At 49.6% G+C, this 109,598-nt stretch carries 90 protein-coding genes and 5 pseudogenes; 59 read left to right on the top strand and 36 right to left on the bottom strand.

Going from position 1 to position 109,598, the window contains the following annotated elements:
* The 12 genes from HLG76_RS14800 to HLG76_RS09785 form a co-directional block, all read left to right on the top strand.
* Window positions 1-268: hypothetical protein (locus HLG76_RS14800; protein ID WP_217706540.1), on the top strand; the 268-nt coding region annotated here is incomplete at its 5' end.
* A gap of 226 nt (window positions 269-494) precedes the next feature.
* Window positions 495-743: an oxaloacetate decarboxylase subunit gamma gene (locus HLG76_RS09835; protein WP_021022076.1), complete on the top strand. Its 249-nt coding sequence runs from the start codon at window positions 495-497 to the stop codon at window positions 741-743.
* Window positions 744-774: 31 nt separating this feature from the next.
* Window positions 775-2,577: a sodium-extruding oxaloacetate decarboxylase subunit alpha gene (gene oadA / locus HLG76_RS09830; protein ID WP_175993557.1), complete on the top strand. Its 1,803-nt coding sequence runs from the start codon at window positions 775-777 to the stop codon at window positions 2,575-2,577.
* Between the two features lie 9 nt (window positions 2,578-2,586).
* Window positions 2,587-3,717 carry a sodium ion-translocating decarboxylase subunit beta gene (locus HLG76_RS09825; RefSeq protein WP_021022074.1) on the top strand — a complete coding sequence of 377 codons (1,131 nt, stop codon included), beginning with the start codon at window positions 2,587-2,589 and terminating at the stop codon, window positions 3,715-3,717.
* Between the two features lie 208 nt (window positions 3,718-3,925).
* Window positions 3,926-4,882, top strand: coding sequence for an NADP-dependent oxidoreductase (locus HLG76_RS09820; RefSeq protein WP_077576444.1), 957 nt, complete (start codon window positions 3,926-3,928; stop codon window positions 4,880-4,882).
* 5 nt (window positions 4,883-4,887) lie between these two features.
* A complete protein-coding gene (locus HLG76_RS09815; protein ID WP_021022072.1) occupies window positions 4,888-5,310 on the top strand; it encodes a YqaA family protein in 423 nt (140 codons plus the stop codon).
* Between the two features lie 10 nt (window positions 5,311-5,320).
* On the top strand, window positions 5,321-8,170 hold the full coding sequence (locus tag HLG76_RS09810) for a pitrilysin family protein (RefSeq protein WP_077773566.1): 2,850 nt from the start codon (window positions 5,321-5,323) through the stop codon (window positions 8,168-8,170).
* A gap of 95 nt (window positions 8,171-8,265) precedes the next feature.
* Window positions 8,266-9,843: a glutamate--cysteine ligase gene (gene gshA / locus HLG76_RS09805; RefSeq protein ID WP_021022070.1), complete on the top strand. Its 1,578-nt coding sequence runs from the start codon at window positions 8,266-8,268 to the stop codon at window positions 9,841-9,843.
* 14 nt (window positions 9,844-9,857) lie between these two features.
* Window positions 9,858-10,475: a hypothetical protein gene (locus HLG76_RS09800; RefSeq protein WP_077576460.1), complete on the top strand. Its 618-nt coding sequence runs from the start codon at window positions 9,858-9,860 to the stop codon at window positions 10,473-10,475.
* A 28-nt stretch (window positions 10,476-10,503) separates the two neighbouring features.
* Window positions 10,504-11,022 (top strand): S-ribosylhomocysteine lyase, encoded by a 519-nt coding sequence (gene luxS, locus HLG76_RS09795; RefSeq protein ID WP_021022068.1) that lies wholly within the window; start codon window positions 10,504-10,506, stop codon window positions 11,020-11,022.
* A gap of 283 nt (window positions 11,023-11,305) precedes the next feature.
* On the top strand, window positions 11,306-12,385 hold the full coding sequence (locus HLG76_RS09790) for a substrate-binding domain-containing protein (protein ID WP_175993556.1): 1,080 nt from the start codon (window positions 11,306-11,308) through the stop codon (window positions 12,383-12,385).
* A 3-nt stretch (window positions 12,386-12,388) separates the two neighbouring features.
* Window positions 12,389-15,007 carry a LuxQ periplasmic sensor domain-containing protein gene (locus HLG76_RS09785; RefSeq protein WP_175993555.1) on the top strand — a complete coding sequence of 873 codons (2,619 nt, stop codon included), beginning with the start codon at window positions 12,389-12,391 and terminating at the stop codon, window positions 15,005-15,007.
* A gap of 31 nt (window positions 15,008-15,038) precedes the next feature.
* Here HLG76_RS09785 and HLG76_RS09780 read toward each other — a convergent pair whose 3' ends face one another.
* Window positions 15,039-16,325, bottom strand: coding sequence for an HlyC/CorC family transporter (locus tag HLG76_RS09780; protein ID WP_077459767.1), 1,287 nt, complete (start codon window positions 16,323-16,325; stop codon window positions 15,039-15,041).
* A gap of 68 nt (window positions 16,326-16,393) precedes the next feature.
* Window positions 16,394-17,194 (bottom strand): inner membrane protein YpjD, encoded by an 801-nt coding sequence (locus HLG76_RS09775; RefSeq protein ID WP_021022064.1) that lies wholly within the window; start codon window positions 17,192-17,194, stop codon window positions 16,394-16,396.
* A 181-nt stretch (window positions 17,195-17,375) separates the two neighbouring features.
* Between HLG76_RS09775 and ffh the strand changes: the two genes are divergently transcribed.
* The 7 genes and pseudogenes from ffh to HLG76_RS09740 all read left to right on the top strand — a co-directional run bounded on the left by ffh (window position 17,376) and on the right by HLG76_RS09740 (window position 23,122).
* Window positions 17,376-18,758 carry a signal recognition particle protein gene (ffh, locus tag HLG76_RS09770; RefSeq protein ID WP_077459766.1) on the top strand — a complete coding sequence of 461 codons (1,383 nt, stop codon included), beginning with the start codon at window positions 17,376-17,378 and terminating at the stop codon, window positions 18,756-18,758.
* Window positions 18,759-18,964: 206 nt separating this feature from the next.
* Entirely contained in the window at window positions 18,965-19,213 is a 249-nt protein-coding gene (gene rpsP / locus HLG76_RS09765) for a 30S ribosomal protein S16 (protein ID WP_021022062.1), read from the top strand.
* Between the two features lie 28 nt (window positions 19,214-19,241).
* Entirely contained in the window at window positions 19,242-19,769 is a 528-nt protein-coding gene (gene rimM, locus HLG76_RS09760) for a ribosome maturation factor RimM (protein WP_021022061.1), read from the top strand.
* A 25-nt stretch (window positions 19,770-19,794) separates the two neighbouring features.
* Window positions 19,795-20,550, top strand: coding sequence for a tRNA (guanosine(37)-N1)-methyltransferase TrmD (gene trmD / locus HLG76_RS09755; RefSeq protein ID WP_077576447.1), 756 nt, complete (start codon window positions 19,795-19,797; stop codon window positions 20,548-20,550).
* A gap of 28 nt (window positions 20,551-20,578) precedes the next feature.
* Complete coding sequence (gene rplS / locus HLG76_RS09750) at window positions 20,579-20,932, top strand: 50S ribosomal protein L19 (RefSeq protein WP_021022059.1); 354 nt, start codon at window positions 20,579-20,581, stop codon at window positions 20,930-20,932.
* A gap of 243 nt (window positions 20,933-21,175) precedes the next feature.
* Window positions 21,176-22,605, top strand: a pseudogene (locus HLG76_RS09745) (carbon starvation protein A).
* A gap of 127 nt (window positions 22,606-22,732) precedes the next feature.
* Window positions 22,733-23,122, top strand: a complete 390-nt coding sequence (locus tag HLG76_RS09740) for a DUF2799 domain-containing protein (protein ID WP_077576449.1) — start codon at window positions 22,733-22,735, stop codon at window positions 23,120-23,122.
* Window positions 23,123-23,143: 21 nt separating this feature from the next.
* On the opposite strand, the gene btsR is transcribed toward HLG76_RS09740, so the two are convergent.
* Both btsR and HLG76_RS09730 read right to left on the bottom strand, forming a co-directional pair.
* Window positions 23,144-23,857: a two-component system response regulator BtsR gene (gene btsR / locus HLG76_RS09735; protein WP_077646085.1), complete on the bottom strand. Its 714-nt coding sequence runs from the start codon at window positions 23,855-23,857 to the stop codon at window positions 23,144-23,146.
* Entirely contained in the window at window positions 23,854-25,551 is a 1,698-nt protein-coding gene (locus HLG76_RS09730) for a sensor histidine kinase (protein WP_077459762.1), read from the bottom strand. Before HLG76_RS09730 ends, btsR begins: the two co-directional genes overlap by 4 nt.
* A 178-nt stretch (window positions 25,552-25,729) precedes the next feature.
* Between HLG76_RS09730 and HLG76_RS09725 the strand changes: the two genes are divergently transcribed.
* The 3 genes from HLG76_RS09725 to HLG76_RS09715 all read left to right on the top strand — a co-directional run bounded on the left by HLG76_RS09725 (window position 25,730) and on the right by HLG76_RS09715 (window position 28,886).
* Window positions 25,730-26,806 (top strand): 3-deoxy-7-phosphoheptulonate synthase, encoded by a 1,077-nt coding sequence (locus HLG76_RS09725; protein WP_021022054.1) that lies wholly within the window; start codon window positions 25,730-25,732, stop codon window positions 26,804-26,806.
* 3 nt (window positions 26,807-26,809) lie between these two features.
* Window positions 26,810-27,943 (top strand): bifunctional chorismate mutase/prephenate dehydrogenase, encoded by a 1,134-nt coding sequence (gene tyrA / locus HLG76_RS09720; protein ID WP_175993554.1) that lies wholly within the window; start codon window positions 26,810-26,812, stop codon window positions 27,941-27,943.
* Window positions 27,944-28,559: 616 nt separating this feature from the next.
* A complete protein-coding gene (locus tag HLG76_RS09715; protein WP_021022051.1) occupies window positions 28,560-28,886 on the top strand; it encodes a hypothetical protein in 327 nt (108 codons plus the stop codon).
* Between the two features lie 45 nt (window positions 28,887-28,931).
* Here HLG76_RS09715 and pheA read toward each other — a convergent pair whose 3' ends face one another.
* The 4 genes from pheA to HLG76_RS09695 form a co-directional block, all read right to left on the bottom strand.
* On the bottom strand, window positions 28,932-30,116 hold the full coding sequence (pheA, locus tag HLG76_RS09710; RefSeq protein WP_077678762.1) for a prephenate dehydratase: 1,185 nt from the start codon (window positions 30,114-30,116) through the stop codon (window positions 28,932-28,934).
* A 259-nt stretch (window positions 30,117-30,375) separates the two neighbouring features.
* Entirely contained in the window at window positions 30,376-30,726 is a 351-nt protein-coding gene (raiA, locus tag HLG76_RS09705; protein ID WP_021022049.1) for a ribosome-associated translation inhibitor RaiA, read from the bottom strand.
* Between the two features lie 394 nt (window positions 30,727-31,120).
* Window positions 31,121-32,152, bottom strand: coding sequence for a 2,3,4,5-tetrahydropyridine-2,6-dicarboxylate N-succinyltransferase (dapD, locus tag HLG76_RS09700; protein ID WP_175993553.1), 1,032 nt, complete (start codon window positions 32,150-32,152; stop codon window positions 31,121-31,123).
* A 248-nt stretch (window positions 32,153-32,400) separates the two neighbouring features.
* Entirely contained in the window at window positions 32,401-32,715 is a 315-nt protein-coding gene (locus tag HLG76_RS09695; protein ID WP_077660046.1) for a YebG family protein, read from the bottom strand.
* Between the two features lie 83 nt (window positions 32,716-32,798).
* Here HLG76_RS09695 and HLG76_RS09690 point away from each other — a divergent pair, with 83 nt between their 5' ends.
* The 5 genes from HLG76_RS09690 (at window position 32,799) to recD (ending at window position 45,317) form a co-directional block, all read left to right on the top strand.
* A complete protein-coding gene (locus HLG76_RS09690) occupies window positions 32,799-33,482 on the top strand; it encodes a DNA-3-methyladenine glycosylase I (RefSeq protein WP_175993552.1) in 684 nt (227 codons plus the stop codon).
* 134 nt (window positions 33,483-33,616) lie between these two features.
* Window positions 33,617-36,997, top strand: coding sequence for an exodeoxyribonuclease V subunit gamma (gene recC / locus HLG76_RS09685; protein WP_175993551.1), 3,381 nt, complete (start codon window positions 33,617-33,619; stop codon window positions 36,995-36,997).
* 490 nt (window positions 36,998-37,487) lie between these two features.
* Window positions 37,488-39,734: a CehA/McbA family metallohydrolase gene (locus tag HLG76_RS09680; protein WP_175993550.1), complete on the top strand. Its 2,247-nt coding sequence runs from the start codon at window positions 37,488-37,490 to the stop codon at window positions 39,732-39,734.
* Window positions 39,735-39,885: 151 nt separating this feature from the next.
* A complete protein-coding gene (recB, locus tag HLG76_RS09675; protein WP_175993549.1) occupies window positions 39,886-43,479 on the top strand; it encodes an exodeoxyribonuclease V subunit beta in 3,594 nt (1,197 codons plus the stop codon).
* On the top strand, window positions 43,476-45,317 hold the full coding sequence (recD, locus tag HLG76_RS09670; protein ID WP_175993548.1) for an exodeoxyribonuclease V subunit alpha: 1,842 nt from the start codon (window positions 43,476-43,478) through the stop codon (window positions 45,315-45,317). The genes recB and recD overlap by 4 nt, the downstream gene beginning before the upstream one ends.
* Window positions 45,318-45,329: 12 nt before the next feature.
* Here the strand turns inward: recD and argA are convergent, their stop codons facing one another.
* Entirely contained in the window at window positions 45,330-46,655 is a 1,326-nt protein-coding gene (gene argA, locus HLG76_RS09665) for an amino-acid N-acetyltransferase (protein ID WP_025744514.1), read from the bottom strand.
* 218 nt (window positions 46,656-46,873) lie between these two features.
* On the opposite strand from argA, the gene HLG76_RS15010 reads away from it, so the two are divergent.
* Complete coding sequence (locus tag HLG76_RS15010; protein WP_077459753.1) at window positions 46,874-47,224, top strand: DUF2850 domain-containing protein; 351 nt, start codon at window positions 46,874-46,876, stop codon at window positions 47,222-47,224.
* Between the two features lie 100 nt (window positions 47,225-47,324).
* Here the strand turns inward: HLG76_RS15010 and HLG76_RS09655 are convergent, their stop codons facing one another.
* Window positions 47,325-47,549: a hypothetical protein gene (locus HLG76_RS09655; RefSeq protein WP_025744513.1), complete on the bottom strand. Its 225-nt coding sequence runs from the start codon at window positions 47,547-47,549 to the stop codon at window positions 47,325-47,327.
* Window positions 47,550-47,785: 236 nt separating this feature from the next.
* On the opposite strand from HLG76_RS09655, the gene mltA reads away from it, so the two are divergent.
* Window positions 47,786-48,865, top strand: a complete 1,080-nt coding sequence (gene mltA, locus HLG76_RS09650) for a murein transglycosylase A (protein WP_175993547.1) — start codon at window positions 47,786-47,788, stop codon at window positions 48,863-48,865.
* A gap of 84 nt (window positions 48,866-48,949) precedes the next feature.
* Here the strand turns inward: mltA and HLG76_RS09645 are convergent, their stop codons facing one another.
* From HLG76_RS09645 to HLG76_RS09635, 3 genes and pseudogenes are all read right to left on the bottom strand, one after another.
* Window positions 48,950-49,921 carry a TAXI family TRAP transporter solute-binding subunit gene (locus tag HLG76_RS09645; protein ID WP_021022036.1) on the bottom strand — a complete coding sequence of 324 codons (972 nt, stop codon included), beginning with the start codon at window positions 49,919-49,921 and terminating at the stop codon, window positions 48,950-48,952.
* A gap of 143 nt (window positions 49,922-50,064) precedes the next feature.
* The gene (locus tag HLG76_RS09640) at window positions 50,065-50,874 is read right to left on the bottom strand and encodes a 3-keto-5-aminohexanoate cleavage protein (RefSeq protein ID WP_175993546.1); all 810 of its coding nucleotides are present in this window, start codon (window positions 50,872-50,874) and stop codon (window positions 50,065-50,067) included.
* Window positions 50,875-50,922: 48 nt separating this feature from the next.
* Window positions 50,923-52,250 (bottom strand): annotated as a pseudogene (locus HLG76_RS09635) (aspartate aminotransferase family protein).
* A 98-nt stretch (window positions 52,251-52,348) separates the two neighbouring features.
* On the opposite strand from HLG76_RS09635, the gene HLG76_RS09630 reads away from it, so the two are divergent.
* Together HLG76_RS09630 and tcdA are read left to right on the top strand one after the other, a co-directional pair.
* Entirely contained in the window at window positions 52,349-53,269 is a 921-nt protein-coding gene (locus HLG76_RS09630) for a LysR family transcriptional regulator (protein ID WP_175993545.1), read from the top strand.
* Window positions 53,270-53,302: 33 nt separating this feature from the next.
* Window positions 53,303-54,112, top strand: a complete 810-nt coding sequence (tcdA, locus tag HLG76_RS09625; protein ID WP_175993544.1) for a tRNA cyclic N6-threonylcarbamoyladenosine(37) synthase TcdA — start codon at window positions 53,303-53,305, stop codon at window positions 54,110-54,112.
* 53 nt (window positions 54,113-54,165) lie between these two features.
* Here the strand turns inward: tcdA and phaC are convergent, their stop codons facing one another.
* The 6 genes from phaC to HLG76_RS09595 all read right to left on the bottom strand — a co-directional run bounded on the left by phaC (window position 54,166) and on the right by HLG76_RS09595 (window position 60,596).
* On the bottom strand, window positions 54,166-55,989 hold the full coding sequence (gene phaC / locus HLG76_RS09620) for a class I poly(R)-hydroxyalkanoic acid synthase (RefSeq protein ID WP_077459748.1): 1,824 nt from the start codon (window positions 55,987-55,989) through the stop codon (window positions 54,166-54,168).
* A 79-nt stretch (window positions 55,990-56,068) separates the two neighbouring features.
* Window positions 56,069-56,416 (bottom strand): phasin family protein, encoded by a 348-nt coding sequence (locus tag HLG76_RS09615; RefSeq protein WP_021022030.1) that lies wholly within the window; start codon window positions 56,414-56,416, stop codon window positions 56,069-56,071.
* Between the two features lie 57 nt (window positions 56,417-56,473).
* On the bottom strand, window positions 56,474-57,685 hold the full coding sequence (locus HLG76_RS09610) for an acetyl-CoA C-acetyltransferase (RefSeq protein ID WP_021022029.1): 1,212 nt from the start codon (window positions 57,683-57,685) through the stop codon (window positions 56,474-56,476).
* A gap of 15 nt (window positions 57,686-57,700) precedes the next feature.
* Complete coding sequence (locus HLG76_RS09605) at window positions 57,701-58,441, bottom strand: SDR family oxidoreductase (RefSeq protein WP_077459746.1); 741 nt, start codon at window positions 58,439-58,441, stop codon at window positions 57,701-57,703.
* A 495-nt stretch (window positions 58,442-58,936) separates the two neighbouring features.
* A complete protein-coding gene (locus tag HLG76_RS09600) occupies window positions 58,937-59,362 on the bottom strand; it encodes a SufE family protein (protein ID WP_021022027.1) in 426 nt (141 codons plus the stop codon).
* 22 nt (window positions 59,363-59,384) lie between these two features.
* Entirely contained in the window at window positions 59,385-60,596 is a 1,212-nt protein-coding gene (locus HLG76_RS09595; protein WP_175993543.1) for an aminotransferase class V-fold PLP-dependent enzyme, read from the bottom strand.
* 355 nt (window positions 60,597-60,951) lie between these two features.
* On the opposite strand from HLG76_RS09595, the gene HLG76_RS09590 reads away from it, so the two are divergent.
* The 4 genes from HLG76_RS09590 (at window position 60,952) to rlmM (ending at window position 64,075) form a co-directional block, all read left to right on the top strand.
* Window positions 60,952-61,857, top strand: coding sequence for a transcriptional regulator GcvA (locus tag HLG76_RS09590; RefSeq protein WP_021022025.1), 906 nt, complete (start codon window positions 60,952-60,954; stop codon window positions 61,855-61,857).
* A complete protein-coding gene (locus HLG76_RS09585; protein ID WP_077677270.1) occupies window positions 61,854-62,492 on the top strand; it encodes an alpha/beta family hydrolase in 639 nt (212 codons plus the stop codon). Before HLG76_RS09590 ends, HLG76_RS09585 begins: the two co-directional genes overlap by 4 nt.
* On the top strand, window positions 62,489-62,887 hold the full coding sequence (locus HLG76_RS09580) for a DUF423 domain-containing protein (RefSeq protein WP_077459744.1): 399 nt from the start codon (window positions 62,489-62,491) through the stop codon (window positions 62,885-62,887). Before HLG76_RS09585 ends, HLG76_RS09580 begins: the two co-directional genes overlap by 4 nt.
* A gap of 102 nt (window positions 62,888-62,989) precedes the next feature.
* Window positions 62,990-64,075, top strand: a complete 1,086-nt coding sequence (gene rlmM / locus HLG76_RS09575; RefSeq protein WP_077669424.1) for a 23S rRNA (cytidine(2498)-2'-O)-methyltransferase RlmM — start codon at window positions 62,990-62,992, stop codon at window positions 64,073-64,075.
* On the opposite strand, the gene xni is transcribed toward rlmM, so the two are convergent.
* The 5 genes from xni to queF all read right to left on the bottom strand — a co-directional run bounded on the left by xni (window position 64,072) and on the right by queF (window position 71,353).
* On the bottom strand, window positions 64,072-64,842 hold the full coding sequence (xni, locus tag HLG76_RS09570) for a flap endonuclease Xni (protein WP_077576811.1): 771 nt from the start codon (window positions 64,840-64,842) through the stop codon (window positions 64,072-64,074). The genes rlmM and xni overlap by 4 nt on opposite strands.
* An 80-nt stretch (window positions 64,843-64,922) precedes the next feature.
* Window positions 64,923-66,284, bottom strand: coding sequence for a nucleotide 5'-monophosphate nucleosidase PpnN (ppnN, locus tag HLG76_RS09565; protein ID WP_077576812.1), 1,362 nt, complete (start codon window positions 66,282-66,284; stop codon window positions 64,923-64,925).
* Window positions 66,285-66,404: 120 nt separating this feature from the next.
* On the bottom strand, window positions 66,405-67,964 hold the full coding sequence (locus HLG76_RS09560; RefSeq protein ID WP_175993542.1) for a diguanylate cyclase: 1,560 nt from the start codon (window positions 67,962-67,964) through the stop codon (window positions 66,405-66,407).
* Between the two features lie 76 nt (window positions 67,965-68,040).
* Window positions 68,041-70,446 (bottom strand): hypothetical protein, encoded by a 2,406-nt coding sequence (locus HLG76_RS09555; protein WP_077678747.1) that lies wholly within the window; start codon window positions 70,444-70,446, stop codon window positions 68,041-68,043.
* Window positions 70,447-70,504: 58 nt separating this feature from the next.
* Window positions 70,505-71,353, bottom strand: a complete 849-nt coding sequence (gene queF, locus HLG76_RS09550) for an NADPH-dependent 7-cyano-7-deazaguanine reductase QueF (RefSeq protein WP_021022017.1) — start codon at window positions 71,351-71,353, stop codon at window positions 70,505-70,507.
* Window positions 71,354-71,416: 63 nt separating this feature from the next.
* Here queF and syd point away from each other — a divergent pair, with 63 nt between their 5' ends.
* The gene (gene syd / locus HLG76_RS09545) at window positions 71,417-71,965 is read left to right on the top strand and encodes a SecY-interacting protein (protein ID WP_021022016.1); all 549 of its coding nucleotides are present in this window, start codon (window positions 71,417-71,419) and stop codon (window positions 71,963-71,965) included.
* Window positions 71,962-72,741: a Zn-ribbon-containing protein gene (locus HLG76_RS09540; protein ID WP_077459739.1), complete on the top strand. Its 780-nt coding sequence runs from the start codon at window positions 71,962-71,964 to the stop codon at window positions 72,739-72,741. Before syd ends, HLG76_RS09540 begins: the two co-directional genes overlap by 4 nt.
* A gap of 350 nt (window positions 72,742-73,091) precedes the next feature.
* Here the strand turns inward: HLG76_RS09540 and HLG76_RS09535 are convergent, their stop codons facing one another.
* The 3 genes from HLG76_RS09535 to HLG76_RS09525 form a co-directional block, all read right to left on the bottom strand.
* Entirely contained in the window at window positions 73,092-73,325 is a 234-nt protein-coding gene (locus HLG76_RS09535) for a DUF2789 family protein (RefSeq protein WP_077459738.1), read from the bottom strand.
* Between the two features lie 927 nt (window positions 73,326-74,252).
* The gene (locus tag HLG76_RS09530) at window positions 74,253-74,567 is read right to left on the bottom strand and encodes a DUF3301 domain-containing protein (protein WP_021022011.1); all 315 of its coding nucleotides are present in this window, start codon (window positions 74,565-74,567) and stop codon (window positions 74,253-74,255) included.
* Entirely contained in the window at window positions 74,557-75,609 is a 1,053-nt protein-coding gene (locus HLG76_RS09525) for a DUF3549 family protein (RefSeq protein ID WP_077678745.1), read from the bottom strand. The genes HLG76_RS09530 and HLG76_RS09525 overlap by 11 nt, the downstream gene beginning before the upstream one ends.
* Window positions 75,610-75,749: 140 nt before the next feature.
* Between HLG76_RS09525 and HLG76_RS09520 the strand changes: the two genes are divergently transcribed.
* Together HLG76_RS09520 and truC are read left to right on the top strand one after the other, a co-directional pair.
* A complete protein-coding gene (locus HLG76_RS09520; protein WP_077576821.1) occupies window positions 75,750-76,070 on the top strand; it encodes a YqcC family protein in 321 nt (106 codons plus the stop codon).
* An 8-nt stretch (window positions 76,071-76,078) separates the two neighbouring features.
* The gene (gene truC / locus HLG76_RS09515) at window positions 76,079-76,816 is read left to right on the top strand and encodes a tRNA pseudouridine(65) synthase TruC (protein ID WP_175993541.1); all 738 of its coding nucleotides are present in this window, start codon (window positions 76,079-76,081) and stop codon (window positions 76,814-76,816) included.
* A 34-nt stretch (window positions 76,817-76,850) separates the two neighbouring features.
* Here truC and HLG76_RS09510 read toward each other — a convergent pair whose 3' ends face one another.
* The 3 genes and pseudogenes from HLG76_RS09510 to map form a co-directional block, all read right to left on the bottom strand.
* Window positions 76,851-77,228 (bottom strand): DUF3461 family protein, encoded by a 378-nt coding sequence (locus tag HLG76_RS09510; protein ID WP_021022007.1) that lies wholly within the window; start codon window positions 77,226-77,228, stop codon window positions 76,851-76,853.
* A gap of 60 nt (window positions 77,229-77,288) precedes the next feature.
* Window positions 77,289-79,906 (bottom strand): annotated as a pseudogene (gene glnD, locus HLG76_RS09505) (bifunctional uridylyltransferase/uridylyl-removing protein GlnD).
* 52 nt (window positions 79,907-79,958) lie between these two features.
* On the bottom strand, window positions 79,959-80,753 hold the full coding sequence (map, locus tag HLG76_RS09500) for a type I methionyl aminopeptidase (protein ID WP_021022005.1): 795 nt from the start codon (window positions 80,751-80,753) through the stop codon (window positions 79,959-79,961).
* A 462-nt stretch (window positions 80,754-81,215) separates the two neighbouring features.
* Between map and rpsB the strand changes: the two genes are divergently transcribed.
* The 19 genes and pseudogenes from rpsB (at window position 81,216) to HLG76_RS09405 (ending at window position 103,212) form a co-directional block, all read left to right on the top strand.
* Window positions 81,216-81,944, top strand: coding sequence for a 30S ribosomal protein S2 (gene rpsB / locus HLG76_RS09495; RefSeq protein ID WP_021022004.1), 729 nt, complete (start codon window positions 81,216-81,218; stop codon window positions 81,942-81,944).
* Between the two features lie 133 nt (window positions 81,945-82,077).
* Window positions 82,078-82,920: a translation elongation factor Ts gene (tsf, locus tag HLG76_RS09490; RefSeq protein WP_021022003.1), complete on the top strand. Its 843-nt coding sequence runs from the start codon at window positions 82,078-82,080 to the stop codon at window positions 82,918-82,920.
* A gap of 83 nt (window positions 82,921-83,003) precedes the next feature.
* Window positions 83,004-83,732: a UMP kinase gene (gene pyrH, locus HLG76_RS09485; protein ID WP_021022002.1), complete on the top strand. Its 729-nt coding sequence runs from the start codon at window positions 83,004-83,006 to the stop codon at window positions 83,730-83,732.
* A gap of 53 nt (window positions 83,733-83,785) precedes the next feature.
* The gene (gene frr / locus HLG76_RS09480; protein ID WP_021022001.1) at window positions 83,786-84,343 is read left to right on the top strand and encodes a ribosome recycling factor; all 558 of its coding nucleotides are present in this window, start codon (window positions 83,786-83,788) and stop codon (window positions 84,341-84,343) included.
* Between the two features lie 75 nt (window positions 84,344-84,418).
* Window positions 84,419-85,189, top strand: coding sequence for an isoprenyl transferase (locus HLG76_RS09475; RefSeq protein WP_021022000.1), 771 nt, complete (start codon window positions 84,419-84,421; stop codon window positions 85,187-85,189).
* Between the two features lie 15 nt (window positions 85,190-85,204).
* Window positions 85,205-86,056: a phosphatidate cytidylyltransferase gene (locus tag HLG76_RS09470; protein WP_021021999.1), complete on the top strand. Its 852-nt coding sequence runs from the start codon at window positions 85,205-85,207 to the stop codon at window positions 86,054-86,056.
* An 18-nt stretch (window positions 86,057-86,074) separates the two neighbouring features.
* Window positions 86,075-87,271 (top strand): 1-deoxy-D-xylulose-5-phosphate reductoisomerase, encoded by a 1,197-nt coding sequence (gene ispC, locus HLG76_RS09465; RefSeq protein WP_175993540.1) that lies wholly within the window; start codon window positions 86,075-86,077, stop codon window positions 87,269-87,271.
* Window positions 87,268-88,623: a sigma E protease regulator RseP gene (gene rseP / locus HLG76_RS09460; RefSeq protein WP_175993539.1), complete on the top strand. Its 1,356-nt coding sequence runs from the start codon at window positions 87,268-87,270 to the stop codon at window positions 88,621-88,623. The genes ispC and rseP overlap by 4 nt, the downstream gene beginning before the upstream one ends.
* 33 nt (window positions 88,624-88,656) lie before the next feature.
* Window positions 88,657-91,086: an outer membrane protein assembly factor BamA gene (bamA, locus tag HLG76_RS09455; protein WP_077459731.1), complete on the top strand. Its 2,430-nt coding sequence runs from the start codon at window positions 88,657-88,659 to the stop codon at window positions 91,084-91,086.
* A gap of 20 nt (window positions 91,087-91,106) precedes the next feature.
* Window positions 91,107-91,616 (top strand): OmpH family outer membrane protein, encoded by a 510-nt coding sequence (locus HLG76_RS09450; RefSeq protein WP_021021995.1) that lies wholly within the window; start codon window positions 91,107-91,109, stop codon window positions 91,614-91,616.
* Between the two features lie 14 nt (window positions 91,617-91,630).
* Window positions 91,631-92,656 (top strand): UDP-3-O-(3-hydroxymyristoyl)glucosamine N-acyltransferase, encoded by a 1,026-nt coding sequence (gene lpxD / locus HLG76_RS09445; protein WP_077459730.1) that lies wholly within the window; start codon window positions 91,631-91,633, stop codon window positions 92,654-92,656.
* Between the two features lie 84 nt (window positions 92,657-92,740).
* The gene (gene fabZ, locus HLG76_RS09440; RefSeq protein ID WP_025744337.1) at window positions 92,741-93,193 is read left to right on the top strand and encodes a 3-hydroxyacyl-ACP dehydratase FabZ; all 453 of its coding nucleotides are present in this window, start codon (window positions 92,741-92,743) and stop codon (window positions 93,191-93,193) included.
* Window positions 93,194-93,195: 2 nt separating this feature from the next.
* Window positions 93,196-93,984, top strand: a complete 789-nt coding sequence (gene lpxA / locus HLG76_RS09435) for an acyl-ACP--UDP-N-acetylglucosamine O-acyltransferase (RefSeq protein ID WP_077661051.1) — start codon at window positions 93,196-93,198, stop codon at window positions 93,982-93,984.
* On the top strand, window positions 93,984-95,138 hold the full coding sequence (gene lpxB / locus HLG76_RS09430; RefSeq protein ID WP_077661050.1) for a lipid-A-disaccharide synthase: 1,155 nt from the start codon (window positions 93,984-93,986) through the stop codon (window positions 95,136-95,138). The genes lpxA and lpxB overlap by 1 nt, the downstream gene beginning before the upstream one ends.
* Window positions 95,131-95,730, top strand: coding sequence for a ribonuclease HII (gene rnhB / locus HLG76_RS09425; protein ID WP_077459727.1), 600 nt, complete (start codon window positions 95,131-95,133; stop codon window positions 95,728-95,730). Before lpxB ends, rnhB begins: the two co-directional genes overlap by 8 nt.
* A gap of 45 nt (window positions 95,731-95,775) precedes the next feature.
* Window positions 95,776-99,254, top strand: a pseudogene (gene dnaE, locus HLG76_RS09420) (DNA polymerase III subunit alpha).
* 55 nt (window positions 99,255-99,309) lie between these two features.
* On the top strand, window positions 99,310-100,269 hold the full coding sequence (gene accA / locus HLG76_RS09415) for an acetyl-CoA carboxylase carboxyl transferase subunit alpha (protein ID WP_021021988.1): 960 nt from the start codon (window positions 99,310-99,312) through the stop codon (window positions 100,267-100,269).
* A gap of 97 nt (window positions 100,270-100,366) precedes the next feature.
* Entirely contained in the window at window positions 100,367-101,668 is a 1,302-nt protein-coding gene (gene tilS / locus HLG76_RS09410) for a tRNA lysidine(34) synthetase TilS (RefSeq protein WP_175993538.1), read from the top strand.
* Window positions 101,669-101,862: 194 nt separating this feature from the next.
* On the top strand, window positions 101,863-103,212 hold the full coding sequence (locus HLG76_RS09405) for a sodium-dependent transporter (protein WP_021021986.1): 1,350 nt from the start codon (window positions 101,863-101,865) through the stop codon (window positions 103,210-103,212).
* 71 nt (window positions 103,213-103,283) lie between these two features.
* On the opposite strand, the gene HLG76_RS09400 is transcribed toward HLG76_RS09405, so the two are convergent.
* The 6 genes and pseudogenes from HLG76_RS09400 to tsaA form a co-directional block, all read right to left on the bottom strand.
* Entirely contained in the window at window positions 103,284-103,472 is a 189-nt protein-coding gene (locus tag HLG76_RS09400; protein ID WP_021021985.1) for a DUF4250 domain-containing protein, read from the bottom strand.
* Window position 103,473: 1 nt separating this feature from the next.
* Window positions 103,474-103,677, bottom strand: a complete 204-nt coding sequence (locus HLG76_RS09395) for a YaeP family protein (RefSeq protein ID WP_021021984.1) — start codon at window positions 103,675-103,677, stop codon at window positions 103,474-103,476.
* Window positions 103,678-103,739: 62 nt separating this feature from the next.
* Window positions 103,740-104,594 carry a GGDEF domain-containing protein gene (locus HLG76_RS09390; RefSeq protein WP_021021983.1) on the bottom strand — a complete coding sequence of 285 codons (855 nt, stop codon included), beginning with the start codon at window positions 104,592-104,594 and terminating at the stop codon, window positions 103,740-103,742.
* Between the two features lie 122 nt (window positions 104,595-104,716).
* On the bottom strand, window positions 104,717-105,847 hold the full coding sequence (locus tag HLG76_RS09385; RefSeq protein WP_175993537.1) for a patatin-like phospholipase family protein: 1,131 nt from the start codon (window positions 105,845-105,847) through the stop codon (window positions 104,717-104,719).
* A gap of 218 nt (window positions 105,848-106,065) precedes the next feature.
* Entirely contained in the window at window positions 106,066-107,781 is a 1,716-nt protein-coding gene (locus HLG76_RS09380) for a proline--tRNA ligase (RefSeq protein ID WP_175993536.1), read from the bottom strand.
* 44 nt (window positions 107,782-107,825) lie between these two features.
* Window positions 107,826-108,550, bottom strand: a pseudogene (tsaA, locus tag HLG76_RS09375) (tRNA (N6-threonylcarbamoyladenosine(37)-N6)-methyltransferase TrmO).
* A 120-nt stretch (window positions 108,551-108,670) separates the two neighbouring features.
* On the opposite strand from tsaA, the gene gmhB reads away from it, so the two are divergent.
* Window positions 108,671-109,231: a D-glycero-beta-D-manno-heptose 1,7-bisphosphate 7-phosphatase gene (gmhB, locus tag HLG76_RS09370; RefSeq protein ID WP_175993535.1), complete on the top strand. Its 561-nt coding sequence runs from the start codon at window positions 108,671-108,673 to the stop codon at window positions 109,229-109,231.
* Window positions 109,232-109,598 lie beyond the last annotated feature (367 nt).

Genomic DNA, 109,598 nt, shown 5'->3' with positions numbered 1-109,598 from the left:
AGTACCTGGCTACGAACCAGGCGGTCGGAGGTTCGAATCCTCCCGGACGCGCCATTTTGCATTACCTCTTCCTTCTCCTTATTTCCATTTCGCTATCTTTTCATTGTCACCCAAATCGACTTTTCTGTTTATTATTTTCGCTATCGCTATTGGACAGCGTGTTGTGATACTGGAAAAACGCTTTTTCCAAAAATGGCATAGTGCGCCTCTATTAATAGCCAAACCGTCAAAACCCTCTATGTACCAGGACGTTTCATCGCGCGATTAACGGACTTGGACGAGATAAATACGCCTTTACGAGTGGCGGTTGTTCGCGTGCGATGAGTGCATCATGACCCGTGTTGTCAGGTAACAAAAACACAACACGAGATTGTCATTTATGCGAATTGTTAGTATTTTGAACGCCGATGATGAAATGGCCACCAAGATAAATGAATAATAACGGGCCATCCGCGCATCATTGCCAGTAAGAGTGAGTAACAAGGAAGACAACCATGGATTTAGGCCCGCTTTTAGAACAAGCACTGACGCTGATGCTGACCGGTATGGTTGTGGTGTTTGTGTTTCTTTCTACGTTGATTTTTTTGGTCCACCAACTAGAACGTTTTGGTGACCCGACCCCGCCAGCTGCTGCTAAGGCACCCGCTAAGCCTAACGCACAACCTGCATCGGAAAACGTATCGCCCGATGTCGTTGCCGCGATCACTGTCGCTGTCCAGCAGTACCGCCAACGCCATCGTTGAGTGGTAAGGCACATATAAAAAGGAGTTTGTTATGTCTACGCCGTTAGCTATTACCGATGTGGTATTGCGTGATGCCCATCAGTCGTTGTTTGCCACACGTCTGCGTTTGGACGATATGTTGCCGATTGCCGCCGAGCTCGATCAGATTGGGTTCTGGTCATTAGAAACATGGGGTGGCGCGACCTTTGATGCCTGTATTCGCTATTTGGGTGAAGACCCTTGGGTACGGTTACGAGAGCTTAAAAAAGCCATGCCTAATACCCCGATGCAAATGCTTTTACGTGGGCAGAATCTCTTGGGTTACCGCCACTACGCCGATGATGTGGTATACAAGTTCGTTGAACGTGCTCATGCCAACGGTATGGATGTATTCCGCATCTTTGATGCCATGAATGATGTGCGTAACTTTCAAGCCGCTGTGGGTGCGGCAGTGGACGTAGGTGCCCACGCTCAGGGAACGATTTCTTACACCACTAGCCCTGTGCATACCATGGATACCTGGACCGATTTAGCCAAGCAGTTGGAAGATCTTGGCTGTCACTCTCTGTGCATCAAAGATATGTCCGGCCTGCTTAAACCTTATGAAGCGTATGAGCTCGTGAGCCGCATAAAATCGACCTGTGATATTCCCCTGTCGCTGCATTGTCATGCGACCACAGGGTTATCAACAGCAACGGCGGTTAAAGCAGTAGAAGCGGGGTTAGATGTCCTGGATACGGCCATTTCTTCAATGAGCCAAACTTATGGGCATACCCCGACTGAAACCGTTGTTGCGATGCTTGAAGGCACCGAGCGTGAAACTCATCTTGACCTGAATAAACTTGAATCGATTGCGGCTTACTTCCGTACCGTGCGGAAAAAATACGCCCAATTTGAAGGGCAGTTAAAAGGCGTCGACTCACGTATTTTGATCGCGCAAGTGCCCGGCGGTATGTTGACCAACATGGAAAGCCAGCTTAAAGAACAAGGCGCGGCTGACAAAATGGATGAGGTCTTAGACGAGATCCCGCGGGTGCGTGAAGACTTAGGATATATCCCCTTAGTTACGCCGACCTCACAAATTGTCGGATCGCAATCGGTCATTAATGTATTGACCGGCGAGCGTTATAAGAGCATTACTAAAGAGACTGCTGCGCTGTTAAAAGGCGAATACGGAAAAGCCCCCGCACCGGTCAATGCAAAATTACAAGCGCGCGTGCTTGACGGTGAACAAGCGATTACCTGCCGTCCGGCGGATAAATTAGCCCCCGAAATGGAAAACTTGACGCAGGCATTAACCGATAAAGCGTCGACAGAAGGTGTGAGTTTGGCGGAAGAGACGATTGACGATGTCCTCACTTACGCCTTGTTCCCACAAGTGGGTTGGAAATTCCTCCAAAATCGTGGCAATTCTGATGCGTTTGAACCGGTACCCACCGGAGACTCCACGCCGCCAGCAACGCCCGCGGCTAGCCCAGCGAGCCAAGTTGAGGTTGAAACTTACAGCGTGCGCGTTAATGGCCAGGTGTATCAAGTGGATGTCGGTCCCGATGGCGCACTAGGCGCGATCCAAACTGCTAACGATGTCGACAATGCGCCTACAGCACCGCGTGCCCCGGTGTCACAGCCGGCATCTACCCACGCAGAGCCAGTCACCGCACCGTTAGCGGGTAATATCTTTAAAGTCATGGTGACCGCCGGTGAGCATGTACAAGAAGGTGACGTTCTGATCATCCTAGAAGCGATGAAGATGGAAACCGAAGTCAGGGCTGCGCATGCTGGCACTGTCCAAGATGTACAAGTAAAAGAAGGCGACGCCGTGACTGTCGGCATGCCGCTTTTACATTTAGGATAAGAGGGCAGCATGGAAGGATTAATGATCCTGTGGTCGGAAACTGGACTGGCGAATTTCCAGTGGCCACAGCTGGTGATGATGGCCGTCGGTTGTCTGCTGCTCTTTCTTGCGATTCGACGTGGGTTTGAGCCTTTGCTTCTGTTGCCCATCGGGTTTGGGGCAATCTTGGCGAATATTCCCAACGCGGGTTTTAACGAGCCGGGCGGTTTGTTGTATTACGTCTACCATGTCGGGATTGATACGGGGGTTTTCCCGTTATTGATCTTTATGGGGGTGGGGGCGATGACCGACTTTGGTGCCTTGATTGCTAACCCGCGTACCTTGCTTTTAGGGGCGGCGGCGCAATTTGGCATTTTTGCTACCTTGTTTGGTGCTATCTTGCTCAATCTGGTCCCAGGCATGGAATTTAGCCTTCAAGATGCAGCATCAATTGCGATTATTGGTGGTGCGGATGGGCCGACGGCCATCTTCTTGGCTAGCCGACTATCGCCGGATCTTCTTGGCGCGATTGCAGTCGCAGCCTATAGTTACATGGCGTTGGTGCCAATTATTCAACCGCCGATCATGAAGTTGTTCACCTCGCCACAAGAGCGCCAAATTGAAATGAAACAGCTGCGTCATGTCTCGAAAACGGAGAAAGTGCTGTTTCCTTTAGCGGTCTTGATGATGACGATCTTATTCTTACCCTCCGCAACGCCCTTGGTTGGTATGTTTTGTCTGGGCAATCTGATGCGTGAGTGTGGCGTCGTCGATCGGTTATCGAGTACTGCGCAGAATGAGTTGATCAACATTGTGACCATTTTCTTGGGGCTTGCCGTTGGTTCCAAGCTAGAAGCGGATAAGTTTCTTCAGTTTGAAACCTTGGGGATCTTGGTGCTCGGAGCGGTCGCGTTCAGCATCGGCACCGGAACGGGCGTCTTAATGGCGAAGCTGCTTAACCGGTTTAGCCGCGATCCTATCAACCCACTGATTGGTGCGGCCGGCGTCTCTGCCGTGCCAATGGCTGCGCGCGTGGTGAATAAGGTTGGACTGGATGCCAATCCACATAACTTCCTGCTGATGCATGCGATGGGGCCGAATGTGGCTGGCGTGCTTGGCTCTGCTGTCGCAGCGGGGATATTGTTGGCGTTAGTCGGATAGCCGTGCGATGTGAATGTAGAGACAAACCGTAGCAAAAACAAAACACGTGAACAGTGAAAAGAAAACAGCGGCAGGCATTGAGTCTGTCGCTGTTTTTGTTAAGACTAGGGGTTTACGCGTTGCGATGACCCTGTGCTTTTTTATTATCTGCGCTATCAAATTTATTACCTGCGCCATGAAAGCATAATGGCATGCGAAAGGAGTCAATATGTCGAATAACTTGTCTCTTGCGATTACCGAATTCGGTGCGCCAGAGGTTCTCTCCCCAGTAAACCGTGCTATCCCCTCACCGTCGGAAGAGCAGGTGTTAATTCAGGTAAAAGCCGCGGGCGTGAACCCGATCGATGCTAAAACCCGTGCCGGACTGGGTTGGGCGGCGGAACATAACCAAGATAAGCTGCCTTGGGTACCCGGTTACGATGTGGCCGGTGTGGTGGTGGCAAACGGCACCAACGAAAGTAAGTTTGATGTGGGTGATCGCGTGGCAGGAATGATTGGTTTCCCGACCGAGGGAGGGGGATATAGCCAGTATGTGGCTGCCGACGCCGGACTGCTTTCCACGGTACCACCCAGTGTCCCAATGGTGGATGCTGCCGCGGTACCACTTGCCGGGCTCACGGCGTGGCAAGCGCTCGAGCATGTCAAACTCACCCGTGACGAAAAAATACTGATTTTGGCGGGGGCCGGGGGAGTGGGCCACCTTGCGGTACAATTAGCAGTAAGAACGGGGGCTCAGGTGTATGCGACAGCATCGCCGGGCAACCATGAATTTTTGCGCCAGCTGGATGCGAAACCGATAGACTATCACCAGGCACATTGGGCGACAGCGCAGGGCGAGTTTGATGTACTGATTGATTTGGTCGGTGGCGATACGGGCATTGAAGCACTTGCGAGCCTAAAAACCGGTGGACGTGTGGTCACTGTGCCGACCAATACACGTGATATGATCACCGCTGCTGCGGCCGAGCGAGGATTAAAAGCCACGGGGATGCTGGTTGAGCCCAACACCTGGCAAACTCAGCGCTTGCTTGACATGCTTGATCAAGGCGAGCTTCATATTGATATTGCCGCTGTCTACCCTCTAGAACAAGGGGCGCAAGCCCATAAAGCGCTCGAGTCTGGTCATACACGCGGTAAGCGAGTATTAGAAATGCCGTCGTCGTAACAACCATGGACGACTGGTCGGCGTTGGCGACACTGTTTGTCACCAGCTTTTTGAGTGCCACTTTGTTGCCAGGTGGTTCAGAAGCGAATTTGGTTTACTTATTAACTCAGCAACAGTTTGCTGATGGCGTAATTGTAGCTATTGCGACCGTCGGAAACACCCTTGGAGGCATGACCAACTATGCCATCGGCCGTTGGATTCCGGATTATCAGCCGCACCAACGCTGGCATCGTCGTGCGCACTTGGGACTACAACGTTATGGTTATGCGGCTTTATTATTGAGTTGGGTCCCCATCATTGGCGACCCTTTGTGCGTGGTCGCCGGTTGGCTACGTTTGCGTCAATCATGGTGTTGGGCGGTTATCTTTATCGCCAAAGCATCGCGTTACATGGTTATTGTTTGGTCATTTAATTGGGTCACTGGGTAGGAATCATCATATGCAACGCTTATTGTTCGTCGCTGTTCTCGTTTTATCCGTTCTGACAGGGTGTCAGCGACTGGAAACATCGCCTCCTGCAACGCCAAAGGGGGTGACCTGGATAAAAACAGTCTCGCCACCACCGGGCAGTGCCCAAGTGCCTTATCAACAGTTTACGCTCGATAACGGGCTGACTGTTTTGCTGCACCAAGACCACTCCGATCCCTTAGTCAGTGTCGACATGCGCTATCATGTTGGCTCTGCGCGTGAGGAGCCTGGCAAATCCGGCTTTGCGCACTTTTTCGAACATATGATGTTTGAAGGCTCAGAGCACGTTGACGATCATGGTAAGCGTATCAAAGAAGTCGGTGGCTATAACAATGGCTCGACCAACCGCGATACTACCCAGTATTATCAAACGGTGCCGGCTAATGAATTAGAACGTGTACTTTGGTTAGAATCCGATCGCATGGGTTTTCTGTTGGATGCCGTGTCGCAGCGTAAGTTTGAAGTGCAGCGTGATACGGTGAAAAACGAGCGAGCCTTTCGGATAGACAATGTTCCCTATGGCCGCGTTAACGAAACCATTAATCAAGCGCTATACCCCGAAGGTCATCCTTATTCATGGCCGGTGATTGGTTACGTGGAAGATTTAGACCGCGTTGATGTCGATGACCTCAAGCAATTCTTCTTACGTTGGTACGGTCCCAACAATGCCACCTTGACCATTGGTGGGGATATTGATGTACAACAAACCTTAGCGTGGGTGAAAAAGTACTTTGGTGACATCCCGCAAGGGCCAACTATCCCCGCGGCAGACCCTCAGCCTGTCACTCTGGAAGCCGATCGATTTGTCACTTTAGAAGATAAAGTGTCGCAGCCTGTTTTGATCATGAGCTTCCCCACCAGTACGCCTGAGACAGACACCAGTACGCGTCTGAGTGTCCTGGCCAATGTGTTGGGACAAGGGCGAGATAGTGTCCTTTACCAATCATTGGTGCAAACGGGAAAACTGCTTAGTGCAGGCGCATCGCATCAGTGCGGTGAGCTTGCATGCACCTTCGAGATCTATGGTGTCGGCAGTCAAGATCAGTCGTTAGCTGAGGTGCGCACGCTACTGCGCCAGAGCATGGCGACATTTGCGGCGCAAGGCGTTGACCAAGACGACATTAGCCAAATCAAAGCCATGGTAGAAGCGGATAACATTTTTGCCCTACAAAGCGTCGATGGCAAAGTAGAACAACTGGCCAGTGACTATACGTTACATGGCGACGCAAGCATACTGACACAACGCCTAGCCCGTTTGGATGCTGTAACGCCTCAAAAGGTGATGGACAGTTATCAACAGTGGGTAAGCAATCAACCTGCGGTTAACCTCAGTGTGGTGCCTGAAGGGCGTCAAGATTTGGTCGCTCATCCGGCAAACTTTGTCTATCAGCGCCCTGATTATCGCCACGTCGCTAGCCAAAATAATGCGGATACACTGGCGTTACGCAACACGCCTGAACGCTTTGACCGCAGCCTGATCCCGCCCCCGAATGGAAGCGTGACTGTCCATGTTCCTACTATTTATCGCGCGGAGCTCGACAATGGTATTCACCTGGCAGGCACCGTCAGTCGCGAGACCCCCACGGTGACCTTGCAACTTCGCTTGCCGGCAGGTGTGTTGATGGAGCCGAATGATAAGCGTGGTATCGCCGAGCTCACGGCTAGTATGATCACAGAAGGCGGCGCGGGAATGTCGGCCGCGGAATTAACCCAAGCGCTAGATAAGCTTGGCAGTCAGATGAGTGTTAATCCAGAGGCTTATCATACGACATTGACCGTGACATCCTTGAAAAAGCATCTGGGAGAGACGCTTCAATTAGTGAATAAGGTGATCAGTGCACCGACGTTTGCGGAGCAAGATTTTGAGCGGCTCAAAAAACAAGCATTAGAGGGAATGGCGTCACGCGCCGACGATGCGGGCTGGTTGGCAGATCAGGCTATTAGCCAATTGCTTTATCAAGATGCAACCTTCCGTGCCCCGCAAGGTGGTGTGGCAGAAGACGTTGCCGCACTCACCCTTGCCGACGTTAAACGCTTTTATCAACAGCATTATGTGTTGAAAGAAAGTCAGCTTGTCGTGGTGGGTGATTTGTCCCGTGAGCATGCGATCAATCTCGCTAACCGGATTCAACCTTGGCAACCGACTCCTGAGGGGCATGCTCAAGTTGCAAGGCCCGTGCCTCGAGACGAAAAAAGTCCACAAATTTGGTTAGTGGATAAACCACAAGCGCCACAAACCAGTATTCGTATGATACGTCATGGCATGCCTTACGACGCAACCGGCCCCATGTTTAAAACCCGCTTAGCTAACTTTAATCTCGGCGGAAACTTTAATGCCCGCATCAACCAAAACTTACGCCAAGATAAAGGTTACACCTACGGCGCCCACAGTGCTGTGTATGGTGGTCGTCAAACTGGGACCATTGAAGTCGGTGCCGATGTGCGTGCGGATGCCAGTGCCGAGGCCATTAAAGAGCTTTGGAAAGAAATGGCCCACGCGCACGAAAATGGATTTACTGAGCAAGAGCTTGCCTATTTACGTCAATCGAGCGGCCAGCAGGATGCACTCAATTATGAAACACCGTGGGAAAAAGCGGGCTTGATTGCGCACATTGAGGCGTTTAATTTGGATGATGACTATCGTGAAGCCCAAAAAGCCATGCTGTATTCACTGACACGCCAACAACTAAATGCCCAAGCATCGCGCTGGTTCGATCCTAACGACTACCAAATCATCGTGGTTGGCGATGCAGAGCGTTTGGAAGGGGATCTGCGTCAACTTGGCTTGCCAGTCAATAGGCTGGCGTTAGATTACCGTTAATACCGGTTGGATAAACTTACCCCGCTGCGTGATGGCTTTTGAGCAATAGCTTGTTTATATTGACCACCACGCAGCATACAAATAAGAGATACATTTTGACTGATTTCACCCAGCGGTTAGCGCGTTTAGCGCAAAACCCAGACGCATTAAAGGGGATAGCCCGAGGGCTCGAGCGTGAAGCACTTCGTATTACACCGAATGGTCACTTAGCGCAAACTGCGCACCCAGACGCACTTGGCGCCGCATTGACGCATCGTTGGATTACCACCGATTTCGCCGAGTCGTTATTGGAATTTATTACCCCAGTCAACACCTCGGTGAAAGGGATGTTAGACGAGTTGCAGGATATTCATCGTTTTACCTATCAACAGATGGATGATGAACAGCTCTGGCCGATGTCAATGCCTTGTGTGGTCGCATCGGAAGACGATATTACTTTGGCGCAATATGGCAGCTCGAATATTGGTCGGATGAAAACGCTTTATCGGCAGGGACTCAAGCACCGTTATGGCAGTGTGATGCAAGTGATCTCGGGCGTGCATTTTAATATCTCACTCCCTGAGGCGTTTTGGCAGCACCTGTATCACTCAGAGACTGTTAGCCAAGCTGCGGTGACACAAGGCTATTTTGATTTGATCCGTAATTACTACCGCCATGGTTGGATGATCCCTTACCTGTTTGGAGCATCACCGGCTTTGTGTGGATCCTTTATCAAACATACTGACAGTCCGCTGGCGTTTGAGCATATGCCATCGGGAACCTGTTACTTGCCGTATGCAACGTCCCTGCGTTTGAGTGATTTAGGCTATACCAACAACGCCCAAGCCGACTTGAAAATAGGCTTTAATACATTAGAGCAATATTTAGAAGGATTACGTCGCGCTATTCGTACCCCTTCGCAGCAATTTGCACAGTTGGGGATTCGTGACGGTGAAACCTATCGACAACTCAATACCAATATGCTGCAAATTGAGAATGAGCTTTATGCTCCGATTCGACCAAAGCGTAATGCGGAAAGCGGCGAAAAGCCGACCGAAGCACTAAGCCGCGGCGGAGTAGAGTACATAGAAGTCCGCTCACTGGATGTGAATCCTTACAGCCCTATTGGCATTGAAGAAGATCAAGTGCATTTTCTCGATTTATTTGTGTCTTGGTGTGCGTTATCGCCCTCCGACCCCATGTCCGATCCGGAACTGAATTGCTGGCGGGATAACTGGAATAAAATTGTACTTGAAGGGCGAAAACCCGGCTTAACCTTAACCACAGGATGCAATGGCGGTACCCTAACTCAGGCCGAGTGGGGACGTCAGGTGATGGCAGAGCTGAAACAATTAGCCAAAGTGATGGACCAGACCGTTGGTGATAGCCGCTATGAGCGCGTATGCGACAAAATGATTGCGTGTTTTGATAACCCCGAACTAACCTTATCAGGGCGTGTGCTGGCAGACGTGATTGCGCAAGGCGGAATTGGTGGTGTTGGCCTAAGCTTGGCGAGTGAGCACAAGAAGGCATTGGCTGATGTGCCGTATCAGGTTCACAGTGATGTCGACTTTCTCCGAGAAGCCGAAGACAGTATGGCACGTCAAAAAGCGGTAGAAGCCAGTGACACGCAAAGCTTTGAGCAGTTTCTAAACGCTTATTTCAAAGATGTGCCGATGGCAGAAAGCTGGTAACTGGAATAATGGCGATGAGCAGGACGCGTATTCTCAACCGATTAGGAATAATCACCGCCATGATATTGTTACCCGGGTGCGCGACGCCGCCACCGGATAACCCCAGCAATGTCTGTGCGATTTTTGAGCAAAATCCTGACTGGTTTGAGGCGGCCGTCGAGATGGAAGACAGCTGGGGGACGCCTATTCAGGTCGCGATGGCATTTGTGAAGCAAGAAAGCGCGTTCGTTCACGATGCTTTGCCTCCACGTGACTATGTATTAGGCATTTTACCCTGGGGGCGAGTGAGCAGCGCATATGGTTATGCGCAAGCACAAGACCCCGCGTGGTCAGACTATCAAAAAGCCACAGACAATGGCGGCTCTCGCACCGACTTTGCCGATGCGTTACAGTTTATAGGCTGGTACACATCAGAAACGCATCGTCAGCTTGGGGTGTCGCAATGGGATGTTTACCGGCAATATTTAGCTTACCATGAAGGAAGAGGCGGATTTCAACGTGGCTCATTTGAGCGAAAACCTGGGCTCAAACGGGTGGCGCGTAAAGTCGAACAACAAGCAAAGGACTACGGTTGGCAGCTAAAAGGGTGCCGGCAACGACTAGAAGACAATCTGAGCTGGTGGCCATTTTAAGGCCGCAGTGATGAATGAAGGAGGAAAGATGCCACTACTAGATAGCTTCACGGTTGACCATACCCGCATGAATGCACCGGCGGTACGGGTCGCAAAAACCATGCAAACGCCCAGCGGTGACACCATCACTGTGTTTGATTTGCGTTTTTGTCGTCCCAATGAACAGCACTTAACCGAAAAAGGGATCCATACCTTGGAGCACCTTTTCGCTGGCTTTATGCGCAATCATCTGAATAGTGACAAGGTGGAGATCATCGATATCTCGCCGATGGGCTGCCGCACCGGTTTTTATATGAGCTTGATTGGCGAGCCCCAAGAGTCGGAGGTTGCTAAAGCATGGGAGCTTGCGATGGAAGATGTCCTTATTGTTCCTTCGCAAGATAAAATTCCGGAGCTTAACGAATATCAATGTGGTACTTATGAGATGCATTCGTTGAATGAAGCCAAAGATATTGCTCGTGCAATCATAGATGCAGGTGTGACCGTCAACAAAAATGATGATCTATCGCTGCCCGAATCGATGTTGCAAACGTTGCGCGTCGATTAAAACGCGACCAGTCATCCCTCTGCGGTAACACTGCCTTCTGTGTTACCGCCCCCCCCTCCCGATTTGAGTGTTCTTTTCATTATTTTTGTCTCAATAGCTAGATAAACCCAAGAGAAGTGTAGGCGTTGTTGCAGCTTTTTTGCCTGTTCAAGCACGCTTCTGCATTTTGTCGCTGCGTATTCGCTTGGGTTTCGCTAAGCTGACAACTGAAATCGACCATCAAAAAAAGGCTGTGAAACCCAAAGTGAGTTTACGCACAAGACATCATATTCGGCCCATCAGTATGTATCATTACCTGCTAGGTATCATGTTGTTGGCGACGGTGCCGAGTGCGCAAGCGTCGTTAAATGGCTATTGGTCATATGACGAGTTTCTTGCACGGTATCCTGAGCAAAAAGCGCTGACGGCAACACTCGATAAACAAGTGCAAGCCGATCCTGCGCCAATGCAACGTGCGCTGGCACCGATAAAAATTTCAGTGGTCGTGCCGGGTCAACAAATCTCTGATTATTGGCAGCGTAATGTGCGAGCGTTCGAACGTCGCTTACAAGCGCTTAATATTCCTTATCAGTTAAGAGAAGTCACAACACGACCGAACAACGACATACGAGAACAAAGTGCGTCTTTGTATGCGGCGCTGCGTGACGGTGCCGACTATCTTGTGTTTACCTTAAACAGTGTTCGTCACCGTAAGTTTATTAATCATGTGCTATCACAGAAAAAAACCAAGCTCATATTGCAAAATATCACCACACCGGTAAAAGCGTGGCAAGGTAATCAGCCTTTTCTCTACGTGGGGTTTGACCATCAGCGCGGCAGTCAGCTACTGGCTGATTATTATCAAACGCGTTATCCGAAAGGGGCGAATTACTCGGTGTTGTTTTTTTCTCAAGGTTATGTGAGTGATGCACGTGGGGACACTTTTATTGAAACCATGAGTCGCCATGGTGATAGTCAATTGGTCTCGGCTTATTACACCAAAGGTGACCAACATTCTGGTTATCAGGCAGCCAAAGCGATGTTAAACAATAATCCGCAACTCGACTTTATTTATGCTTGCGCGACAGATGTGGCGTTTGGGGCAATCAAAGCGCTTGAAGAGTTGGGAAGAGAGGAAGTTGGTGTTAACGGCTGGGGAGGCGGGTCCGCTGAATTGGATGCTGTCATGTCAGGACAACTAGACGCAACCGTGATGCGTATGAACGATGATACCGGGGTGGCGATGGCTGAAGCCATCAAACGCGACCTACAACAAAAAGCTGTGCCCGTTGTGTACTCAGGTCGGTTTAACGTCGTCACTCAATATGATGATCCGGATCGAATAGAAAAACTTAAGCAACATGCATTTAGATACTCGGATTAGATCATGCCCACCTTTGGTTCACCTAAATTATCACTCTCGCAATTACTGACTCGCTTGATTGTGGTCTTCTTCTTATGTGTGACCGCGGGCGTTTACATACAAAGTTACCAGTTGACCTTAGCGGGGATTAATCAAGAGATTAGCCGTACTTTGGCACAAACTTCTCGTCTATTGCAAAACGTCTTTGATAGTCGCTTAACGGCACTGCAAATTCACCAAAATACCAATGCTGCAAGTATGACACTTCAGTCACTGGTCGCCAGTGAAGACAGTGACGCACTTGATGACTATTTTATCGAACAAGAGCAACAAGATGTTGCAAATACCCCTGACTTTCGTTTTATCGCTAAAGACGACCGTGTGTTATGGCATGATGGTAGTAGCTTGTTTCACGGTATTGATAATGAGGGGTTGGATCAGCTGCGTTTGCAATTACGAAGTATTAATCGTTGGACCTTAACCACTGTCACCACGGATACAGAGCAAGGTTATTTACTGATGCGGAAAACGCCGATCGTTTTTCAATCAAACGGTAAACTCGGCGGATATTTGTATGTGGTCGTGATGCTGAATGGCAACTTTTCGTTTGTGAAAAGTTTGCAGCGTGCCAGTGACACTCAGGCGGTATGGCTATCGGCAGACAATGCAACCTTAGCATCTACTCTTAGTGGTAACGATGACATAGGCAAGGCGTTAACGTTGCCGAGCGAGGAGAGCAGTCAAGCGTTTCGGCACTATTTAGTGAGCCAATCCAAGCTTCGCATCGGCGGTGAGTCGACCAAAATTTCATTGTTATCGGCGCAACGTAATGACAATGTTGTCACATTACAGCGGCAAATGGGCATCAACTTATTGCTCACTACCCTAATTATTATTATCGCTGCTTTTTGGGTCAATCGTTTTGTGAAAACCCGGGTTGCGGATTCGCTCGATAGGCTAATGCGATATAGCCAAGGGGCGCGATCACGTCAACGTACCTTGCCGTTTGCCGGATCCGATATTGAAGAGTTTAATCACATCGGCAAAACTCTAGAGTCGACTTTTCATGCGCTGCACGAAAAAGAGCGCTCCCTACAAGATTTATTTGATTACGCGCTATCACCGATTATTGTTTGGGACACGGACTTTGCTATCACCCGTATCAATCCAGCAGCCAAGTTAAAGCTGAACTATGACGAACAAATCCATGCATCAAGCTGGTTGTATGATCAGTTTATGTATGCCATCTCTCCTCATCTAAAGCGCGCGGTTAATGGGACCATCCTCAAAGGGGTCAATATTGAGATTGACCGTCGCGTTTACCGATGGAATCTTGCACCTTTAATGGTTGATAACCAAGTCAAAGCGGTGATCGGCCAAGGTCAAGAAATTACATCTCTTATCGAAGCCGAGCAACAAAGCCAGCGAGCCAAAGAAGCAGCGGAAGCCTCCGCGCGCGCTAAATCAGAGTTCTTAGCCAAGATGAGCCATGAAATACGCACGCCGCTTAACGGCATTTTGGGGATCACGCAAATATTAAATGATAGAGCCGAGGATAAGGCACAAAAAGACCTACTTGGTAGTTTATACCAAAGTGGTGAGCACTTACTCACAGTGCTCAATGATATCCTCGATTTGTCTAAGATCGAACAAGGTAAAATGACCATCGAGTATGGGGAGTTTTATCTCCAAGATATCATTCGCACGGTGGAGAACATTTACACACCGCTTTGTGAAAGCAAGTCTATCTTATTGAATATCGATGCACCGATTGCGGCTGATACCATGGTGCGCTCGGATCAGTCCCGCCTCACACAAATCTTATTCAACCTAATGAGTAATGCGATAAAATTTACTCATGCAGGGCAGGTTGGGCTGACGGTCACCCTAGCGCAACGTGAAGTAGAAAAAACAGACGGGAAGGAAAATTCGTCAGATCAATCTCCATTGCGTCAATATACATTGCGTCTCGTAGTGAGTGATACCGGGATAGGAATGAACCAGCAGGCGCTTGAGTCTTTGTTCGATCCCTTTGTACAAGCGGATTCCAGTGTGACGCGGACTTACGGTGGTAGCGGCCTGGGCCTGTCGATTGTTAAAAGTCTATTAGACTTACTGGAAGGTGACATTGATGTGACCAGTGAGCCAGATAAAGGCAGCCGCTTTGTGGTCGAGGTGCCGCTCACCTTGGTGGACAATAAACCGGCCAAGGCGCCAGAAAACGTGCCTTTCGATCCTGTGTCGCTCGGCATCAAGCGCGTCTTATTGGTTGAGGATAATAAGATTAATGCTATGGTCGCCCAAGCATTTTGCCATAAATATCATATTGAGGTGGAGTGGGTGAAAGATGGAGAACAAGCATTAGCGCGCCTTCAGCAAGTGCAGTATGACTTGGTGTTGATGGATAACCATATGCCCAATCTTGGTGGTGTGGAAGCAACGCAGGCCATACGGCAAACGCTCGGGTTAAGTGTCCCCATCTACGCTTGCACGGCCGATGCGTATGGCAGCGTGCATGACGCTTTTTACCAAGCAGGCGCGGATTACATCATCGTCAAACCGATTAAAGAAGCCAGCTTTATCGAGGCGCTCCGCCACTTAAAACTCCGCCACTTAAAACATGGCGCACACGCTGACTCATGAGTGTGAGAGTTAACGTTGTGCGCTGCATGGTCTAAACACTAATATTGGCGTCGGGTTGGTCTGTAGGGAGGACTTTGACTTGCTTGATCATATTGTCGGCAACATCGACAATTTCAATATGGTGACCATCAATTTCAATGCTCAAGCGGCTTTTAGGGATATCCTCCAAGTGCTCGAGAATTAAACCATTGAGGGTACGGGGGCCGTCAGTGGGTAAGGTCCAGTTAAGACTCTTATTCAAATCGCGAATATTGGCGCTACCTTCAATCAAATAGCCACCATCGGTCAATGACGTAATCTCTTCGGCCAAGCTCGGTGATAAAGAGGTGGTAAACTCACCCACGATCTCTTCGAGAATGTCTTCTAACGTCACCAGGCCAATCATGTCGCCGTATTCGTCTACCACTAAGCCGATACGTTGCTTATTACGCTGAAATTTAAGCATTTGTACGTTCAGTGGCGTGCCTTCCGGAATAAAATAGACTTCATCGGCGGCGCGAAGCAGCGTCTCTTTATTAAATTCGTTTTTCTCAACCATCAGGCGATAGGCTTTGCGGACGCGCAGCATCCCAACCACCTCGTCGATGGTATCGCGGTATAACACCATTCTTCCATGCGGGGCATGCGTGAATTGGCGCATGATGGACTTCCAGTCATCATTGATATTAATCCCAGTGATCTCATTGCGTGGCACCATGATGTCATCCACGGTCACCTCCTCAAGCTCTAGGATTGATAGCAACATATGCTGGTGACGACGAGGGATCAAGCTACCGGCTTCGTTGACAATGGTCCGCAGCTCTTCGGTGCTTAGATTATCTTTGCCGTCGGCTTTAGCGCCTATTCCTAACAAGCGCAAAAAACCATTGGTGATAAAGTTCACCAGGCTAACAAGCGGATAAAACACCTTCATTAGGATGGTGAGCAAATGGCTGCTAATAAACGATACGCGCTCTGGATAAAGAGCAGCCAGCGTTTTGGGCGTGACTTCGGCAAACACCAGGATCACCATCGTTAACACACCGGTTGCGATCGCAATCCCTGCGTCGCCATACAAACGTAACCCTAGGACGGTCGCGATTGAAGAGGCAAGAATATTTACCAGGTTATTACCGATCAGAATAAGCCCAATCAATCGGTCTGGCCGAGCAAGCAGTTTTTCGACCCGCTTAGCGCCACTGTGGCCTGATTTAGAGAGGTGGCGCAACCGGTACCGATTAAGTGCCATCATGCCTGTCTCAGACCCGGAAAAATAACCGGAAATGACGATAAGCAATACCAAAAGGGAAATTAATATTCCCGTCGATATGTCGTCCAACGAACTGTTCCTTACGTTTGTTTTAAAATCAGAGCGTGTGCTCGAGGGTTTACGCTAAATGCGCGTAATCAATAGCCTGCAATCAATATCTCACGAACAAACCGGCTACCAAAGTAGGCCAGAGTAAGGAGAAACGCGCCCACGATACTAAACCAGACCACCCGACGTCCACGCCAGCCGGACTGATAATGCCCCCAAAGGAGTACACCATAGACTCCCCAAGCGGCCATCGAGAGGAAGGCTTTGTGCGCTTTTCCTTGCGCGAACATGTCATCGACAAAGACAAAACCAGAGATTAGAGTGAGTGTTAATAATACTTGTCCGACTAAAATGATGTTGAAAAGCTGACGCTCCACCATCATTAAAGGAGGAACATTATGATTAATCACCTGGCGCTTTTTGTGTTTGAGCTGATAATCCAGCCAAGCCAATTGCAATGCGTACAGGGTAGCAATCATCAATGTTGAGTATGAAAACAGAGCCAGAGAAATGTGTAATAGCACCTCTGGATGTGATTCAAGATGCGTAATAAAGGCACCGGGCAGCAGGGTCGCGCTCGCAAGGTTTAGTCCTGCAAAGGCATAAACCACCGGCAGCAAGAACCATAGCCGCAATCGGAAAATTAGCCCGGTCGTCATCATCGCAATGATAAAACTCACCAAGGAGGCGACGTTGAGCATGCTAAGATTCTGCCCACTTCCTGATAAAATCAGATCTTTGAGCAGATAAGCATGTAACGCCAGCGCAGCCAGTGCGGTGAAAAAGACCGGCTTCGCACTAATTTGATTGTTGCTGGACAAGCCGGGGATGATCTGCAAAATGGCGGCCAGATAAAGCAGTGATGCCAACAAGGCTGTCAGAATTTCCATCGTCACCGATCAGTCAGTTAATCAATAAGAATGAAGGTGTGAGTATACCTTGCCTCAATCTCTGTCGCTATCGATACATGCAAGTGATGGGGGGATTGCGGTATAATCTCAGTAATTTCGCGACAGCGATTGCACCCAGATGAAAAATCATGGGCCAATAGGACGAGTGGGCGAGTAACGCATGTTTGAAAACTTATCAGAACGTTTATCCCGGACGCTCAAAAATGTGAGCGGCCGTGGGCGATTAACGGAAGACAATATCAAAGAAACCCTGCGCGAAGTGCGTATGGCGCTACTGGAAGCCGATGTCGCGCTCCCTGTGGTTCGTGATTTTGTTAAACGCGTCAAAGAACGCGCCGTTGGCATTGAAGTCTCTAAAAGCCTGACCCCAGGGCAAGAGTTTATCAAGATTGTTCAAGCTGAGCTTGAAGCGGTGATGGGCGACGCCAATGAAAAATTGGATCTTGCGGCGCAGCCGCCCGCAGTGATTTTGATGGCGGGCTTGCAAGGGGCGGGTAAAACCACCAGTGTGGGTAAGCTGGGTAAGATGCTTACCGAGCAAGAAAAGAAAAAAGTGTTAGTGGTGTCTGCCGATGTGTATCGCCCGGCGGCGATCAAACAGTTGGAGACCTTGGCTAGCGAAGTGGGGGTTGATTTTTTCCCGTCCAGCACTGACCAAAATCCAGTCGATATTGCTCAATCCGCGGTTGAGCACGGCAAGCTAAAATTTTATGACGTAGTGATTGTCGATACGGCGGGTCGTTTGCATGTCGATGACGCCATGATGGGCGAAATCAAAGACGTTCACCGCGCGATCAACCCTGTTGAAACCCTGTTCGTGGTAGACGCCATGACAGGCCAAGATGCGGCGAACACCGCCAAAGCCTTTAACGATGCATTGGCATTGACGGGTGTGGTTCTGACCAAGGTTGATGGTGACGCCCGTGGTGGTGCCGCACTGTCGGTGCGTCATATCACCGGTAAACCGATTAAGTTCTTGGGTGTGGGTGAAAAAACAGACGCACTTGAGCCTTTCCATCCTGACCGGGTGGCATCCCGTATATTGGGGATGGGCGACATGCTGTCGCTTATCGAAGATCTCGAGCGTAATGTCGATCAAGACAAAGCCGAGAAAATGGCCAAGAAGTTCAAGCAGAAGAAAGGCTTCGACTTGGCCGATTTTCGTGATCAGCTTGAGCAGATGAAGGGCATGGGTGGCATGATGGGCATGATGGATAAGCTGCCTGGCATGTCCAATGTGCCTGATAACGTGAAAGATAACGTTGATGATAAAATGTTCTTGCAGATGGAAGCGATCATTAACTCGATGACACCGCGTGAGCGCCAGCGTCCAGAAATCATCAAAGGGTCACGCAAAAAGCGGATTGCCGCCGGTTCAGGCACCCAGGTGCAAGACGTCAACCGCTTGCTTAAGCAGTTCACCCAAATGCAGAAGATGATGAAGAAAATGCAAAAAGGTGGCATGCGCAATATGATGCGCCAAATGAAGGGCATGATGCCACCCGGTGGTGGTCCCGGCGGCCCTGGCGGATTCATGGGTTAATCCGATTCGATATTTTGCTTGTTAGCCCAGTGCTAGCAGGCTTGATAACTCGCTGTGAGGCTGGGGACAGCTGGTGGAAATTTGACTAAACCAGTTGCATTCACAGCAATAAAGAGTAAAATTCCCGAGCTTTATTTTGGCACGAGGCCCCGCATTGCTTACGCGAAACGGGGCCAATTTTATTAAGTAATGCAAATGAGGACGATATGGTAACCATTCGTTTGGCACGTCATGGCGCGAAAAAACGCCCATTTTATCAAATCGTTGTAGCTGACAGCCGCCAGGCGCGCGACGGTCGCTTCATCGAAAAAATTGGTTTCTTCAACCCTGTTGCTCAAGGCCAGGAAGAGAAACTACGCCTTGACCTGGATCGCGTAAACCACTGGGTTAGCGAAGGCGCAACGGTTTCTGACCGTGTTGCTAAGCTAGTCAAAGACGCAGCGCAAGCGGCGTAATTGATCAGTGTCAGGGTTAAAAGAAGAAATGAGTGAGCAAGAGACGATTGTCGTTGGCAAGCTAGGCTCGTCGTACGGCATACGAGGCTGGCTCAAGATTTTTTCTTACACTGAAGATGCTGAAAGCATTTTTGCCTACTCACCCTGGTTTATCCAGGTGCGCGGGCAGTGGCAACGTTTCGAGGTCGAAGACTGGAAACGCCACAATAAAGGGTATGTCGCCAAACTTACGGGGCTGGATCAGCGCGAAGACGCGCAGATGCTGACCAACGCTGAGATTGCAGTCAGTGCACAAGCGCTTCCTGCTTTATCAGATCAAGAGTTTTATTGGCGTGAGCTGTTTGGTATGGACGTGGTGAATGCAAAAGGCTATCACCTCGGCACTGTGACTGACATGCTTGAAACAGGCTCGAACGACGTGCTTGTCGTTAAAGCCAACCTGAAAGATGCTTTTGGTAAAAAGGAACGCTTAATTCCGTTCCTTGAAGAGCAGGTCATCAAGTCGATTGATCGCACTGCTCAACGGATCGAAGTTGACTGGGATCCTGGTTTTTAAACTCCAACAGTAAGCGAGCGGAAATATGTGGGTTGGCATTATCAGCCTGTTTCCAGAAATGTTCCGAGCGGTCACTGATTTTGGAGTCACGGGCCAAGCGGTAAAAAAAGGGCTGTTAAACGTCGAAACGTGGAATCCGCGTGATTTCACCCACGACAAACACCGTACGGTCGATGACCGACCTTACGGCGGTGGCCCGGGCATGTTAATGATGGTAGAGCCTTTGCGCGATGCGATTCATGCCGCTAAACAAGCCGCAGGCGATAAAGCGAAAGTGGTTTACCTCTCTCCGCAAGGGCGCAAGCTCGATCAAGCGGGGGTCGAGTCGCTGGCGAGCAATGATAAACTTATTTTGATTTGTGGCCGGTATGAAGGGGTAGACGAGCGCATTATTCAAACTCACGTTGACGAAGAATGGTCAGTGGGAGATTTTGTGCTTAGTGGGGGCGAGCTGCCCGCGATGACGTTAGTCGATGCTGTTGCTCGGTTTGTACCGGGTGTGCTAGGCGATATGGCGTCAGCAGAGGAAGATTCCTTTGCCAATGGGTTGTTAGACTGTCCACACTACACGCGTCCTGAAGTGTTAGATGGGTTGGTGGTACCAGAGGTGCTAAAATCCGGTAATCATAAGGACATTCGTCGCTGGCGATTAAAACAATCGCTAGGTCGCACTTGGTTACGACGACCAGAGCTCCTGGAAAACCTAGCTCTGACTGACGAACAGGAATCACTACTTGCCGAGTTCATCAAAGAACATCGTGCAAGTGCCGAATCAAATTGAGTTTCAGTTTATTCTAGGGTTATAAATAATGAGTAACATCATCAAGCAGCTCGAAGACGAGCAAATGAAAAAAGACCTGCCTGAGTTTCAAGCAGGTGACACTGTCCTGGTACAGCTTAAAGTAAAAGAAGGTAACCGTGAGCGTCTGCAGCCATATGAAGGTGTGGTTATCGCTAAGCGCAATCGTGGTCTACACTCTGCATTTACCGTACGTAAAATGTCTAGCGGTGAAGGTGTAGAGCGTACTTTCCAAGCCCATTCGCCAGTTATCGACAGCATTACTGTTAAACGTCGCGGTGCAGTACGTCGTGCCAAACTGTACTACCTGCGTGAGCGTTCTGGTAAGTCAGCTCGAATCAAAGAGCGTCTTAACAAGAAGTAATCGCCCCTATGGCGTTTATTGCTCAAAAGCCCGTCCTGTAGGACGGGCTTTTTAATGGCCAATCGGCTCATTCACACCTCACCCTTCACCGCCCTCACCACTTAATCCTGTTTACAACCGTTTATCTGCACCGGCGACCACTCGCCGTTAAAGCGCGTGTATTCGACAACGCAATCGGCAAAATGGCATCTGTCCCCTACTAAAAGATTGGCAGCAGCGCTGCTAACGACACGGAGAGCAATTATGTCCTGGTTTTTACTTTGCGTAGTGACCTTGATTGTCGGCTACTTTACCTACGGCACTTTCATTACCAAAATTTTTGGGCCAAACCGCAAAAAGCGACCCCGGCCATGAGCATGAACGATGGTGTCGACTTTGTGCCACTGTCAGATAAGAAAGTATATCTGATTCAACTGCTTAATATTGCAGGCCTCGGTCCGATTTTTGGCCCAATACTCGGTGCGTTATATGGCCCTGTTGCCATGCTATGGATTGTGTTTGGCTGCATTTTTGCCGGCGCCGTGCATGATTATTTCTCTGGTATGCTCAGTGTGCGTGCCAATGGCGCATCTGTCCCTTCTGTCGTGGGCGAGCATCTCGGTAACTTCGCTAAACATTTTATGAACTTCTTTGCGGTGTTACTCTTGATGCTGGTGGGCGTGGTGTTTGTGCTCGGTCCAGCCAAGTTGTTAGGTAGTCTGTCAGAAATGAGCGTGGCGCTGTGGGTGGGCATTATCTTTGCCTACTATGTATTGGCCACCGTGGTGCCGATAGACAAAATTATTGGCCGTTTTTATCCTATATTTGGCGCTTTGCTTGTCTTTATGTCGGTGGGCTTGATTATCGGCTTGGCCGTGAGCGATCACAGCTTCTACAGCCAAGGGCTCGATTTTGCCACCAACTTCCATCCGACCGATCTGCCACTATGGCCATTACTGTTTATCACCATCGCTTGTGGTGCGGTATCAGGCTTCCACGCCACCCAATCGCCATTAATGGCGCGTTGTATGCAGAATGAAAAGTCAGGCCGGTTTATCTTTTATGGCGCCATGATTGGTGAAGGTGTGATTGCGCTTATCTGGTGTAGTCTGGGCTTAAGCTTCTATGAATCGAGTGACGCGCTTAATCAAACGCTCGCTAACGGTGGCCCGGCAGCGGTGGTGCATGAGGTTTCCACCTCGCTACTTGGCACGGTCGGCGGCATTATGGCGGTATTAGGGGTGATTGTGTTGCCGATCACTTCTGGCGACACTGCTTTCCGTTCTGCGCGTCTGATTATCGCCGACTTTCTGAATATTCAGCAAAAACCGATGGTGAAGCGCCTGATGATTGCGATCCCCATGTTTGTGGTCGGCTTTTTGATCACCAAAGCGGAGTTTGGCGTGATTTGGCGTTACTTCGGCTGGGCTAACCAAACTACCGCGATGATCATGTTGTGGGCCGCGGCAGCCTATCTTATTAAGCGTGATAAGCTGCACTGGGTATGCACCATTCCTGCGATGTTTATGACCGCGGTAACTGTCACTTATTTGGCCAATGCTGAAATCGGTTTTAGCTTACCGATGAATATCGCTACCATGATTGGTGTCGGGGCAACCGTTGTCGCCACAATTGGGTTCTTTATCGGTTATAAACCCAATTCGCAGTTAATCGCCAATGAAAAGCAGTTATAGGTAAGGCGTTATAGCTGATGGGTCTGCGCTCAGCTATATGACTGGTCTTCAAGCAATATTCAGTCAAATACGCTAAGATCTAAGCCTCAGTATTTACTGAGGCTTTTTTATGAGGGTAGGACAGGGCATGAAACAGACGTTTTTTTTATTATTCGCCGTTTTACTTTTGGCCGGGTGCGCTGCTTCTACCACCCAAGGCTTGGTTGACGATCAAAATTGGTATGGCTTGGGGGAGCAAGATGGTCAGCGTGGTTTGCCACAGCGATCCGTGAAAGATTTACAAACCCTGGCAAGTAAAGCGACTGGGCCGATGAATGCAAATTATCTCGACTACGAGCAAGGCTACATCCATGGTATTGATGATTACTGCGATCCTGCTCATGCCTATCAGCTTGGGCTAGACGGAAATCCGTATATGGGCGTATGTGAAAGTCGGCCAGGATCTCAGCGTTTTAGAATGGAATGGCAGCGTGGTCATCACGATTCTCAAAGCCAATCTAATAGCCTATTTTATTGAGCACTGGCGTATAAGTCTGGGTTAGTTAAGCCCCAATTGATTTTTTAACGCTTTTAGGTAACGTCGGCTCACCGGCACAACATGCGCCGAGGAGGTAATCACCTCGGCAAGGCCATTGTCGAGTAAGCGGATTTCGCGGATAGCGGCGGGGTGAATCAAGTATTGGCGATGACAGCGTATTAAGGGGGTTTTGTCCTCCAAGACCTTGAGTGATAGGTGCGTGGTAGACTCGCCTTTTGCGGTGAGCAGTGCGACGCCACTTAAGGCGGTCCGCGCAACTTCGACCTCTTGATGTGGGATCAATGTAATCCGACTGTGTCCCGCACAGGGAAGCAAATCCAACGTTGGTGTCATTGCTCGGTAGTCGTTTTTCTGGCGTAGCTCACGAGTGAGTTTTTCCAAGGATTTTTTTAATCGCACGGTTTCAACGGGCTTTAACAGGTAGTCGAACGCATTTTCTTCAAATGCTTGTACCGCATATTCATCATAGGCGGTGACAAATACCACCTTGGGCATGGTATCGGGATCGAGCATGGCTAACAGCTCTAATCCCGTCACTCGCGGCATTTGAATATCTAAAAACACCACGTCTGGACGGGTTTGATTGATGGCTTTCAGTGCGTCAATGGCATTGTTGCATTGCCCTATGATGTCAACACCGCCTACCGCTAGCAACTCGTCTTCCAACGCCTCGCGGGCGTGCAGCTCATCATCAACAATCAATGCCTTAATCATGCCTCTCTCTCCTTATTGGGCGTTTGATACGTGAAGGGCAAAGTGACGGTTGCCCGTGTCCATATATCAGGCTGACAGGTCATTTTTAGCGCATATTGGCCGCCAAACAACCCTCGTACACGCTTATCAACAATACGCATGCCGAGTCCTGAGTGTTGTGCTGCGGGTTGGTAAAGCCCGGCATTGTCTTCCACTTGTAAATACAGGCATTCGCCTTCTTGCCAGCCACGAATAATAATTTTGCCGTCTGCCATCAATTGGCTGATCCCATGTTTCACCGCATTCTCGACCAAAGGCTGTAAGGTAAAACTTGGGATCACCGCGTGTAAGATAGCGGGATCAATCTGCTTCTCCACACTCATGCGATCGGCAAAACGGGCATGTTCGAGCTCTAAATAGGCATCAAGGTGATTCAGCTCTTGCTCAAGCGAGACGGTCTCGCGGTTTTGCTTAAGGTTACTGCGAAAGAAAGTCGATAGATGTTGGATCAATTGGCGTGCCCGCTCTGGCTCGCGTTTGACCACCGCACTAATCGTATTTAAGGCATTGAACAAGAAGTGCGGATTGACTTGGGCGCGTAATAGGTTTAATTCGGCCTGGGTGAGCAAACTTTGTTGACGCTGATAACGGCCGGTTAAAATCTGGTTCGAGAGCAATCGGGCGATCCCTTCGCCCATGGTGACATTAATGGCCGAAAAGAGCTTACGTTTTGGCTCATAAAGCTTCACCGTCCCCAGTACATAGCCATCGCCTCCGCGTAGCGGGATCACCAGTACCGATCCCAACTTGCAATAAGGAGAAAGTGAACAGCAATAGGGGATATCCGCACCATCAATATAGATCAGCTGATCATCGGCAATCGCGCGACGGGTGTAATCAGAGGCAATTGGCGTACCGGGGAGATGGTGGTCATCGCCAATACCGGTAAACGCAAGGATCTTTTCTCTATCGGTAATCGCCACCGCCCCAACGCCGGTTTCTTGCTGAATAATGGCAGCGACTTGTTCACTGCTTTGTTGATTAAACCCGCTGCTTAAAAGGCCGACCGATCGTTCAGCAATTTTGAGTGCTTTGCTGGAAAATGCCGCTGAATAGCGCTCGAACAGGGTTTTCCGGTCGACAATTATGCTCATAAACATCGCCGCGCCAATAGAGTTAGCAATCACCATGGGGGCGGCAATCGCGCTAACCAGTTCATACGCGCGGCTAAAGGGTTCAGCGACCGCGAGGATAATCGCCATCTGCACTAACTCGGCAACGAAGGTTACCCCTAACACGACTGTGGGAGAGAATAAACGGCTGGTTTGATTGCGCGACACCAAATAGCGATGCATTACGCCACCAATCAAGCCCTCTGCCGTGGTCGAAATGGCGCAAGCCAAGTCAGTAAAGCCGCCTAAACTGTAGCGATGTAAACCGCCGGTTAGCCCGACCAAAAAGCCCACAAATGGGCCGCCTAGTAATCCGCCCATGACCGCGCCGATCGCACGGGTGTTGGCAATTGCATCTTGAATCCCCAAGCCAAAATAGGTACCGAGAATGCAAAAGCCAGAGAAAAGAAAATAACAAACAACTTTATGCGACAGTCGCCCCGAAATACTCAGCAGTGGCATAAATGCCGGTGTTTTACTGAGCAAATAGGCGATAACCAGATAGACGCTCATTTGCTGAAGAAGTGAGAGAATCAGTGCCATAACGACCCACACAAAAAAACCAATGCGCTATAGTAACGGTTGCCGTTGTAAGACTCTATTGTAATCTCTAGTGTAAATTATTAATTACAGAGTAAATAAATAAGTACAGTTTGTATTGCTTTTAAAATATAGGCTGGTATTGTTTGTGTAAAACATGATGAACATTAAAGGCAAGGCTATGCAGCAAGATTCGGTGACCAATATTCATATCCGTGATGAGCAGGTGCTCTTGACGCCAGAGCAGCTTCGCGCGCAGTTCCCTATTGAAAAAAGTACCCGGGCTGCTATCAGTGAGGCACGCGAGACAGTGGCGGATATTATTCATAAACGCGATCATCGCTTGTTGGTGGTGTGTGGTCCTTGCTCTATTCATGATGTTGAAGCGGCGAAAGACTACGCGCGTCGTCTGAAAGCCTTGTCGGATGAACTCAGCGATCACCTGTTTATTGTCATGCGGGTGTACTTTGAAAAACCGCGGACCACTACTGGCTGGAAAGGGTTAATCAACGATCCGCATCTGGATGGCAGCTTTGATGTGGAATCTGGCTTAAAGCAAGCGCGTGGTCTGCTCACGGATTTAGCACAAATGGGGATCCCGTTGGCCACTGAAGCGTTGGACCCAATCAGCCCGCAATACATTGGTGATCTGTTTAGCTGGGCGGCGATTGGCGCACGTACCACCGAATCACAAACCCACCGTGAAATGGCCAGTGGTTTGTCGATGCCAATCGGCTTTAAAAACGGTACTGATGGCAATCTGGCCACCGCCACTAATGCGATGAAAGCCGCCGCGTCTGGGCACCGGTTTATGGGGATCAACCAAGCGGGCCAAGTGGCACTGCTTACAACGCAAGGTAACCCTAATGGGCATGTGATCTTACGTGGTGGTAAGCAAACCAACTACGATTCAGTCTCCGTCGCCGAATGTGAGCAGCAAATGGAAGCTGCGGGACTCAACCCGTCCCTGATGGTGGATTGTAGCCACGCGAATTCACGTAAAGATTACCGCCGCCAGCCATTGGTGGCAGAAGATGTGATCCATCAAATCAAACAAGGTAACCGCTCTGTCATTGGTCTGATGATCGAAAGCCATCTTAACGCGGGTAACCAATCGGCGGATTTGTCTAAAGATGAGATGGAGTACGGTGTGTCGATCACGGACGCTTGCATTGATTGGGCGTCTACCGAACAATTGTTACGTCATGCTCACCAAGAGCTGGCAACCTCTCTTCAACAACGTACTCAACAGGACTAAACCATGGTGGCGGAACTCAGCCGACTGCGCGATCAAATAGACGATGTCGATAAACAAATGGTGAGCTTGCTCGCGCGCCGTTTAGAGCTGGTAGCAGAAGTGGGGGAGGTGAAAAGCCAGCATGGCTTGCCCATTTATGCACCGGACCGTGAGGCGGCGATGCTCGCTTCGCGTCGTCAAGAAGCACAGTCGCAAGGGGTGCCACCGGATTTAATTGAAGATGTGCTGCGTCGCACCATGCGTGAGTCTTACAGCAGTGAAAATGACTCTGGCTTTAAGTGTCTAAACCCAGATTTACGTCAGGTGGTGGTGATTGGGGGTAAAGGCCAGCTGGGTGGCTTATTTGCTCGCTTGTTCCGTTTGTCGGGTTATCAGGTTGCGGTGCTGGATAAAGAGGATTGGGAGGATGCCGATGCCCTGCTGGCCGATGCGGGGATGGTGGTGGTCTCGGTGCCGATTGACGTCACGGAAACGGTCATTAGTAAACTGACCCAGCTGCCAGACGATTGCTTATTGGTGGATCTCACTTCGGTGAAATCCGGTCCGCTACAAGCGATGTTATCCGTGCACTCCGGCCCAGTGGTTGGCCTGCACCCCATGTTTGGCCCAGATGTGGCCAGCCTTGCTAAACAGGTAATGGTGTATTGCGATGGCCGACAGCCTGAGGCATACCAATGGCTGCTCGAGCAATTTCGTATTTGGGGCGCAGGGTTAAACCGGATCAGTGCCATTGAGCATGATGAAGGCATGACGCTGATCCAAGCGCTACGTCACTTTACGTCGTTTGTTTACGGGGTCCATCTGGCAGAAGAAAACCCCAATCTCGATCAGCTTACTGCGCTAAGCTCACCGATTTATCGCTTAGAGCTTGCCATGGTGGGGCGTCTGTTTGCCCAAGATGCAAGCTTGTATGCGGATATTATTATGTCCTCACCGCAAAACTTGGCGATGATCAAGCGTTTTTACCAGCGTTTTGGCGAAGCGATTGATTTGCTTGAACAACACGACAAAGCCACTTTTGTCGATGCGTTTGCGCAAGTGGAAAACTGGTTTGGCGACTATGCCCCACGTTTTTTACAAGAAAGCCAAGGCCTGTTGCGACAAGCCAACGATGCGACTCACCGCACCGCGACCTAGGCTTATATAAACCGCTCCGACAATCGATGATAAATCTATACCGAAACCAGCCGCTTGGCTGGTTTTTTGATAGCGTAGAAATACCTTATCTGTCATAGATAGCAATGGAATAAAAATAATGAGGTCACTAGAGTGAGATCTTGATCCTAAAAAACATCATATCTTCAGTGAGGAGTGATTTTTCAATCGATTTTGTATTTATATATTGGTAGTGTTTTTCGGTTTTTTTATTGTTCCTTTACCTAAATACTAATTTAAATAAGACTTTTATGCAGAATAGATATTTTCCGTTAGTGGGTTTCATCTATATAGTGTTCAGCTCTTCTTTGTTATTTTCAATGTCTACAGTTGGAGACTATGTTGAGCACGCTATTAATTTCATATCACCTGTTGTGATGTTTTTTGTCATTATCGCATTATATTCAAAGTATCGAAATATAGTCATTTTTAGCGATTTAGAGTGTAGAATTATCGCTTTATCATATGTTGCAATAACTATTGCTGACTATTTATACCCCATTTTAAGATATTGGGATCAGAGCTTTAGTTCTAGTCATTATTCTCTTTTTTTAATCGAGGTTGGCATTAATGCTGCGATAGCAAAGGTCATTATAAAATGAGTATGAATTCTAAGTCACTTTTAGGCTCTATATCTAAAGCATCTCCTTTGGCTACACCTTTGGAAATGATGTATGGACTACTAGAAGACAAAAAAGATGCAAATGAAAAATATAATGCTTTAATTCCTATACTACATGATGCTTTATCGCGCGGGTGTCGATTTGAGTCTAAGGAAATACAATCAATTGTTAAAATACTTAGAGATATGCCTCCTGCTGGAGCTAGAAGAAATAATTTTGAAAAATTATACTTGAAGGATGAGTACACGTTAAGAAAACTGCCTAAGGACGCCAGAGATATTCCATATGGACATTGGTATTAATAATTAAAGCCCACATCGTAGGCTTTTTTTATCGGTAACTTATGATTATTCGTTGCTGTCCGGCAGCGATACCTCGGTGGGAGAAATGGTCTCTGACGGGTAGCAGCCGAGCACCTTTAGATAACGGGTAAGAGTAGTGAGTTCGTCCAGCGCACTTTGCATCAGGTTGCTAGCCATATTGGCCTCAACATCGACGTAAAACATCTCTTCCCACGGGTTACCGAGCACGGGCCGAGATTCAAGCTTGGTCATATTGATGCCACGCTCGCGCAATACCATTAAACACTCCACCAAGGAACCCGCTTGTTGTGACGTCGACATAATAAAGGTGGTCTTGGCAGGGGTCAGTGATGATACTTTAACCGGCTTACGAGCCACGACAATAAAGCGAGTGTGATTTTGCTGTTGGTTGGCAATCTCGCTCTTAATCGCGGTTAAACCGTAAAACTCACCACTGGCAGCATGGCCAATCGCGGCCACATTAGGCTGGTTTAAATCCGCTACTTGTTGCATGGCTTCAGCGGTGCTGGAGCAATAAATCTTCTTCACTTTACCCAAAGTATCAATGTATTCGCTGCATTGCTGGTGCGGTTGCGGGTGGGCATACAAGGTATCAATTTGGCTTGGGTCTTGGTCGCCGACAGTCAGCAGGCAGTGGTCGATAGGCAGCGTAAGCTCACCGACAATCGATAAACGTGTGTGCTGCAGCTGATCGTACACTTCGTTGATTGAGCCAGAGCTGGTGTTTTCTACGGGTAAGATACCATAGTCGGCATGGCCGGTTTCTACCGTTTCGACTACTTGTTTAAAGCTGTCACAGGCCATCTCCACCAGTTCGGTTTGCTTGCGGCTAAAATACTGGCGCGCGGCGAGGTAGGAGTATGAGCCTTGGTTGCCCAGGAAAGAAACTCGTGCCACCGGACGCTGATTGTCGGGATTAGCGAGGTTTTGTAAATAGCGTTGCTGAATCAGCACCGAGTCTTCGATAATGGTGTGAAACAGGCTCAGCACATAGTGAGCATCTAACTGGTGATCTTGCGCTTTGGTCACCAGCTTTTCTAATAAGGCTTGCTCACGGGCTTGATCGCGAATCGGTTTTTGCACCGCGACTTTGTTTTTGGCGACGTCTAGGCTTAAGCGACGGCGCTCGGCCAATAGTGTCAGCAGCTCTTGATCAAGCTGGCTTATTCGCGTGCGTATCTCATCCAGTGGGCGTGGTGTGTCTGACATAAATTATCCTTGTTCTAATACAAAAAAACCTCCCGGTTGGGAGGTTAGTGCGCCAGGCTGATTGGGCTTAGCACGCTTCCTCCCGCGTTGGCGAGATAAAAAAGAAGCGAAAAAAACGAGCGTCAATCAGCATTGGGCGTTGTGTTGTTATGTTTGCGTATGGATTAACCATATGGGGCGCAGGCTGGCGTGTCAAGGATCAAAAAGCCCCGCGAAGACGGGGCTAACATGTTTAGCGATTTAGGTGTTGCGCTGAGGGTTAGATTTCCTCATCGGTTGGATTTTCTTCCATCGCAACCGTCGCAGCAGATTTATCATTGCGACGTGCTTCGCCTTTGTGTTGGACCTTATTCAGTTGCTTCTCGAGCTTTTGGCCCACATCATTAATTGCTTTGTACATGTCATCGCTTTCTGCTGAGGCAACCAGCGTTGAGCCCGGCAACCCAGCTTTGGCTTCGACTTTAAACTGGTGGTTTGGCTCTTTACTGATCACAGCGTGAGGATTGATGAGTGCCACCTGCCACTTGGCCAACTTATCAAAGCGGCTTTCGATGCGCTCACGGATGGCGGGAGTGATTTCGATGTTTTTGCCTGCAATTTCCACTCTCATACTCGTTCCTCTTTGTTCCCCTGTATTAGGTTCATCTTTAGATTACCGCTTTACGCTATTGATAACGTGACTTGGCTCATGTTTAAAGGGGGGAGAAAAAACGAAAAGTTGAACTGTGAGCCTTCACGGATCCTGACATTTGTTAAGCATGAAATCCCTTGAACTTAAAGACAAAAATGCTACCTTGGGAGAGGTCACGAATGCTGATTTACCCGCCAGTCAGGGCCGCGTCGCGCCTGTGTCTTTTCCTATTTTTCCCTGTGGTTAAAAATGTGCCACAAATCAGCTTGTGCTTTTTGGTGCACTTCGGTGAAACGAGAGTGGCTCAAGCAAACTGGGCATAAAAAAGACGACCATGATGGCCGCCTTTAAAAAACGCTAGAAGCGCGCTTAATTAGTTATTGGCGTGTAGCTCGTGGTTGAGCTCGACCGCACTTTTGTTGGTCAGACACTCAACCGCTCCTGTTTTTGAGTTACGGCGGAACAGTAGATCCGCTTTGCCCGCCAAATCACGCGCTTTGATACTTTCTACTGCTTTTCCATCAGCATCTAGCATGGTTACCTTAGTGCCCGCGGTGACATACAGGCCTGACTCGATGGTGCAACGATCGCCCAATGGGAAACCAAGACCCGCGTTGGCACCTAATAGTGAATTCTCGCCAATCGATACGACAATCTGGCCGCCGCCACTGAGGGTACCCATAATCGACGCGCCACCACCAATATCACTTCCTTGACCGACCATTACACCCGCAGAGATGCGGCCTTCAATCATGCTTTTGCCTTCGGTGCCCGCATTAAAGTTGATAAAGCCTTCGTGCATCACTGTGGTGCCTTCACCGACATGGGCGCCCAAGCGAACGCGGGCGGTATCGGCAATACGCACACCGGCAGGTACCACGTAATCGGTCATTTTCGGGAATTTATCCACGCACTCAACGGTCAGCGTTTCGCCTTTCAGACGTGCTTCCATTTGGCGCTCAGATAGCTCAGGCAAGTCAATCGGGCCTTGGTTGGTCCAAGCAATGTTGTGTAGCAGACCAAAGAGTCCGTCAAGTACCACACCGTGTGGTTTCACTAAGCGGTGTGAGATCAGTTGAAGCTTCAAAAAGCCTTCTGCAACCGATGCAGGCTTGCTGTCATTTTCGAGGATCACCAGCACCAGCGGTTGGGTAGTTTGTTGTGCCATGTTGGCGAAATGAGCGGCCTCTTGAGCGCCAGCCGCCGCGAAGGCTTCACTGATAGCACTACAGGTTTCTGGTGCAATCGCTACTACCTGATTACCCGCGTCGTAATCTGTCAGCGCGCTTAATGCGCGGACAAGATCATCGCTCGGGTTAAGAAGCGGAGCCGGGAAAAAGGCTTCAATGATTTTTCCGTCCTGGTTTTGGGTCGCGGTACCGAGTGCCAGAGCAAAGCTTGCCATTGGGGGAGATCTCCTTATAGATATTTGGGCTTAAAACATCGAACGCTTCATCTTAAAGACAACCGCCAGCGGTTGGAAGTACTCAACTGAACACCAAGGTAAAATCCCACACAGGTCGGGGCACTGATTCGTGTTGATGCATAGCGTGGGTGATACCTTGCGAGTGAAATACAGGTTCAGCGTATAAAAAAAGCAAGCCAAGTGGGCTTGCTCTTTCGCGGATGCCAACAGGATCAGCAATGGGAGTACTAGGCAGCGTCAGCGTCTTTGCTGTCGTCGCTACTTTCATCCGTTTTACTGTCACTCGCTTTCGCCGGTTTTTTCTTGACGGCTTTACGTTTGGCGCCCAGCGCCTCGAGGACCGAGTCTTTGTGTTGAGCAAGGTATAGCGACAAGGCTTCACGCTTTTCTTCGTCGTCTACTAGTTCGCTTTCTCCAATCAAGTCGAACATCGCATCTGCCATATCCAACATTTTATCGTAGGCATCGGCTTCGGCTTTGGAGGTAAATGTCATCTTTTCTTCTCCCTCGCGTTCGACCACGTACTTGACGATAACGGCCATAATTACCCTCTCTTCGTTGATTTACTGTCTTTTTATACAGTAGGATAAGGGCCATTGTCTACCGACCCTGCCGTGATTGTGACATGAGAGAAAAATTTAGCACCATTTATCAACGTGCCGCCGATCGCAAAGGTGGTCAACGAGAATTAGAACGCATGCTGGTGGCACCGCTTGAACATCAGGCGCTGTGTGAAATACCGGATGATCGCTGGTTAGCAGCGTTTAGCCAGAAGGTTTTTCAGTCGGGCATTAGTTGGCAGGTAGTGCGTAAAAAATGGCCCGGATTTGAAGAGGTGTTCTGGGGCTTTGATATTGAGAAAATGCTGCTGATGCCGCCGGAAATGTGGGAAGAAAAAGCCACCAACCCAGCGATTATTCGTCACCTTACCAAGGTGATGACCATTCCACACAACGCGGAAATGATCCACCGCGTGCAGCAATCGCACGGCAGTTTTAGCCAGTTTGTCGCCGATTGGCCCAGCGAAGATATTGTTGGTTTATGGCAGTATTTAAAAAAGCACGGTAAGCGTTTAGGCGGTAATACGGGTGCTTATACCTTGCGCCGAATGGGCAAGGACACCTTCTTGTTCACCCGCGATATTGAGCACTATCTGCGCGCGACTAAAATCGTTGATAGCGGCCGAGAGACCAAGCGGGCGATGCAAGCCGCGCAACAGGCATTTAATGAGTGGCAGCAAGAGTCGGGCCGTTCACTGAACCATATCAGCCAGCTGATTGCCTTCAGTGTGGGTGATAATCGCGTTTAATCGCTCAGCGATTTGCTGTGCTATCACACAGTTAGCAAGTCGTGTGCAAGGTCGCAGCGTGTCGGTGGCGGTTTGCGCTTATCACGGCAATCGGCCACAATCGATGCCAGTTATCTTTCCCATGTGAGCGCCTTGTGTTTACTGTTTATCACTCTAATCAGCTCGATCTGTTGAAATCGCTGTTGGTCTCCCTGATCCAACAGCGACCGCTGTCTGACCCTTTTCAAAAAGAACTTATTCTGGTGCAAAGCCCCGGCATGGCGCAGTGGTTAAAAATGGCACTCGCTAACGAGCAGCAGATTGTCGCTAATGTCGAATTCCCGCTTCCCGCTACCTTTATCTGGCAGCTATTTGTGCGAGTGTTGGGTGGTGTGCCTGAGCGCAGTGATTTCAATAAAGAGGCGATGACATGGAAGCTGATGGACATCTTACCCAGCTGTCTGGATGAGCCTGAGTTCGCTGATTTAGCCGCGTATTTAGAAGATAGCCAGGATCAGCAGCGTGCTTATCAGCTGGCCGAAAAAGTGGCCGATATTTTCGATCAGTATTTGGTCTATCGCCCCGAGTGGGTGCTGGCATGGGAGCAAGAACAACCAGTGCCAGAGCTTGACGATGTGCAACCTTGGCAGCAAAAACTGTGGCGCCGCTTATACGATCACACCTTGGCGTTGGGCCAATCGCCTTACCATCGCGCCAATTTGTATCAAGAGTTTATCGATACCTTAACCAGTCATCAGCACAAACCTGCGGGACTGGCTGATATTGAGCGGGTCTTTGTGTTTGGCATCTCCGCGCTCCCACCACGCTATCTGGATGCGTTACAAGCACTGGGTGAGCACGTAGAGGTGCACTTTATGTTCACCAACCCGTGCCGTTATTACTGGGGGGATATTCGCGACAAGCGCTATCTGGCTAAACGTGCCGCATTAGCGCGGGATAAAATCAGCCGAATTGAAGACATCCCCGCCGAGAGCCAATTGGCACTGGGGCTTGATGAGCCCGAGCATGGTGAAGTAGGGAACAGTTTGCTGGCGTCGATGGGAAAACTGGGGCGCGATAACTTACTGCTACTCTCGGAAATGGCCTGTAATGAGATTGATAGTGGCTTTGTTGAGGTCACTCGCGATAATCTGCTGCATCACATCCAAGCCGATATTTTGGATTTGAATGAGCCGGGCGATCCCAAGCAGACTGAAACCAGTGCGGCGAAAACAGAAATCAAGCCAGATGATGCTTCGATCGCAATCCATGCCTGTCACAGCCCGATGCGTGAAGTTGAAGTGCTGCACGATCAGCTGCTCGCGATGTTTGAGGCCACCCCATCGCTTAGCCCCCGCGATGTGATTGTGATGGTGGCGGATATCAATGCCTACAGTCCGGCTATTCAAGCGGTGTTTGGTAATGCGCCTCGCGAGCGTTTTATTCCTTTTTCCATCTCAGATCGCAGCGCTGATCAAGAAAGCCCAGTGTTGGCGGCATTTTTACGCTTACTCACCTTGCCCGATAGTCGGTGTAGTGCGGCGGAGCTGTTGGAAATTCTTGAGGTACCGACGGTATCGCGCCGTTTTGCCATCGATAGCCAACAGTTTGATCAGATTAAACAGTGGGTGGAAGAAACGGGCATTCGCTGGGGGCTTGATACCCATACCGCGAGCCAGTTTGCCTTGCCCGAGCAATATCAAAACACCTGGCTGTTTGGCCTGAAACGTATGTTACTTGGCTATGCGATGCCGAGTGAGGCTGGATTGTTTGCAGACACCGTGCCTTATGATGAAGTCCAAGGGCTTAATGCGGAGCTTGCTGGGCGTTTAGGGCTGTTTATCGACACCTTGATTTACTACCAGCAGCAACTGGCGATTGAATGCGATGGCAAGACGTGGGTGGCGCGGTTGACCCAAATGCTGGATGACTGCTTTGCCATTGAAGGGGATGAAGAGTTAGCGATAAAGCTTATCCGCACCCAGTTGGACAGTTGGCTGACACAGCTCAGCGATGCCGCCTTTACCCATACGCTAACCTTGCCCGTGGTGCGCGATTACTTTAATGGTCGCCTCAATAACGAGCGAGTCAGCCAGCGCTTTTTGGCCGGGCAGGTTAACTTTTGTACCTTGATGCCAATGCGCTCCATTCCCTTCGATGTGGTGTGTCTGCTGGGGATGAACGATGGCGTGTACCCGCGCACTGTGCCCAGTGTCGGCTTTGATTTGATGGTCGGTCGGACGCGGGCGGGGGATCGCTCGCGCCGCGACGATGACCGTTATCTGTTTTTAGAAGCGCTGCAGTCGGCACAGCAAAGTTTATATATCAGTTATGTCGGTCGCTCAGTGCAAGACAACAGCTTAAAAGTCCCATCGGTACTGGTCACCGAGTTGCTTGAGTATTGCACTCAGGGCTACTGTTTGGCCGGTGACGGCGATTTACCCGAAGCGCAGTCACGCCAGCGGTTGGAAGAAAAGCTTATCCAGACGCATCCACTGACGCCCTTTAGCCCACAGGCGTTCGCTCATGGTGGTAGCTACGCGCAAGAGTGGCTGCCGGCCGCCAAAGGGCAAGGGACGCAACTGCCAGCATTTATTGGCGATGCGTTAAGCCCTGATCCGGACAGCCACCAGGATCCTGTGATTGAGTTGGCTGAGTTACAGCGCTTTTGGCGGTTGCCCGTGCGCTATTTTTTCCAACGCCGCTTGAAAGTCTTCTTTGAGCAGTTAGAAGCGCCGCTAGAAGAATTCGAACCCTTTAGTTTAGATACCTTGCACCGCTTTCAGCTGCGTGATCAGCTGTTAGCGCACTTTATTGAAACCGATGACAGTCCCCAAAGTGTGCAGGATTTTATGGCCCGACAGCGTGGCCAGGGCAAGTTGCCTTTGGCGTACTTTGGCGAACTGACCTTGGATACGCAAGTCACGGTGATCCGTGATATGTACCAACGTTTAACGCCTTTGCTCGCCGCGCCGCGCCCTGATCTTGAGCTTAATCTGACTCTTCCTACTGCGTTGGGCGAGGTGCAATTGCAAGGCTGGCTCAATCGGCGTTATCAAGACAGCTTGGTCCGCTTTCATTGCGGCGATCTGACCGTGCGTCATCAGCTTGCGGTATGGATCGATCATTTATGCCAATGCGCGATGGGCGAAGCGGTGCCGAGCACGTTGGTGGGCGTGAAAGAAACCATCGAGTTTTCCCCACTCAGCAAAGGTGACGCGCTTGCACATCTACAAGCCTTGGTTGAAGACTATCAAAATGGCCTGAATCAGCCGCTTACTTATCTGCCAAGTACGGTCGGGGCCGGGATAAAAGCCCGAGATGGAAAAAAAGGCTTTGATAACAGTGACACCGGCCAAGACAAAGCGCTGAAAGCGATGCGTGATGCCTTTATCGGGGGCTTTAATCCTGGTGAAGTCCAAGACCCTTATGTGTATCGCGTATGGCCGCAATGGCACGAGAGTTTCGGTCAAGCGCTATTAGCTACAGGCGATCGCCACTTAATGCCGATGCTTGCGCAGCGACAAAAACGCTAATCACCAAAGGCGCCTCATAGGAATAGTGCGGCGCCGTTTCCCCCTCTATCCACTCTCTTTCCCACTCTTCTCCCTGTTAGCCAAGTCTATGTATGGCTCTTTTGTGGTTATTTACTCTTAATTTTTGACTTTATATTCATTTTTAGAAATTAACTACTAGGATAGAGAAAATGGGTGGCTCGTCGATAAAACCATCTTTTTTGTCATGTTTGTTACCATTGTGTTGGTTAAAGATTGCACATTACGTTGCTCGTTAGGGGTCAATCTATTTGGGGTCTAAATATTTTTTAAACGATCATTTTAATGCAGAGTTACATTTTAATTATAATTAAAATCATTATCTTATCTTTAATTTAATGATTAGAGGGCATCGTTTTTGTGTTGTTTATAGAGGCCTTTGTTCTGTTTTTTATTTGAACGTGTAATTAACTTAACGCACAATGTCATCGAAAATTCATATAACAAACCATGAAAAAAAGGATGTGCCTTCATGCATAAATTCTCAAAAAGCGCGGTGGCGACCTTGGTCTCTGGCCTTTTGCTGGGTGCCTCAGCGCACGCCGACGTCAGCATTACTCAGGGTAAGACTGCGATCCCCGATGGCGAGGCAACGCACGCCCAAGACATCACGGTAAAAAACGAGCATGTCGCGTTTGCATTGGCGGTTGAGTCTGCGCCACCGTGGGGTGTGCCACGTGGTACCTTGGTGGATCTCGCGGCGGTGAAAAATGGCAAAATTGATCTAGACCGAGTCGCTTTTGCAGATTTCATCCCCAACAGCTGGTCAGCCTGGCCGAACGATCGCAAGTCGATTGAGATTGTTGAAGACAGCGATGAAAAAGCAGTGATCAAAGTGAGCCGTAACTTCGACAAAGTCGACATTACTACTTGGTATACCTTGGCTGCAGGCTCTGACGCGATTGCTCTTAAAACCGTGATGAATAACCAGGGTGAGGATGATCTCGAGCTAGAATCTGGCCACACGATCTGGCCGGATACGGGTTATCAGTTCGCGGTACCAGGGCTTGAAGGCAATGAAGAAGCGATGGCGGACAATGCCCTCGCCGATCGCATGGTCGCGTATGACCGTGATTGGGCGTTCGCGCTGCATGCGCCTTACTTTGACCGCATTAAATACAACGGTCGCGATATGTATCTAGGTCACACGCTCAAAGCCGGTGAAAGCCGTACGTTTGAGTCTCAGCTACAGGTTGTCCCGAACGGTGACATGGCGCCGATTGTCAAAGCCGAAGCCGAACGTCATGGTGAAGCGACAGGCACCATTGAAGGTAAATTGCGCGCTGATAATGGGCGAGTGCCAAACGATGCCTTGGTAATGATTGAAAAAGACGGTCACCCTTACGCGTGGACGCTTGCCAAAGATGGCCAGTACAGCATGGAGCTACCAGCCGGCGAGTATCAGGTTTATGGTACGGCAACCGGCCATGCCAACAGTCAGTCGCAATCTATTAATGTGAGCGCTGATGGCGAGCAAACACTGAATTTCACCTCGCTAAAAAGCCCTGCGACCCTTGCGCTTAACGTAGAAGAAGCGGTGTCTGGCGTGGCTAAAGACGCACGTGTGACTATCATTGAAGGCCAAGCGCCACCGGTTGAATTCTTGGGTAAACGCACCTTCTTTACTAATTTGCTGCCAGCTGGCCATGCGGAGCTAAATCTGGCACCGGGTGAATACAAGCTGGGCATTAATGCCGGTGCAGGCTTTACTGCAGAATCACAAACCTTGGATGTAACGCTCGAATCGGGCAAAACCAACCAACAAGTGGTGAAAGTGCCTCAGGTAACCTTCCCTAATCGCCACCAATGGTACGGGGCAGACTTGCACCACCACGGCAATGTGCTGGAAGGGGTAACCCCACCAGAAATCGTGGTGCGTGCTCAGCTAGCTACCGACTTGGATCTGACCTTTATCAGTGATCACGACTCCACCATTAATCACAAAGTATTTGCTGATTTATCAGCAAAACGCGGCGTGCCTTTCATTCCATCGATTGAGATCTCGCCATCATGGGGTCACATGAACCCGTTCCCCATCGACAATGGCGCGGCGCTGACGGTCGATCCGGGTACTGATGACGTGCATACTCTGATTGATGCTGCACATGAGATGGGTGCAGAAGTGGTGCCGATGAACCATCCATATAACGATTATGGCTACTTCACCAATATCGCTAAGGATGCGGTGCCGGGCGGTAAGACCGACCGTTTCGACCTGATGGAGCTTAACGCACGTGTCGATAACGAGCCGACGCTTGAAAAAGCGCACAAGCTTTGGGATCAAGGCGAAGCCATGTACCTCACAGCCGGTACCGATACCCATGATGCGTGGAACCAGCTCACTGGGCGTATTCGTATGATGGCCAATGTTGATGGTGAGCTAACGCCGCTCGCCTTTGCCAAAGCGTTAAAAGCCGGTCACGGCTATGCCACGCAGGGGCCAATCCTGTACCCACAAAACATCATGTTTGGTGAAACCGCCAAGGCAGGTGATAAATGGGATATTAATGTGGTCGCCGCTGATGGCCTCAAAGAAGTGCGCTTAATCGGCCAAGGTGGTGAGGTGCTAAACAGCATCACCATTAACCCTGAAGAGAGCACACAGCGTCTTGAGCTATCACTGCCTATTCCTGCGGATGCAGAGGGTTGGATCAATCTAGAAGTGGAAGACAAAGACGGCAGCACGGCATGGACCAACCCAGTTTGGCTTCAGTCGTAAACGTCGAGTCTCAATCAATGAACCAAGGCCAGCGATGCTGGCCTTTTTTGATCGTGATGTTAACCGGCGCAGATTGATGGCCTTGGTTAGAATATGTTTTACCCCAAGGGGTTGCTACAATAGCGGGCAGACTAGGCGATGAAATAATGATATGGAACCGCAGATCCTCAACCCGCTCACCTTGCCACTCGATGGCGTCCGATTAATCGAAGCCTCCGCCGGCACCGGTAAGACGTTTACCATTGCCGGCTTATACTTGCGCTTGTTGCTTGGGCATGGCCGCGCAGCGCCGTGTCGGGTCGAGCAAATACTGGTGGTGACGTTTACCGAAGCGGCAACCCAAGAGCTAAAAGACCGTATTCGACGTCGCATTCATGAGGCGCGTTTTGCCTTTATGCGCGGTGAGAGTGACGATCCTATCATTGGACCTTTGCTGGCAGAGATTAGCGATCATAAAACCGCGGCGCAGCGTCTGTTAGAGGCCGAGCGGCAGATGGACGAAGCGGCTATCTATACCATTCACGGTTTTTGTCAGCGGATGCTGACCCAAAATGCGTTTGAGTCGGGCAGCCTGTTCAGTCATGAATTTGTCACCGACGAGCGACAGATCAAAGCGCGCGCGGCGGCCGATTTTTGGCGTCGTCGTTTTTATCCGCTGCCAAAATCGTTAGCCGGTGTGGTGAGCAGCTACTGGCCCGCGCCGGAGGCCTTATTAAAAGAGATTGCGCCCTATTTATCCGGACCGGCTGTCACGGTTAAGGCGCCTGATCTCGGCGAAGATCTCATGGCGGCACACCAAGCGGCGATAGCCAAAATTGACGGGGTAAAGCGAGCATGGCGCGAGGCGGGGGAGCAGATCACCGAGCAGCTCAGTGCCGCTAAACTCGATGGCCGCAGTTATCGTAAAGATCATCTGGTGAACTGGCTGAATGCGATGGAACAATGGGCCAATGCCGAGACGCTTGATTACCAGTTGCCCGACAAATTGGAAAAATTCGCCCAACAGACGTTGGCGGCCAAGAGTAAAGCTGAGCCACCGAGTCTGGCGCTATTTGAGCAGATTCAGGCATTGGTTGATCAGTCGCCGACGTTAAAACCGGGATTGACCGCGCTGGCGATTAAAGAAGTGCGGCAGCTGCTCCGCCAAGAAAAACGCCGCCAAGGGTGGCTCTCGTTTGACGATCTCCTTTCTCAACTTGCCAGCGCACTTGACCAAGATAGCCAAGGTCAGTTGGCGGCACGTATTCGCAGCTTATATCCGGTGGCAATGATTGATGAATTCCAAGACACCGACCCGCTTCAATATCAGATTTTTAGTACTGTCTATCAGCCACCAGTGGCGGACGGTGGCCCTGTATTCGCAGACGCAGAGACAGACACAGAGGAAGAGGGGGAGCGCACCGGCTTAATGATGATTGGCGATCCTAAGCAGGCGATTTATGCCTTTCGTGGCGCCGATATCTTCACCTATATTCATGCCCGTGCGCAGGTGAGTGATCACTATAACCTTGCCACCAACTGGCGCTCGACAGATGGCATGGTACGCGGGGTCAATGCCTTGTTCTCGCGTGCTAAGGCGCCGTTTGTTTATCAAGACAGCATTCCCTTTTTAGAGGTAGCCTCTTCGCCTAGCGCCAAACAAAAGGCGCTGGTGGTGGAGGGAAACGAGCAGCCCGCGCTCACCTTTTGGCATCATAGCCCGGATGAATTGTGTAGCAAGCAAGATTTTGAACAGACCTTGGCGGTGAGTACCGCAAAGCATATCACGCAAATGCTCAACCAATCGGTGGCGGGCAATAGTTATCTACAAACGCCTTCCGGCCAAGGCGCGATTCAGCCGCACAATATCGCCGTGTTAGTGCGCACCGGCCGCGAGGCACAGCTGGTCAAGCAAGCGCTGGCCGAAAAAGGCGTGGCGTCTGTCTATCTTTCTAACCGTGATAATGTGTTCGCCAGCCCCGTCGCTAGCGATATTGAGCGCATTTTAGTGGCGGTGATGCAGCCTGAAAACGAGCGTAAGTTGCGGGCGGCGCTAGCCAGCCCCTTATTTGGCCTGACCGCCGAGCAGCTGGCATTACTCAATCAAGACGAAGCCTTGTGGGAGCAAGAGGTGGTGGCCTTTAGCCATTACCGTGACACCTGGCAGCGCCGTGGGGTGATGCCGATGCTTCGCCAAGTCGCCAGTGCCCGCCAAGTGGCAGAAAACTGGTTGGCGATGCCGCAAGGCGAGCGCTGTGTGACCGACTTTTTGCATATCGCGGAGTTGCTGCAAAGTGCCAGCCAGCAACTAGACAACCCACACGCGCTGATCCGCTGGCTACAAGAGCGGATGGCCGAGCCGGCTCAACAATCGGAAGAGCAGCAGGTGCGGTTGGAGTCGGAGCGTGATTTGGTGCAAATCGTCACCATCCACAAATCGAAAGGCTTGGAGTACGATTTGGTTTACTTGCCGTTTGCTTGTCAGTATCGCGAAAGCAGCCAACCTTTTTATCATGATGAACAGTATCAGCCGGTACTGGCGTTGGATAATGTCGATGAGGGCAAAGAACGCGCTGAAAAAGAGCGGTTGGCTGAAGATATCCGCTTGCTGTATGTGGCGGTGACGCGCGCCGTGTATGGGTGTTTTATCGGCTGTGCGCCCCTTAAACAAGGTAACAGTCGGCAAAAAGACTCGGCCTTGCACTTAACGGCCCTCGGTTATTTGCTCCAGCATGGAGAAGCCGGTGATGCTAGCTTGCTGGCCGAGAGTTTGGCTGGGTTGGCGAGCGCGAGCGATGCGGTGGCTGTGGTTGCGCCACCGGAGCCGGATGATAGCCGTTATGCCCCTGAAACGGGCGCCCACGAGGCGCTAACCGCGCGTCAGTTTGACGGCAAGATTGACCGTCAGTGGCGGTTAACCAGTTACTCAGGGCTGTTAAAACAAAGCCATCATATCAGCGCTTTACCAACATTAGCCAGTTACGACTTGGACGCGGACGATGACCTCGCTGACGAGGAGACAGCAGATGTGGCGGTGGATCCTTGGTCAGTTTTTGCGTTTCCCAAAGGCGCGCGAGCCGGTACCTTTTTACACACCTTATTTGAAGAGGTGGACTTTACCGCTGATTTGATGCGTGAAGAGGTCGCTGAGCTTATTACCCATCACCTTAGCTTGGAAAACTATGATCCGCAGTGGTGCCCGATATTGCAGCAGTGGATGACTCAGGTATTGAAGCACCCGCTCAATGAGCAAGGGCTGAGGCTGAACCAAATTGACAACGCCAGTCGGTTAACGGAGATGGAGTTCGTGATGCCTTTGGCCGCACTAGACTGCCAGCGATTGAATCGACTTGCCGCGCGATATGATGCGTTATCAGCGCGTGCTGGCCAGCTCACCTTTGACACGGCGCGCGGGATGTTAAAAGGCTTTATCGATTTAACCTTCCGCGCCGACGGCAAGTATTACGTGCTGGATTGGAAGTCGAACCATTTAGGGGACAGTGTGGCCGATTATCATCCTGATGCGCTCAAAGAGGCGATGATCGCGCACCGATACGACTTTCAGTACCAGATCTATACCTTGGCGCTGCACCGCTTTTTGCGCCAGCGGATCCGAGATTATGATTACGACACCCATGTGGGGGGCGTGTTTTATTTCTTTTTACGGGGCGCCAGTGATAGCGGCGAGACCGGTGTGTTCGCGCACCGTCCCGACAAGGCGCTGATTGACGCCTTGGACAACCTGTTTGCTGGAGAATCGGTATGAAACAAGCATTAATGGCACTATACCAGCGCGGGGAATTACGAGCGATTGATGTGCAATTTGCTTGTTTGATGGGCGAAGAAGACACCCAATTAGATAAGGCTGCTATCACAGTATGGGCGGCGCTGCTGAGTCGCGAAGTGGGCAAAGGCCATGTCTGCCTTGATTTGCACCAGTGGCAGCCACCCGGTGATGTCGCTTGGCAGCCTTTATTGGCGCACATTGATAACCAAGTGCCAAGCGAGCAATTAGCACAGGCGTCAGTCGTGTCCGATGGGACGCAGGCAACGCCCTTGGTGCTTGCCGGACACCGATTGTATTTGCATCGCTACTGGCATGCCGAGCAGCAAGTGGCAGGGCATATTCGCCAGCGTCTGACGGCGCTGCCGGTACCGGATGAGGCCAGACAAACCCTAGATAACTTATTTGCCGTCTCACAGGCGGAGATAGACTGGCAAAAAGTGGCGGCAGCCACCGCGTTGACCCAGCCTTTTGCGGTGATTTCGGGTGGGCCGGGTACGGGGAAAACCACCACCGTCGCCCGTTTGTTGGCGGCGCTGGTGGCGTCGCACCACGCCGAGCGTACAACGTCTGCTGCGCTCACCATCAAGCTGGTCGCTCCGACCGGCAAAGCGGCCAACCGATTGACTGAATCACTAGGACGGGCGATTGCCGCTTTGCCTGTTGATCATGACGTGAAAGCGGCGCTGCCGACCCAAGCCAGTACCATTCACCGATTATTAGGAGCGATTCCGCAGCGGGTGGCGTTTCGCCATCACAAAAATAACCCCGTGCATGCGGATGTGTTGATTGTCGATGAAGCCTCAATGGTGGACTTGCCTTTGATGGCGCAGCTGTTCGATGCCTTGGCGCCCTCAACACGCATTATTTTGCTGGGGGATAAAGATCAGCTTGCCTCTGTGGAAGCAGGGGCGGTGCTTGGCGATATTTGTCAGTACGCCGAGGCTGGCTATCCAGCGGCGCAAGCAGCGCGTTTAAGCCAACTGACAGGCTTTGACGTACCCGAAAACCCGCACGCGCCAGCGATTGCCAGTGCCCTTTGCCTGCTGCGCAAAAGTTATCGTTTTGATGCCCAATCCGGTATTGGCCAGCTCGCCTTTGCGGTGAACCGAGGAGAAATGGCTGAGGTAGGGGCGGTGTTAAAACGCGGCTATGGCGATATTGCCCATCATGTGTTGAGTGATGACAGCTATCAGACCCTGATGCTTCAAGCGGTGGCGGGGTATCGCGACTACCTAACGGCACTCGATCATTCGACGCTCGAAAATCAGCGGCCCATGGCCGACGTGCTGAGTGCCTTTAGCCAATTTCGATTGTTATGCGCATTGACCGAAGGTCCATTTGGCGTCGCTGGCCTCAACCAAGCGATTGAACAGCATTTGGCGTCGGCGGGGCTGATAGCTAAAGAGCGTGACACCTGGTATCACGGCCGGCCGATCATGATTATGCAAAACGATCATGCACTGGGTTTGTATAACGGTGACATTGGCATTGCGGTGCAGCAAGCGGGGATCACCCGGGTGGCGTTTGAAACCCACGATGGCGAGGTGCGCTATTTGCTTGCCAGCCGTCTGCCCGCCCATCAAACCGCGTTTGCGATGACGGTGCATAAATCACAGGGCTCGGAGTTTGCGCACACAGTCCTGGTATGTCCGCCCACCATTTCACCGGTGATCACCCGCGAGCTGATTTACACCGGCATCACGCGGGCGAAGCACCAGCTTGATCTTTACGCGTCTTGGCCGGTGCTGCGCCACGGTGTGGGCGCACGCACCGCAAGGTATAGTGGTTTGCCGGATGCCTTGTTGGCGCCCTTATAATGGCGAGGTCAGCTAAAGCGCTAAGGTTAGTACCTTAGACCGGCGCTGATAGTTGTACAGCTCTTGGCGGGTGTTGGGGAGCGCCGACACATCGGAAAGCAAAAAGCCTTGCTCCAGAAACCAATGCAAACTGTGGGTGGTGAGCACAAAAATCGTTTCAAGCCCTTTGGCTTTGGCGCGTTGCTTGAGGTGATTGAGGAGCATGACGCCGCGGTCGCCATCACGATAGTCTGGATGAATGGCGACACATGCCATCTCGCCGGTGCGCGCTTCACTAAACGGATAGAGTGCGGCGCAGCCTATCACTAACCCATCCCGTTCGATGATGGTAAAGCGTGGGATTTCTTGCTCCAATTGTTCTCGCGAGCGGCGCACCAGGATCCCTTGTTGCTCCAACGGTCGGATTAAATCCAAGATCCCACCGATATCGTCAATCTCAGCTTGGCGCACTTTTTCGGCACGCTCCATCACGATCTGGGTGCCGATCCCTTCAATCGAGAACAGCTCTTGGATCAAGGCGCCGTCTTTTTTATAGCTAATCAAATGACTGCGAGTGACTCCCGCGCGACACGCAGCAATCGCGCCCCGTAAAAAGCGACTGGTGCCAGAGCCAGTATCGCCAGCGGCTTCTCTCACTTCTAGAAGTGGCTGGGCTTGCGTGGGCAGTAACTCAGAAATCACTTCATTGTCTTGGTTTAAGACCCCTTGTTCGGAGCAAAAGCCAATCAACTTGTCTGCGCGTAACCGAATTGCGACTTGAGTCGCCACTTCTTCGGAGGTGAGGTTAAAGCATTCCCCTGTCACTGAACTGGCTACTGGCCCCATCAGCACAATCGCGTTTTGATCCAGTTGGCGTTGAATACCGTCGGTATCAATACGGCGAATTTTGCCACTGTGACAATAATCAATCCCCTCGTCGACACCCAACGGTTGCGCGATAATAAAATTGCCACTGATCACATTAATCTGAGCACCCGCCATTGGGGTGTTGTTGAGCCCCATGGATAAACGCGCGGTGATGTCGAGCTGCACTTGGCCGGCGGCTTGTTTGACCACTTCAAGCGCGTGGCTGTCGGTGATGCGTATTCCTTTGTGATAAGGCGTTTCCAGTCCGTACTGATTGAGCGCGCGATTGATTTGCGGGCGGGCACCAAACACCAATACTAGCTTCATGCCAAGGCTATTGAGTAGCGCGATATCATTGACGATATTTTTAAAGTTCTCATCCGCCATCGCCTCGCCACCCAGCATGATCACCGCGGTTTTATCTCGGTGAGCATTTACATAAGGTGCAGATTGGCGAAATCCTTTAACCAGTGCGGTACTTCTTATCTTCACGCGCATACCCGTTTATTTATTCACTTTATATGCCTTTTTATTCTTTTTTAGGTCTGAGTGTCAAGTCCTGTGCGGTGTCAGTGCGCATGTGAAACGATAAGAATTAGCTCCCATACTCGATGTTGGCCGATGAAGCGAGATCACAATCTGGCGTTCAGCGTCTAAAGTAAAGTGATGAGTCAGTTATGCTGGAATAAAAAGCACTGAGGGGTAAGCGCGTGCGAAAAACGAAACAAGTGGTTCTATTAGTTCTATTTATATTATTTGGTGGAACGGGATTTTTAGTGGCGACCCAGCCTGCAATTTTTGCGCCTGACGTGACGCAAACCGATTTGTATGGCGAATGGGTTGAAACAGAGGTCGCGCCCTATGCAGCTGATCGTTTTGAAGTCCGCAAAGACGGTATCTATACCAATGGCAGCCGGGTTACGACGAGTTATCAGTTTGATGGTGATAAGCTAAGTTATTCGATTGGTACGCAAACGTACGTGTATCGTGTCGAAAACAAAAGTACCTTAGAACGCTTATCGCCCGCGCATTACACGTCTTTTTTTGCGAAAGACGACTAGATGTTGGCATCCAATGGAGTTATTAGGTTACGACGGCACAAGTAGGGGCGCCCAGAAACTCTCCGAGTAGGCACAAGGATGCAGAGTGCTCAGATCGTGATTAATATTTCACAGACTCTATTGTCGACAATAACTCATTGACCGAGCATTGCTTGGTGGCTACTCGGCGTAAAAGATCGGCAGTTTCCGAGTCGCCACCTAGGCAACGCTGAATACTGGTATTGATCACATTATGGGTACAACCTTCACTGGCCATCATGCGGATCCATTGATATTCCACCGCATCGCTATCAAGTAACGTCGAACGCCCAACTTTCAAGTCCATGGTAATCATTACTCCTTTTTTGTTGCATTTTCTATGCATTTTTGTTTCATGCATAGTACATAACAATTATATGACAGTTTGATGAATGACCAAGCAGTTACTAGGATAATCTGAATGACATCACAATTGAACTGTATTATTTTGCAGGCATTTACAGTCTGATAATGATAAGTGATTGCCAAATTCATCGCTTTTTGCGAGCCTTAGCGCTACAAACTAACTGATTGGATGATGGTGTGAAAAAAGCGTTAGTCGTGATGGCGTGTGTGGCGGTACTCGCAGGGTGTGTACGGCCGACTGATCGTGGTCAGCAGTATCGAGATGGGCGGTTTGAACGTATTTTAACCCCAGTATCTCAGGTGGTGTCGGAAAGTCCGCGCGACTTTAGTTTATTTCAGGAGCAGCTTGCAGAAGTAGAAGCAAAATCTCCCTCGTTAGTGGTCAAGCATCAAGCGGTATACCAGCGCTTGCAGGCATGGCTGGACGCAGGAGGCAATGTGGACACGCTCGCTGAGTTTGGCCTGAGTGTTAACCAAATGGGCGGTGGCGATGATTTCGGTAACGTGATGTTTACCGGCTATTTCTCACCCGTGATTGAAATGCGCCATCAACCCGATGCCTTATTCCGTTATCCAGTTTATGCCAAACCGCCTTGTGATGAAGACTGCCCTGATCGTCAAGCGATTTATGACGGTGCTTTAGAAGGGTTAGGGTTGGAGTTGGGTTACAGCGCGTCTCGCATCGATAACTTTATTATGGAAGTGCAGGGCAGTGGTTTTGTCCATTTTGGTGACAATGATCAGCTCGAGTATTTTGCCTACGGCGGTAAAAACGGTCATCCGTACGTCAGTATTGGTAAGGTATTAATTGAAAATGGTGAGGTAGCCAGAGAGGATATGTCGTTACGGGCGATTCAAGATTGGGTCGCGGCGCACGATGAAGAAGAGGTTCGGACCTTACTGGAACACAACCCGTCGTATGTGTTCTTTACGCCCAAAGCGGCGGATCCTGTCAGTGGGACGGCGGGGATCCCGTTAAAAGCGGGCGCCTCTGTGGCGGCGGATCGACGTTACTTACCTATGGGCAGTGTATTACTTGCTGAAGTGCCACAGCTTGATGACCAGGGTAAATGGACGGGAGAGCATGTGCTCAAGCTTTTAATGGCGTTGGATACCGGTGGGGCAGTGAAAGAAAATCACCTGGATTTATACCATGGCATGGGTAATAAAGCAGGCGAGCAAGCCGGTCATTACAAACACTTTGGTCGGGTTTGGAAACTGGAACCGTTAGCGCCACAAATGGTGAATCAGCCCTAACGGCTAAGATTAAGACTCATCCTTGAAGCAATAAAAAAGCGAGCGTTTGACGCTCGCTTTTGCATTTAAGCCAACGAAGTATGATTACTCAATCAAACCCGCTTCACGATAGTAGCGTGCTGCGCCTGGGTGCAGGGGAGCAGACAGACCATCTTTTACCATTTCTTCTTTCTTCAAGTTGGCAAACGCTGGATGTAAGCGACGGAAATCATCGAAGTTCTCAAACACCGCTTTCACGACGTTGTAAATGACGTCTTCAGAGACTTGGCTTGAGGATACAAACGTAGCACCCACACCAAAGGTCGTCACATCATTATCGTTACCCCGGTACATACCACCTGGCAATATCGCTTGACGATAATAATCGCGCTCGCTGATCAACTGTTTAGCCGCATCGTTAGCGACTTCAACCAATACGCTATCACACGCAGTCGTTGCCTCTTGGATCGCACCACTCGGGTGGCCTACGGCATAAACCATGGCGTCAATTTTATTGTCACAGAGGGCTTTTGATTGCTCAGACGCTTTCAGCTCGGAAATTTGGCCGAACTTATCCATGTCCCAACCCATTTGATCCATCAATACTTCGATGGTGCCACGCTGACCTGACCCTGGGTTACCAATGTTAACGCGCTTGCCTTCGAGGTCATCAAAGGTTTTTACGTTTGCATCAGCACGAGCGACCACGGTAAAAGGTTCTGGGTGGATAGAGAAAACCGCGCGCAGATCTTTAAATTCGCCTTGATCTTCAAACTTGCTGGTGCCTTTGTAGGCATGATATTGCCAGTCGGATTGTGCGATCCCCATATCGAGCTCGCCAGCACGAATGGTATTGATGTTGTAGATAGAACCGCCTGTACTCTCTACAGAGCAGCGAATGCCGTGGTCATCTTTACTTTTGTTAACCAGACGACAAATTGCACCGCCCGTCGGGTAATAAACACCCGTCACACCGCCAGTACCAATGGTTACAAACTGATTGGCTTGAGCCGTTGCTGCGGTTCCTAGTGCAGCGGAAAAGCTGAGCGCAATCAGAGTCGGTTTCATCGCTTTCATGCTTAAGATTCCTTTTTAAGTTAGAGGTTGCTATCCGGGCGCACCCTCGAAGATGGTATGACACTCGATGTAAATATGACAATAACGTGTCACCGCGCTATTTTTTCAATCTTTTAACAATATTTGCAAGCAATAGTATTGGGTTAAAACGATTGGGTCATGGTTTGTCTTAGTGCTTGTACAGGTTTAGTACAATATCCCAGGTTTTCCAGTGTGTTGCGCAAATTTGTGATCTGTGATGCGTTATCGTGTGCCTGGCTTTGATCGATGTGTTGGGTGTTGTTTTCAAAGCCGATTCGAACGTCACCGCCCAGTGTCGCGGCTGTCGTTAAGCAGCGACTTTCATGACATCCAAATGCGCAGACAGACCAAGGAATAGTGCCATCGGCGTGAAGCGCATGATACATGGCGGCGACATCTTCGGGCATACCTCGGGGTGGAGTCCGATCTCGCCCTGCAACAAAAAGCAAGTGATGACCTCGTGAGGGTAAAATACCTTGTTCGCGCAGCGTGTAGTAGCGTGCCAGTTCTCTGGGGTGATAGAGAATAAACTGACTATAGATCCGAGCTTCAACCGTCCAAGCAAAAAAATCTGTTACCGCTTTGCTTGGAGGCTGATGATCAGGGATAAGCTCTCGTAGCGCAAAGGAAGCGGCTTCGGGTTTGACGGCTTTAATCAGCGCCATTTGTTGCTGGGGGGAATAGCGGCCTACGGCTTCGGTGGTGAGTTGAATCACCATACGATCACCGACGGCATCTATTACTTGCTGATATAGCGCTTGGTTTAGCGCGGGATCAAGGCTATGGGCTCCCTGTTGATCGCGGGCGTGGATGTGGGCCATGGTTGCGCCTGCCTCGGCGCATTCGTGTAGGCAGTGAATAAGCTGTTTGCCGGTGACAGGCACACGCGGATGGTGCACGGGCTGTAAGTGCGCACCATTGGGGGCAACCATGATCGTCCTTGCGTCTCGCATTCTTTTCCCTCACTTCTGAATCTGTCGTTATTGGTAAGGCAAGCACATCTCTAATGTCAGTGCTAGCTTGTCGGTAATGGCCGCGATATGAGTTGATTCAATGATATAGGGCGGTGCGAGTAAGATGTGATGCCCCTGCTTACCATCAATGGTACCGCCCATGGGATAGCACATGAGTCCGTTATGCATGGCGGTTTTTTTATCGTTTGATGGAGCGTAAGTTCAGGCGAGAAGGGACGCTTGCTGGTTTTGTTTGCCACCAGCTCCAACGCTAAAAATAGCCCACGTCCGCGAATGTCGCCGACAAAAGGGTGAGAATCAAACTGATGGTGTAACGCCGATTTAAGCGCCTTTCCTTGCTGCTCAGCGGCGTCAACTAATCCTTCTTGCTGAATGGTGGAGAGTGTTGCTAAGGCAGCGGCACATGCCGTTGGGTGAGCCATGAAGGTGTGGCCATGTTGGAAAAAGCCTGACCCAGATGCAATTGCTTCATAGAGATGATCCGAGACCAAGGTGGCGCCAATGGGCTGATAACCAGCAGCCAGTCCTTTAGCGATGGCGACAATATCCGGAACGACGCCTTCATGTTCAAAAGCGAAAAAGCGACCGGTGCGCCCCGTGCCGCACATGACTTCATCGAGGATCAGCAAAATATTGTACTGATCGCAAATTGCGCGAATACGAGAAAAATATCCCGCTTCCGCAGTCAATGCACCGGCTGTCGCGCCCACCACAGGTTCTGCGATAAACCCAATGACGGTTTCCGGCCCTTTTTCTAACAGCATGGCTTCAAGCTCGTTGGCCACCCGCTGACCATACTCGTAAGCGGTCTCATCGGGACGTTGATCGCGATAGGCGTAACAAGGGGCAATCAAACTGGTATCCATCAACAACGGGGCAAAGGGAGCGCGTCGCCATGCGTTGCCACCCACGGACAGCGCCCCGAGTGTATTACCATGGTAGCTTTGGCGGCGTGCGATAAAATGTTGTCGTTGGGGTTCACCGACTTCCACCCAGTACTGGCGAGCGAGTTTTAGCGCGGTTTCCATCGCTTCCGATCCACCACTGACTAAATAGGCGTGATTTATCGAGGGAGGTGCAAGATCGGCCAACATCTTGGCGAGCGCTTCACTGCTTTCTGAGGTAAAAAAGCCGGTATGCGCATAGGGAATCGCATCAAGCTGACGGTGGATAGCGTCCAATACGGCAGGGTGGTTGTGCCCAAGGCAAGAGACGGCTGCGCCTCCGCATGCATCGAGATACTCGTTACCTTGAGTGTCGATTAAGTACATCCCATTACCACTGGCAATGGTAGGGGGAAGATGATGACAGTGACGGTGAAAGACATGACTCATACGAGGGCCTCAATGCAAGCGTGATAACTCAGTATGGTGAACTTGTGTTTTAAACCGCAAAGGATATATTTTCACCAGGTATGCAAAAAAGGAATGAGATGATGAATGTGCGTTTGCCGTCGATGCGTTCGCTTCAAACATTGATTGCGGTGGCTCAAACAGGAAGTTTTTCAGAAGCCGCGAAGGTATTGCATGTCAGCCAAAGTACGGTGAGCAAGCAAATACAGCAGCTCGAAGAAGGAATTGGTCAACCACTCTTTGAGCGACATGCTGGGGGAGTAAGACTCAACCGAGTCGGAGAGCCTTATTTAACTATGATATCGGCCAGCGTCAATGATATCGCCAATGCCACGGCGCAAGCGCGCCAGCAAAGTGCAAGGCAAGAGTCTGTCAGCTTATTGGTACCGCCTTCGTTTGCCAGCCTTTGGTTGATTCCTCAGCTGCCTGAATTTAAATCGCAGCATCCTGATATTTCTGTGGTGGTCAGTGCCAGTGACTATGTGCCTCAAGGGAAAGAAAGTGAACTGGATATTTTAATCCGCTGTCAGCCTCATCAGCAGGCAGGCGCGCAAGGAGCCTGTTTAATTCACGAACACTTATCGCTTGTCGCATCAGTGACTTTGCTACCAGAGCCTTTGGATCGGACCGCGTTGTTATCGGAGGTGCCGGTTTTATCTCATTTGACGCGCCCTTCACTGTGGGAGCAGTTTTGGCAACAATTTGGGCTGGCTGACAGTAATCCGCAATATGGCGCAGGCTTTGAGCACTTTTTTATGGCGCTTGAAGGCGTGAAACAGGGTATGGGCATGGCGTTGATCCCCACCTTTATGGCCTCAGCCGCCCTGTCAAACGATCAGATTGTAAATCCCTTGGGGTTAAGCATAGACAGCGGCTATGGCTACTACCTTTATAGTGCGCGGTATAAGCAGCGTTCACCCGCTGTCATGTATGTGATCAACTGGCTGTGTGACGCCCTCAAGGTGGATGTGGCTAGACATCCTATCAGCAAGTCGGTATAACGCCTGTCAGCGCGATCAACGAAGACAATAGTTATGACACATCCCCTATCAGAATCCTATCTGCAACGTTTTGGCGGTACGGCTCGTTTGTATGGACGCCGTGCGCTAGAGGTGTTTCACCAAAGCCATATTTGTGTCATCGGTATTGGTGGCGTGGGATCGTGGGCAGTGGAATCGCTGGCTCGCACAGGGATTGGGGCGATCACCCTTATTGATATGGATGACGTGTGTGTCACCAACACCAACCGACAAATTCACGCGCTGAAAGATACCATCGGTCAAAGCAAAAGTGAGGTAATGGCTGAACGCGTGGTAGCGATTAACCCGGAATGCCAAGTCACTGTGATTGATGATTTTATCTCACCGGATAATATTGCTGAGTATATCGATAAGCGCTTTGATTATGTGCTTGATGCGATCGATAGCATTAAGCCCAAAACCGCATTATTGGCACACTGCAAGCGGCACAAAATCAAAGTTATTACCGTCGGGGGCGCGGGTGGGCAGATTGACCCGACGCAAATCCAGGTGGCGGATCTCACTAAAACCATTCAAGACCCCTTGGCGGCCAAGCTACGCAATAATTTGCGTCGCTTTTATGGTTTTACCAAGACGAAAGGACGCAAGTTCGGGATTGACTGTGTTTACTCCACCGAGCAGCTCAAATATCCGCAACCGGATGGTAGTGTGTGTGAGAGTAAATCATCGGCAGAAGGCCCGAAACGGATGGATTGTGCCAGTGGGTTTGGCGCCGCAACCATGGTGACAGCAAGCTTTGGATTTGTCGCGGTCTCACGTATTTTACAAAAGTTAATCGCCGCTGATCAGCGGCGCGAAGATTAGAAATTGACGCCCCAGCCTGATCTGTCGGGGCGCCATTTTTGTGGGACGGTTGATTAAGCCTCTTCTTTTACCGGTTCAGATTCGGCTGATTTCGGCCCAACGTCCGATTTAACCGGCAGTACCTGGCGTACATATTCACCTGGTGCAGCATAAAGTACAGGGTAGCTGTCTGATCCCGTTGGGTAGGGCTCAACTTGTTCGTCGGGACTATAACTTCGTAACCATTTTTCCCAATGTGTCCACCATGATCCAGTCTGGTGAGACGCGCCTTCCAGCCACTCCTCTGCCGTATCTGCGAGGTGGTCATTGGTCCAAAAGCCGTATTTTTTCTTCACTGGATGATTAACAATCCCTGCAATATGGCCGGACTCACCTAATACGAAGGTTTTATTGCCGCCGACATTGAGCGCACCACGGTACGTGCCTTGCCACAGAGCAATATGGTCTTCTTTAGTGGAAATAAAATAACTGGGAACTTTGATTTTATTGAGATCAATCCATACACCACCGACTTTAACGCCCTTATCTTGCACCAGCTTATTTTCGAGGTATAAATCGCGCAGGATAAAATTATGGGTTTTAGCTGCCACGTTGGTACTGTCACTGTTCCAATACAGCAAATCAAAGTCGACTGGGCTATTCCCTTTCAGATAGTTCTCGATGTAGTAGTTCCAATAAAGACTATTTTCCCGCAACAAGCTAAAGGTCACACTCAGCGATCGCCCATCCATATAACCGCGAGCAGTATTCTGCGCTTCTATGGCTCGGATGAGACTATCATTGATGTAAGCGCCAATTTCACCAGGCTGTGAGAAATCGAGTAAGGTAGTAAAGAAACTTGCCGACTTAATACGCGCTTTCATGCGTTTGGCAGAGTAGTAGGCAATGGTGCACGCTAATACGGTTCCACCAATACAATAGCCGACACCATTAATCTGTGATTGGCCGGTGATGTCTTCAATCGCACTGACGGCTTTTACTGTCCCTTGCGTGACATAGTCTTCAAAGCCAATATCAGCTTGCTCAGCAGATGGATTGCGCCATGACATCAAGAAGACGGTGTGTCCCTGTTCTACTAACCAACGAACCAGTGAGTTTTTCTCGCGCAAATCGAGAATGTAATATTTATTGATAAAAGGCGGCACCACTAACACAGGTGTGGCATGGACGTTTTCGGTGACCGGGCGGTATTGAATAAGCTCAAACAGGTCATTTTTATACACCACGTCTCCTGGGGTGTTAGCAACGTCATCGCCAACGCGGAAAGCGTTATTATTGGTCATGCGTACTTTTAGGATGTCGGCGCTTGACTCCATGTCTTGTTTTAACTGCTCCATGCCACGCAGCAAGTTCTCACCTTTTGATTCCAGCGTCATTTTTAACAACTCTGGGTTGGTCGCGATGTAGTTGCTGGGGGCCATGGCATTAATGGCTTGGCGAGAGAAAAAAGAAAGGCGCTCACGGGTTTTATCATCGAGTCCTTCAATGGCCTCAATGGTCTCCATGTAGGTACGTCCAAATAACAGATACGATTGCTTGATAAAGTTATAGAGGACATCTTCTTGCCACGCCTTGTCCTTGAAACGTTTATCGTCGCTACCTTCGCTAATCACTTCGTCCGTGTTATCACGGGCGAGCATGGCGTTCTGCCAGATTTGCATTTGTTGTTCCCACCACTGCATCTGTACTTGTAGAAGTGCAGCGGGTTGTTGAGCCGCGCCTTCCAGCAATTGAGCAGTGTCTTGCAGGCTGACTTCCTGCATGGCTTGATTAAACGGTGTGTCTACGGCTGCCTTGCCCTGCTCAAGATCCTGCCACCATTGCTGGTTTTGTTCTTGCAGCCTGGCAAGGTAGTCCGAAAAGAAGTGATGAAACATAATGTTGCCCTCTTGATCGGAAAAGCACTATAAAGGCCTGCTACGGTGAGTAGCAGGCGATAGTGCAGTAACCCTGCCTTTATGCTGGGGTGCCGGCTTTCATGTTTTCAGCCGTGATTTTGTCGATATCTTCTTTGAACTCTTTAGCGATGTTTTGCAGTTTGGTGCTGTCATCCATCATTTGCTGAGACAGTTTGGTCAATGCTGCCAGTTGCTGGCTACTAAATGATGTCATGCTGGTGACATCTTTGACTTCGCTGGCAGCTTTCATCTGCTCAAGACCGAGCGAGCTGTATGTGCGCATCGCGTTCATTTGCAGTTCGGTGAGTGTTTCGACATTTTTGGCTACCAGCTTGTTAAAATTAACGTAGGGAGCCAGGGCTTTTTCAGATTGCTCAGAAAACGCTTTAAACATATCTGTGTACATGGTGTATCTCCTGATAGTGTTGTTCTGGGGATTTTCCCCAAGGTCGCAAGTGTCCGTTTATACTTGTGTACGCTTAATTACTAAAGCCGTACCCATACCGCCGCCAATACACAAAGAAGCAACGCCATAGGTTTCGCCTCTTCGCGCAAGCTCGTGTAGCAAGGTCACAACAATTCTGTTGCCGGATGCACCAAGCGGGTGGCCAAGTGCAATTGCTCCGCCATTGACGTTAGCACGTGCCAAGATGGCATCGGGCGTCGTCTTGTGGTGCTCAGCTAGTTGGTGAACCACCCCGAGTGCTTGCGCAGCAAATGCCTCGTTGAGTTCAAACAAATCAATATTATCGAGAGTGAGGTTGGCTTTATCGAGTGCGGTGTTCACCGCACCCACGGGGCCTAACCCCATGACGCTAGGATCAACTCCGTGCTGTGAATAGGCACTTACTTCTGCTAATGGGGTGAGCCCATGTTTATTGACTGCCGATTCGGATGCTAAGATCACCGCACTCGCACCATCGTTGATGCCTGATGCATTACCCGCGGTCACCGAGCCTTCTTTATCAAAGGCGGGACGTAATTTTCCCAGCCCCTCAAGGGTTACGTCTTCTTTAGGATACTCATCGGTGTCAAAGGTAATGGTCTGCTTACGCTGCTTAATCTCAATGGGAGTGATCTCGCTTTTAAAGCGACCGGCTTCTATCGCTGCAACCGCTTTTTGCTGGCTGTGTAGGGCAAACTGATCTTGTTGCTCGCGAGTGATATCCATTTTTTTAGCAACGTTTTCTGCGGTAACGCCCATATGATATTGGTTATACACATCGGTGAGACCGTCATTGATGAGCAAGTCTTTCATCGCAAAGTTGCCCATCTTTTGCCCTGTTCGTAAGTTCCCGGCCGCTGCAAACGGAATCTGTGACATGTTTTCTACGCCAGCAGCGACCACAAGTTGTGCATCACCAGCGCGAATATGAGTAACAGCATCCATAATGCTTTTCATCCCACTGCCGCAGACCATATTGACAGAGTATGCGGGAACATGAGTAGGGATATCGGCATAGATAGCTGCTTGACGACCTATTCCCATTCCTTGTCCGGCGCTGACTACATTGCCTACAATCACTTCGTCGATAGCCTCACCAGTTAATCGACTTTCAGCTAATGCGCCTTTGATAGCATAGGCAGCCAATTGGCCGGTAGGGATATCTTTGAGCGTGCCTGAAAAAGCACCGATGGCGGTGCGTTTTGCCGCCACAATAAAAATGCGTTCCATCAATCTATCCTTGATTTATTGCATGTACAGGCCGCCGTTGACCGACAGCGTTTCACCCGTAATGTATGCGCCTGCTTCGCTCGCGAGGTAAGCCACGGAAGCCGCAATTTCTTCTGGCTTTGCCAAGCGTTTCATCGGGATTTGATTGGTAATCGACTCAAGTACGTCTTCGCGCATGGCCGTTACCATGGGCGTCGCGGTATACCCTGGCGCAACCACATTCACGGTGACGCCTGCGCGGGCTCCTTCGGCAGCTAACGATTTGCTAAAGCCCATCATCCCTGCTTTCGCTGCGGCATAATTTGCTTGGCCAAACTGGCCTTTTTGACCATTTACAGACGAGATATTAATGATACGTCCACCTCCCTTTTCGCACATGGCAGCGAACAAAGGTTGAGTGACGTTAAAGAGGCTATTGAGGTTGGTGTTGATGACGTCGTGCCATTTATCGGCATCCATCTTTTTGAATACACTGTCACGCGTGATCCCGGCGTTATTTACCAAGATATCGATTGTGCCTTCTTCTTCAAGCAGTTTAGCAAGACGTGTAGCGCATTGTTCTGTATCGGTAACATCAAGTTCGAATAGGCGCACTTGATCTTGTTTGAACCCTTTTTCTTCAAACCAGTCTTGTGCGCACTGACCACCGCCCGTGAAGTGTGTTGCAATGACGCGATAATTATCATCAACTAACTTTTCGGTGATCGCTGATCCAATGCCGCCTTTTGCGCCAGTTACTAATGCCAGTTTCTTCATCTATGACTCCATTCACTACAACAAGCAAATATAACGAGATGCCTGAAGCCGCATCTGGAACCACTTTAAACCAGAATTACAGTCATCCTTTCTTGTCTCATAACGGCAGCAAGAGTTATGCCAATAGTTAATAATCATGCTGCCGATATTATTAGGCAGTCTAACTTGTTGGTGTGACCCTTTTATGACTGCCTGCTTCTAAGCTAACGAATCTAGCCAAATACGCAAAGTATAAAAGCCTCGGATTACACATTCGCGATCTCGGTCAATTTTGATAGGTAATAATGCAATACTTTGTTAATAAGTTGTTATTTTTATGTTTGTCTTTGTTTTCCGTTGGCGAGACTGAATGATCTGGAAGAAATCGATTGCACTCTTCTGTGCATTTCGATGGTGAATAGTCGGGTTGTCGGCATATGTGGGCAGTGGTGGCGCGATGTTTTAGGGGGATAAGGTTAGAATGCCGTGACGATGAACCACGGCGTCCAACACAAATTAAGCGGTAAGGTGATGAACATATTGCACAATCGCATGCAAGCCATTGGTGCGTGACTCACTTAAATGGTGCGATAATCCGGCTTGTTGGAAGACTTGATCTAAATCGAGAGCGTGAATGGCATCACTGTGTTGACCATGAACACAAGCGAGCACAACGGCTAATAGACCTTTAACGATTCTTGCATTTGAATCTGCAGCAAAGTAATGCCTTTCGTCATCCGAGTGATGTAAAAACCAAACATCACTTTCGCATCCACTGACAAGGCGCGCAGCATGTTTCTGTTCATCGGTAAACGTAGGCAAGCGTTTACCCCACACGATAAGCTGGCGGTATTTGTCCTCCCAACTAATATGTTGTGCAAGCATCTCGGTAACCATTTTTTGGTCGAGTTCACTGCCAAAGGGATGAGTAGGTAAATCCATGGTAGATCCTGTTATGAAACGATTAAACACCGAGTAAATATAATGTTTTATCTAACGCTGTGAGGAAGCGTTGAATGTCTTCCTGATGATTATAGGCACCGAGTGATACACGTACGGTTCCCTGCACGCCCAGCGTTTTGATCAGCGGGTGCGCGCAGTGGTGCCCAGACCGTACTGCCACGTTTTGTTGGCTGAGCAGCTCAGCAATATCTGCGTGGTGTTCTCCTTCTACCACGAATGACACTATGGTGCTGTGTGGTTGGGGGCAGATTAGCTTGATGGCTGGGCGTTGTTTCAAGCCGTCGAGTAGCTCTTGGTAACAGTCACTAATATGGGTATCGATGGCTTGAGCGTCATATTGTTTTAGCCATTGAATGGCGGCAGCAAGGCCAATCGCCCCCGCTGTATTGGGCGTGCCTGCTTCAAAACGAGCGGGAATCGGTGCTAATGTGTGATCATCAAATGTGACGTCAGTAATCATTTTGCCACCACCGTGAAATGGCGCGAGAGTAGCCAATGCTTCTGGTTTTCCATAGAGCACGCCAATACCGGTTGGTCCATACAACTTATGTCCGGAAAACACATAGAAGTCAGCATTCAAGGTTTGCATACTGAGGGGCTCGTGAACGATCCCTTGTGCACCGTCAATGATCACCGTTGCACCATGACGATGCGCGAGTGCGGTCATTGCTTCTATCGGGTGGCGTGTTCCGGTCACGTTACTGACATGACTTATCGCCACGATACGGGGACGGGTCGTGAGTGCTTGTTGATAAGCCTCCATATCTAACTGGCCCGTGCTGACACAACAGGGGATCTTTACCAGTTGCGCGCCTGTACGCTGCGCGATCAGTTGCCAGGGAAGCAAATTAGCATGATGCTCCATTTCGCTGACGAGGATACGGTCGTTGGCGGTCAAAGTGTGGCTGAGGCTATAGGCAAGTAAGTTGATAGCTTCCGTTGCCCCTCGCGTCCAAATTATCTCACTAGGGTTTGCATCAATAAACGCCGCAACCTCACGTCGCGCTTGTTCAAACTGTGCAGTGGTGGATAACGAGGCTTGGTGTTGGCCGCGATGAACATTCGCAACCGGCGCCATGTAGCTTTGGCAAATGGCATCAATCACACACTGTGGTTTTTGTGCCGTAGCCGCACTGTCCAAATACACCCAGTCTGAGGCATTAAAAGCGGGAAACTGGGCACGCAATGCGTAGGGATCAAAACCGTCTGTCATAGTCATCTTCCAAAGTAAAATCTTGCCTATGATCGCCATCTCACTGGTGTAACTCAAGCGTGATACGTGTTTAAGATAAAAAACGGACAAAAAAAAGCACTGAGCCAAGCTCAGTGCCAACAAATATGTAATGACAGACAATGTCAAAATACAGGAAGTTAAAAGTGGTAGATACGACTACCTGTCTAACCAGTGTTAGACAAATGCAAACACAACATCGCAACCACGGAAACAGTCTAAATAGAGAGACGTCACATGTGGATGCGGGATGCACTATAGGGTGTTGCTGGTATATCAGCAATCGACAATTTATAATGTCAACGATTAGAAAAATTAATGAATAGGGTGTCCGTTTATGGCAAGGCGTCTTCCTCCACTTAACGCGCTGCGCGTTTTTGAAGCAGCCGCACGACATTTGAGTTTTACCCGTGCAGCTGAAGAGCTCTTTGTGACTCAGGCGGCGGTGAGTCATCAAATCAAAGCGTTAGAAGAATTTTTGGGATTAAAGCTATTTCGTCGTCGTAACCGTTCTCTGTTGTTAACGGAAGAAGGTCAAAGCTACTTTCTTGATATTAAAGATATATTCTCGGAACTTTCTTATGCCACTGATAAAGTGTTAGAGCGAAGTGCCAAAGGGGCGCTGACCATTAGTTTGCCACCCAGTTTCGCGATTCAATGGTTAGTGCCGAGGCTCGCTGATTTTAATAAAGCGCATCCAGATATCGATGTTCGGATAAAAGCGGTTGATTTGGAGGATGGGTCATTAACCGATGATGTCGACGTAGCCATTTATTATGGCCGAGGCCATTGGACGGGTTTACGCTGTGACCTATTGTACCAAGAGTGCTTGTTGCCTGTTTGTTCTCCCATGTTGCTAGAGTCCGGTTATCCGCTCCAAGCGCCAGACGATCTCGTCCATCATGTTTTGTTGCATGATCGCTCACGCAAAGAATGGAAGGCGTTCGCAAAAGCCCATCAATTGAGTGAGGTGAACGTTGAGCACGGTCCTATTTTTAGTCATTCGTCGATGGTGCTTCAGGCAGCGGCCCACGGACAGGGCGTTGCATTAGGGAATAATGTGCTTTCCCAACCTGAACTGGCCTCTGGACGTTTGGTGCAACCTTTTGAGCAGGTGTTAAAAAGTGACAATGGTTTTTATCTGGTGAGTCAACAAAGAGACGCTGACACCGGGCGCATTACTGCGTTTCGAGAATGGATGCTAGCCACTGCAGCAAAAGAGCAAGCGAGTATGAATTTATGATAGATCTAGAATTTGATGGGCCTGATAGTGCCACTGATTGGGTGATTATTGCTCATGGTGCAGGCGCCGGCAAAGAGCATGAGTTTATGACAGATATCGCGACACGTATCGGGGTCGGTTGCCGTGTGGTGCGGTTTAATTTTCCCTATATGGAAAAGCGTCAGGAAGATGGCAAAAAGCGTCCGCCAGACCGTGCACCTAAGCTACTTGCACACTTTGAAGCTGTGATTGATGCCATCGATAGTTTACGCCCAAAAGAAAGTCGTTTATGGCTTGCCGGTAAATCGATGGGAGGACGTATGGCCAGCCACCTTACCGGCCATTCATCAGTCAGCGGGGTGGTGTGCTTTGGCTTTCCTTTTCACCCTCCAGGCAAGCCTGAAAAATATAAAGGCGAGCATTTAGCGACCGTGACCAAACCGTTGCTCATTGTGCAAGGGGAGCGTGATACCTTTGGTCGGAAAGAAGAAGTGATGGGGTATTCATACTCATCAAGTATTGATATTGAGTTCGTTCCTGATGGCGATCATAGTTTCAAGCCGCGCAAAGCGTCAGGTTACACTGAGTCGGACAATCGGCAGTTTGCGGTCGACTGTCTACTGCGTTTTATTGAGCGCCAAGGAGCGAAAGCATGAAATTAAACCACTGGATCAGCCTAGCTGCTTTAGGCGCAGGACTGGCTGTCGGGCTAGGTGCCTTTGCAGCACATGGTTTGAAAATGGTTTTGTCCGATTATCAATTAGCTATTTTTAAAACCGGCGTTAACTATCAGATGTGGCATAGTTTAGCCTTGCTTGGACTGTGTGCACTTTCTTCACGGATCTCCACGCGGTTATTCAGCTGGGTCGCTTGGGCTTGGTTAGTTGGTATGATCGGCTTTAGCGGTAGCTTATACCTGCTTGCTCTCACGGAGATGCATTGGCTAGGACCGGTAACACCAGTTGGCGGCGTGAGCTTTTTAATCGGCTGGGGAGGGCTCGCTGTGGGCGCATGGCGTACAAACGTTTCTCTCTCTCATCCATCGCGTTAAAAGCGGCTATCTGCATTTCTTTCTTGTCGAGATGACAGATATAATGCGCAGCTTATTTTTATCATCACATAGCGTGATCCTATCGTCGAACCAGAGGGTGTTATGAACCAGGTTTTGCTTTACTGCCGTGCAGGATTTGAAAAAGACTGCGCCGCAGAAATCCAACAAAAAACCACCGAAATGGGCGTGTATGGGTTTCCGCGCGTGATAAATAACAGCGCGTATGTTGTGTTTGAGTGCTACCAAGAAGATGACGCTGAGCGCGTTGTGCGTGATTTATCGTTGGACTCGCTGATCTTTGCGCGCCAAATGATTGCTGTGACCGCCGCCTTGTCGAATCTTGACCCTGATGATCGTATCTCCCCGATTTTGGCGGTAGCGAGCGATCTGCCTAAAGGTGGCGATCTACGGGTGGAGACACCGGATAACGATGAGGCTAAAGCCTTATTGAAGTTTTGCCGTAAGTTTACCGTGCCACTACGCCAAGCCTTGCGCAAACAAGGCGTCATGTTAGCCAAAGATAACCCCAAAAAACCGGTGATTCACTTATGCTTTACCGCACCGGGTACTTGCTTGGTGGGCTACTCGCTGACGACCAATAACTCACCTCATTATATGGGCCTACCACGGATGAAATTTCCGTCTGATGCGCCAAGCCGTTCGACATTAAAACTGGAAGAGGCCTTTCATCATTTTATACCCAAGGATGAGTGGGATACGCGTTTAGCGCCTGGCATGTGGGCGGTCGATTTAGGTGCATGCCCCGGGGGCTGGACCTATCAATTGGTAAAACGCTCGATGTTTGTCCATGCGGTAGATAATGGGGCTATGGCTGAAAGCCTGATGGAGACAGGACAAGTGTTTCATCATGCCGAAGATGGGTTTAAATTTGAGCCGACGCGCAAGAATGTGACCTGGTTAGTGTGCGACATGATTGAAAAACCATCGCGAGTGGCGCGGTTGATGGGAGAGTGGTTAATTGAAGGTTGGGCCCAAGAGGCTATTTTTAACTTGAAACTGCCGATGAGCCGACGTTATGAGCAGGTGTCAGAAAACTTGCAAACCCTAGGTGCATTTTTGGCTGACTACAATGTGCCGTATGAAATGCGCGCGAAACACCTTTATCACGATCGTGAAGAAATCACCGTGCACTTGCGCCGTGTGAAACGCCAGCAACGTGGCGGCTAACGTTCAAAGCGGATATCTTGCAGGTTAAAACCGAGTGGGATATCCGTTTTTAATTGGGCTACCTTTTTACAACGTTGGGCTAAATCCTGGTGCCCAGCGAGCTTTTTTTGCCATTTTTGTTCGACATCGCTCGCGGCGAAAATAGCGTCAAGCGTCTCGTACCGCTCAAGCAGCGTTGCCGCCGTTTTTGCACCAATACCGGGGACGCCGCTCACTTCGCTACTGCTGATCCCGGCCAGCCCCCAAAAATCGCACAGCTGCTCAGGACGCACACCGAACTGAGCGTCAACAAACGCTAAATCGAGCCACCGGTGTTGGAAGTAATCACGAATGCTTAACGTGGGTTGTAATAGCTGGCAGTAGCCTTTATCGGTAGAAACAATCGTGACGTGCTCATGACGCGCTGCCACTTTTAATGCCAAGGTAGCAATCATGTCGTCGGCTTCATCGCCTTGTGACAGTAACGCATCGACCCCTCTTTGCCAAAATGCTTCTTGGATCGTGTCTAAGCCTTGTTCTAGTGCCACAGGCATGGGCTTACGGTTTTGTTTATAGGTGGGAAGTATCTCGGCCCGCCAACCTCGATCAGGGCCAATATGATCAAACACGGCAACAATATGGCTAGGCTGGCTATGATTGATGATTTTATCCAAGGTTTTGATGCAGGATTGAGCAGTCGCATCGATCGATTCTTGATCCGGCTGGGCAGCGTGGACTCGGCGAATAAGATTCATCGCATCAATAATAACAACATGGAGCCTAGACATAATAAAAACCGGGGGTGCGTTTTATAAATGCCGCATTATACCCGGTTTTTGTTTAGGACGCAGGGCGTTAAAAGTCGTGCCTAAGTCTCGGAAACAATTTCATAGCAAGGCACATACGCAGTGCCAGGTAGCTTCATGCGTTGTTGTTCAACGAAACTTTGCAAAAGTTTATCCATTTTGGCCATCAAATACTTGTCGCCATCAATTTTAAATGGGCCATGGCGTTCAATATTACGCATCCCCTCATCTTTGACGTTACCTGCAACGATGCCTGAAAAAGCCTGGCGCAGTGAAGACGCGAGAAGCTCTGGGCGTTGATTCATGTGTAAGTTGAGGTTTGCCATATTTTCATGCGTGGGCGCGAAGGGATGCTGAAAGCCGGACTCAATTTTTAATGACCAGTTATACGAGTAGGCGTCACCCGTTGCTTTGCGGTGCTCTTTGACGGCGGGCATGGCATTTTTCATCAAACGCGCGGCTTTGGCCGGATCATCAATCACAATTTCGTAGTATTGTGTGGCTGCTTCACCGAGTACATCACGAATAAAATTATCAATATCACGAAAATAGGCCTCGCTCTCTTTGGGCCCAGTGAGTACGATCGGCAGTGGCTGCGCGTGATTATCGGGGTGCATCATGATCCCGAGAATATAAAGTAACTCCTCGGCGGTACCGGCGCCACCAGGAAAAATAATGATACCGTGGGCGATACGAACAAACGCTTCTAAACGCTTCTCGATATCGGGCATGATCACTAATTCGTTCACCATTGGATTGGGCGGCTCGGCGGCAATAATAGATGGCTCAGTCAGGCCGATAAAACGGCTGTCATAAGTACGTTGTTTCGCATGACCGATGGCCGCGCCTTTCATAGGCCCTTCCATCGCACCTGGCCCGCAACCGGTGCAGATATCCAGCTCTCTCAGCCCTAACTCATGGCCCACTTCGCGGGTGTATTGGTATTCGATATCATTGATGGAGTGACCGCCCCAGCATACAACCAGGTTAGGATCGACATGGGGACGCAGTGCTTTGGCGTTGCGTAAGATACCGAATATCAAATTGGTAATATGTGGCGAGCTGTCTAGGTTTAGCGCCGGGCTGTGCTCGAGCTGCACATTGACATGAATGATATCTCTTAGCACAGAAAACATGTGCTCTTGAATGCCACGAATGATTTTACCATCGACGAAGGCATGCTCAGGTGGATTAACCAACTCGAGTTTGATCCCACGCTCTCGACGAAGCACTCGGATTTCGAAGTTTTCATGCTTTTCTAGCAGCGCTTTGGAGCTATCTGTATGACTACCAGAATTTAAAACAGCCAATGAGCAGTTTCGGTATAAACGGTATAAATCACTGCTGGCGCTGGTTTTTAAACGATCAACCTCAATTTGAGAAAGCAGATCCATCGTTCCTATGGGGCTAATGTGTGTGATCATAACGACAACCTCTTACGGACCGCCCCTCTTGAAAAGCCAAGTAGGGAAGATAGCACGGTGCTATAAAAATCAGTGTGTTAATTAAAAATACACACGCCAGCCACAATTGACCAGTAATAATTAACACCAAATAATTTGGTTGCGGCCACTGTTTTTGGCTTGATACAACGCTTGGTCTGCTCGTTCTAGAACGGGGGTTGGCGTATCTTGATCGCTAAAGAGGGTAGCACCAATCGATACGGTGATCGCGACGCGTTCGTTCTTGAATTTTAACGGCAGCTTGCGGATGGTATGGCTGATAGTGGCTAGGATTTCTGTGCGAGTATCATCGTTGGCATCGGGCAATAAGATCACAAACTCTTCACCACCAAACCGAGCAATAAAATCGGTATCACGCAAACATTGATAAATCGTACGCGCGACGATTTTCAAGGCTTTATCACCGACTTCATACCCAAACTGTTGGTTAACTTGCTTGAAGTGATCAATGTCAATCACCGCGAGGCAAAACGGCCGTTGGTACTTCTTCCATAAGCGGAATTCATGTTCGAGGCGATCATTGAGCGCGGCGCGATTGTAAACACGGGTCAGTGGATCCAGTAAACGCTTGCGTTCTTGGTCGCCAACATGACGGCGTTGATCCATCGTGTGTTCAGCCAGTGTACTCAACTGGGTTTGATTGTGGCTCAGTTGCTCTTCGAGTGCGCGCTCTCGCGTTTTGAGGGCCTCGTTCTCTTTTGCTATGGCGTTCAGCGCGTCGAGTGCACGTGTTAGTGCGGCCTCAGGATTGGACTCTGGCGTGCCTTTTAGGCCAAGTTCTTTTTCAATGTCAGTAATGGTGTGAGCTAGGCGCTGATCAACGCTTTGATGTGCCACCCGCAATTGCGTGGCGTGATCAAAAGCGCGCGTATTTTGCTGACTGATTGCAACCAGATCATCATTCACTTGGGCGAGAAACTGTTGTGATGCCTGACGCTCGGCTTGCGTGGCATCTAAAATCAGCCGAAGGGCGGACAGAGTGAGTGAGACGACAGTCGCTGGCGCGACATCGGTCAATAATTGGCGACGAATATCAAGCAACTGACTGCCAGCTTGACCATCAATATCGAGCTCGGTAATCAGGTTTTGTAGCTCATCTGCGACGCGACGAATTTGGTCTTTATCGAGCTCTATTTGCGCGTGTTGAGCGCGAGGGCGTGTGACTTGCAAGGTCACAGCCCGCTCGTAGAGCTGAAGTAGTCGGATCAAATGCTGCGTTCGTTCAGTATCACTGTTCGCCGATTTTGCTAGCAACTCGCGTAAATCTCGCTTGAGTTGAGCAGGCAGGCCGATAACACGTTGTAGCGTTTCACCACTGGTATGAAACTGCTCTTCGAGATGGGACTGTGCTTTTTTTTGTGTCATGTCTTGATGACTCACCATGCGTTCAATAACAGCTAAACGCGGAAGCAACGCGCTAACATCCTGCGCTGAGTATAATATGTCACGGAAGTCGGTTAGTTTTTGATCTACCGCGGTGTTTTTGCCTGTGCATGTCGCAATCAATCGCGATGCTAAGCGTTTGAGCGTATGGATCTCTCGACGCGACTTCAAAGCCAGCTCTCGATATGCTGAAGGCGCATGATGATGATCCGCCTGAGCGGTCTGTGCCGACAACGGTGATGGAGTTGACTTAGTCATTTGGTCGAAAAAACACCTAATTACATTCGCGATTCAGCATCACAGGTAGTGAGAATGCACCACCCATGGACGTTAGCTATACCGACTTATTGCTATCGTCATCAATAAAAGATGTTCGCTTTTTATCAGATTCGTGATCCTTCTGCCAGTCCATGAGGCCATTTGATGATGTTTTAACCTTTACTAGCCCAGACTCAATCCCTTTTAGACAGGCTTGGCGAAGGTTGGTATTGACGAAACTCGCCGCCGGCGCCGTATTAATCGCACTAAAGTGGACCCAATGACTTTCTTCACTTTGTTGAGCCAGTGCGCTTGCTTGATGTGTGGCGGTGAGCAAGATCTCTATCAGCTCCTGATCGTTGATCGAGGTATATGCGCGTGGCAAAAAGGGATACTCTGCTAAGCCAATGGCGACGTGTGGCGTTAAACGCGCTAGATGTTGAGGAGCAGCATCAATGGATGTGTGGTCATCAAGTAATTGGTCTGATGTGTCGACAGTAGCGTCCTTAGCGGGCGCTTCGTGGACGGTATTTTGGTATTGGGTGACAAAATCCTCTATCAATGTTTGTACAAATTGTGCGAGTGCTTCAGGTTTGGTGTTTTCGTCCCAGTTTGTCTCTATATAGATAAACAGGGTGTCAGCAAAATGGTACAGACGCCCAGATTGTGTCACACGTTCAGACAGATACTCACCGAGCTGGCGTTCTATGTCTTGAGCACGTTGGTAACCATGCAACAAAAACAATTCTTTGAGAAAAACCACGTCGAACATGGCGAAGCGTAGCCGATCACTGAGCGGTTGGTGAATCATGTCGTTGAGGTACCATTGCTCAAAATTGGCATTACTTTTTTCAAGCGAACGCGGCAATTTGGCATTAAGCATACGTAAGTTTCTCAGCCCAGTGCGAGGGTGAGTGTAGAAGTCATCACGTAACTGCTCGAGCTCGGTTTGGCGTAACACTGCGGCGCGGTGGCGTAGATAGACAATGGCAATTAGGACACCCAGGCTGCCCAATAGAAAGTAATTGACTTTTTGTAGGTGCAACTGCTCTTGATGCGCCGTATCGAGCTGACGCTGTAATTCATCCATTTGTAACTGGCGTTCAACCACACGCTGCTGTTGCTTAAAGGTATCTGCTTGTTGCTGTTGCTTTGATTGAGCCTGTGTTGCTCGTAATTGCTCATATTCTCGCTGCATAGCGAGTGCAACTTGATATCGTTCCTGCGCTTCGAAAGCGTTTGATAATGCCTGATAGGCGTGGGTCATGGTGGTGATATCGTTTTCAGCCTCGGCGCGCTCAAGCGCGGTCTTGATTTCCTTTTCTGCTTGTTTGGGTTGCTCAAGCGCTAAATGTATTCGGCCTTGTAACAGCATGGCCTGAGTTGTCAGTGGCGAGTTTGGCAAACTCCCCACGAGTCGCAATGCATCCTGAATATAGCGATCACTGAGAGGAAAGTGTTTTAGCTCAAAGTAGGTGCGGGCGATGGCTAAGTGTATATCGGCGAGCGGTTGAGTTCGGCCAAGAGACTGCTCAACTTCGAGCGCATTAAAATAATGCACGAGTGCAAAATTATACCGAGATTGTTGCTCGTATAAGCTAGCTAATAAGCGCTGAGACGCTGAGAGTCGTCGGCTGAGTGAGAAGTGTTCGAAAAATGCCGCGGCTTGATTCGCATGCTCGAGTGCTTGCTCGAGTACACCTTGTTGAAAATAAAGTCGAGCAAGTTCCATATTGGCGTTCGCGATCAATGCGGTATATTCATTTTCACTGGCGATCCAAAAAGCGCTTAGCAGTTCAGTTAAGGCACTTTCGTGCTGTTCTTGTGCCAGCAAAAAACGTCCAAATGAGAGTTGAAACTCGACTTTGTCGCGAAGATCTTGTGGATCATTACTCAGCTGGCTGCGTGCATTTTCATACGCCACTAATGCCGATTCGTTATCTGATGTTTCAGCCAGTATGTTGGCGCGTAGTAAGGCACTACGAAAGCGAAGCTCTGGCCCATTGAGACTATTTTCCGGCAAGGCACTCATCGCCGTTTGTACTGCATCTAACTTTGCCAGTGCGCCTTGTTCATCATGGTCTAAGTGCCAAATGAGCGTCGCTTCAGTCAGAACGACTTGCACGTGAGTATGTTTTAAATCGTACTCTTCAACGACCTGATACGCTTTTTGGAGCGCGGCTTTGGACTCAAGTGGCTGCTCCAAATGAGCATAAGCACGGGCGCTAATTAAATACGCATAAACCGTGTGCAACGGCGTCCGAATCGATCGATCGGTGTCATTGTTGACGTGTGAACGATTAGCCCCTGTCGTTAATCGTCGTTGGGCCAGGAATCGGTTGCTGATTTCTAAGGATTGGATGGGGGATGTATCCAATAATTTTTCGGCATCGGTCAAAACGGGCGAGGAGTGGATAGAAGCGAACGCCGCCATCGACGTCAACCAAAAAAGCAGGCCTACAAGTAGTGGGCTGATGCGCATGCGCCATCCTCTATGTATAAAAATGAAAGAAAGGCTGCCGATAAGCAGCCCCGTTTTGTTATTGTCGTGCTAACCGGTTATTTTCACTCGGGGTTTTGCCCATATTGGTACGATAGGGGTTTATGTCTAAACCGCCGCGGCGAGTATAGCGGGCATAGACGGTCAATTTTTCAGGCTGACAAAAGCGCATAATATCCATAAAAATGCGCTCAACGCACTGCTCGTGAAATTCGTTATGCTCGCGGAATGAAACCAGGTAACGAAGCAATTTCTCGCGGTTTATTTTCTTGCCCTTATAAGCAATTCTCACTGAGCCCCAATCGGGCTGGTGAGTGATTAAGCAATTCGATTTGAGCAAATGACTATGAAGGGTTTCGGACACAATGGCACCTTGCGCGGCGTCTTCTAGCCATTCAGGTTGGAAACGATAGTCATCAATACTGATATCTTGATGATCCAAGCACTCGCCTGATAGTCCCGCAATCACTTCCCCTTCTAGTTCACTGAGGGGCGATAAGGTGACGTCCACAGCTTCACCGGCACAAGCGGAAAGGTCGGTTTGCAGTGCATTCGCCACTTGCTGCCAGCTATCGAATCGGGTTTGGTTAAAACTATTGAGGTATAACTTGAACGATTTCGATTCCACTAGGTTTGGGCTGGATGCGGGTAATCGTACCTCGCCGATCGCAACTTGAGGTAAACCGTTCTTGTTTAACCAGGATAGTTCATAGAGCGTCCAGGTATCATAGCCAGTGAAAGGAAGCGACGCCTGATCGAGGCCGATAGCTTGGCGGTTTAATTCGCGCGGGACCGCACGCAGCTGTGACGGATCATATTCAGTTGGGTAATCAGTGTGTTGACCTAGCGATAGTTTGGCTAGGGCATCGGCATCTTGATAATTGCTCATACGGATCTGCTATTGATTCAAGTAGAATGGGTAAAGTTTACTGAATCTTGCTATAGGTTGCGAATGGAGAACACATTACATCGCGCCCTTTGGGCGCTAGCACAGAATTATGTTACCGCATGGCAGCATCAATATCAGAGTTTACCGTGCTCGGATGAGTATATCGGGCTCTCATCGCCTTGTATGGTCAGTGACAATGCGCATCAAGTACAGTGGCAGCCAGTTAAGCGTGAAACCGCCGCGGACTTTACCAATGTTGAGAAGGGAATATCGCTGCGTTTACACAGTGATATAAAAGATTTTTATAATGGCTTCTATTGCGCCGATTTACCGGTTCGGTTTGCGGGGGAGTCGATCTGTTTGGTGCAAGTTTGGAGCGATGACGATCTCGCACGCTTACAAGAAAATATTTTGGGGCATTTAATGATGCAACGTCAGCGTAAATTGACCCCGACTGTTTTCATTGCCACCACGGATGACGAAATGACGATCATTTCAATTGATAATATGAGCGGCGAAGTGGTGAAAGAAGGATTGAATACTGGCACTCGCGACGTGATAGCCAAAGATGCCGAAGCGTTTGTGACGGCGTTGGAGGTTGATGCTATATGATCCTGACAGAGCTGACGTTTGAGTGTTTCGATAACACCACAGTAGATGCCGTCGATCGTAAGCTTAATGGTTTAATGGACGCGCTGCGATATAACGGTCAGGTGCTTGGACGCGAATTTCCTATTCTCATGCAAGACGGGCAATTTCAGCTCCGTGTGGTGTGTCCAGATGAAGATGCGTTACAACCTAAGTATCATAGTCCTCAAGTCAAACGCGCGTTGCAACAATTGGCTGATGCGTGTTTGACCCAGCCAAAAGTACGCCTTTTGGGGCGCGATCTCAATTCGGAGCAAGCGGCGCCTAATGCGTCACCAAGTTGGCAAGTGTTGTACACAACCTTTGTGCACACGTGCTCACCGCTGCGCTGCGGGGATACGTTGCTACCTATCCCTTTATACCGTTTACCAGCCACCTTTAATGGTGACCATAAGTCGGTCGTCAAATGGCAAACGGAATGGCAGGCCTGTGATGAACTACAAATGGCGGGCGCCAGTGATGCCGAATTTGCTGGGCTTAACGAGATACAAAGCCCCCATACTCGGCTATTTCAACGGGGATGGGATTTGCGCGGTCGGATTGAATACCTAACGGGGATCCCGACTTATTACTATCAATATCGCGTCGGTGGCAAAGACAAGGACAGTGAGTTAACACGCCCTTGTCCGAAATGCGGCGCAGCGTGGCGATTAGATACGCCACTGCACGATATTTTCTTATTTAAGTGTGAGGCTTGCCGTTTGGTCTCAAACCTGTCTTGGGACTTTAAACTAACTTGATTGCTTGATTGCTTGATTGCTTGATTGCTTGATTGTTGTATTACTGATTGTTCAACGTTGCTTCTAACCGGGCCAAACGCTCACTTAGCTGTGTAATGTGTTGCTCAAGTTGATCGATCCGCTCAGCATCAGACAGGGTGATCTCGGGGGCTGACATGGCAGGCAGGGACTGATTTTTTTGGCACTTTTGACGGCCTGAATGATCAGCGGCAATGGGACTTGTGTATCAAGTTGAGCTTTTATCTTTGCCACTGTCGCGCTTTGTCCTTTTGCGGCGAGCGCTTTTAACGCTCGCTCTAATGCTGCTTGATAGCTCATTTCATCTCCTTGGTTTAAAGTCAGCGGCAAGATTAGGGCTTTCTCAGTAATGCATCAAGCATATCAACTTGCTCAGCCCAGTCGGCATCCTCTTTTACGGCTTGCTCAATCAATGCCCGCTGCGCCGCGTTCCAAAAAGGAGCCTCCACCAGCGTTTGTCCGTCCACCAGACAGTGGCTGGATAAGAAGTGCTCAATCGCTGTGTGATCGCTGTCTAACCCGAGTTGCTCAAACAGATGTTGCAAATCATGCTGGAACGTTTCCATTGTCTCTCCTATCCTGTTGGTATGGGTCTATATTGACTATAGCAAGAATAAAAAGCGTAGACCTTTCCCCACCGTTGATGACTCAATCCTACCTTGTCGAGACAATTATCCCTTTTCTGTGTGCGATATCTCTTACACACGCGTGGGATAAAAGCAGAATCGTATCAAGACAAACGACCTGACGATAGTTTATTTTTAATTTAAAACAGTGACTTACTGGATTGTAACTAGTTCGGACTAAAAAATGAGAGATTAAGCACGTGACAGTGACTTGTACCAAGCGTCTATTCGCGTAATCTTATGGGTGTCGGAAGGGAACTGACACAGGGAACAGGAATCACCAAGGACTTGGTACCTCAGGATGAGGCAGTACTTCAGGAAGAAGCGCTGGCAAGGATTGCAAAAAGGACAACGGACGGAGCCGTTCGCTGCAAGCAGGAAGCTTGTACGTCAGGAAGATTTAGGACAACCCAGGATGGGGGCTTAAGGATCACTTCAGGACGAAGTCATGGACACCTCCAGGATGGAGAGCTTATCGAAAATCGGAATTTCGGTTTGTCAGGATGACGAAAGGACACCTCCAAGACGGAGAGACATGGAACGACGCTGAAGGAATCGGCGACTGATCAAGGAATGATGCAGGGAGCACCTTTTCGTAGCAGGATAGCTGCAAGTAAAACTTTAGGGCGCGGCGCAAGCTGCGCCCTTTCCTTTTTGAGTGCTTTGGCCGACACTCGGTGGCCGACACTCGGTGACTCCCTGTCACGCATTAGCAAAAACACCCTCAGCGTGCGCATCATATTTATAATCTAGTACAGCTTATCACGATGCGCGACTATGTTTGTGCACCCAGGTCTCTGTACTCAGGTCTTTGCCCTAAGGTCTTTATACTAGGGAGGGCCTTTGCATTGACGATCTTCTCATCGATCAATCGGATTGCCCCGGCATCGTATGAACAGGCGTATCAATCGCTTTCAGCCTTAGTCCATAAAGCTGTGCTTGACCGGTGTAGTGATCATTACCCGTCGCTGAAAACTCAAACCAATAGTACGTTACCCATCGCCAACCAGCCTTCGTTTTGACCATGGTGTGGCGACCGCGCGCGATCGAGAGTAATTGCAACTCCATTCGTTGACAGTATTGACGAATATGCTGGTGAGCTTGCTCAGATTGCCGCCGCTGTTGCCAAAATAGCAAGGCAATGACGACAACTAGCAAGATGGTCAATAGATCAGTGATCATGCGATGTTTGTGTCACGGCCTGTTGCATCCGAGCCATGGCCTGCGCTAGGGCGGGTGATGTATGACCGTGGAGCCGCGTCAGTAGTGCACCGCGTAACGGTGGTAACATGACCAAATCCGTATAGATTTGCTGAAATAATGCTGCATCCTGGTGGTCTGCCAAGGCAATCAAAAAGCAGTCAAGCACGGATTCATTGGCTAAGCTACGCCAGCAGCGACCGGCAATAGCGACAAAAATTTCTCGGTGGTGGAGCTCTGGTCTTGCAAGCACCGCTTCTATCAGTTGGTGCTCGGTGTCTGAAGGCGCCCCAGCATGAGCACGAAGCAATGCACTGACCAAAAACAAGTCGACATCTTGGTTTTGGCACATTTGAGTAAACATCTCGCGTAAACTTTCCGCTAATTTCGCGTTAATTTCACAATGCTCCAAACAACCTAACAGCGCATATAGTGGTGTGCTAGGTATGTTATTCAGTGCTTTACGAACTCGAGTTGCATTATTTTGCTCCTGCATACGCACGCAGGTATCCGCTAGCCCCTGAAGTCCAACGCCTTGCCAGTTATCCCAGCCGAGCTCGCCATTGAGGTAATGCTGGGCATGGTCATAGTACTGGCTGGCAGGGTGACCCAGTTGATAGGTCAGTGAGGCGTGAAACATCGCCATCTTGTCGTCAGTTGGGGTAAAGGTATAAGGATTGTTGGCCAGTTTCTCGCGCTGTGCCTTGTTTGGCGTCGCGGTCAGGCTCTCGCCCATCGCCGCGCTGACATACTGAAGGAAATCCCCCATTGCGGTGTGATTTAATAACCCTCGCTCATCTAAAGGCATTTTTAAAAACCATACCCAAGGCGTGCCACCTTGTGGCCAAAAAGCCACGGCCATATGCGCTTGCTGACGTAATGGGTAAGGGTAAGGTTGTTGGTTGGCCTCGACGGCACGAAAAGATGCCTCTTCCAGGCGGCACACTCGACGGCCTAAATCATAGACACTGAATTGGCAACCTGCTTGATCAAATAGGGCGCTGAGGGCGTGAACCGTTTGCATGATATCCGCTCTTCGTTATCGCTTAATTAGCCGCGAGTATATCAGTTTTTATCCCTGCAATGCTCGCCTTGTTAATGTCGTCTTGAATCGGTTCGTGCTATGCTTCGCGCTTTATCGGTCGAGTAATGATGAGGTTGTCAATGACTCTTCGCCAACAATGTGAACAACTCCTTGATGAATTAGAGCAAGTGCTAAACGATCACGCGCTATGGCAGACGACGCCACCGTCAACTGAGCGGCTAGCCAGCACTGAACCGTTTGCTGTCGATACACTGGCGTGCCACGAATGGTTGCAATGGGTTTTTGTGCCTAAGATGCGAGCGCTTATCAAGACAGAGCAAGCTTTGCCACGTAACTTTGAAATCTCACCGTACGTGGAAGAAGCAATGAAAGAGCAGGCAGGCCATAGTGACGTGGTTGCTGTCGTTGTTCGAATTGATAACTTGTTTTCTGATCAATGACCGATACTTTGCTGAACATTTTATACCGTGACGAGCATTTAGTGGTGGTAAATAAACCGTCAGGGATGCTGGTCCACCGCTCTTGGTTAGACAAAGGGGAAACCCGATTTGTGATGCAAACCTTGAGAGATCAAATTGGCCAGCATGTCTATCCATTGCACCGACTGGACAAGCCGACGTCGGGCGTTTTGGTGTTTGCGTTATCCAGTGAAGTGGCCTCTAAGATGATGCCGCAGTTTGCTGAAGGGCAGGTCAAAAAAGCTTACCATGGCATTGTTCGAGGCTGGATTTCCCATGCTGGCCAGTTGGATTACCCGCTGGTGGAAGAACAAGACAAAATAGCGGATAAACACGCCAGCCAACCGGCGACAGCAAAAGCGGCGGTGACAGACTATCAGCCATTGGCGACAGTTGAGCTGCCGATCGCAACCGGACGCTATGCGACCAGTCGTTATAGCTTGGTAGCGATGCAACCTCATACTGGACGAAAGCATCAATTGCGGCGGCATATGCACCACTTAAGCCATCCGATCATTGGTGACACCACTCATGGAGACGGTCGCCACAATCGTGTGTTTAGAGAGCAATTTAATTGTCATCAGCTGCTATTGCACGCCAGTGAGATGACGCTAACGCACCCAGCTAGTGGCAAGACTGTTTTTATTCATGCGCCTTTGGATACAGTCTGGCAGCATGTTATTGAACAGTTGGGCTGGGAAGCGCCGGCGTCATCATACGATAACTAGACCTTGCTATGGGCGGTGTACTCGCATGCCGCCCTTACAGCTTTTCGAGTTCGGCCTCGATTTCTGCAATCTTACTGGCGACCACTTTTTCTAGGTGACGTAGGTCGGTAAGCACTTTTTGCTTCACGTCTTGCTCGGTATGCTCGTGTTGTACGATCTGGTCGAGCTCATCAATGACCAAAGAGAGGCTCCGGTTTATCTCTGTTACTTCTTTTGAGCGACCTGTACCGCTGTCGACGACCACATTTTTACGCTGCCGCGGATATTTAAATTTCATACTCCGCGCAAACAGATCGCCTTTTGGCTTACTAAAATAGATTTTGAGCGTATCGTAGCTTGCTTCTTGACGGAGCGAGTAGCGCTCTATTTTTTCAGGGTGTTCAACACCGATATTCTTTAACTGTTGATACATAGCCACCTCATGGTTAGACATCGTTATGGTTGCGCGTCTTACCCGCGCGATTCCCTGGTATTATTTGGCTTGCGAGAGGGCTTTCTCGAGCGCCGCTTTCAATTGTGCTTGGTGTTCAGAAGTGAGCGCTTGATTGTCGAGATCTGTGACGATAAAAAAGTCCTCTGCGCGCTCACCGATGGTGGTGATTTTAGCCGCGTGAACACTCACATTTTGCCGAGCAAAAACCGCACCGACGCGTGCCAATAGCCCTGGCGTATCGAGCGCGACTAATTCCATGAGTGTACGTCGCCCGTTTTTGGTGGGGAGAAACAATACCTGCGTTTTCACCGAAAAATGTTGTAACTTTTGCGGTGAGCGACGCTTGGGAATAGTGATCTTGCCGGTCTCGTTGAGTGCTTTCCCAACCCCGTCGATAATTCTAGGATGACGATCGATAGAAATCGCATCGTCGTTTTGATCGAGCACCATAAAGGTATCGAGTGCGTGGCCATCTTTGCTGGTCATGACTTGGGCATCATGGACACTGAGGTTTTTCTTATCTAGGGCGGCAACGACGCGTGCGAACAAGCTCGGCCTGTCTTGGCAGTAAACGAATATTTCTGTGCCGCCACGGGTCGCTTTTTTACTGACGAGCACCAGCGGCTTATCATCGGCGTGGTGGAGCAGATGTTCACTATGCCAAGCTATTTGCTTGTGGGTATGGCGAAGAAAATAATCCGCTTTAAAACGTTGCCATAATACTTCAATTTCTCGTGGACTGTGCCCCTGCTTGCGTAACATGGCAGCAGCGAGATGTTTGTTGTGCCGGATCCGTTCTCGGACATCCGGTGGGTTTCTAGCCCACGTCGTAAGGCTTTTTGAGTGGAATAATAAAGCTCAGCAATTAAGGTACGCTTCCAACTATTCCACAAGTCTGGGTTAGTGGCATTAATGTCTGCCACGGTCAGGCAGAGAAGCAAATCGAGCCGCTCCTCGTCGCGGACCTCTTTGGCAAAGTCGGTGATGACATCGGGATCGTAAATATCGCGACGCTGGGCGGTGACAGACATCAGTAAGTGGTTACGTACCAGCCAACTGACAATGTTGGCTTCTGGCTTTGATAAACCGTGGTCAAGACAAAAATCATGGGATTCAATCGCGCCAATTTCACTGTGATCGCCTCCACGGCCTTTGCCTATATCATGAAAAATAGCCGCAACCAGCAACAGCTCTCTTCGTGCAAGACGCGGAAATACATCGCAACAAATGGGGTGGCGCTCACGATTAGCTTCATCGTCAAACAAACGCATATGTTTGAGCAAACGAATCGTGTGTTCATCAACCGTATAGACATGAAACAAATCAAACTGCATTTGTCCGACAATTTGACTCCACTGTGGGAGGTACGCAGACATGACACCGTGGCGGTGCATTAGTCCAAACGCTTTATGCAGAGCGTTTGGGTGGCGTATGAGTGCCATGAATTTTTCTCTTGCATCGTCTTGCTGACACAAAAAGTGGTTAAGTCGACGTCGAGCGGTACGCAGTTGGCGTAAAGTGGGGGCGGCGATGGCCTCGATCGAGGTGTCGTCGGCGATATGCAGCATCATATCTAAGATAGTCTCAGGGCGTGCTTGAAATAAAGCAGGTTTGCGTGCCTCAATAGTCCGTCCGCAGCGTTGGAAGTCATCACTTAATACGTCGACTTCTCCAGACCGACCATTATCGATGATCACCTGATCAAAGATTTGCAGCAGCATCTTGTTGAGCTCCCCCACGCGTCCGAGGGTGCGAAAGAAATCTTTCATCATGGTCTCGACCGCACGATTACCGTCGCCCCGGTAGCCGAGGAGTTCAGCCACTGAGGTTTGATGAGCGAAGGTCAGTCGGTTGTCGTAGCGGCGCAGCTCAAGATGAAGGGCAAAACGGATCCGCCACAGCACGTTTTGGCATTCGTTAAGTTCACGATACTCAGCATCAGTCAAAAAGCCAAAATCGCTCATTTCTCTTAAGCTGGTGGCACCAAAATGACGGCGCGCAATCCAAGATAGGGTATGAATATCGCGTAAGCTGCCAGGGCTGAGTTTTAAATCTGGCTCGAGTTTATAAGCGGTATCATGATAGCGGCGATGTCGGGCTTTTTGCTCGTCGACTTTCGCTTGATAAAAGCGTTCACTGGGCCAAAAGCTATCATGGTGCACACGGGCCTCGAGCGCCTCGAACAACTGTGAATCGCCACATAAAAGGCGCGACTCTTGTAAATTAGTCGCGACGGTAAGATCATCCAGCCCAACGTCAATACACTCTTCGACAGTCCGGACACTGTGGCCGACTTCCAATTTCAAGTCCCACAACAAAGTGAGTAGATCACTGAGGCTTTGCTGCTGATAAGCATTTAGCGGTGCTTGGCAAAGTAGGAGTAAATCAATATCAGACAGAGGGTGTAATTCACGCCGGCCATAGCCGCCCACCGCGACCAGTGCAAGAGGGCTTTGATCAAAACCAAAGTGATGCCATAACCTAGCCAGAAGGGCATCCATATAATCGGTACGCTGATAAACCAACTCGGCAACGGGAACATTGGCAAGGAAATCTTGCTTTTGCTGTTCAAGTAGCTGTTGGAACTGTGCCTTTAGCGTGATGGGGTCGAGTTGATCATCCCCCAAATGTTGTGGCGTAATTACCGTGTCTGTCATGGCGATCCTTTGCGCAAAAAAAGCCGGAACGAAACCGGCTCTTATTTCTAGATTAGTGGTTGATGTAACGTGGGAGACTTTCTTCCTCTCGTAACGTTAACACCTCAACCCCTGTGTCGGTCACCAGCAGCGTGTGCTCCCATTGCGCCGACTTTTTACCATCGATGGTATAGACCGTCCAATCATCGTCCTCATCCAGTACGGTCCCATACTTCCCTGCGTTAATCATAGGCTCAATAGTAAAACACATGCCAGGTTTAAGAATGGTACGGTCGTTGTTTTTGTAGTGCACCACTTGTGGATCTTCATGGAAGCTCGCGCCAATACCATGCCCACAGTACTCTTTGACGATTGAGTAGCGTGTGTTGCTGCTCTTGATGAACTTTTGGATCGCTGTTCCTAAATCACCAACAGTCGCACCTGGTTTTACCTTTTTGATCGCGTGATACAGGCTTTCTTGCGTGACACGGCAAAGACGTTTGTCTTCGAGAGACACTTCCCCGACTAAAAACATCTTTGAGGTATCGCCATGGTAGCCATCTTTGATCACGGTGACATCAATATTGACGATGTCGCCTTCTTGGAGCACGTCTTCATCACAAGGTATACCATGACAAACGACATGATTGATTGATGTGCACATGGATTTAGGAAAACCGTGATAGTCCAATGTGGCAGGAATGGTGCCTTGTACGTCAGTCATATACTGGTGAGCGATGTCGTCTAGCTCACGGGTGGTGACCCCAGGCTTAACATGCTCGCCAAGCATCACGAGCACGTCAGCAGCGAGCCGACCGGCTACGCGCATTTTTTCAATTTCTTCTTCTGTTTTAATCGGGATTGTCATTTTGCTTTCTCTCTTTATTCGGGATGCTCAATGATAACGTTAAAACGAGAGCATGATTCAAGTCACGTTTTGTATCATTAAGCACAGCCACTGACGCCCTGCTACGCTTGTCTAAGCGGTGCAGGATTAGCAACTGTCTAATAGTGACTATATGGTATCAAGCCATGTCCATGGAAGAAACAGAAAGAGAAGCATTCCGCGCGGTCATCGTATAGGTTTAGGCGGATTGCGCGCGCAATTTAACTGGATTTTACCCATGTGTTTGTGATATAAAGCGCGCCGAAAACCGTCATTATGATCAATCTAGCCATGCTAGGTCTAGCCGAGCTAGGTTTCAGTTTGATGGGGTTCAATTATCATTTTTATTCTTAAATCACACACATATCGACACATTGACCGGGGTGCCCACTAACGGGTCGGTAAATGGGATATGTGGAGGCCTAACCCCGAGAGGAATTTATCATGGCTACTGTTTCAATGCGCGACATGCTCAAGGCGGGTGTACACTTCGGTCACCAAACTCGTTTCTGGAACCCAAAAATGAAGCCATTCATTTTTGGTTCACGTAACAAAGTGCACATCATCAACCTTGAAAAAACCGTACCAATGTTCAACGAGTCACTGGCTGAACTGTCAAAAATCGGTGAGCGTAAAGGTAAAGTTCTGTTTGTTGGTACTAAGCGCGCAGCAAGCGAAGCGGTAAAAACGGCAGCAGAAAACTGCGAGCAGTTTTATGTAAGTAACCGTTGGTTGGGCGGCATGCTGACCAACTGGAAAACCGTTCGCACATCTATCAAACGTCTAAAAGATCTGGAAACTCAAGCGAGTGACGGTACGTTTGAAAAGCTGACCAAAAAAGAAGCGCTGATGTACACCCGTGAGATGGAAAAACTCGACAAATCACTGGGTGGTATCAAGAACATGAACGGCCTACCTGATGCAATGTTCGTTATCGATGCAGATCACGAGCACATTGCCATCAAAGAAGCGAATAATCTGGGCATCCCAGTCTTTGCAGTGGTAGATACTAACTCTAACCCTGACGGCGTTGATCACGTAATCCCAGGTAACGATGACGCAATTCGCGCTATCCAACTGTACCTGAACGCAGCGTCTGACGCTTACAAAGAAGGCCGTAGCCAAGACATCGTCACGCAAGCAGAAGACGAGCTGGTTGAAGTCGCTGAGTAAGACGACAGCTCCTTGTGAGCGTTCTTAGCCATCAGCGTGTCATCTTTCATGCTGTAAGCTAAGTATGGTTAGCAGGGGCCGATATCGGGCCCCTGTTTTTTACCCAAAATAGTTTCGAATCGAGGATTGAACAATGGCAACTGTTACCGCTGCCCTGGTTAAAGAACTGCGCGAGCGCACTGGCGCTGGCATGATGGAATGTAAAAAAGCACTGGTTGAAGCGAACGCTGACATCGAAGTTGCAATCGAAAACATGCGTAAGAGCGGCGCCGCAAAAGCAGCGAAGAAAGCTGGCCGTGTTGCTGCTGAAGGTGTCATCCTAGTTAAAGAAAACGACGGCAAAGCTGCGATCGTTGAAATTAACTGTGAAACTGACTTTGTTGCTAAAGACGCGAATTTCGCTGCATTTGCTAACCAAGTGGCAGAAACAGCACTGGCTGAAGGCCTAGCAATCGACGCGCTGAAAGAAAAATTCGAACAGCAGCGTGCTGAGCTTGTTGCAAAAATCGGTGAAAACATGGATATCCGCCGTGTTTCATTCATCGAAGGCGAGAAAGTCGGTTCTTACCGTCACGGCGATCGTATCGGTGTGGTTGTTGCTGCGAAAGCTGACGAAGAAACCATCAAGCACGTTGCTATGCACATTGCCGCGTCTAAGCCTGACTACGTGAACCCTGAAGATGTGCCTGCTGACGTTGTTGAAAAAGAGAAGAAAATTCAAGTTGATATCGCAATGGAATCAGGCAAGCCAGCTGATATCGCAGAGAAAATGGTTGTTGGCCGTATGAAGAAATTCACCGGTGAAATTTCTCTGACAGGTCAAGCATTCGTGATGGATCCAGCACAAACTGTGGGTCAAATGCTGAAAGAAAAAGGTGCCGAAGTGACTAACTTCATCCGTTTTGAAGTCGGTGAAGGCATCGAGAAAGAAGAAGTAGACTTTGCTGCAGAAGTTGCTGCTGTACAACAAAGCTAATTCTTGCTGACTCAGACCGCGGTGCTCGCCGCGGTCTTCCATAACCTTCTTCCCTAATTAGTGCCTAATAGAAAGGTAGTGAAATGACTACAAATCCTAAGCCTGCATATCAACGAATTTTACTTAAACTGAGCGGTGAAGCCCTGCAGGGCAAAGATGGATTCGGTATCGATCCCACCGTGCTTGATCGTATGGCGCAAGAAATAAAAGAACTGGTCGAGCTGGGTGTTCAGGTAGGATTGGTCATCGGTGGCGGGAATTTATTCCGTGGTGCGGGTCTTGCTGAGGCGGGAATGAACCGTGTTGTGGGCGATCACATGGGTATGTTAGCCACCGTGATGAACGGTTTGGCGATGCGTGACGCACTTCATCGTGCCTATGTGAACGCACGAGTGATGTCAGCGATTCCTCTAAACGGTGTATGTGACAGCTATAACTGGGCTGAAGCCATCAGCCAACTTCGTAATGGTCGGGTGGTGATTTTCTCTGCTGGGACCGGTAACCCTTTCTTTACTACCGACTCGGCTGCCTGTTTACGCGGTATTGAAATTGAATCCGATGTGGTGATTAAAGCGACCAAAGTCGACGGTGTATACAGTGATGATCCAACCAAAAACCCAGATGCAACACTTTATGACTCGCTGACATATCAAGATGTGTTAGAAAAAGAGTTGAAAGTGATGGATTTGGCCGCATTTACACTTGCACGCGACCATAAACTGCCTCTTCGTGTATTTAACATGAATAAGCCAGGTGCGTTACGCCGTGTCGTGATGGGTGAAGCAGAAGGCACCTTGATCACTAACAGCTAAGCCAATATTGGTGGCATAATCTTACAAATTAATTCAATCGCAAGGATATTCCCGTGATTAATGACATAAAAGACGACGCCAAAGCGCGTATGGAAAAAAGTGTAGAAGCGCTTAAGCACACATTAGGTAAACTGCGCACTGGGCGTGCACATCCAAGCTTACTAGAAGGCCTTACCGTTGAGTATTACGGCGCGCAAACGCCTTTAAACCAACTTGCGTCTATTGTTGCTGAAGATTCGCGTACCTTGGCGATTAGCGTGTATGACAAGCAAGTAACCCAAGCGGTTGAAAAGGCGATCATGACCTCTGACCTAGGCTTGAACCCAGCCTCAGCAGGTACCGTGATCCGTGTGCCTTTGCCACCACTGACCGAAGATCGCCGTAAAGACATGGTGAAAGTTGTTCGTTCTGAAGGTGAAAATGCGCGTGTTGCAGTACGTAATATCCGTCGTGATGCCAATAGTGATCTCAAAGCACTATTAAAAGACAAAGAAATTTCAGAAGACGACGAGCACCGTGCGCAAGATGACATTCAAAAGTTGACTGATGAAGCGGTTAAGAATGTTGATGCACTTCTTGATGCAAAAGAAAAAGAGTTGATGGAAGTCTAAATCTCATTAGACTTTACCGCCAATGCTAAAGCGCTGTGCGTGCAGTACAGCGCTTTTTATTTGCCAAGGAGAAACATGAGTTCCCAGTCTCTTGATGCGCAGCTCGAATCTGCCGCTTTACCGCAACACATCGCCATTATCATGGATGGCAATGGACGCTGGGCCAAGGCCCGCGGAAAAGCCCGTGTGTTCGGGCATAAAGCGGGCGTCAAAGCGGTACGTAAGACCGTCAAGGCGGCGTCTGAGCTTGGTGTGAAAGCGCTAACTTTATTTGCGTTTAGTAGTGAAAACTGGCGTCGTCCAGAAGACGAAGTCAGCGTATTGATGGAGCTATTTATCAATGTGCTATCGCGTGAAGCTAAACGGCTCGACAGCCATGGTGTGCAATTACGCATCATTGGTGACACCTCTCGATTCAGCCCTTCTTTGCAAACGAAAATTGCCGAAGCTCAAGCGTTAACGGCAAATAATGACCGTTTGGTACTCAATATTGCGGCGAATTACGGTGGGCAATGGGATATTACCCAGGCAACACGTCGTGTCGCTGAACAGGTTGTCGCCGGTCACTTACAACCCAATGATATTGGGGAACAGGATATTGCGCGTCATTTAATGTTGGCAGATTTACCGGATGTCGATTTAATGATCCGCACCAGCGGCGAATGCCGCATCAGTAACTTTATTTTATGGCAAGCTGCCTATGCAGAGTTATGTTTTACCGAGCAATATTGGCCTGATTTCAACGAACAAAGTTTGTATGATGCCGTGGCTTGGTATGTCAATCGTGAACGACGTTTTGGCTGCACCGGCGAGCAAATTAAAGCCATGATAACAACGGATAAGTAACCACGAGGAATCAGTTTGCTCAAACAACGTGTTTTAACCGCGGCCTTGTTAGTCCCCTTAGTGGTCGCTGGAGTCTTTTACTTACCGTTTCCTGCATTTGTTGCAGCGATAGCGGCTGTCACTTTAATTGGACTTTGGGAATGGACGCAGTTTGTCTCGGCGTCTTCGCGTCTTTTTACCTTTATTATCCCTGCTGCAGCGCTGGCGCTTTCGCTCTTTAGTATTCCTTTTAGTGCCATGGCGCTTGGGCATGTCACACTGCCACCTTTCGCACTGGCGGCAACCGGCGCGGCTTGGTGGCTATTCGCAACCGTATTAGTGCTCTCATACCCTCGCTCAGGGGCATATTGGACCCACAGCAAGTTACTACGCCTACTCTTTGGTCTCGTTACCCTGTTACCGTTTATGTGGAGTGTCTTGCTGTTGCGTGCAACAGACTACCAGTTCTCCTCTTTTTATGGCGCCAAGTTAGTGCTGCTGGTTTTTGTCCTTGTATGGTGCGCAGATAGTGGTGCCTATTTTGCCGGGAAAAAATTCGGTAAACATAAAATGGCCCCTGCGGTCAGCCCGAATAAAACCCTCGAAGGATTACTGGGTGGGCTCACTGCGGCAGTGGCAGTGACCTGGTTAGGGACGCATCTGTTAAACATCCATTTCGCCAATGTTGGCGTGTTCTTGGCTGTCACTGTGGTGACCGCCTTGGCGTCCGTGTTGGGTGACTTAGCGGAGAGTATGTTTAAACGCGTCGCTGGGGTGAAAGACAGTGGTAATTTGCTTCCAGGTCATGGGGGCATTCTTGATCGCATTGATAGCTTAACGGCAGCGTTCCCAGTGTTTACCGTGTTGTACTTCGCATTTGCGAATTAAGTGAAACGAGTCTTCGACATGCAAAGAATCACCGTATTAGGCGCCACAGGTTCTATTGGCTCCAGTACCCTAAAAGTGGTTGCAGCCAACCCTGAAAAGTTTGAAGTCACGGCATTGGCTGCACATACCAATGTCGAGAAAATGATTGCGTTATGTGTCGATTGGCAACCTGCTTACGCCGCGATGGCCAATCGCGCGTCAGCGCAACAGTTGCGTCATGCGTTGCTTGAAAGAGGGATCGGCACCGAAGTACTCGCTGGCGAGGACAGTTTATGTCACCTTGCGGCATTACCTGAAGTGGATATGGTGATGGCGGCAGTTGTTGGCGCGGCCGGGCTGTCTTCAACAATGGCGGCGGTTAAAGCGGGCAAACGGGTGCTGCTTGCCAATAAAGAAGCCTTGGTAATGTCTGGGCAGTTTTTTATTGATGCTGTTTATCAATACGGCGCTGAGCTGCTGCCCATCGATAGTGAACACAATGCGATCTTTCAATGCTTGCCGCAATCCGTGCAGCAACAGCCTGGACGCTGTGATTTGCAAGCGGCCGGCGTCAATAAAATTTTGCTAACAGGCTCGGGTGGACCATTTCGCTATCGTGACCCACAAAGCTTAGCGACCGTCAGTGTTGAAGAGGCCATCGCACATCCTAATTGGTCGATGGGGCCAAAAATCTCGGTCGATTCAGCAACCATGATGAATAAAGGTTTGGAATACATTGAGGCGCGATGGTTATTCAACGCCCAGCCTCATCAACTGGAAGTAGTGATCCACCCGCAGTCAGTGATCCACTCCATGGTACAGATGTGTGATGGCTCGGTGCTCGCGCAATTGGGTACGCCCGATATGTGTACGCCGATTGCTCATGCAATGGGATATCCTGATCGCGTTCAAGCGTCGGTAGCGCCTCTTGATTTCACTCAAATTGGCGAATTTACTTTTATGGCACCGGATGCGTGTCGTTATCCTTGTCTTTCGCTCGCGATCGCAGCCTGTAAGCAGGGGCAAGCAGCAACCACCACGCTCAATGCCGCCAATGAGCAAGCTGTCGCCGCGTTTCTTGCCGGAAAGATCAGCTTTATGGATATTGCTCGCATCAATGAGCAGGTATTGACCCAATCATCGCTTCCCACGCCAACAAGCTTGGATTGCTTATTTGAGCTGGATAGAATAGCTCGCATGGCTGCCAATGAGCAGATTACTAAGGTGACAAAATGAGCGATTTTCTTTGGAACGCGGCGGCGTTTATTGTCGCGCTTGGCATACTGGTTGCAATTCACGAATACGGTCACTTTTGGGTCGCTCGTCGCTGTGGTGTAAAGGTTGAGCGTTTTTCAATTGGTTTTGGTCGCGCATTATGGCGCTGGTACGGCAAAGACAATACCGAATACGTGATTGCTGCGATCCCGCTCGGTGGCTACGTCAAAATGTTGGATGAGCGTATTGAGGCTGTTCCTGACGCAGACAAGCACCGCGCATTTAACAACCAACCCCTATGGCAACGTAGCGCCATTGTCGCCGCCGGCCCTATCGCTAACTTTATCTTTGCCGCCTTTGCGTATTGGCTGGTGATGATGATCGGTGTTCCTGCTGTCAAACCTGTGATCGGCGAAATATCCCCCAATTCGATTGCTGCTGAAGCCGGAATCGAATCAGGAATGGAACTAACCCAAGTTTCCGGCGTCGAAACCGCTGATTGGCAAGCGGTTAATTTTGCGTTGATCGGGCATATTGGTGATGAGAGCATGACCCTCACTGCGAAACAGAGTCCGGCGCAAACTTATCAACGCGATTACACCCTAGATCTCACGCAATGGCAGTTTGATCCAGAAAAACAATCGCCTTTGACGACGCTTGGCATCACGCCTTATCGACCCGCGATCACATTGTCGGTCGCACAAGTGGTTGAACAGAGCGCGGCAGCGCAAGCTGGACTCGAGCAAGGTGATAAGATCGTTGCCGTGGATGACACTGAGTTGGCATCATGGCAAGCGCTCGTTACGGTGATCAAACGAAGTCCCAATCAAAGCTTGTCGCTGACAATCGTCCGCGATGGGGAAACGCAAAATTTGACACTCACCCCGGATGCGCGTGACGTTGAAGGTCAAATGACAGGGTATGCGGGGATTGCTCCTCAAATGGCAGCATGGCCTGAATCATACCGTTTCACGCAACAATATGGGCCGTTAGCGGCGATACCAGAAGCGGTCAATAAAACGGGCCAAGTGATCAGCATGACCGTCAATATGATAAAAAAACTGATCACCGGTGATGTGGGTGTGAACAACTTAAGTGGTCCTATATCGATCGCGAAAGGCGCGGGCATGACAGCAGAGATCGGATTGATCTCATTTTTAGGGTTCATGGCACTGATCAGTGTGAACCTAGGCATTATCAATTTACTTCCTCTGCCCGTATTAGATGGCGGCCATTTGCTGTTCTTTGGGATTGAGGCTGTGACACGAAAACCGGTTTCCGAGCGTGTACAGGACTTTGGGTATCGTATCGGCGCTGCCGTGTTGATGATGGTGATGGCAGTGGCATTGTTTAACGACTTCGCCCGACTTTAAACGGTTAGTATTCAAGGATAAGTCAGATAGCACATGGCGATGAAAAAACTATTAATAGCGTCTCTTTTAGTAAGCAGCAGTATGGCGCATGCTGACACATTCGAGGTAAGCGATATCCGCTTTGAAGGCCTACAGCGGGTCAGCTTAGGGGCTGCATTGCTATCGATGCCGGTCCGTGTGGGTGACAACGTCGACGACGAGGATGTGGCAGATGTGATAAATGCACTGTTTGCCTCGGGTAATTTCGAGGATGTGCGCGTCTATCGCGATGATGAAACCTTGCTGGTTAAAGTCGTGGAGCGTCCTACTATTGCGAGCATTTCGTTCTCAGGCAACAAAGCAATTAAAAAAGAGCAGCTACAAGAAAACCTCACGTCTTCCGGGCTGCGTGTCGGTGAGGCGCTTGATCGGACAAAGCTTAGTAATATTGAGAAAGGCTTAGAAGACTTTTATTACAGTGTGGGTAAATACAGTGCGTCGGTAAAAGCCGTTGTTACGCCTTTGCCGCGAAATCGCGCGGATTTGAAGTTTGTATTTACTGAGGGCGTCTCGGCTAAGATTGAGCAGATCAATTTCGTGGGGAACGACGTCTTCAGTGATGACGCATTACGCGATAGCTTCGATTTGCGTGCCGATGTGCCGTGGTGGAATTTCTTAGCCAACGAAAAGTATCAAAAGCAGGTGCTTGCTGGCGATCTGGAAAAACTGCGTAATTTTTATCTCAATCGTGGGTATTTAAAGTTTCGCGTTGAATCGACCCAGGTGGCTATTTCGCCAGATAAAAAGGGTGTTTACATCACTCTGAATGTGAACGAAGGCAAGCCGTATGAGATTGCTGATGTCAACTTTCGTGGCGATCCGCAAAACGAAGACACTTACCGTTCATTGGTTAGCTTTACCCGTGGTGATACCTACAATGGCGATAAGGTGACTGCACTCGAAGAGGCCATTAAGCGCCATCTTGGTGAAACCGGCTTTGCCTACCCCAAAGTCAATACCATGCCGACTTTTGACGATGACAACCAACAAGTCTCACTGACCGTGAATGTCGAGCCGGGTAAGCGTATCTACGTGCGCAATATCCGCTTTTCCGGGAATACCACGTCTAAAGATGAAGTGTTACGCCGCGAAATGCGACAGCTGGAAGGAACCTGGCTAAACTCCAAAGCGGTCACTCGGGGGAAAGAGCGGTTGAGTCGTACCGGCTTTTTCCAAAACGTGGAAGTGGATACACAACGCGTGCCGGGAACGGACGATCAAGTCGATGTTAACTATAAAGTCAAAGAAGCCAACTCCGGTAGCATTAACTTTGGTGTCGGTTACGGTACCGAGTCTGGCGCCAGTTTACAGCTCGGTTTGCAGCAAGATAACTTTGCCGGTACCGGTAATCGCTTTGGCATTAATGCCATGGTCAATGATTACCGTAAAAACCTAACGTTGGAGTACCGAGACCCTTACTTTACCCTCGATGGTGTCAGTCTGGGTGGTAAGGTATTTTACAACGAGTTTGAAGCGCGTGATGCCAATATTGTTGAGTATACCAACGAGAGTTACGGGACAAGCCTGACGTGGGGTTTTTGGACCGATGAGTTGAATTCAGTCGATTTCTCGCTAGGGTATACCCACAACAAAATTGAAAATATTGGTAAATACTACCAAATCGATAAGTTTCTTGAACGCCATAATGATCACTTAACGAGCAATGGTGGACTCGAAGTTGATGATTTTGATATGTCCGTCTCATGGACGCGCAATAATCTCAACCGTGGCTACTTTCCAACCGCCGGTAATTATCAGCGAGCCTCTTATCGCATGACAGTGCCGGGGTCCGACGTTCAGTATTTTAAAATGCAGTACGATATTCGCCAGTATATGCCGCTGACACAAGAGCATGAATTTACGCTCTTAACGCGTGGTCGTCTCGCGTATGGTAACGGCTATGGTCAAACCAACGGCCAAGACCATATGCTGCCGTTTTATGAAAACTATTATGCCGGTGGCTTCTCATCTCTGCGTGGCTTCCGCTCGAACTCGGTAGGCCCTAAAGCTATTTATGAAGCAGATGGCTCTGAGCAGCCGGACGGGGACATTGAACAATCCGAAGGGTCTTACGGTTCAAGTGATGCGGTTGGTGGTAACGCCATGGCGCTTGCCAGTGTTGAGCTGATTGTACCGACGCCATTTGCTTCAGATGAAGCACGCGAGCAAATCCGTACCAGCGTCTTTATTGATGCCGCCTCTGTGTGGGACACTGAGTTTGATCGCCAAGAACTGGTCGATATGGGCTATCCCCCAGGTACAAAAGACTACTCAGATCCATCCAATGTCAGTGCCGCTTACGGTGTGGCACTGCAGTGGATGTCACCGATGGCACCTTTGGTGTTTTCCATCGCAAAACCTATAACTAGCCAGCCTGGCGACGATGAAGAGTTCTTTACCTTCACGATCGGGCGCACATTCTGATGATCAGAAAGGAGACTATTGTGAAATCATTTTTGAAAGCAGCGGGACTGAGTGTCGCGGTATTGACCACGTCCATGTACGCATCAGCGGCTGATGCTGCACAGAAAGTGGGCTACGTATCAACCGGCGCTGTGATGTCGCAGCTGGCGCAAAAAAATAACCTCAATGAAAAATTGCGTGGTGAATTTAAAGATCGCGTCGCAGAGATTGAACGTTTGAAAGAAAAGCTCTCAAAAGGCGTAGAAAAACTTAAACGTAATGGTGAGTTGATGAGCGAAGACGAGCGCGTGAAGCTACAACGCGAGCTTCAGTCGATGGAGTCTGACTATAAACTCAAAGTAAAAGCCTTGCAGGAAGATCAGCGCAAGCGCGGCGGCCAAGAAGAATCTAAGCTGGTGCAAAAGCTGAAAAAAGCCGTCGATAAAGTGGCAGAGCAAGAGGGCTATGACATCGTGATTGATGCCAATGCCGTTTTGTATGCGAACCCAAGTGATGATTTGTCTGAAAAAGTGATTAACGCAGTTAACTAACCGTCGAGGAGCCCATGGTTTCAATTACTCTCGCTGAATTAGCGGAAAAACTGGATGCACAGCTCCACGGAGACGGCGCTGTAACGATAACCTCGCTTGCAGGGATGAATTCAGCGGGAGAAGGGCAAATCACCTTCTTATCGAGTCCGAAATATCGGAAGGGTCTTGCACTGTGTCGTGCTAGCGCGGTGATGCTTAAAGAAGGCGATCTTGCCTATTGCCATGGCAATGCCTTGGTGGTGGCAGACCCCTATTTAGCCTACGCGAAGGTCGCACAAATTTTAGATACGACCCCTGCCTGCGCCACCGATATCGCGTCGTCAGCGGTCGTTGCAAATGATGCCATCCTAGGTGAAGGCGTCGCCATTGGTCCTAATGCGGTGATTGAATCTGGGGCGTTAATTGGTGACAACGTTCAAATTGGCGCAGGTTGCTTTATTGGTAAGGGCGCAAAACTCGGCGCGCGGACAAAACTGTGGGCCAATGTTAGCGTCTATCATCATGTCGTTATCGGTCAAGATTGTTTGGTTCAAGCAGGAACAGTGATCGGCGCAGATGGGTTTGGCTACGCCAATGACAAAGGCAAATGGATTAAAATCCCTCAGCTTGGCCGGGTTGTGATTGGTAACCGAGTCGAAATAGGTGCCTGTACCACTATCGACCGTGGGGCGTTGGATGATACCGAGATTGCTGATGGCGTGATTATCGACAATCAGTGCCAGATTGCGCATAATGTCTCGATTGGTGAGAACACGGCAATCGCGGGTGCAACGGTAATGGCAGGCAGCCTCAAAGTAGGTAAACACTGCATTATCGGTGGCGCCAGCGTGTTTAATGGCCATATGGAAATCACAGATAACGTGACCATCACAGGAATGGCGATGGTGATGCGGCCAATCACTGAGCCGGGCATGTATTCGTCCGGTATTCCGTTACAGCCCAACCGCGAGTGGCGGAAAACAGCCGCGCGTGTGCTCAAAATTGACGAGATGCACAAGCGACTTAAAGAGCTGGAACATCAGCTCGACAAACAAGATTAACGCCGAGAATAGCAGGCCCGCCTTAGTAACGCGGGCCGTTTTGCGTTAATGAAGTCAGTATTGGATTTGAACGGGAATACTACCTTGACTCGCGAAAAAAAAGTTCTATATATCAATGAAATCAAAGAGCTGTTACCACACCGCTATCCTTTTTTGTTGATTGATCGTGTTACCGATTTTGAAGAAGGGCAGTACCTTCACGCGATTAAAAATATTACGGTTAATGAGCCGCAGTTCACTGGGCATTTTCCGCAGTTGCCGGTGTTCCCAGGCGTACTGATCCTAGAGGCGATGGCACAAGCGACAGGCTTGCTCGCGTTTAAGACCTTCGGTAAGCCGAAAGACAACGAGCTATACTATTTTGCAAGCATTGATAATGCTAAATTCCGCCGCCCAGTCTCGCCAGGCGACCAACTGGTTCTCGAGGTAGAATTTATTAAAGAGCGCCGAGGTATTGCGGCCTTTACTGGCGTCGCAAAAGTCGATGGTGATGTTGTCTGCTCGGCTCAATTAAAGTGCGCAAGAAGAGAGATCTAATTGTGATCCACGAAACTGCCTATATCCATCCCGCTGCCGTTGTCGAAGACGGTGCAGTCTTGGGGGAAAACGTAAAAATTGGCGCCTTTTCTTATGTGGGGAAGGGTGTAGAGATCGGTGCAGGGACCGAAGTGATGACCCATGTGGTGATCAAAGGGCCTACGCGTATTGGTTGTGATAATAGAATCTATCAGTTCGCCTCCATTGGTGAAGCATGCCAAGATCTTAAATATGCTGGTGAGCCAACAACATTGGAAATTGGTGATCGCAATACCATTCGGGAAAGCGTGACCATGCACCGCGGCACGGTGCAAGATAAAGGCGAAACCAAAGTTGGCAGCGACAACCTGTTTATGATTAATGCCCACGTTGCCCATGATTGTGTGGTAGGGAATCATTGTATTTTTGCCAACAATGCGACCTTGGCAGGACACGTCCATGTCGATGACTATGCGATAGTGGGCGGGATGTCAGCTATTCACCAGTTCTGCGTCATTGGTAGTCATGCCATGCTCGGCGGCGGATCCATTGTGGTTCAAGACGTGCCACCGTATGTGATGGCTCAAGGCAATCACTGCGCACCGTTTGGGATCAATGTGGAGGGTCTCAAACGCCGTGGCTTCGACAAGTCCGCCATTCGGGCCATTCGTGCGGTGTATAAAAACATGTATCGCGCCGGTAAAACGTTAGAAGAAGTGAAAAAAGAGCTCGCGGCGCAAGCAGAAGACGAACCTGCATTGGCGTTGTTTGTTGACTTTTTTGCACGCTCAACGCGAGGCGTTATTCGTTAATGTTACCGAGTGAGCGTCCATTACGGGTTGGAATCGTCGCCGGAGAAATCTCCGGCGATGTTTTAGGTGAAGGCCTCATCAAGGCACTGCGCGCCCAGCACCCGAATATTGAATTTGTCGGCATTGGCGGCCCACGAATGATAGCGCAAGGCTGCCAGAGCCTGTTTGATATGGAAGAGCTGTCCGTGATGGGGCTGGTCGAGGTCTTGGGTCGACTGCCGCGTTTATTGAATGTGAAGGCCGCGCTGGTGAAGCACTTTACTGCTCATCCGCCTGATGTCTTTATTGGTATTGATGCGCCGGACTTTAACTTACGTCTTGAAGCATCATTAAAAAAAACCGGAATAAAAACCGTCCATTACGTCAGCCCGTCAGTGTGGGCGTGGCGGCAAAAGCGGATCTTTAAAATTGCGGCCGCCACGGATCTTGTCTTAGCGTTTCTGCCCTTTGAAAAAGCGTTTTACGACAAGTTCGACGTGCCGTGTGCCTTTGTCGGTCACACCATGGCGGATAGCATTCCGATGCAAGTGGATAAAACGGCGGCACAGCAAACCCTGGGGCTTGACCCTAATAAACGTTGGTTAGCGGTCCTTCCGGGAAGTCGCGGCAGTGAGATGGCGATGTTAGCCCCGCCGTTCATACAAGCCTGCCAACAGCTTGCGGCACGTTATCCGGAACTTGGCTTTGTGGTTGCTTTGGTTAACTCGGCACGTCGCGAACAGTTTGAGCAAGCTTGGCAGGCCATTGCCCCAGAGCTTTCGTTTACCTTGGTTGACGATACAGCGCGCCAGGTTATTAGTGCGGCCGATTCTGTGTTGCTGGCGTCGGGAACCGTCGCGCTTGAATGCATGTTACTCAAGCGTCCTATGGTGGTGGGCTACCGCGTGAAACCACTGACAGCATGGCTGGCAAAGCGTTTGCTTAAGACCCAGTATGTCTCGTTGCCGAATATTTTAGCAGACGCGCCACTGGTGCCTGAACTGCTACAGGAAGACTGTCAGCCAGAGGCGTTAGCGAAGGCCGTTAGTGATCAGCTTGATAGCGATAATCAAGCACTGTTGTCCACCTTTACTGCGTTGCATCAAACCATTCGTCAAAATGCGGATGCCTCCGCCGCCAAGGCAGTATTAACACTATTGGGTCACCATGACTGAACAACCTTTTGTATACCCGGACGCCAACGTGATTGCTGGTGTTGATGAGGTCGGGCGAGGCCCGCTTGTCGGCGCGGTGGTGACAGCGGCGGTGATTTTAGATCCCAATCAGCCGATTGTTGGATTAACCGATTCAAAGAAATTGAGCGAGAAAAAGCGGCTTGCGCTGTATGATCAGATCAAGCAAAAAGCGCTTTCATGGTCTGTTGGACGTGCTGAGCCTGATGAAATTGATGCACTCAATATATTACACGCCACGATGCTAGCGATGCAGCGTGCGGTGAATGGGCTGTCGGTTACTCCGGATTATGCGCTGATTGACGGTAATCGCGTGCCTGACTTACCGATGCCGGCGCAAGCCGTTGTGAAAGGTGACTTACGCGTGGCGGAAATCAGTGCCGCCTCAATTTTAGCCAAGGTCGATCGCGATCATGAAATGGCGTTACTGGATGCCGCGTATCCAGGCTACGGATTTGCCCAACATAAAGGGTATCCGACCAAAGTTCATATGGCCGCTTTAGCTGAGCACGGTGCCTTACCGATGCATCGTAAGAGCTTTAAGCCGGTTAAACGCGCGCTCGGTATCGACTAGTGCGCGCTATTTATCTCAGCCAATCATAGTGAAGTAGCGAGTTTTATGTCTGAGCCACGTTTCGTCCACTTACGCATTCATAGTGATTACTCCATGGTTGATGGAGTGTCCAAAGTGCCGCCATTGGTAAAAAAAGTGGCGGAAATGGGCATGCCTGCGATGGCACTCACCGATTTCAGTAATTTATGTGGGTTGGTTAAGTTCTATAACACTGCGAACAATGTGGGTGTTAAGCCCATTATCGGGGCAGATTTTAATGTTCAGTCTGATGCGTTTGGCGATGAGTTATGTCAGCTAACCCTGCTTGCCACCAATAAAGTTGGGTACAAAAACCTGACATTACTGATCTCCAAAGCGTATTTGCGCGGCCATGTGCAGCATCGTCCTGTGATTGATCAACAATGGCTCGTTGACCATGCCGAAGGCCTAATTGTGCTATCTGGCGGCTGTCGTGGTGATTTGGGTCGTGCTTTACTGAAAGGCAACCAAGCGCTCGCCGAACAGTGCGCACACTTCTACCAGCGGTACTTTCCTAACGCTTACTATATGGAGTTGGTGCGGACCGGACGCCAAGATGAAGAGAGCTACCTCCATTTTGCGGTCGACTTTGCTGCCGAGCATGATTTACCTGTCGTGGCGACCAATGAAGTCTGTTTTCTCTCGCCCGATGAATTTGATGCTCACGAAATTCGCGTCGCGATTCATGATGGCTTTACGCTCGATGATCCGCGTCGGCCTAAACACTACAGTGCAGAGCAGTATTTACGCACTGAGCAAGAAATGTGTGAGCTGTTTGCGGATATTCCCGAAGCACTCACCAACAGTGTTGAAATAGCCAAACGCTGTAATGTGCCTGTTCGGCTAAACGAATACTTCTTACCGAACTTCCCGACCGAGGGAATGGACATTGATCAGTACCTGGTTAAACGCTCGCAAGAGGGGTTGGAAGAACGTCTCGCCTTTTTGTTTCCTGATGAAGCAGAAAGAGCACGTCGACGACCCGACTATGACGCACGCTTGGAGCGTGAGCTTGGCGTGATTAACCAAATGGGATTTCCCGGGTACTTTTTGATCGTCATGGAGTTTATCCAATGGTCAAAAGATAACGATATCCCCGTTGGTCCAGGGCGTGGTTCGGGCGCTGGCTCATTGGTTGCGTATGCCCTCAAAATCACCGACCTGGATCCGCTGCAATTTGATCTGCTTTTCGAGCGCTTCTTGAATCCCGAGCGTGTCTCGATGCCGGATTTCGATGTCGATTTCTGTATGGATAAACGCGATCTGGTGATCGACCATGTCGCCGAAATGTACGGACGTGATGCGGTATCTCAGATCATTACCTTTGGTACCATGGCGGCCAAGGCGGTTATTCGCGATGTAGGTCGGGTGTTGGGACACCCTTACGGCTTTGTTGATCGCATTTCTAAACTTGTGCCTCCTGATCCAGGGATGACCCTTGAGAAAGCCTTTGACGCAGAGCCCCAGCTGGTCGAAGTCTATAACAATGATGAAGAAGTCAAAGCGCTGATCGACATGGCGCGGAAGCTGGAAGGGGTCACACGTAACGCGGGTAAGCATGCGGGCGGGGTAGTGATTTCGCCCACGACGATTACCGATTTCTCGCCACTCTATTGTGATAGCGAGGGACACCACCCTGTTACCCAGTTCGATAAAAATGATGTTGAAACCGCAGGCTTGGTGAAGTTTGATTTCCTGGGCCTGCGAACCCTGACGATCATCGACTGGGCGTTGGGCATGATCAATCCTCGCTTGAAAGCCAAAGGGCTGGATCCGATTGATATTACCGCGATCCCGATGACCGATCAGGCATCCTTTGCGATGTTGCGTAAAGCCGAGACGACCGCGGTTTTCCAGCTGGAATCGCGTGGCATGAAAGAGCTGATCAAGCGTCTTCAGCCCGATAGTTTTGAGGACATGATCGCTTTGGTGGCGTTGTTCCGGCCGGCCCGTTGCAATCAGGGATGGTCGATAACTTTATTGACCGTAAGCATGGCCGAGAGCAGGTTTCTTATCCCGATGAGAAGTGGCAACATCCGTCACTGCAAGAAACGCTTGAGCCGACTTATGGCATCATTCTCTATCAAGAGCAGGTGATGCAGATTGCGCAAACGCTAGCGGGGTATACTCTGGGCGGTGCAGACTTGCTGCGTCGTGCCATGGGTAAGAAAAAGCCCGAAGAAATGGCCAAGCAGCGTGCAATCTTTGAGAAAGGGGCGATCGCCAACGGCATTGATGGCGAGCTGGCGATGCGCATCTTCGACTTAGTAGAAAAGTTCGCCGGTTACGGCTTTAACAAATCGCATTCAGCGGCATATGCGCTAGTTTCTTATCAAACGCTGTGGCTAAAAGCGCACTATCCCGCTGAGTTTATGGCGGCGGTGATGACCGCTGATATGGATAACACCGATAAAGTCGTGGGGCTGGTTGAAGAGTGTCGCCGCATGAAGCTGACGGTGTTACCGCCCGATGTGAATGCGGGTCTGCATCATTTTACCGTGAATGACCAAGGTGAGATTGTCTACGGTATTGGGGCGATTAAAGGGGTTGGCGAAGGCCCTATTGATACAATTGTCGCCGCTCGCGAGCAAGACGGTTATTTCCGAGACTTGTTTGATTTTTGTGCTCGAATTGATACTAAAAAAGTCAACAAACGTGTGATTGAACGGCTGATCCGCGCCGGTGCTATGGATAAACTGGGGCCACATCGTGCTGCGATGATGGCGTCTGTCGATGAAGCGATTCGCGCCGCGAGCCAACACCATCAAGCTGAAGCATATGGGCAAACCGATATGTTCGGGGTATTAACTGATGCCCCTGAAGAAGTTGAGCACGCCTACGCGCATGCGGCCCCTTGGCCAGATAAAGTATGGCTAGAGGGAGAGAGAGAAACGCTAGGGTTGTATTTAACCGGTCATCCCATTAATAGTTACCGCAAAGAGCTGAAAAATTATGTGACCTGGCGGCTGGAAGATGCGCACGCAACTAAACGCGATGTGATCTCGACCGTTTCAGGGTTGGTGATTGCTGCGCGAGTCATGACCACCAAACGCGGCTCTCGGCTGGGGATACTGACCCTGGATGATCGTTCGGGCCGGATGGAAGTGATGCTTTTTTCTGACGTGCTCGACAAATATCTTGATCTAGTGGAGAAAGATCGCATTCTGGTGGTCTCAGGACAGGTCAGCTTTGATGACTTCAACGGGGGGCTTAAAATGACCGCCCGTGAATTGATGGACATTAGCCAAGCGCGGGAAAAATACGCGCGTTGTTTGGGTATATCGATGTCATCTAAGCAAATAGAGGCACCCTTTTTTGAACAATTTCATGATGCACTGGCGCCGTATCGTTCGGGTACGGTGCCGGTGAATATCTATTATCAGCGTGATGATGCGCGTGCTCGGTTGCGTTTAGGCGCGGAATGGCGTGTGACGCCAACCGATGAATTAATCGACACCTTGAAAGGCTTGCTCGGTAATGATCAAGTCGAATTAGAGTTTAACTAAGCCAGGCTGGTGACGTATCGCGTACACTGGCGGTGACCAATAGGATTCTCTTGGTATGAGTCTTAATTTTTTAGAGTTCGAAAAACCGATCGCAGAATTAGAAGCCAAAATTGAGGCCCTTCGTGCGGTGTCCAAGCGTGGCGGAGAAGACGCGGTTAACTTAGATAAAGAAATCGAGCAGCTGGAAACCAAAAGCGTTGAGCTTACTCGAAAGATTTTTGCTGATTTAGGTGCTTGGCAAGTCGCGCAGTTGGCGCGTCATCCACAACGCCCTTACACCTACGATTATCTGAACCGGATTTTTCACGAATTTGATGAGCTGGCCGGCGATCGTGCGTATGCCGACGACAAAGCATTAGTCGGTGGATTGGCGCGTCTTGAGGGACGTCCAGTGATGGTGATCGGTCACCAAAAAGGGCGTGATACTAACGAAAAGGTAAAACGTAACTTTGGAATGCCAAAACCAGAAGGGTACCGTAAAGCATTACGCCTGATGAAGATGGCGGAACGGTTTAATATTCCTGTGATCACCTTTATTGATACCGCCGGCGCGTATCCTGGTGTGGGCGCGGAAGAGCGCGGCCAGTCGGAAGCGATTGCTCGAAACCTTAAAGAAATGGCTGGGTTAACTGTCCCCATTATTTGTAATGTGGTCGGTGAAGGAGGCTCTGGAGGAGCGTTAGCGATAGGTGTAGGCGATTACGTCAACATGCTGCAATACTCAACCTATTCGGTGATTTCGCCTGAGGGATGTGCGTCGATTCTTTGGCGTGATTCAGCAAAAGCCCCTCAAGCGGCGGATGCAATGGGGATCACAGCGCCACGGCTTAAAGAGCTGGGTTTAATTGATACTGTGATTAGCGAACCACTTGGGGGCGCCCATCGCGATTTAACCGCGATGGCAGAGCGTATTAAAGACACCTTGTTGGCCCAGCTGGCTGATTTGGAAGGCTTGGATACGGAAAGCCTGCGCGATCGTCGTTACCAGCGTTTATTGAACTACGGTTATTGCTAAGCCGTTATGGTATTTATAGGGATAAAAGGGCCTTCGGGCCCTTTTCTTTTTACCAGCGGCCAGCAACAATGGCGGATTATATCAACAGTGAATGCCTATGCTTTACCAACAACTTTGTGATTGTTTGGCACCGTTAACCACGACGCCACGGCAGATCATTCTCGCATTAAGCGGTGGTCTGGACTCTCGGGTGCTGCTTGCACTGTTGGCTCAGTATCGTGATCAGCATCCTCAGCATTGTTATCGGGTGGTCCATGTCAATCATGGTTTGCAACTGCAGGCTGAACAATGGGCGAGACAATGCCAACACTGGGCTGCACAAGCGGGCTTTGACTGTCGAGTTGAGCATGTTGAACTCGACAGTGCGCTCAGTCTTGAACACGCCGCGCGTGAAGCAAGGTATCAGGCTTTGCAACAACATCTAGAGCCGGAAGGTTTAGTGTTGACGGCGCAGCATAGTGACGATCAGGTCGAAACATTTTTTCTCGCGCTAAAGCGTGGCAGTGGCCTCGACGGATTAGCAGGGATGCCCGAGGTGCGTCCATTAGGACATGGCTGGCTCGTGCGGCCTCTCTTAGCCCAATCACGTGCTGCCCTTGCAAGCTATGCCAGCAGCCATGGGCTGAGTTGGATTGATGACCCTAGCAATCAGCAAACTCGCTTTGATCGCAACTTCTTACGTCAGCGCTGGTTACCGCAAGCCGATGCGCGCTGGCCTGGCTTTCGACAAGCCGTTCAACGCACACAGCGCCTATGTGCAGAGCAATCCTCGCTGCTGACGCGTTTTATCGCGCCGATAGTGGAAAATGCAGTCAGTGATTCAGGCGCGTTACCGATCGCGGTACTCCCCCAAGCGGATCCTGCCATGGCGCATGCGCTGCTCCGTCATTGGCTAAAGCGATATAAGTTGGTGCTCACTTATGCGCAGTTACAGGTGCTTATCCGTGACGTGATCCACGCCAAACAAGATGCTAACCCGTGTTTGACGATCGCAGATGTCAGTATTCGTCGCTATCAGCAACAGCTTTATGTCGTCACACCTTGTGCCGACTTATCGCAGTGGCAAGGAGAGTTAACACTGGAGCAGCCCCTGACGTTACCCGATGGGCTTGGACAGTTGCACTTGTTGCCCTTTGAGGCGACAGCGCCAGGTTTAGCGCTCGGACCATTAACCTCAACGCTCAAGGTCCACTTTAATCCGAGTGGCTTAGCAATGCATCCTGTTGGGCGGCAAGGGCGGCGAAAATTAAAGAAGCTTTATCAAGAGGCGGCGATCCCAAGTTGGTTACGTCGTCGGCAACCTATTGTCTGTGACGATCAGGGCGTGGTAGCGGTGGCTGACCATTTTGTTCGTCTAGGGGCGAGTGGTCAGCAATGGCGACTCGTTTGGCAACGTTAGCGTTAGTCTTTGCAAACGGATGTTTACCTATTTTTACTCCGTTAAACCGAGGACAAAAGAAACATCGCGCATCATGGCGGCATAATAGCATGCCCGTCTAGTGATGATTAATTGAGCAGTTAAGCGCCCCGGGCTTGCTTAATTTTCCCGAATTACTTAATGTACTAGTCTAATGATACATGAGGTGAGTGGTAATGGCATCAAGTCGCGAGTTATTCGGTACTAGAATTGGCTTCGTTCTCGCTGCAGCAGGGGCTGCGGTTGGGCTCGGTAATATTTGGGGGTTTCCGACGCAAGCGGCCAGTAATGGCGGGGGCGCTTTTTTGCTCGTCTATCTTCTGATGATTCTGCTGGTCGCGTTTCCGATGCTGGTGGTCGAGATGGCGATAGGCCGTCATGGTCGAGCTAACCCGCTAGATAGTATGCGTGCATTAAGTGACAATCCACTAATGAAGCGCTTAGGCAGTGGTGTGGGTCTTATTGGCCTGGCGGTGCCTTGTATGGTGTTAGCGTTTTATAGCATCGTTGGTGGTTGGTTAGTGTCATTTTTGCTCGCCGCGGTCGCAGAGATCCTGCAATTTACCGATACAGCGGCTTGGTTAAAAGGCTTTTCGGCGTCGCGTAACCTGTTTGGTGCTATCCTTTTTTATGTTTTGACTATTTTTATCGTCCAAGCCGGGGTCAAGCAAGGGATCGAACGCTGGTCAACGCGTTTGATGCCTGCGCTATTTGTCTTATTTGCCGCCATGTTCATCTACATCATGACATTGCCAGGCGCGACAGAAGGACTAAAGCACTATCTCATCCCAGACTTTAGCAAGATCATGGACAAAGACTTGTTGCTAGCCGCGATGGGGCAAGGGTTCTTTTCGCTGACGATTGGTGGGTGCTCGATGTTGATTTATGGCTCTTACCTTAGCCAGAAAGAGAATTTGCCTAAGATGGCCTTGAGTGTGACCTTGGTGGATACTGCTGTGGCGGTGGTTGCGGGGTTAGTGGTATTGCCAGCGATGTTTGTGGCGATGCATCAGGGCGTCGAAATCTATGCTCAGGATGGCAGCTTACTTAGCGCCGATACCTTAGTATTCACCGTGTTACCCTTGCTGTTTGAAAGCTTAGGTGCTGCTGGCCCTTATGTGTCTTTGGTCTTCTTTTTATTAATGACGATTGCCGCACTGACGTCTTCTATTTCTATGCTCGAGTGTCCGGTTGCACTGGCTAGCGAGCGGTTAGGATCAAATCGTAAATTGACAAGCTGGGTGCTTGGCGGCTTGATTGCGGCGTTGAGTGCGGTGATTGTTTTCCACTTTGGTACTTTGTTCGGGTTAGTGGCAAAAGTGGCGACGCAATACTTCCAGCCTTTTGCTGCTTTACTGTTTTGCTTATTTGGTGGCTGGATCTGGGCGCGTGACCGTAAGTTGTCTGCCTTACGTGAGGGCTATGAAGAGATTGAACAGAGCCTTTTTTGGAAAATTTGGCCCGCCTATGTGAAGTTCGTGTGTCCTATTTTGGTGGCAACCGTGTTATGGGTGTCACTGGGTTAAGCGAACACGCTCACAGGGTGAATTGAGATAAAAAGCGGACACCATGTCCGCTTTTCTCGTTTTAATCCTGATTACCGAAATTGCTTCGTTGCTTCCAGGTAGTCAAAGCCCGCGTCTTTAAGTCGAGCACAGAGAGCGACTTTATCTATCTCGTAATAGCGAACCAAATCGTCCAAGCCATCGAATTCATCACGCAGCTTCATGTTGATGATGCTCATCAGCATCACAGGATCCATGGTCGCGTAATTGTTTAAATCCATCTTAATCCTCGTGATCGCTAATCAATAAATTGGCGGCTGCAAATGCAGCTTGGTCGCGACGTGACTGAGGAATCGACGGATCTTGTGCAACGTCGTTTAGGGTGTTGATCGCGCAGTGGATCGCCGCAGGAATATAGCCTTGCTCACCACTACCTATTTCGGCATAGCGTTGGCGAATAAGATCACAGCAGTCTGCAACTTTCATGATTGTCTCCTCAAGTGATGATAAGGAGCACTATACCCAATCTCACCGGCAGGAGGAAAGTATTAACGTGCGCGCTTTTGGCGGTACATGCTCTGGTCAGCACGCTCGTAAAGAGAGAGATTATTGTCGCCTTGTCGATACTCAGAAAATCCGACCGAGGCGCTGATCTGATGGCTGGATAGCAGGTGGTCTTGGCCAACGAGTTGTTTAACGCGTGTTGTGACTCGCTTGACTGACGTTTGGCTGGCGGGCTGTAAGATGACGGCAAACTCATCGCCGCCCAGTCGATAGCAGCGATCACTTCCTCTTACCGCTTCCCTAACCAGCAATGAAAAGCGGCGTAACACTTTATCGCCGTCCAAATGACCATAGGTGTCATTGACTTGTTTAAAGTTGTCCATATCGAACATCACCATCACAAGGCCGATATTTTCTCGCTCGCATACAGCAACCGCATGCTGAAGATCCTGCTCAAAGCTCGTACGGTTGTGTAAGCCTGTTAAACCATCAAGTAACGCCATATTTTTCACACGCGTATACTCAACGGCATTATTAAGTGGCCCGGCTAATAACTTGTGATAGGTGTGTAACAAGCTAATTTCGTCTCGGTCGAGCTTATAAGGTGTCGAATATTGAAGGACACCAAGCGGCTGTTTATTGAACTTGATTGAAAACGTTTGACGAAAGGTATGTTGCTCACCACGGCGAATGATATTGGAGATGTCATCGTGCTCCCAAATAATCCGACCGATATCGATATGTTTTTCTAATTGGCGCGCATAGACCTCGAACAGGACCTTTATATCAAGGTGGCCTTGCAGTTTTTGCAGCAACAACAAGCGCTGATCGGCGCCCAACGGAATAATCCGCGGGGGGGAATCAGCCTTTGTATACTGCTTTATGTGCGAGGCATTCATTAAAGGATAACAACTCTACAATCGTGTGTGTTTGTAATGGTAAAGCAGAAATCATGCCAGCCTTTAATATTCATCCTAATCATGGTGAGGAGAGGCTAATAAGCATGTTGTTTTTTAGATAATTAATCGGTCAGTAGAGAGAGAATATCAGACTGATGATTGTGTGCATCGCGATAACCAATGTCAATCAACTGGCGAAGGTATGCCGGCTCAAATAACAAATAACTCGCTAGGGTCGCATCTTGACCGGCATTGATGCCTAATAATTTGAGTAAACTCCGCAAGGCTATCGGCATATGTGGGTAAAAACGCTTGGCTAGGGGCTCAAAAGGCTCAGAAGGACGCAGATGTAAGGCATCAATATGGCGTAATCCCAACTGTTGCTGCTGTGATGGTGTCAGCGCACTAGCCACTTGATTAAGTCGTTGAAGGTGCTCCAAATCTGCAGACAGTGTATCGGCGAAAATGGCATTCATCAGGTGGCCGCCGAGCATTGCTAGCCCAGGGGCTGCATGATTAATTTGAGTAGACTGCCGGATCCCAGTGGTCAAATCTAAAATGAGGATACGCTCTGCATCCATTTTTACCGCTGGCCGCAAAGGTGCGATCTGGTGGATGGCACCGTCACCGTAAAACTCATGGCCAATTCTAGATGCTGGAAACATGAACGGAATAGCGGAAGAGGCGAGTAAGTGTTCTGTTGATATTTGACTGCGGCGGCCCACCGCCCGGGCACGTACCCAAGGCGGAATATCCGGATCTCCTTGGAAAAAGCTGACTGACTGGCCGGTTTGATAGTTAGAGGCGGTGACGGATAGCCCGTGTAAGTGCCCAGCTAAGAGCTGATAATTAAGTTTATTAAAGTTAATGGTTTGATTAAGCAGATAGCGTAAAGGTCGGTTATTTAGTAAGCCAAAGGGAATGGGAGGTTGATAGTGAGACTGAAAACGTTGCCCGGTTTGTGACAACAGGTGGCCAATCAATGCGCTGGGGTGACTCGCAATGACACGAGACGTACTCAATCGGCGCCATAGCCACGACAGTTTTTTGACGCCTAGTCGAAAACATGACGCATGGCTCGCAAGGGAGACGGCATTAATCGCACCGGCTGATGTGCCACAATAAATAGTAAACGGGCTAGTATGCACGCGCGGATACCACTGCGCGATCGCCGATAACACACCAACTTGGTAAGCGGCTCGGGCCCCACCGCCAGTCAGCACCAAAGCTGTCTTAGGTTTGCTTTTGGCCATACATATCTCATCCTCGCGCTAACAGTTTGATTATAGACAGCCTGTGTGCGCCGATGCATGGTCATTGTCACACTCTTTCCAACATTCAATCTTTTAAACATTGCGGATGGTGACTGCGTTGAATAGAGGGCTTTGTAATCAGTGAGGCCGGTTGGCAACAAATCAGCAAAAAAATACCCCGCTAAAACGGGGTATTGAATGCAACCATCACGCGCTATTTAAGCGAGTTTTGATTGAATGAAAGTCAGTGCATCGTCAATCGCAAAAGGCACTTTCTCGCCATCACGACGGTGTTTGTACTCGAACACTCCGTTATCCATGCTGCGCTCTCCGATAACAATCGTGTGAGGAACACCGACAAGTTCAATGTCGGAGAACATTACGCCTGGGCGCTCTTTACGATCATCGAATAATACATCGATACCAGCGCGAGTCAGATCAGCATAGAGTGCTTCTGCTGCTTCGCGTACGCGCTCAGACTTATGCATATTCATCGGTACAATGGCAACTTTAAATGGCGCAAGGGCATCGGGCCAGATAATGCCATTTTGGTCATGGTTCTGTTCGATGGCGGCAGCAATCACACGCGTAATGCCGATACCGTAACAGCCCATTTCTAGCATCGCGTTCTTGCCATCCTGTCCAAGCACGCCGGCATTCATTTTTTGCGAGTAGTTATTACCAAGCTGGAAAATATGACCGACTTCAATACCGCGTTTAAACATCAGCGTTCCTTTGCCACACGGGCTAGGGTCGCCTTCGACAACGTTACGTAGGTCCTCAACTTGGTCAAGCGTCGCATCGCGTCCCCAGTTGATCCCGAAGTAGTGCTTATCGTCGATATTGGCACCTGCGCCAAAATCGTTCATGACTGCCACACTGCGGTCAACGATGAAAGGAGACGGTAAGTTGACAGGCCCTAAAGAGCCAGGACCCGCTCCAACCAGTGCGCGGATTTCTTCTTCAGTCGCAAAGGTAAGTGGTGCAGCAACCTGTGGTAGGTTCTCTGCTTTCACTTCATTCAACTCGTGGTCACCACGGATGATTAGGGCGATAAGATCAGACTCTACCTCGTCAGAGGCTTTGACAAATAAAGTTTTTACCGTCTTTTCAATAGGAAGCTCAAACTGCGCAACCAACTCAGCGATGGTTTTCGCATCAGGAGTATCGACGAGCGTCATTTCTTGGGTCGGTGCATCAGCCTGCGTTTTAGGTGCCAAAGCTTCGGCTTTTTCAATATTTGCCGCGTAGTCGGACTCGGTTGAAAATGCAATCAGATCTTCACCACTGTCGGCCAGGACATGGAACTCGTGTGATGCTGACCCACCAATCGCACCGGTATCGGCTAACACAGCACGATAATCCAGCCCCATACGATCAAAAATGGCACAGTAGGCCGCACGCATTTTCTCGTAGCTTTGTTCCATGCCTGCTTTATCAATATCAAAACTGTACGCGTCTTTCATTGTGAATTCACGTGAGCGCATAACACCAAATCTTGGACGTACTTCATCACGGAACTTGGTTTGGATTTGATAAAGATTGAGCGGCAGTTGCTTGTATGAATTAATTTCATTACGTGCCAAGTGCGTAATCACTTCTTCATGCGTAGGGCCTAAGACAAAATCACGCTGATGGCGGTCAGCAATACGAAGTAGCTCAGGACCAAACTTCTCCCAGCGCCCCGTCTCTAACCAAAGATCAGCAGGTTGGACAACGGGCATCATGGTCTCAACGGCACCGGCTCGATTCATTTCTTCGCGCACAATGCGTTCAACATGGTGAAGTACGCGGACACCCGAAGGCAACCAAGTATAAAGGCCAGAGGCAAGTTTTCGAATCATGCCCGCGCGCAGCATCAGCTGGTGGCTGACAATCTCTGCGTCGCTAGGGGTTTCTTTCAAGGTAGAAAGCAGATATTGACTGGTACGCATTTAAAGTTATCCGTTGAAATTGGCGTTCAATAAGTCCAAACATATTAACAGTGTGGGGGAGTTTCGACAAAAGCTTCTACCGCCACGACCAGGATTTGCGTAGGTTGTACATAAAACCGCACGTTAAAATCAAAAAGGTGTACGGCGTAACATTTATCATCTTTTTACCCTGTTTATAAGCAGGACGAGGATCCTGGGCTAATACTTCGCTAATCACGCGTTGATGGTAGGCTTGATAAGGAGATTGAGATAAAGCCTGTAATGCGTTGTCAGAAAAACGGACGTCCATTGGGGGCGGTTTGGTTTGAGCAAATCCGCCTTGAGCGTCGGCTATGCTATCTGAATAGGGAATGTATGGTTTTATATCGATAATAGGTGTCTGGTCGACGAGATCGCACCCGCGCAGTGTTAAGGTGACCTGCCCGTTATCCTGTGACACATCAACCAGCTCGACGGCTGACATGCCAATACCGTTAGGGCGAAACGTCGCTCGGCTAGCAAAGACGCCAATACGTTCATTCCCACCTAAACGAGGGGGACGCACTGTCGGTCTCCATCCTTTCTCTAAGTTTTGGTCAAAGAGAAAGAGCAACCATAGATGGGAATATTGTTCGATGCCTCGGACAGCCTCAATCTGATTCGCGTCATCGTGTAATTTAAGGTGGGCAAGCGCACTCGGTGCCAGCCCCGGTTGGCGAGGAACAGCAAACTTTTCTTTAAACGGTGATTGGAGCGTGCCGATCGGCGTGATAGAAAATGGGGAGCGCATAAACGAATAAACCCGACAATAAAGCCGCTATACTAGCATGCGAAAGAGACGGGGAGTATGGATGCAAGTCAGTCTTGAGCGTGACATAATCTGGTGACTATTGATGAAGAGGAAAAATGCGTGAGGCTACCAGCAATTTTTATCGATCGTGATGGCGTGGTGAATGTTGACCACGGTTATGTGGCCAGTATCGATAACTTTGAATACATTGACGGTGTGTTTGAGGCGTGCCGCGCGTTAAAAGAAAAAGGATATCTTTTAGTGTTAGTCACTAATCAAGCGGGCATTGCTCGGGGTTACTACAGCGAAGAAGATTTCTTACAATTGACAGAATGGATGGATTGGAACTTTGCCGATAAAGGTGTCGATTTCGATGGCATCTACTATTGTCCGCATCATGCACTAGACGGCATCGGTGAATATCAACTTGATTGTGACTGCCGAAAACCTAAACCAGGCATGATCTTAGAGGCAGCGGAAGAGCTTGATATTGATTTATCTCGCTCTGTGATGGTGGGTGATAAAGCAGATGACATGAAAGCCGCTCAAGCAGCAGGCATCGAAACGCGTTTTCTGGTTCGTTCAGGGAAGCCCGTTACCGAAGAAGGGATGGCGTTAGCGACCGCGGTCCTCGTATCGATTGCCGATGTGCCGGATGCATTGAAAGATACCGAAGCGTAAACGTATATTTAACGATGCGGCGAAAAGTTGTGCGATTAGATTTTTTTGAACAAAAACACTTGCATCAAAAAAACAACTCTCTATAATTCGCTTCTCGTTGGCACGGCAAGCCGAGCTAACAACGGCAATACAGACAAGCAAAACAAAATGCTTGACTCAATGCCAAAGTGGCGTATTATGCCACTCCCGCTCAACGATGAGCGGCGCTCTTTAACAATTTGACCTATGCAATCTGTGTGGGCACTCGTTGAGAATAGACAAAAAGATTTATTCGATGAACTGAGTGACCAATACGAAACAACGTTTACGTTGTTCGGCACAGTCAATTCGTTTGTCTCGCAAGAGACGAACAAAACAGTATTTATCG

The organism is Salinivibrio sp. EAGSL, assembly GCF_013366455.1.
GTDB classification, from domain to species: Bacteria; Pseudomonadota; Gammaproteobacteria; order Enterobacterales; family Vibrionaceae; genus Salinivibrio; species Salinivibrio costicola.
The sequence above is the reverse complement of the archived record's forward strand: the minus strand, read 5'-3'. Positions and strand labels throughout refer to the sequence as shown.

Coding starts and splice junctions, on each gene's coding strand:
- HLG76_RS09525 (WP_077678745.1), bottom strand. CDS start 75,609: ATGCAAACGGTTCACGCCCTCAGCGCCCTATTTGATCAAGCAGGTTGC.
- HLG76_RS09555 (WP_077678747.1), bottom strand. CDS start 70,446: ATGCGCATCAGCCCACTACTTGTAGGCCTGCTTTTTTGGTTGACGTCG.
- HLG76_RS09580 (WP_077459744.1), top strand. CDS start 62,489: ATGAAATTAAACCACTGGATCAGCCTAGCTGCTTTAGGCGCAGGACTG.
- xni (WP_077576811.1), bottom strand. CDS start 64,842: ATGTCTAGGCTCCATGTTGTTATTATTGATGCGATGAATCTTATTCGC.
- HLG76_RS09600 (WP_021022027.1), bottom strand. CDS start 59,362: ATGGATTTACCTACTCATCCCTTTGGCAGTGAACTCGACCAAAAAATG.
- HLG76_RS09835 (WP_021022076.1), top strand. CDS start 495: ATGGATTTAGGCCCGCTTTTAGAACAAGCACTGACGCTGATGCTGACC.
- lpxB (WP_077661050.1), top strand. CDS start 93,984: ATGTTACCGAGTGAGCGTCCATTACGGGTTGGAATCGTCGCCGGAGAA.
- ppnN (WP_077576812.1), bottom strand. CDS start 66,284: ATGATCACACACATTAGCCCCATAGGAACGATGGATCTGCTTTCTCAA.
- HLG76_RS09825 (WP_021022074.1), top strand. CDS start 2,587: ATGGAAGGATTAATGATCCTGTGGTCGGAAACTGGACTGGCGAATTTC.
- tilS (WP_175993538.1), top strand. CDS start 100,367: ATGCTTTACCAACAACTTTGTGATTGTTTGGCACCGTTAACCACGACG.
- tsf (WP_021022003.1), top strand. CDS start 82,078: ATGGCAACTGTTACCGCTGCCCTGGTTAAAGAACTGCGCGAGCGCACT.
- recD (WP_175993548.1), top strand. CDS start 43,476: ATGAAACAAGCATTAATGGCACTATACCAGCGCGGGGAATTACGAGCG.
- pyrH (WP_021022002.1), top strand. CDS start 83,004: ATGACTACAAATCCTAAGCCTGCATATCAACGAATTTTACTTAAACTG.
- HLG76_RS09630 (WP_175993545.1), top strand. CDS start 52,349: ATGATGAATGTGCGTTTGCCGTCGATGCGTTCGCTTCAAACATTGATT.
- HLG76_RS09405 (WP_021021986.1), top strand. CDS start 101,863: ATGGCATCAAGTCGCGAGTTATTCGGTACTAGAATTGGCTTCGTTCTC.
- HLG76_RS09820 (WP_077576444.1), top strand. CDS start 3,926: ATGTCGAATAACTTGTCTCTTGCGATTACCGAATTCGGTGCGCCAGAG.
- HLG76_RS09475 (WP_021022000.1), top strand. CDS start 84,419: ATGAGTTCCCAGTCTCTTGATGCGCAGCTCGAATCTGCCGCTTTACCG.
- rpsP (WP_021022062.1), top strand. CDS start 18,965: ATGGTAACCATTCGTTTGGCACGTCATGGCGCGAAAAAACGCCCATTT.
- luxS (WP_021022068.1), top strand. CDS start 10,504: ATGCCACTACTAGATAGCTTCACGGTTGACCATACCCGCATGAATGCA.
- lpxD (WP_077459730.1), top strand. CDS start 91,631: ATGGTTTCAATTACTCTCGCTGAATTAGCGGAAAAACTGGATGCACAG.
- rnhB (WP_077459727.1), top strand. CDS start 95,131: ATGACTGAACAACCTTTTGTATACCCGGACGCCAACGTGATTGCTGGT.
- HLG76_RS09775 (WP_021022064.1), bottom strand. CDS start 17,194: ATGGAAATTCTGACAGCCTTGTTGGCATCACTGCTTTATCTGGCCGCC.
- tyrA (WP_175993554.1), top strand. CDS start 26,810: ATGGTGGCGGAACTCAGCCGACTGCGCGATCAAATAGACGATGTCGAT.
- HLG76_RS09610 (WP_021022029.1), bottom strand. CDS start 57,685: ATGGAACGCATTTTTATTGTGGCGGCAAAACGCACCGCCATCGGTGCT.
- HLG76_RS09790 (WP_175993556.1), top strand. CDS start 11,306: ATGTATCATTACCTGCTAGGTATCATGTTGTTGGCGACGGTGCCGAGT.
- HLG76_RS09535 (WP_077459738.1), bottom strand. CDS start 73,325: ATGGAAACGTTCCAGCATGATTTGCAACATCTGTTTGAGCAACTCGGG.
- HLG76_RS09725 (WP_021022054.1), top strand. CDS start 25,730: ATGCAGCAAGATTCGGTGACCAATATTCATATCCGTGATGAGCAGGTG.
- HLG76_RS09800 (WP_077576460.1), top strand. CDS start 9,858: ATGAGCAGGACGCGTATTCTCAACCGATTAGGAATAATCACCGCCATG.
- oadA (WP_175993557.1), top strand. CDS start 775: ATGTCTACGCCGTTAGCTATTACCGATGTGGTATTGCGTGATGCCCAT.
- rimM (WP_021022061.1), top strand. CDS start 19,242: ATGAGTGAGCAAGAGACGATTGTCGTTGGCAAGCTAGGCTCGTCGTAC.
- HLG76_RS09730 (WP_077459762.1), bottom strand. CDS start 25,551: ATGGCACTGATTCTCTCACTTCTTCAGCAAATGAGCGTCTATCTGGTT.
- queF (WP_021022017.1), bottom strand. CDS start 71,353: ATGAGCAATTATCAAGATGCCGATGCCCTAGCCAAACTATCGCTAGGT.
- HLG76_RS09595 (WP_175993543.1), bottom strand. CDS start 60,596: ATGACAGACGGTTTTGATCCCTACGCATTGCGTGCCCAGTTTCCCGCT.
- rplS (WP_021022059.1), top strand. CDS start 20,579: ATGAGTAACATCATCAAGCAGCTCGAAGACGAGCAAATGAAAAAAGAC.
- syd (WP_021022016.1), top strand. CDS start 71,417: ATGGAGAACACATTACATCGCGCCCTTTGGGCGCTAGCACAGAATTAT.
- raiA (WP_021022049.1), bottom strand. CDS start 30,726: ATGAGAGTGGAAATTGCAGGCAAAAACATCGAAATCACTCCCGCCATC.
- HLG76_RS09655 (WP_025744513.1), bottom strand. CDS start 47,549: ATGGACTTGAAAGTTGGGCGTTCGACGTTACTTGATAGCGATGCGGTG.
- HLG76_RS09585 (WP_077677270.1), top strand. CDS start 61,854: ATGATAGATCTAGAATTTGATGGGCCTGATAGTGCCACTGATTGGGTG.
- HLG76_RS09605 (WP_077459746.1), bottom strand. CDS start 58,441: ATGAAGAAACTGGCATTAGTAACTGGCGCAAAAGGCGGCATTGGATCA.
- phaC (WP_077459748.1), bottom strand. CDS start 55,989: ATGTTTCATCACTTCTTTTCGGACTACCTTGCCAGGCTGCAAGAACAA.
- rpsB (WP_021022004.1), top strand. CDS start 81,216: ATGGCTACTGTTTCAATGCGCGACATGCTCAAGGCGGGTGTACACTTC.
- rlmM (WP_077669424.1), top strand. CDS start 62,990: ATGAACCAGGTTTTGCTTTACTGCCGTGCAGGATTTGAAAAAGACTGC.
- HLG76_RS09590 (WP_021022025.1), top strand. CDS start 60,952: ATGGCAAGGCGTCTTCCTCCACTTAACGCGCTGCGCGTTTTTGAAGCA.
- map (WP_021022005.1), bottom strand. CDS start 80,753: ATGACAATCCCGATTAAAACAGAAGAAGAAATTGAAAAAATGCGCGTA.
- HLG76_RS09715 (WP_021022051.1), top strand. CDS start 28,560: ATGAGTATGAATTCTAAGTCACTTTTAGGCTCTATATCTAAAGCATCT.
- recB (WP_175993549.1), top strand. CDS start 39,886: ATGGAACCGCAGATCCTCAACCCGCTCACCTTGCCACTCGATGGCGTC.
- dapD (WP_175993553.1), bottom strand. CDS start 32,152: ATGGCAAGCTTTGCTCTGGCACTCGGTACCGCGACCCAAAACCAGGAC.
- HLG76_RS09645 (WP_021022036.1), bottom strand. CDS start 49,921: ATGAAAGCGATGAAACCGACTCTGATTGCGCTCAGCTTTTCCGCTGCA.
- ffh (WP_077459766.1), top strand. CDS start 17,376: ATGTTTGAAAACTTATCAGAACGTTTATCCCGGACGCTCAAAAATGTG.
- tcdA (WP_175993544.1), top strand. CDS start 53,303: ATGACACATCCCCTATCAGAATCCTATCTGCAACGTTTTGGCGGTACG.
- HLG76_RS09815 (WP_021022072.1), top strand. CDS start 4,888: ATGGACGACTGGTCGGCGTTGGCGACACTGTTTGTCACCAGCTTTTTG.
- HLG76_RS09380 (WP_175993536.1), bottom strand. CDS start 107,781: ATGCGTACCAGTCAATATCTGCTTTCTACCTTGAAAGAAACCCCTAGC.
- accA (WP_021021988.1), top strand. CDS start 99,310: ATGAGTCTTAATTTTTTAGAGTTCGAAAAACCGATCGCAGAATTAGAA.
- HLG76_RS09690 (WP_175993552.1), top strand. CDS start 32,799: ATGAGAGAAAAATTTAGCACCATTTATCAACGTGCCGCCGATCGCAAA.
- HLG76_RS09640 (WP_175993546.1), bottom strand. CDS start 50,874: ATGGTTGCCCCCAATGGTGCGCACTTACAGCCCGTGCACCATCCGCGT.
- HLG76_RS09390 (WP_021021983.1), bottom strand. CDS start 104,594: ATGAATGCCTCGCACATAAAGCAGTATACAAAGGCTGATTCCCCCCCG.
- HLG76_RS09400 (WP_021021985.1), bottom strand. CDS start 103,472: ATGGATTTAAACAATTACGCGACCATGGATCCTGTGATGCTGATGAGC.
- bamA (WP_077459731.1), top strand. CDS start 88,657: ATGGCGATGAAAAAACTATTAATAGCGTCTCTTTTAGTAAGCAGCAGT.
- btsR (WP_077646085.1), bottom strand. CDS start 23,857: ATGATTAAGGCATTGATTGTTGATGATGAGCTGCACGCCCGCGAGGCG.
- HLG76_RS09695 (WP_077660046.1), bottom strand. CDS start 32,715: ATGGCCGTTATCGTCAAGTACGTGGTCGAACGCGAGGGAGAAGAAAAG.
- pheA (WP_077678762.1), bottom strand. CDS start 30,116: ATGTCAGACACACCACGCCCACTGGATGAGATACGCACGCGAATAAGC.
- trmD (WP_077576447.1), top strand. CDS start 19,795: ATGTGGGTTGGCATTATCAGCCTGTTTCCAGAAATGTTCCGAGCGGTC.
- HLG76_RS09520 (WP_077576821.1), top strand. CDS start 75,750: ATGACTCTTCGCCAACAATGTGAACAACTCCTTGATGAATTAGAGCAA.
- rseP (WP_175993539.1), top strand. CDS start 87,268: ATGAGCGATTTTCTTTGGAACGCGGCGGCGTTTATTGTCGCGCTTGGC.
- HLG76_RS09740 (WP_077576449.1), top strand. CDS start 22,733: ATGAAACAGACGTTTTTTTTATTATTCGCCGTTTTACTTTTGGCCGGG.
- HLG76_RS09530 (WP_021022011.1), bottom strand. CDS start 74,567: ATGATCACTGATCTATTGACCATCTTGCTAGTTGTCGTCATTGCCTTG.
- HLG76_RS09785 (WP_175993555.1), top strand. CDS start 12,389: ATGCCCACCTTTGGTTCACCTAAATTATCACTCTCGCAATTACTGACT.
- ispC (WP_175993540.1), top strand. CDS start 86,075: ATGCAAAGAATCACCGTATTAGGCGCCACAGGTTCTATTGGCTCCAGT.
- HLG76_RS09385 (WP_175993537.1), bottom strand. CDS start 105,847: ATGGCCAAAAGCAAACCTAAGACAGCTTTGGTGCTGACTGGCGGTGGG.
- HLG76_RS09540 (WP_077459739.1), top strand. CDS start 71,962: ATGATCCTGACAGAGCTGACGTTTGAGTGTTTCGATAACACCACAGTA.
- HLG76_RS09510 (WP_021022007.1), bottom strand. CDS start 77,228: ATGTATCAACAGTTAAAGAATATCGGTGTTGAACACCCTGAAAAAATA.
- HLG76_RS09395 (WP_021021984.1), bottom strand. CDS start 103,677: ATGAAAGTTGCAGACTGCTGTGATCTTATTCGCCAACGCTATGCCGAA.
- HLG76_RS09680 (WP_175993550.1), top strand. CDS start 37,488: ATGCATAAATTCTCAAAAAGCGCGGTGGCGACCTTGGTCTCTGGCCTT.
- HLG76_RS09810 (WP_077773566.1), top strand. CDS start 5,321: ATGCAACGCTTATTGTTCGTCGCTGTTCTCGTTTTATCCGTTCTGACA.
- HLG76_RS09560 (WP_175993542.1), bottom strand. CDS start 67,964: ATGACTAAGTCAACTCCATCACCGTTGTCGGCACAGACCGCTCAGGCG.
- HLG76_RS09615 (WP_021022030.1), bottom strand. CDS start 56,416: ATGTACACAGATATGTTTAAAGCGTTTTCTGAGCAATCTGAAAAAGCC.